This is a genomic window from Trinickia dabaoshanensis, assembly GCF_002879885.1.
GTDB classification, from domain to species: Bacteria; Pseudomonadota; Gammaproteobacteria; order Burkholderiales; family Burkholderiaceae; genus Trinickia; species Trinickia dabaoshanensis.
This window is the reverse complement of record NZ_PNYA01000024.1, coordinates 1-112,451: the sequence shown is the minus strand read 5'-3', so window position 1 is coordinate 112,451 and position 112,451 is coordinate 1. Positions and strand designations below refer to the sequence as shown.

At 64.5% G+C, this 112,451-nt stretch carries 101 protein-coding genes, 1 tRNA gene, 1 pseudogene and 1 riboswitch (1 of these 104 running past the window's edge); of the genes and pseudogenes, 53 read left to right on the top strand and 50 right to left on the bottom strand.

Annotated features, from left to right (window positions below; translation table 11 throughout):
• A protein-coding gene (locus C0Z18_RS23610) for a DUF6876 family protein (protein WP_102647865.1) crosses the window boundary here: on the top strand, positions 1-86 show its 3' end. 427 nt of this gene lie to the left of the window's left edge; 86 of the gene's 513 nt are visible here — the last part of the coding sequence; its start codon lies off the left edge, out of view; it ends in the stop codon at positions 84-86.
• A gap of 57 nt (positions 87-143) precedes the next feature.
• On the opposite strand, the gene C0Z18_RS23605 is transcribed toward C0Z18_RS23610, so the two are convergent.
• The 11 genes from C0Z18_RS23605 to ybgC all read right to left on the bottom strand — a co-directional run bounded on the left by C0Z18_RS23605 (position 144) and on the right by ybgC (position 7,396).
• A complete protein-coding gene (locus tag C0Z18_RS23605; protein ID WP_102647864.1) occupies positions 144-851 on the bottom strand; it encodes a hypothetical protein in 708 nt (235 codons plus the stop codon).
• Positions 852-862: 11 nt separating this feature from the next.
• Positions 863-1,105: a hypothetical protein gene (locus C0Z18_RS23600; RefSeq protein ID WP_102647863.1), complete on the bottom strand. Its 243-nt coding sequence runs from the start codon at positions 1,103-1,105 to the stop codon at positions 863-865.
• A gap of 5 nt (positions 1,106-1,110) precedes the next feature.
• Positions 1,111-1,665 (bottom strand): hypothetical protein, encoded by a 555-nt coding sequence (locus tag C0Z18_RS23595; protein WP_102647862.1) that lies wholly within the window; start codon positions 1,663-1,665, stop codon positions 1,111-1,113.
• Between the two features lie 115 nt (positions 1,666-1,780).
• Positions 1,781-1,856, bottom strand: a tRNA-Lys gene (locus tag C0Z18_RS23590).
• Positions 1,857-1,928: 72 nt separating this feature from the next.
• The gene (gene ybgF, locus C0Z18_RS23585) at positions 1,929-2,678 is read right to left on the bottom strand and encodes a tol-pal system protein YbgF (RefSeq protein ID WP_102647861.1); all 750 of its coding nucleotides are present in this window, start codon (positions 2,676-2,678) and stop codon (positions 1,929-1,931) included.
• 22 nt (positions 2,679-2,700) lie between these two features.
• Entirely contained in the window at positions 2,701-3,204 is a 504-nt protein-coding gene (gene pal, locus C0Z18_RS23580) for a peptidoglycan-associated lipoprotein Pal (RefSeq protein ID WP_102647860.1), read from the bottom strand.
• A 19-nt stretch (positions 3,205-3,223) separates the two neighbouring features.
• A complete protein-coding gene (gene tolB, locus C0Z18_RS23575; protein WP_102647859.1) occupies positions 3,224-4,516 on the bottom strand; it encodes a Tol-Pal system beta propeller repeat protein TolB in 1,293 nt (430 codons plus the stop codon).
• Between the two features lie 111 nt (positions 4,517-4,627).
• Positions 4,628-5,635 (bottom strand): cell envelope integrity protein TolA, encoded by a 1,008-nt coding sequence (tolA, locus tag C0Z18_RS23570; RefSeq protein WP_102647858.1) that lies wholly within the window; start codon positions 5,633-5,635, stop codon positions 4,628-4,630.
• Complete coding sequence (gene tolR, locus C0Z18_RS23565; RefSeq protein ID WP_102647857.1) at positions 5,632-6,084, bottom strand: protein TolR; 453 nt, start codon at positions 6,082-6,084, stop codon at positions 5,632-5,634. Before tolR ends, tolA begins: the two co-directional genes overlap by 4 nt.
• 10 nt (positions 6,085-6,094) lie before the next feature.
• Positions 6,095-6,772, bottom strand: a complete 678-nt coding sequence (tolQ, locus tag C0Z18_RS23560; RefSeq protein WP_102647856.1) for a protein TolQ — start codon at positions 6,770-6,772, stop codon at positions 6,095-6,097.
• Positions 6,773-6,925: 153 nt separating this feature from the next.
• Positions 6,926-7,396 (bottom strand): tol-pal system-associated acyl-CoA thioesterase, encoded by a 471-nt coding sequence (gene ybgC, locus C0Z18_RS23555; protein ID WP_102647855.1) that lies wholly within the window; start codon positions 7,394-7,396, stop codon positions 6,926-6,928.
• Positions 7,397-7,587: 191 nt separating this feature from the next.
• Positions 7,588-7,687: riboswitch (ZMP/ZTP riboswitch) on the top strand.
• A 159-nt stretch (positions 7,688-7,846) separates the two neighbouring features.
• Between ybgC and glyA the strand changes: the two genes are divergently transcribed.
• From glyA to C0Z18_RS23515, 7 genes are all read left to right on the top strand, one after another.
• Positions 7,847-9,094 (top strand): serine hydroxymethyltransferase, encoded by a 1,248-nt coding sequence (gene glyA, locus C0Z18_RS23545; protein ID WP_102647854.1) that lies wholly within the window; start codon positions 7,847-7,849, stop codon positions 9,092-9,094.
• Positions 9,095-9,100: 6 nt separating this feature from the next.
• Complete coding sequence (gene nrdR / locus C0Z18_RS23540) at positions 9,101-9,580, top strand: transcriptional regulator NrdR (RefSeq protein ID WP_102647853.1); 480 nt, start codon at positions 9,101-9,103, stop codon at positions 9,578-9,580.
• A gap of 161 nt (positions 9,581-9,741) precedes the next feature.
• Positions 9,742-10,356: a GspH/FimT family protein gene (locus C0Z18_RS23535; protein WP_102647852.1), complete on the top strand. Its 615-nt coding sequence runs from the start codon at positions 9,742-9,744 to the stop codon at positions 10,354-10,356.
• Positions 10,353-10,778 (top strand): type IV pilus modification PilV family protein, encoded by a 426-nt coding sequence (locus C0Z18_RS23530; RefSeq protein ID WP_146014085.1) that lies wholly within the window; start codon positions 10,353-10,355, stop codon positions 10,776-10,778. Before C0Z18_RS23535 ends, C0Z18_RS23530 begins: the two co-directional genes overlap by 4 nt.
• Positions 10,779-10,822: 44 nt before the next feature.
• Positions 10,823-11,647: a PilW family protein gene (locus tag C0Z18_RS23525; RefSeq protein WP_158244282.1), complete on the top strand. Its 825-nt coding sequence runs from the start codon at positions 10,823-10,825 to the stop codon at positions 11,645-11,647.
• Positions 11,644-12,261, top strand: a complete 618-nt coding sequence (locus tag C0Z18_RS23520; protein WP_102647849.1) for a pilus assembly protein — start codon at positions 11,644-11,646, stop codon at positions 12,259-12,261. Before C0Z18_RS23525 ends, C0Z18_RS23520 begins: the two co-directional genes overlap by 4 nt.
• 149 nt (positions 12,262-12,410) lie before the next feature.
• Complete coding sequence (locus tag C0Z18_RS23515) at positions 12,411-12,902, top strand: type IV pilin protein (protein WP_408647105.1); 492 nt, start codon at positions 12,411-12,413, stop codon at positions 12,900-12,902.
• Between the two features lie 52 nt (positions 12,903-12,954).
• On the opposite strand, the gene C0Z18_RS23510 is transcribed toward C0Z18_RS23515, so the two are convergent.
• The 4 genes from C0Z18_RS23510 to C0Z18_RS23490 all read right to left on the bottom strand — a co-directional run bounded on the left by C0Z18_RS23510 (position 12,955) and on the right by C0Z18_RS23490 (position 15,830).
• Positions 12,955-13,410, bottom strand: coding sequence for a DUF3318 domain-containing protein (locus tag C0Z18_RS23510; RefSeq protein WP_146014084.1), 456 nt, complete (start codon positions 13,408-13,410; stop codon positions 12,955-12,957).
• Between the two features lie 94 nt (positions 13,411-13,504).
• Positions 13,505-13,891, bottom strand: a complete 387-nt coding sequence (locus C0Z18_RS23500) for a phage holin family protein (protein ID WP_102647845.1) — start codon at positions 13,889-13,891, stop codon at positions 13,505-13,507.
• A 137-nt stretch (positions 13,892-14,028) separates the two neighbouring features.
• Positions 14,029-14,331: a DUF883 family protein gene (locus C0Z18_RS23495; RefSeq protein ID WP_102647844.1), complete on the bottom strand. Its 303-nt coding sequence runs from the start codon at positions 14,329-14,331 to the stop codon at positions 14,029-14,031.
• A gap of 308 nt (positions 14,332-14,639) precedes the next feature.
• Positions 14,640-15,830, bottom strand: coding sequence for an acyl-CoA dehydrogenase (locus tag C0Z18_RS23490; protein WP_102647889.1), 1,191 nt, complete (start codon positions 15,828-15,830; stop codon positions 14,640-14,642).
• 83 nt (positions 15,831-15,913) lie between these two features.
• On the opposite strand from C0Z18_RS23490, the gene C0Z18_RS23485 reads away from it, so the two are divergent.
• Positions 15,914-16,732: an IclR family transcriptional regulator gene (locus C0Z18_RS23485; RefSeq protein ID WP_102647843.1), complete on the top strand. Its 819-nt coding sequence runs from the start codon at positions 15,914-15,916 to the stop codon at positions 16,730-16,732.
• Here the strand turns inward: C0Z18_RS23485 and C0Z18_RS23480 are convergent.
• Entirely contained in the window at positions 16,729-17,544 is an 816-nt protein-coding gene (locus C0Z18_RS23480) for an EAL domain-containing protein (RefSeq protein WP_102647842.1), read from the bottom strand. The two genes, C0Z18_RS23485 and C0Z18_RS23480, sit on opposite strands and share 4 nt — an antisense overlap.
• A 210-nt stretch (positions 17,545-17,754) precedes the next feature.
• On the opposite strand from C0Z18_RS23480, the gene C0Z18_RS23475 reads away from it, so the two are divergent.
• From C0Z18_RS23475 to fahA, 3 genes are read left to right on the top strand one after another with little or no spacing between them, the layout of a single operon-like run.
• Positions 17,755-19,110, top strand: coding sequence for an MFS transporter (locus C0Z18_RS23475; protein ID WP_102647841.1), 1,356 nt, complete (start codon positions 17,755-17,757; stop codon positions 19,108-19,110).
• A gap of 56 nt (positions 19,111-19,166) precedes the next feature.
• Positions 19,167-20,507 carry a homogentisate 1,2-dioxygenase gene (gene hmgA, locus C0Z18_RS23470; RefSeq protein ID WP_102647840.1) on the top strand — a complete coding sequence of 447 codons (1,341 nt, stop codon included), beginning with the start codon at positions 19,167-19,169 and terminating at the stop codon, positions 20,505-20,507.
• Positions 20,508-20,509: 2 nt separating this feature from the next.
• Positions 20,510-21,817, top strand: a complete 1,308-nt coding sequence (gene fahA / locus C0Z18_RS23465) for a fumarylacetoacetase (protein ID WP_102647839.1) — start codon at positions 20,510-20,512, stop codon at positions 21,815-21,817.
• 14 nt (positions 21,818-21,831) lie between these two features.
• Here the strand turns inward: fahA and C0Z18_RS23460 are convergent, their stop codons facing one another.
• Positions 21,832-22,644, bottom strand: a complete 813-nt coding sequence (locus tag C0Z18_RS23460; RefSeq protein ID WP_102647838.1) for a crotonase/enoyl-CoA hydratase family protein — start codon at positions 22,642-22,644, stop codon at positions 21,832-21,834.
• Positions 22,645-22,813: 169 nt separating this feature from the next.
• Between C0Z18_RS23460 and C0Z18_RS23455 the strand changes: the two genes are divergently transcribed.
• Positions 22,814-23,371 (top strand): plasmid fertility inhibition factor family protein, encoded by a 558-nt coding sequence (locus C0Z18_RS23455; RefSeq protein WP_233217453.1) that lies wholly within the window; start codon positions 22,814-22,816, stop codon positions 23,369-23,371.
• Between the two features lie 185 nt (positions 23,372-23,556).
• Entirely contained in the window at positions 23,557-24,774 is a 1,218-nt protein-coding gene (locus C0Z18_RS23450) for a pyridoxal-phosphate-dependent aminotransferase family protein (protein ID WP_102647837.1), read from the top strand.
• Positions 24,775-24,823: 49 nt separating this feature from the next.
• On the opposite strand, the gene C0Z18_RS23445 is transcribed toward C0Z18_RS23450, so the two are convergent.
• The 3 genes from C0Z18_RS23445 to C0Z18_RS23435 form a co-directional block, all read right to left on the bottom strand.
• Complete coding sequence (locus C0Z18_RS23445; RefSeq protein WP_102647836.1) at positions 24,824-25,465, bottom strand: hypothetical protein; 642 nt, start codon at positions 25,463-25,465, stop codon at positions 24,824-24,826.
• 64 nt (positions 25,466-25,529) lie between these two features.
• Complete coding sequence (locus C0Z18_RS23440; RefSeq protein ID WP_102647835.1) at positions 25,530-26,924, bottom strand: selenium-binding family protein; 1,395 nt, start codon at positions 26,922-26,924, stop codon at positions 25,530-25,532.
• Positions 26,925-27,248: 324 nt separating this feature from the next.
• Entirely contained in the window at positions 27,249-28,457 is a 1,209-nt protein-coding gene (locus tag C0Z18_RS23435; protein ID WP_102647834.1) for an MFS transporter, read from the bottom strand.
• A 279-nt stretch (positions 28,458-28,736) separates the two neighbouring features.
• Between C0Z18_RS23435 and xdhA the strand changes: the two genes are divergently transcribed.
• The 7 genes from xdhA to C0Z18_RS23400 all read left to right on the top strand — a co-directional run bounded on the left by xdhA (position 28,737) and on the right by C0Z18_RS23400 (position 37,874).
• The gene (gene xdhA / locus C0Z18_RS23430) at positions 28,737-30,284 is read left to right on the top strand and encodes a xanthine dehydrogenase small subunit (protein WP_102647833.1); all 1,548 of its coding nucleotides are present in this window, start codon (positions 28,737-28,739) and stop codon (positions 30,282-30,284) included.
• 47 nt (positions 30,285-30,331) lie between these two features.
• The gene (gene xdhB / locus C0Z18_RS23425) at positions 30,332-32,707 is read left to right on the top strand and encodes a xanthine dehydrogenase molybdopterin binding subunit (RefSeq protein WP_102647832.1); all 2,376 of its coding nucleotides are present in this window, start codon (positions 30,332-30,334) and stop codon (positions 32,705-32,707) included.
• A complete protein-coding gene (xdhC, locus tag C0Z18_RS23420; protein WP_102647831.1) occupies positions 32,704-33,276 on the top strand; it encodes a xanthine dehydrogenase accessory protein XdhC in 573 nt (190 codons plus the stop codon). The genes xdhB and xdhC overlap by 4 nt, the downstream gene beginning before the upstream one ends.
• A 200-nt stretch (positions 33,277-33,476) precedes the next feature.
• Positions 33,477-34,592, top strand: a complete 1,116-nt coding sequence (locus C0Z18_RS23415; protein ID WP_102647830.1) for an NADH:flavin oxidoreductase/NADH oxidase — start codon at positions 33,477-33,479, stop codon at positions 34,590-34,592.
• Positions 34,593-34,594: 2 nt separating this feature from the next.
• Positions 34,595-36,181, top strand: a complete 1,587-nt coding sequence (locus C0Z18_RS23410) for a TAXI family TRAP transporter solute-binding subunit (RefSeq protein ID WP_102647829.1) — start codon at positions 34,595-34,597, stop codon at positions 36,179-36,181.
• A 62-nt stretch (positions 36,182-36,243) separates the two neighbouring features.
• Positions 36,244-36,885 (top strand): DsbA family protein, encoded by a 642-nt coding sequence (locus C0Z18_RS23405; RefSeq protein ID WP_102647888.1) that lies wholly within the window; start codon positions 36,244-36,246, stop codon positions 36,883-36,885.
• The gene (locus tag C0Z18_RS23400; RefSeq protein ID WP_233217452.1) at positions 36,882-37,874 is read left to right on the top strand and encodes a LysR family transcriptional regulator; all 993 of its coding nucleotides are present in this window, start codon (positions 36,882-36,884) and stop codon (positions 37,872-37,874) included. The genes C0Z18_RS23405 and C0Z18_RS23400 overlap by 4 nt, the downstream gene beginning before the upstream one ends.
• Positions 37,875-37,908: 34 nt before the next feature.
• Here the strand turns inward: C0Z18_RS23400 and C0Z18_RS23395 are convergent, their stop codons facing one another.
• The 3 genes from C0Z18_RS23395 to C0Z18_RS23385 form a co-directional block, all read right to left on the bottom strand.
• Positions 37,909-39,012: a helix-turn-helix domain-containing protein gene (locus C0Z18_RS23395; protein ID WP_233217451.1), complete on the bottom strand. Its 1,104-nt coding sequence runs from the start codon at positions 39,010-39,012 to the stop codon at positions 37,909-37,911.
• A 162-nt stretch (positions 39,013-39,174) separates the two neighbouring features.
• Positions 39,175-41,250 (bottom strand): hypothetical protein, encoded by a 2,076-nt coding sequence (locus C0Z18_RS23390; RefSeq protein ID WP_233217450.1) that lies wholly within the window; start codon positions 41,248-41,250, stop codon positions 39,175-39,177.
• A 154-nt stretch (positions 41,251-41,404) separates the two neighbouring features.
• On the bottom strand, positions 41,405-43,444 hold the full coding sequence (locus tag C0Z18_RS23385) for a hypothetical protein (protein ID WP_233217449.1): 2,040 nt from the start codon (positions 43,442-43,444) through the stop codon (positions 41,405-41,407).
• A gap of 1,266 nt (positions 43,445-44,710) precedes the next feature.
• Here C0Z18_RS23385 and C0Z18_RS23375 point away from each other — a divergent pair.
• The 9 genes from C0Z18_RS23375 to C0Z18_RS23335 all read left to right on the top strand — a co-directional run bounded on the left by C0Z18_RS23375 (position 44,711) and on the right by C0Z18_RS23335 (position 56,896).
• The gene (locus C0Z18_RS23375; RefSeq protein ID WP_102647884.1) at positions 44,711-45,700 is read left to right on the top strand and encodes a GlxA family transcriptional regulator; all 990 of its coding nucleotides are present in this window, start codon (positions 44,711-44,713) and stop codon (positions 45,698-45,700) included.
• Positions 45,701-45,715: 15 nt separating this feature from the next.
• Positions 45,716-47,284: a mannose-1-phosphate guanylyltransferase/mannose-6-phosphate isomerase gene (locus C0Z18_RS23370; RefSeq protein WP_102647826.1), complete on the top strand. Its 1,569-nt coding sequence runs from the start codon at positions 45,716-45,718 to the stop codon at positions 47,282-47,284.
• 43 nt (positions 47,285-47,327) lie between these two features.
• The gene (locus C0Z18_RS23365; RefSeq protein ID WP_102647825.1) at positions 47,328-48,731 is read left to right on the top strand and encodes an undecaprenyl-phosphate glucose phosphotransferase; all 1,404 of its coding nucleotides are present in this window, start codon (positions 47,328-47,330) and stop codon (positions 48,729-48,731) included.
• Between the two features lie 100 nt (positions 48,732-48,831).
• Complete coding sequence (locus tag C0Z18_RS23360; RefSeq protein ID WP_199189529.1) at positions 48,832-49,980, top strand: polysaccharide biosynthesis/export family protein; 1,149 nt, start codon at positions 48,832-48,834, stop codon at positions 49,978-49,980.
• A 34-nt stretch (positions 49,981-50,014) separates the two neighbouring features.
• The gene (locus tag C0Z18_RS23355; protein WP_102647824.1) at positions 50,015-52,258 is read left to right on the top strand and encodes a polysaccharide biosynthesis tyrosine autokinase; all 2,244 of its coding nucleotides are present in this window, start codon (positions 50,015-50,017) and stop codon (positions 52,256-52,258) included.
• Between the two features lie 48 nt (positions 52,259-52,306).
• Positions 52,307-53,434, top strand: coding sequence for a GDP-mannose 4,6-dehydratase (gene gmd, locus C0Z18_RS23350; RefSeq protein WP_102647823.1), 1,128 nt, complete (start codon positions 52,307-52,309; stop codon positions 53,432-53,434).
• 10 nt (positions 53,435-53,444) lie between these two features.
• Positions 53,445-54,398: a GDP-L-fucose synthase family protein gene (locus tag C0Z18_RS23345; RefSeq protein ID WP_102647822.1), complete on the top strand. Its 954-nt coding sequence runs from the start codon at positions 53,445-53,447 to the stop codon at positions 54,396-54,398.
• Positions 54,399-54,404: 6 nt separating this feature from the next.
• Positions 54,405-55,592, top strand: a complete 1,188-nt coding sequence (locus C0Z18_RS23340; RefSeq protein WP_102647821.1) for a glycosyltransferase family 4 protein — start codon at positions 54,405-54,407, stop codon at positions 55,590-55,592.
• A complete protein-coding gene (locus C0Z18_RS23335; protein ID WP_102647820.1) occupies positions 55,589-56,896 on the top strand; it encodes a WcaI family glycosyltransferase in 1,308 nt (435 codons plus the stop codon). The genes C0Z18_RS23340 and C0Z18_RS23335 overlap by 4 nt, the downstream gene beginning before the upstream one ends.
• 47 nt (positions 56,897-56,943) lie before the next feature.
• Here C0Z18_RS23335 and C0Z18_RS23330 read toward each other — a convergent pair whose 3' ends face one another.
• A complete protein-coding gene (locus tag C0Z18_RS23330) occupies positions 56,944-57,450 on the bottom strand; it encodes a hypothetical protein (protein WP_146014083.1) in 507 nt (168 codons plus the stop codon).
• A gap of 174 nt (positions 57,451-57,624) precedes the next feature.
• On the opposite strand from C0Z18_RS23330, the gene C0Z18_RS23325 reads away from it, so the two are divergent.
• A complete protein-coding gene (locus C0Z18_RS23325; protein ID WP_233217448.1) occupies positions 57,625-58,200 on the top strand; it encodes an LbetaH domain-containing protein in 576 nt (191 codons plus the stop codon).
• 138 nt (positions 58,201-58,338) lie between these two features.
• Entirely contained in the window at positions 58,339-60,063 is a 1,725-nt protein-coding gene (locus tag C0Z18_RS23320; RefSeq protein ID WP_102647818.1) for an FAD-dependent oxidoreductase, read from the top strand.
• A gap of 22 nt (positions 60,064-60,085) precedes the next feature.
• On the opposite strand, the gene C0Z18_RS23315 is transcribed toward C0Z18_RS23320, so the two are convergent.
• Positions 60,086-61,294 carry a glycosyltransferase gene (locus C0Z18_RS23315; RefSeq protein ID WP_102647817.1) on the bottom strand — a complete coding sequence of 403 codons (1,209 nt, stop codon included), beginning with the start codon at positions 61,292-61,294 and terminating at the stop codon, positions 60,086-60,088.
• The gene (locus C0Z18_RS23310; RefSeq protein WP_146014082.1) at positions 61,291-62,688 is read right to left on the bottom strand and encodes a hypothetical protein; all 1,398 of its coding nucleotides are present in this window, start codon (positions 62,686-62,688) and stop codon (positions 61,291-61,293) included. Before C0Z18_RS23310 ends, C0Z18_RS23315 begins: the two co-directional genes overlap by 4 nt.
• Positions 62,689-62,968: 280 nt before the next feature.
• Here C0Z18_RS23310 and C0Z18_RS23305 point away from each other — a divergent pair, with 280 nt between their 5' ends.
• Positions 62,969-64,192, top strand: a complete 1,224-nt coding sequence (locus tag C0Z18_RS23305) for an acyltransferase family protein (RefSeq protein WP_102647882.1) — start codon at positions 62,969-62,971, stop codon at positions 64,190-64,192.
• Positions 64,193-64,256: 64 nt separating this feature from the next.
• Here C0Z18_RS23305 and C0Z18_RS23300 read toward each other — a convergent pair whose 3' ends face one another.
• Positions 64,257-65,603 carry a glycosyltransferase gene (locus tag C0Z18_RS23300; RefSeq protein ID WP_146014081.1) on the bottom strand — a complete coding sequence of 449 codons (1,347 nt, stop codon included), beginning with the start codon at positions 65,601-65,603 and terminating at the stop codon, positions 64,257-64,259.
• 306 nt (positions 65,604-65,909) lie between these two features.
• Here C0Z18_RS23300 and C0Z18_RS23290 point away from each other — a divergent pair, with 306 nt between their 5' ends.
• Positions 65,910-67,124, top strand: a complete 1,215-nt coding sequence (locus C0Z18_RS23290; protein ID WP_102647814.1) for an oligosaccharide flippase family protein — start codon at positions 65,910-65,912, stop codon at positions 67,122-67,124.
• A 536-nt stretch (positions 67,125-67,660) separates the two neighbouring features.
• On the top strand, positions 67,661-69,439 hold the full coding sequence (locus C0Z18_RS23285; RefSeq protein WP_102647813.1) for a S10 family peptidase: 1,779 nt from the start codon (positions 67,661-67,663) through the stop codon (positions 69,437-69,439).
• A gap of 78 nt (positions 69,440-69,517) precedes the next feature.
• On the opposite strand, the gene C0Z18_RS23280 is transcribed toward C0Z18_RS23285, so the two are convergent.
• Positions 69,518-70,300: a sulfite exporter TauE/SafE family protein gene (locus tag C0Z18_RS23280; RefSeq protein ID WP_102647812.1), complete on the bottom strand. Its 783-nt coding sequence runs from the start codon at positions 70,298-70,300 to the stop codon at positions 69,518-69,520.
• Positions 70,301-70,564: 264 nt separating this feature from the next.
• On the opposite strand from C0Z18_RS23280, the gene C0Z18_RS23275 reads away from it, so the two are divergent.
• Complete coding sequence (locus C0Z18_RS23275) at positions 70,565-71,659, top strand: glycosyltransferase family 4 protein (RefSeq protein ID WP_102647811.1); 1,095 nt, start codon at positions 70,565-70,567, stop codon at positions 71,657-71,659.
• A gap of 16 nt (positions 71,660-71,675) precedes the next feature.
• Here the strand turns inward: C0Z18_RS23275 and C0Z18_RS23270 are convergent, their stop codons facing one another.
• Both C0Z18_RS23270 and C0Z18_RS23265 read right to left on the bottom strand, forming a co-directional pair.
• Positions 71,676-73,151, bottom strand: a complete 1,476-nt coding sequence (locus tag C0Z18_RS23270) for a sodium:solute symporter family protein (protein ID WP_102647810.1) — start codon at positions 73,149-73,151, stop codon at positions 71,676-71,678.
• Positions 73,148-73,363 carry a DUF3311 domain-containing protein gene (locus tag C0Z18_RS23265; protein ID WP_102647809.1) on the bottom strand — a complete coding sequence of 72 codons (216 nt, stop codon included), beginning with the start codon at positions 73,361-73,363 and terminating at the stop codon, positions 73,148-73,150. The genes C0Z18_RS23270 and C0Z18_RS23265 overlap by 4 nt, the downstream gene beginning before the upstream one ends.
• A 426-nt stretch (positions 73,364-73,789) precedes the next feature.
• Between C0Z18_RS23265 and C0Z18_RS23255 the strand changes: the two genes are divergently transcribed.
• From C0Z18_RS23255 to C0Z18_RS23245, 3 genes are read left to right on the top strand one after another with little or no spacing between them, the layout of a single operon-like run.
• Positions 73,790-74,419, top strand: coding sequence for an RNA polymerase sigma factor (locus tag C0Z18_RS23255; protein ID WP_102647807.1), 630 nt, complete (start codon positions 73,790-73,792; stop codon positions 74,417-74,419).
• Between the two features lie 29 nt (positions 74,420-74,448).
• Positions 74,449-74,889 carry a hypothetical protein gene (locus C0Z18_RS23250; RefSeq protein ID WP_102647880.1) on the top strand — a complete coding sequence of 147 codons (441 nt, stop codon included), beginning with the start codon at positions 74,449-74,451 and terminating at the stop codon, positions 74,887-74,889.
• Positions 74,886-75,407 (top strand): periplasmic heavy metal sensor, encoded by a 522-nt coding sequence (locus C0Z18_RS23245; protein WP_102647806.1) that lies wholly within the window; start codon positions 74,886-74,888, stop codon positions 75,405-75,407. Before C0Z18_RS23250 ends, C0Z18_RS23245 begins: the two co-directional genes overlap by 4 nt.
• Before the next feature lie 10 nt (positions 75,408-75,417).
• Here the strand turns inward: C0Z18_RS23245 and C0Z18_RS23240 are convergent, their stop codons facing one another.
• Positions 75,418-75,903, bottom strand: a complete 486-nt coding sequence (locus C0Z18_RS23240; protein WP_102647805.1) for an aminoacyl-tRNA deacylase — start codon at positions 75,901-75,903, stop codon at positions 75,418-75,420.
• Positions 75,904-76,079: 176 nt separating this feature from the next.
• On the opposite strand from C0Z18_RS23240, the gene C0Z18_RS23235 reads away from it, so the two are divergent.
• The 4 genes from C0Z18_RS23235 (at position 76,080) to C0Z18_RS23220 (ending at position 79,478) form a co-directional block, all read left to right on the top strand.
• A complete protein-coding gene (locus C0Z18_RS23235; RefSeq protein WP_102647804.1) occupies positions 76,080-76,457 on the top strand; it encodes a YbjQ family protein in 378 nt (125 codons plus the stop codon).
• Positions 76,458-76,624: 167 nt separating this feature from the next.
• Complete coding sequence (locus C0Z18_RS23230) at positions 76,625-78,007, top strand: DUF1800 domain-containing protein (protein ID WP_102647803.1); 1,383 nt, start codon at positions 76,625-76,627, stop codon at positions 78,005-78,007.
• Positions 78,008-78,011: 4 nt separating this feature from the next.
• A complete protein-coding gene (locus C0Z18_RS23225; RefSeq protein ID WP_102647802.1) occupies positions 78,012-79,160 on the top strand; it encodes a DUF1501 domain-containing protein in 1,149 nt (382 codons plus the stop codon).
• Between the two features lie 84 nt (positions 79,161-79,244).
• Positions 79,245-79,478 carry a YXWGXW repeat-containing protein gene (locus C0Z18_RS23220; protein WP_102647801.1) on the top strand — a complete coding sequence of 78 codons (234 nt, stop codon included), beginning with the start codon at positions 79,245-79,247 and terminating at the stop codon, positions 79,476-79,478.
• A gap of 21 nt (positions 79,479-79,499) precedes the next feature.
• Here C0Z18_RS23220 and C0Z18_RS23215 read toward each other — a convergent pair whose 3' ends face one another.
• The 4 genes and pseudogenes from C0Z18_RS23215 to C0Z18_RS23200 all read right to left on the bottom strand — a co-directional run bounded on the left by C0Z18_RS23215 (position 79,500) and on the right by C0Z18_RS23200 (position 82,517).
• On the bottom strand, positions 79,500-80,207 hold the full coding sequence (locus tag C0Z18_RS23215; RefSeq protein ID WP_102647800.1) for a Crp/Fnr family transcriptional regulator: 708 nt from the start codon (positions 80,205-80,207) through the stop codon (positions 79,500-79,502).
• 80 nt (positions 80,208-80,287) lie between these two features.
• Positions 80,288-80,932: pseudogene (locus C0Z18_RS23210) on the bottom strand (2-hydroxychromene-2-carboxylate isomerase); the annotation flags it as partial.
• A gap of 46 nt (positions 80,933-80,978) precedes the next feature.
• Positions 80,979-81,659, bottom strand: a complete 681-nt coding sequence (locus tag C0Z18_RS23205) for a CoA-transferase (RefSeq protein ID WP_102647798.1) — start codon at positions 81,657-81,659, stop codon at positions 80,979-80,981.
• Positions 81,660-81,740: 81 nt separating this feature from the next.
• On the bottom strand, positions 81,741-82,517 hold the full coding sequence (locus C0Z18_RS23200) for a CoA transferase subunit A (RefSeq protein ID WP_102647797.1): 777 nt from the start codon (positions 82,515-82,517) through the stop codon (positions 81,741-81,743).
• A 293-nt stretch (positions 82,518-82,810) separates the two neighbouring features.
• On the opposite strand from C0Z18_RS23200, the gene C0Z18_RS23195 reads away from it, so the two are divergent.
• The 4 genes from C0Z18_RS23195 (at position 82,811) to C0Z18_RS23180 (ending at position 88,765) form a co-directional block, all read left to right on the top strand.
• Entirely contained in the window at positions 82,811-84,016 is a 1,206-nt protein-coding gene (locus C0Z18_RS23195) for a paraquat-inducible protein A (protein WP_102647796.1), read from the top strand.
• A complete protein-coding gene (locus C0Z18_RS23190) occupies positions 84,013-85,323 on the top strand; it encodes an MlaD family protein (RefSeq protein WP_233217447.1) in 1,311 nt (436 codons plus the stop codon). The genes C0Z18_RS23195 and C0Z18_RS23190 overlap by 4 nt, the downstream gene beginning before the upstream one ends.
• A complete protein-coding gene (locus C0Z18_RS23185; RefSeq protein ID WP_102647795.1) occupies positions 85,320-85,898 on the top strand; it encodes a PqiC family protein in 579 nt (192 codons plus the stop codon). Before C0Z18_RS23190 ends, C0Z18_RS23185 begins: the two co-directional genes overlap by 4 nt.
• 188 nt (positions 85,899-86,086) lie before the next feature.
• Positions 86,087-88,765 carry a hybrid sensor histidine kinase/response regulator gene (locus C0Z18_RS23180; RefSeq protein WP_102647794.1) on the top strand — a complete coding sequence of 893 codons (2,679 nt, stop codon included), beginning with the start codon at positions 86,087-86,089 and terminating at the stop codon, positions 88,763-88,765.
• 18 nt (positions 88,766-88,783) lie between these two features.
• On the opposite strand, the gene C0Z18_RS23175 is transcribed toward C0Z18_RS23180, so the two are convergent.
• The 4 genes from C0Z18_RS23175 to C0Z18_RS23160 all read right to left on the bottom strand — a co-directional run bounded on the left by C0Z18_RS23175 (position 88,784) and on the right by C0Z18_RS23160 (position 91,916).
• Positions 88,784-89,767: an anti-sigma factor family protein gene (locus C0Z18_RS23175; RefSeq protein WP_102647793.1), complete on the bottom strand. Its 984-nt coding sequence runs from the start codon at positions 89,765-89,767 to the stop codon at positions 88,784-88,786.
• Positions 89,754-90,404 carry an RNA polymerase sigma factor gene (locus C0Z18_RS33615; protein ID WP_408647102.1) on the bottom strand — a complete coding sequence of 217 codons (651 nt, stop codon included), beginning with the start codon at positions 90,402-90,404 and terminating at the stop codon, positions 89,754-89,756. The genes C0Z18_RS23175 and C0Z18_RS33615 overlap by 14 nt, the downstream gene beginning before the upstream one ends.
• A gap of 151 nt (positions 90,405-90,555) precedes the next feature.
• Entirely contained in the window at positions 90,556-90,951 is a 396-nt protein-coding gene (locus C0Z18_RS23165) for a cupredoxin domain-containing protein (protein ID WP_102647792.1), read from the bottom strand.
• The gene (locus C0Z18_RS23160; RefSeq protein ID WP_102647791.1) at positions 90,948-91,916 is read right to left on the bottom strand and encodes a metallophosphoesterase family protein; all 969 of its coding nucleotides are present in this window, start codon (positions 91,914-91,916) and stop codon (positions 90,948-90,950) included. The genes C0Z18_RS23165 and C0Z18_RS23160 overlap by 4 nt, the downstream gene beginning before the upstream one ends.
• 240 nt (positions 91,917-92,156) lie before the next feature.
• On the opposite strand from C0Z18_RS23160, the gene C0Z18_RS23155 reads away from it, so the two are divergent.
• Positions 92,157-92,822, top strand: a complete 666-nt coding sequence (locus tag C0Z18_RS23155) for a DUF2239 family protein (protein ID WP_102647877.1) — start codon at positions 92,157-92,159, stop codon at positions 92,820-92,822.
• A gap of 394 nt (positions 92,823-93,216) precedes the next feature.
• On the opposite strand, the gene C0Z18_RS23145 is transcribed toward C0Z18_RS23155, so the two are convergent.
• On the bottom strand, positions 93,217-94,218 hold the full coding sequence (locus C0Z18_RS23145) for an LLM class flavin-dependent oxidoreductase (protein WP_102647876.1): 1,002 nt from the start codon (positions 94,216-94,218) through the stop codon (positions 93,217-93,219).
• Positions 94,219-94,604: 386 nt separating this feature from the next.
• Between C0Z18_RS23145 and C0Z18_RS23140 the strand changes: the two genes are divergently transcribed.
• Positions 94,605-95,534, top strand: a complete 930-nt coding sequence (locus C0Z18_RS23140) for a hypothetical protein (RefSeq protein WP_146014080.1) — start codon at positions 94,605-94,607, stop codon at positions 95,532-95,534.
• A gap of 10 nt (positions 95,535-95,544) precedes the next feature.
• Here C0Z18_RS23140 and C0Z18_RS23135 read toward each other — a convergent pair whose 3' ends face one another.
• Together C0Z18_RS23135 and C0Z18_RS32780 are read right to left on the bottom strand one after the other, a co-directional pair.
• Positions 95,545-95,910 carry a hypothetical protein gene (locus C0Z18_RS23135; protein WP_146014079.1) on the bottom strand — a complete coding sequence of 122 codons (366 nt, stop codon included), beginning with the start codon at positions 95,908-95,910 and terminating at the stop codon, positions 95,545-95,547.
• A gap of 606 nt (positions 95,911-96,516) precedes the next feature.
• Positions 96,517-97,293 carry a hypothetical protein gene (locus C0Z18_RS32780; RefSeq protein WP_146014078.1) on the bottom strand — a complete coding sequence of 259 codons (777 nt, stop codon included), beginning with the start codon at positions 97,291-97,293 and terminating at the stop codon, positions 96,517-96,519.
• A gap of 135 nt (positions 97,294-97,428) precedes the next feature.
• Here C0Z18_RS32780 and istA point away from each other — a divergent pair, with 135 nt between their 5' ends.
• A complete protein-coding gene (gene istA, locus C0Z18_RS23130) occupies positions 97,429-98,952 on the top strand; it encodes an IS21 family transposase (RefSeq protein ID WP_102647788.1) in 1,524 nt (507 codons plus the stop codon).
• Between the two features lie 14 nt (positions 98,953-98,966).
• Positions 98,967-99,752, top strand: coding sequence for an IS21-like element helper ATPase IstB (gene istB / locus C0Z18_RS23125; protein WP_102647875.1), 786 nt, complete (start codon positions 98,967-98,969; stop codon positions 99,750-99,752).
• A gap of 665 nt (positions 99,753-100,417) precedes the next feature.
• Here the strand turns inward: istB and C0Z18_RS23120 are convergent.
• The 8 genes from C0Z18_RS23120 to C0Z18_RS23080 all read right to left on the bottom strand — a co-directional run bounded on the left by C0Z18_RS23120 (position 100,418) and on the right by C0Z18_RS23080 (position 108,260).
• Positions 100,418-101,488 (bottom strand): hypothetical protein, encoded by a 1,071-nt coding sequence (locus C0Z18_RS23120; protein WP_102647787.1) that lies wholly within the window; start codon positions 101,486-101,488, stop codon positions 100,418-100,420.
• Positions 101,489-101,845: 357 nt separating this feature from the next.
• Positions 101,846-102,094 carry an antitoxin Xre/MbcA/ParS toxin-binding domain-containing protein gene (locus C0Z18_RS33925; RefSeq protein ID WP_408647104.1) on the bottom strand — a complete coding sequence of 83 codons (249 nt, stop codon included), beginning with the start codon at positions 102,092-102,094 and terminating at the stop codon, positions 101,846-101,848.
• A 348-nt stretch (positions 102,095-102,442) separates the two neighbouring features.
• Entirely contained in the window at positions 102,443-103,270 is an 828-nt protein-coding gene (locus tag C0Z18_RS33920; RefSeq protein WP_102647785.1) for a TniQ family protein, read from the bottom strand.
• Complete coding sequence (locus tag C0Z18_RS23100; RefSeq protein ID WP_102647784.1) at positions 103,263-104,234, bottom strand: TniQ family protein; 972 nt, start codon at positions 104,232-104,234, stop codon at positions 103,263-103,265. Before C0Z18_RS23100 ends, C0Z18_RS33920 begins: the two co-directional genes overlap by 8 nt.
• The gene (locus C0Z18_RS23095) at positions 104,234-105,094 is read right to left on the bottom strand and encodes a TniB family NTP-binding protein (protein ID WP_102647783.1); all 861 of its coding nucleotides are present in this window, start codon (positions 105,092-105,094) and stop codon (positions 104,234-104,236) included. The genes C0Z18_RS23100 and C0Z18_RS23095 overlap by 1 nt, the downstream gene beginning before the upstream one ends.
• Positions 105,091-107,058, bottom strand: a complete 1,968-nt coding sequence (locus C0Z18_RS23090) for a DDE-type integrase/transposase/recombinase (RefSeq protein WP_102647782.1) — start codon at positions 107,056-107,058, stop codon at positions 105,091-105,093. Before C0Z18_RS23090 ends, C0Z18_RS23095 begins: the two co-directional genes overlap by 4 nt.
• Complete coding sequence (locus C0Z18_RS23085) at positions 107,039-107,674, bottom strand: TnsA endonuclease N-terminal domain-containing protein (protein WP_102647873.1); 636 nt, start codon at positions 107,672-107,674, stop codon at positions 107,039-107,041. The genes C0Z18_RS23090 and C0Z18_RS23085 overlap by 20 nt, the downstream gene beginning before the upstream one ends.
• A 163-nt stretch (positions 107,675-107,837) precedes the next feature.
• Positions 107,838-108,260 carry a helix-turn-helix domain-containing protein gene (locus C0Z18_RS23080; RefSeq protein WP_102647781.1) on the bottom strand — a complete coding sequence of 141 codons (423 nt, stop codon included), beginning with the start codon at positions 108,258-108,260 and terminating at the stop codon, positions 107,838-107,840.
• Positions 108,261-108,611: 351 nt separating this feature from the next.
• Between C0Z18_RS23080 and C0Z18_RS23075 the strand changes: the two genes are divergently transcribed.
• Complete coding sequence (locus C0Z18_RS23075) at positions 108,612-110,414, top strand: ATP-dependent nuclease (RefSeq protein WP_102647872.1); 1,803 nt, start codon at positions 108,612-108,614, stop codon at positions 110,412-110,414.
• Between the two features lie 2 nt (positions 110,415-110,416).
• Positions 110,417-112,198, top strand: a complete 1,782-nt coding sequence (locus C0Z18_RS23070; protein ID WP_102647780.1) for a UvrD-helicase domain-containing protein — start codon at positions 110,417-110,419, stop codon at positions 112,196-112,198.
• Positions 112,199-112,451 lie beyond the last annotated feature (253 nt).

Sequence of the window (112,451 nt, the reverse complement as noted above, 5' to 3'; positions counted from 1 at the left end):
TGAACGAAGGCATCAAGCTTTACGCCGTCTGGGGCGAGACGTCACGCGGCCCGTGCTGGTACCTCATGCTCACGAGCGAGTATTGATCGAGCAACGGCCACGGTCGACGAGGGCAGGGCGGCGCGAGGCCGCCCATTCTGCGGTTAGAGCCGTCCGCGCGGCTTGCCACCCATCACCGGCCGCTCATACGCGGGAAGCGGGTCGGTGGTCGCTTCGTCGGCCACAGCGCGCAGCTCTGCCGCTTCGCGTTGCTGGCGTTCCTGCAACGCCGCGTCCCGGCGCATGACGAGGTAGTCGTCGAGAGTCAGCCAACCGCACTCCACACCGTCCTCTGGAAGCGTTTCCGCACCCAGGCTGAGCGACGTGAAGAAGTCGATCGGCTTGCCATCGACAACCGTAAACGGCCATTCGTCGTCGGGTAGGGCCCGAGTGAGGAAATCGCCGATCGACGTGAAGCCCATGCCTTTCTTTCCGACAGCATCGAGCCGAGCCTGCTCCTGATACCGCTTGTTCCGCAGCTCCATCAACGGGCGAATCTCGTCGAGTCCGTTGATCTTGTGCTTTTTGAAATAGACGGCACGCTCTTCCTCGGTGATGAACGTTTGCAACACGCGCAGGTAATCGCGAACGTCGCCCAGCCGATAATAGTAAGCCCCTTTCTCGCTCGTCTTGACGTGCGGCGGCGGGCGGCCTTGATCACGCTCTTCTTTGAGCGTCTCTTTGCTCCGGCCCAAGATCATGGCGACCTGGTCGGGAACGAGCAGCACAAGCTCATCCAGCGTCGAGAGCTGAGTGAGCAGAATCTCGTTGGAAATGAGGCGTTCGGTGGCCTCGCGAGGCAATCGCGGCATGACGGCCCTCGTTACGCCTTCGGATTGCGCGCCGAGTTTAGATGGTCGCGGACATCGCCCAACCGGTAGTAGAAGGTTCCACGGTCGCTGGTCTTAACGAAAGGGATGCCGGTGCCAGCTTTCCGTTCCGCGTCCAGCGCGGCCAAGGACGTGCCCAGGATCATCGCGGTCTGTTCGCACGACAGCAACAGGCTGCCGTCCAGGTCGGCGAACTTGGATAAAAGCGCTTCGGTCGTAAGGGAGGAACCCGTCATGATTTTCAGTTCTTACGTTGGAGTGCGGATGCTTCCGCGTGAGCAGCCTGTCGCCGGTGCATCAGATATTCGTCAAGCGATAGCCAGCCGCATGCAACGCCGTCGGTGGGCAGTTCGCTGCCCACCGCCAGCGACGCAAAAAAGTCGATCGGTTTGCCAGCGACAATTGTAAACGGCCACTGATCGTCGAGGCCACCCTGGGTGAGGAAGTCGCCGAACGACGAAAAACGGAAAATCGGGGACCTGTCGCGAAGCAGCTCAACGTCGAGGCCGGCCTCACGATTCGCCGAGGCCCGTTGCGCGTCGCGGGTGCTGTTGAACGTTTCAGACTTGATTCGCGACCAGACGTGGTCCCGGACGACGCCCAGCACGTAGTGAACACGCTTGCCATCGGACACGAAGGGGGGCGGCTTTCCGGCCCGGCGTTCTTCACGCAGGCGTTCAGGCGTCGTGCCGGTCACCATCGCGACCTGTTCCGGGACGAGTAGAAGCGAAGGCGATAGTTTGTCGAACTCCCGAAGCAGGACTTCGGAGGGGATCATCGGCACGATCTTCGGCATCGCACACCCATGAAGTGACTCTGGCAGCAGTTAAGGCCCAGTATACCGGGGAGCCATAACGGAGCCATGAATGACAAAGGGTTACCGGCTTGCGCTGGTAACCCTTTGATTTTCTTGGTAGGCCGTACTGGATTCGAACCAGTGACCAACGGATTAAAAGTCCGCTGCTCTACCAACTGAGCTAACGACCCGAAGAGGCGAGATTATAGCGACCCTCGCAAAGCTCGTCAACGCCGGCCTGCAAGGTTCGCTTCAGCCGATTGCTACTTGGTCTGCGCCAGCTTTTGCTGTGCGGTTTGCGCCACGTCCGACCCGCTGTACTGCGAAACGATCTCTTGCAACGTCTTACGAGCGGCCGCCTTCTGGCCTTGCTCGAGCTGGTTGTTCGCGATCGCCAGCAGCGCTTCGGGTGCGCGCGGGTGCTGCGGATAGTTCTTTACGATGCCTTGCCAAATGGCCGTCGAGCCCTTGTAGTCGTGCAGCGCATACAGCGCGTTGCCGAGCCAATACTGCGCCGTCGGCTGATAGGGGCTCTGCGGATACTTCGCGACGAAGCTGCGGAATGCCGCCGCCGCGCCCTTGAAGTCGCCGCTTCGAAACTGCTGCGACGCCGCGTTGAACGCATCCGTTTCACCGGGCTGCACCGTGCCTTGGACTCCATCGATCGTCTCCGACTGCGGCTCGAGCTTCTTGAGCCGCCCATCGAGATCGGTGTAGTAGTCCTTTTGCTGCTTCTGCAAGGTGGTGACCTGGTTGGTCAGATCCTCGTTTTGCCCGCGCAGCGTCGCGATCTGCTGATTGAGCTGATCGAGGCGCCCCTGCTGATCGATCAAGGAGCGCTGCGCGGCCGACAATTGACTCGTGAGGTTGTCCGTCTTCGCTCGCAAGTCGAGGATGGCTTGACGGGCCTGATCGTCGTCGAACAGGCCCGCGTGCGCCGGCGCCGCAACGAGCGCCGATGCCGCCAAGCATACGGCTGCGGAACCGCGCAGCCAGGAGAAACGGTGCGTCATACGCTTTGTCACCCGTTACGATTTACTGATAGATGATGTCCGCGCGGCGGTTTTGCGCCCACGAAGCTTCATCGTGACCCTGCGCCATCGGCTTTTCCTTACCGAGGCTCACGGCTTCCATTTGCGACGCCGGCACGCCGTCGGCTTCCAGCGCTTGCATGACCGCTTGCGCACGCTTTTGGCCCAGCGCCAGGTTGTACTCGGCCGTGCCGCGCTCATCCGTGTTGCCTTGGATCAGGATGTGACGCTGCGGGTGGCTTTGCAGGTACTGCGCGTGCGCCTTGAGCAGCGAGTCGTAGTCCGACTTGACCGAGTATTGGTCGAAGTCGAAGTACACGCTGCGCTTGGCCAGCGGGCTGTTCGCGTCGTTCAGTTCGTCAACCGTGACCGGGGCGACCGTGTTCGCGCTCGGCTGCGTGCTGACGGCGCCTTGCGTCGGGTTTTCATTCAGCTTCGTGCCCGAATGGCACGCTGCCAACGCACCGACCAGCGCCACGGCACATGCGATACGAAGTTTGGACATCATTTCTTACTCTCCTTGTGTGTCATTGCATAAATGGACCCCAAGACGGCTCGGTCACAATGCCGCCCCGAACGGACAGGATTTGCCGCGTCCGACCGTCGGTCGAAACAGCGGCCAGCACGCCACGGCCGTTCACCTGAGTGGCGTAAAGAACGTACTGACCATTCGCCGCGAAGCTGGGCGATTCGTCATGTGTCGTGTCGGTCAGCGCCGTTGCGACGCCGGTCTCCAGGTCCTGGACGTAGAGCTTGAACGCTCCGCCCACGCGCGAAATATAGGCGAGTTCCTTGCCGTCGGGGCTCACGCGCGGGCTCGTGTTGTAATTGCCCGTGAACGTCACGCGTTGGGCCGCGCCGGCGCTCTCGCCCTGCGCGGGCATCTTGTAGATCTGCGGCTGGCCGCCCCGGTCGCTCGTGAAGTAGATCCACTGGCCATCGGGGGAGTAGAACGGCTCGGTATCGATGGCCGTGCTATGCGACAGGCGCCGCAAGCCGCCGCCGTTCGCATTGACTGCATAAATCTGCGTATTGCCCGTCAAGGTCAGCGCAACGGCGACCGTGCGGCCGTCCGGCGACCACGTCGGCGCGCTGTTGCTGCCTTTCTGATCGGAGATCACCACGCGGCGCCCGGTGGGCAGATCGTGGATGTAGACGATCGGCTTGCGCTTTTCGAACGAGACGTAAGCCACCTTCGTACCGTCGGGCGACCAGGCGGGGGAGATGATCGGCTCGGGGCTGGACAGCGCAACATGCGCGTCTTGGCCGTCCGAATCGGAGATCTGCAACTGATAGCGGTTGCCGACCTTCACGACGTACGACAGCCGCGTGGCGAATACGCCGCGCGTGCCGAGCAGCTTCCAATAGATGTAATCGGCGATCTTGTGCGCGGTCAGGCGCAGGCTGTCTTGCGGCGTCGTAAACGACAGCCCGCCGAGGCTTTGGCCCTTGACCGTGTCGTACAGCCGGAAACGCACGTCGTACTGGCCGTTCGCCGTACGCTGAACGCTACCGGCGACGAACGCGTTGGCGCCCTTGACCTTCCATGCGCCCAAATCGACGGAATCGGTTTCGGAGACGGGCGTGGAACCGGCATCGACCAGCGAAAATTTGCCGCTGTGCTGCAGGTCCTGGCGCACGATTTCACTGACGGATTGCGGTGCGCCCGTTTCGCCGGCGAAATTCGCCGTCGCGATCGGGAACTGCGTGGAGCCGACACCCGTCACGAGCACGTTGAGCTGCGCATGCGCCGAGGCGGCCGACGCGATGAGGCACGACGCCAACAACGTCCGCAGGCCTAGTTTCGTCATCAAACTCATGCTGAAAATCCCATAAAACGAAAAAATGGCACGACAGCCAAGAGACTCTCGAACGCACGAATCGTTCCTGATAAGGTCCGGATCATCGAAACGTGCCTTCCGTGCCTTGGGTCAGCCCGCCGGCCGCAGCGTGATCAGGAACGACGCCGGTGCGCGTCCGTTCGTGTCGAGCGGCATCGGATTGGACGCATTCACGGCATTCAACGCGGCCTGATCCCATTGGGCGTTGCCGCTGCCCTTTTGAATCGAGGCCGACAGCACCTGGCCATCGGGCGCGCAGTGCACCGAGACGACCGTCTCGAGCCCCGCCGTTTCGCCGCCCCAAATAATGTTCGGCCGTACACGCCGGCGCACCTTGTCGGAGTAGCCCGGCGACGCCGCTGTGCCGCCCGAACCGCTGCCCGTACCGCTCTTCGCGAGCCCGTTGCCGCCTTCGCTTTGGCCGGCCATCCCCTGCAACTGCGCGAGCCGCGCGCGCCGCTCTTGCTCGAGCTGCGCCTTTTGCTTGGCCTGCTGCTGAGCGAGCGCCTTGGCCTTCGCGGCTTTTTCCGCATCGGCCTTTTGCTGGGCTTCGAGTTGCTGTTGCTTGAGCTGCGCTTGCTTTTCCTGTTCCTGCTTTTTCAGTTGCGCCTGCTTTTGCTGTTCCTGCGCCTGTTGCTCGCGCAGCTTCTCGGCTTGCTCTTGTTTGAGCTTTTGCTGGGCGGCCTTTTGCTCGGCTTGCTGGCGCGCGAGCTCCGCTTGACGGCGTTCTTGCTCCTGCTGCTCTTGCAGCGCCTTTTGACGCTGCTCCTGCTCGAGCTGCGCGGCGCGTGCCGCCGCTTCCTGCTGCTTACGCTTCTTTTCTTGCAGCGCGATATCGGCCTGTTCCTGATCGATGGGCGGCGTCGGCGCGACGCGCACGGGCGGTGCCGGAGGAGGGGGCGCGTTCGGCGTGGGCGTGGGCGAAATATCGGTCCAAATCTCGGCCTCGGCGCCGGCCGGCGTGCTGTTTTGCCAATGGATGCCGTGGTAGAGGAACAACCCGAGCAGCACGTGGATCAGGAGCGCGAGGGCGAACGCCCGCCACGTCCCGCGCTCGCGAGGCGGTTGAAGCGGATAGACGGACTGCTTGCGATTCATTGCGATTTGACGAGCAAGCCTACACGCTTGACGCCGCGCGCCTTCAAGTCGGACATCACTTTCATGACCGCGTCGTACTGGACGGTCTTGTCGGCGGCGATCACGACCGGTTGATCGGGATGCGACGCTTCACGCTCCGTCACGAAGTTGTTCAGATCGGCGCGCGTCATCTGCTGCTCTTGTTCGGCGCCGCCCGCATCGTCCTTGTAGCGCACGCTCATCTTGCCGTCGGCGCGAATGTTCACGACGACGGGAGGCGTTTGCTGCTGAGGCGCCGCGCCGCCGACCGTGGGCAGATTCACGATCGAGGGGGCGACGAGCGGTGCCGTCACCATGAAGATGACGAGCAGCACCAGCATGACGTCGATGTACGGCACGACGTTGATGTCTGCCATCGCGCGGCGCGATCGGCCGCCGCGCATGCTGGATCGGTTGGTGGAGCCGGCCATCGCGTACTCCTTAATGCGCCTGGCGCTGCAAGATGTTCGAAAACTCTTCGATGAACGTCTCGAAGCGGATCGCGAGCCGGTCGATATCGTGCGCGTAGCGGTTGTAGGCAACCACGGCCGGGATCGCGGCGAACAGGCCGATCGCGGTGGCCGTCAGCGCTTCGGCGATACCGGGCGCGACGTTCGCGAGCGTGGCTTGCTGGACGTTGGCCAGGCCGCGGAACGCGTTCATGATCCCCCAGACCGTGCCGAACAGACCGATGTAAGGGCTGACCGAACCGACCGAAGCGAGGAAGGCGAGGTTGGCCTCGAGCACGTCCATCTCGCGTTGGAAGGCCGCGCGCATCGCGCGGCGCGCGCCGTCGAGAATCGCGCCCGGGTCGTTGATACGCCGTTCCTTGCCTTTCAAGAACTCACGCATGCCCGATTCGAAGATCCGTTCGAGCCCGCCGATCGTGTGCCGGTTGTTCGCCGCGCTTTGATACAGCGCCTGCAGATCGCCGCCGGACCAGAAATCGCGCTCGAATTGTTCAGTTTGCGCCCGCGCCCGCCGGATGGCAAACCACTTGCGGAAGATGAACGTCCACGACATCAGGGAGAGCAGCAGCAGCAGCCCCATCACCGCTTGCGCGAGCACGCTCGCGTTCAGGACGAGGGAAATGATCGACAAATCTTGTGCGTTATTCATAAAAAGTGTGCTTATGCGTCAGAACGGCGAGGTCCCTGCAAGGTACGCAAAGGGTAATAGTCGGCCACTTGAAAGCGTTGCCGCATCAAAGCGGAACCCCGTTTGGTATCGACCGGCACGATACTAGTTCATCGACGTAGTCCTCAACGGAAATTAGGTGCCGGCCGTTGACATATCCGCGACAAACGCACGCGGATCGCGCCGTAACGCATCGGCTACCGAGGCGGGCAACGCAACCGGCTTGAGCGTGGCGAGCTCGACGCAGCCGACGCGAATCGTGCCGATCGCGAGCGTCGCGTCGCCGCGCCGCGCCTCCTGGACGAATTCGACACTTGCCCGGCCAAGCCGCTCGATGCGGTTGGCGATCGTCAGCGCATCGTCCAGACGCGCCGGCGCGCGGTATTGCACAGCGGTTTCGCTGACGATGAAGACGATACCGAGCTCCTCGGCGAGCCTGCGTTGATCGATGCCGCATGCGCGCAGCCATTCGGTGCGTGCCCGCTCGAAAAACTTCAGATAGTTCGCGAAAAAGACGATGCCGCCCGCATCGGTGTCTTCGTAGTAGACGCGGATCGGCCAATCGAAGCTGAATTGCACGCCGCGATGGCTGGTTGGCTGGTTCATGGCCCGGCATTTTACCGGATGTACAAACCGGTCTCGAAATTGCTTGCGCAGGCGCGCCCGTATTGCGTTTGCGCTCGAGCGCCCCGCTTTGGCGGGCCCGCGCGAGCGCCGCGCGGCGCATCCCGGGGGGCGGAGCCGATTGCCCCATTGCCCAATTGCCTATTGGGTGCGCTTCAAATAAACTATCGCGCTCATCCCTGCGTGACTGGCGATAAAACCCTTCGGGGTCAAGGTGGAGCGACCCACCGTGAAGCGCAGGGTGCCGTTTTGCCGTTCGCCTGGGCAGCCGAGTCATGGTGCGCCGTCGTTTGCGTCGCCAGCGGTTGTCTCGCCCATGCAACGGAATCTTCCGCCACGTCTGGGCTGGCCTTCCGCCAGCAGCGCAAGCGTACGACCGGTACGTGTCCCGCGCACGATTCGGCCAACCTGACCACCCTTAACGGAACGCGTATGTTTGACAGAGCCCAAAGCACCATCGCCAACGTCGATCCTGAAATCTGGAACGCCATCCAGCAGGAAAACCGCCGCCAGGAAGAGCACATCGAGCTCATCGCCTCGGAAAACTACACGAGCCCGGCCGTGATGGCCGCGCAAGGCTCGCAACTGACGAACAAGTACGCCGAGGGCTATCCCGGTAAGCGCTACTACGGCGGCTGCGAGTACGTCGACGTCGTCGAGCAGCTCGCGATCGACCGCGTGAAGGCGCTGTTCGGCGCCGAGGCCGCGAACGTGCAGCCGAACTCGGGCTCGCAAGCGAACCAGGGCGTGTTTTTCGCGATGCTCAAGCCCGGCGACACGATCATGGGCATGAGCCTCGCCGAAGGCGGCCACCTGACGCACGGCTCGCCCGTGAACATGTCGGGCAAATGGTTCAACGTGGTCAGCTACGGCCTGAACGCGGCCGAAGACATCGATTACGATGCGGCCGAAAAGCTTGCGCAAGAGCACAAACCCAAGCTGATCGTCGCGGGCGCTTCGGCGTTCGCGCTCAAGATCGACTTCGAGCGGCTGGCGAAAATCGCCAAGTCGGTCGGTGCGTATTTGATGGTCGATATGGCCCACTACGCGGGCTTGATCGCGGCCGGCGTGTATCCGAACCCGGTGCCGCACGCGGATTTCGTCACCACCACGACCCACAAGAGCCTGCGCGGCCCGCGCGGCGGCGTGATCCTGATGAAAGCTGAGTTCGAAAAGCAGATCAATTCGGCGATCTTCCCCGGCATTCAAGGCGGCCCGCTCATGCACGTGATCGCCGGCAAGGCCGTCGCGTTCAAGGAAGCGGCCACGCCCGAGTTCAAGGCGTATCAGCAGCAAGTGGTGGAGAACGCGCGCGTGCTGGCCGAAACGCTGGTCAAGCGTGGCCTGCGCATCGTCTCGGGCCGCACGGAAAGCCACGTGATGCTGGTCGACCTGCGTGCGAAGAAGATCACGGGTAAGGTTGCCGAGGCAGTGCTCGGCGCGGCGCATATCACGGTCAACAAGAACGCGATCCCGAACGACCCGGAAAAGCCGTTCGTGACGAGCGGTATCCGTCTGGGTTCGCCGGCGATGACGACGCGTGGTTTCGGTCCGAAGGAAGCCGAGCAAGTGGGCAACCTGATTGCCGACGTGCTCGACAACCCGGAAGACGCAGCCACGATCGAGCGTGTGCGGGCGCAAGTGAGCGAGCTCACGAAGCGCTTCCCTGTCTACCGCTGATCGGCCATGCGCTGTCCTTTTTGCCGGCACGAAGATACGCAAGTCGTCGACTCGCGCGTATCGGAGGACGGCGCCGCGATTCGGCGGCGCCGCCGCTGCCCAGCCTGCGATAAACGTTTCACGACGTACGAGCGGGTTGAGCTGACGCTGCCGGCCGTGGTGAAAAAGGATGGCAGCCGCAGCGAGTTCGACCGTCGCAAGATTGCGGCGAGCATGCGGCTCGCATTGCGCAAGCGTCCCGTTTCCGCCGAGGCGATCGATGCGGCGGTGGCCCGCATCGAGTATCTGTTGCTTGGCAGCGGCGAGCGCGAAGTGCGCAGCGAGCGGCTGGGCGAACTCGTGATGAACGAGTTGCTCGCGCTCGATAAGATCGCTTATGTGCGGTTTGCTTCCGTGTACCGGCGCTTCGAAGACGTATCCGATTTCGAGGATGTGATCGAGGAGTTTCGCCGGCCGAAGCCAGATAAGCCCACGCGCAAGCGTTGATTTCGTTTCAGCTCTAATCACCGTCGTTTCTCCACCGCCGTTGTTCAATGCGCCATTGTCGAGCGCAGGCATTCTCGCGCGCCATTGGCCGAACGGGCGATGGTGCGCTCCGGCGGCACCCGTTAGATTGGCGAGGATGCCGATGACGGGAGCAATGAGCGATGCGAGACCTATGCGGGCGCGGTTCCAACGGCCGCCCATACCCCACGAACCCATCGCGGACGTTGCGCTGCGGTGGTTTTTCGCTCGTCGAACTCCTCGTCGTTACCGTACTCGCGGCGTCGGCTGCCGTGGTCGCCGCTCCGGCATTGTCGGGATGGCATGCGCGTGATCGTGTGGATGGCGCGGCCAGGGCGCTGCTCGCAAGCCTGACCTTCGCCCGGGGCGAGGCAATCGCACGCGGCGCCCGCGTCGTCGTATGCCCGGTCGATGGCACGGCTCGCTGTGCCGCTCGCGCGCATCCTTGCTCGCGAGGCCCGCTCGGCTGGACGTGCGGCTGGGCGGTCGTCGTCGACGCGGGGCGCGCGGGCCGAGCGCTACGCGTGTATCGGCGCGTGCCGGGGCTTTCCATTGCCGCCGGTTCGGCCCCAGTCGAATTCACGCCGCCCGCGGGGCAGGTCATCGGGGGGTTTCGCAAATTCGAACTGGCGGCGGCCGGCGCGATGACGTTGCGCGATGGAGATCCCGAACGCGATCGCCTGCGCCGGTGCATCCGCATCGCGGCCGGCGGGCGGGCGAGGCTCGAGCGCGGGGGATGCGATGGGCGGCGCGCATGAGCCCGATTCACACGCATGGGCGCGGCTGCGCGGGCGCTTCCCTGCTCGAAGTGCTGGTGGCCGTTTCGCTCCTTGCCGTCTCGCTTCTGGGCATCGCGGCCGCGCAGTTGGCTTCCCTGGGCGATGTCGAGACGCAGACGCGTCGTGCCCACGCCTCGTGGCTGGCGGCATCGACCGCCGAGACGGTGCGATTGCGCGCGGGCTCTTCGAGCCTGCTCGAGCATTCGCGAGCGCGCGCACAGGCGGTGATACCTGGCGGGCAAGTGGACGTCGTCGATGAGGCGCACGAGGTTGGGGCGGTTCTCGTGCATTGGCCTGGCCGAGTGGAACTCGGCCGCTCCGGCCTTCGCAGCCCTTGCGCGGTTGGCGCCGATCCGGCGCTGACGCATTGCATCGCGCTGCCTTTCGCGGGACGCAAATGATGGGGGCGTCACGAGCGCATTCGATACGAAGGCACGCACGAAGATTGAAGCGGTACCGCCCGGGCGTGCAAGCCGGCCATATGCTGCTCGAATGGCTGATCGCGGCGGCGCTTGGATTGACCGTGTTGGCCGGCGCCTCGAGCCTATACCGGGCCCAGCGCGCATCGTTCGAGCGCGCGGCCGACGCGGCGCGGATGATCGAGGCGGGAGCCACCGCGCTGATGCTGTTGGGGCAGCAAATCCAAATGGCGGGGTATGCGCCCGCTGCGCTGCCCGCGCTGCGCGCTCCCGTCACCCCCGGAGTATTCGGCTGCCGCTCCTCGCGGCTCATGGTGGGCAGCGCGGCCGACGAGTTGGGTTGCATCGGCGATGACACGGTTCGCGCCAATTCGGACAGCATCGTCGTGCGCTATATCGACGATGCGGTGGCCACGTGGCGGGGCGCATCGGGGGAGCCGACCGATTGCCTGGGGCAAGGCGTGGCCCGTCGAGGGGAGCATGCGGTCATCGTCAATCACTTCTACGTGGCGCAGCCGCCGAGGCGTGGCGAACCGGAACTGTACTGCGCGGGCAATGGGGGCGGGCGTTCGCCGCAACCGATCGTCGAAGGTATCGACCGGATCGAACTCGGCTATTGGCTGCAAGGTGCCGAGGAGCCGGTGCGCGCCGCAACCGTTTCCCTTACGCCAATGCAATGGGCCGAGGTGGTGGCGGTCGAGCTATGCGTCGTCTCTCGCGGCCGGCGCGCGGTGGGCACGAGCGGATTCATCGGCTGCGACGGGCAATACGTGCCGATTCGCGATGGGCGGCCGAGGCTGTCGCTGTCAAGCCGGGTGCTCGTGCGCAATCATGCGCAGGCGTGGCTATGAGGATCGAGAAATCCGCTGCGCAACGGCGATGCGGCGAACGCGCAGGCAACGAGGCCCACCAGGTGCCCGCCGCGAGACGCGCCCAGCCCTTTACCGGTGCGCGCGCCGCCGTCCGCGCTCGTTGCCGGTTGCAGGCGCGCCATCGCGGCATCGCGCTGCCGAGTGCGCTGATGCTTGCCTCGATGATGCTGACGACGTCGGCCGTGTGGCTCGAGGCGTCGTTGGCGCTGAGCCGCTTCGACGGCAACGTGCACGAGCATCTGCGGGCGGCGCACGCGGCGGACGGCGCACTCGCCCTGTGCGTGCGCGATTGGCGCTCTGGCGTCGCGCCCGTTGCATCGGTGCGGCGCGGCGTACCCGATGCCCGGTCCTTCGACGGCGGTGCCGTCTATGAGCCCGTGCCGTATTGGCCCGGCTCGGCGCGTGCGCCGCAGTGCGTAATCGAAGCCGCCGTTGCGGACGGCAGTGTCGACGTACAGGCGTATTGGATCACCGCGCGCGGGTTCGGCGCGCTCGAGTCCACGCAAGCGTGGCTCGAACTCACGATCGTGCGCGAACGAGGTATGGAGCGGCAGTCGTGGCGGCGCATCGTCTCCGCGCCGGCGGCGAACTAGTACGAATACGAACCGAACGCTCCGGATGTATCGACGACGGAAAGCCATCCACCCTCCACCGGCCAAAGCCCACGCTCCGGACCGGCCAATCAGGAAGGAAATTGAATAGAACGACCACCTCACGCGGTCCACGCCCGCGCGGCGGGCCCCTGCGCAGAGACGGAGCCCGCGGCTTTTCCTCATGCGCGCCGCGCGCATGGCGGCAGCGTGCCGAGACGAACGGTTTTTCGATGCTCGAACTCGTCGTTGCGCTCGCCATGGCGGCGGTGTTGGCGTCGTATGCCATTCCGTCGTATCGCGCTTACTCCGCGCGAGGCCACCGGATCGATGCGGTGATCGCGTTACATCGCGCCGCGCAACACATCGCCGCCAATCCGGCGTCGATATCGGCACCGCCTCGCTTGCCGCCCGGTCTCGAGAGCGTGTCGGCGCGCGGCACGATCGTCTATCGACTGGAATTGTCGTTGAGCGGGGACGCGGGCGGGGAATATGAGCTGAAAGCGATTCCCGACGCACAAGGCCCGATGGGCGGCGACCCATGCGGGACGTTCGTGCTCGACACGCTCGGCGTGCGCTCGAATCGAAATCCGGCACTGGGCGGCGCCGGCATCGAGCGATGTTGGTCGGGACGGGCGGCGTAGCGTAGTACGGCGGCTGTCTGGAGGGGCTGGAGGCGCCAGGCGGCGCCCGCGTTCAGCCGCTCGTCTCGTCGGCTCCGTCGTCTTCGTTGCGTTTATTCGAGAAATGGCTCCACGCGCGCAGTCCCGCGTAGGCGGCGGCGCCCAAGGCCCCCCACTTGAGTAGCGGTTTGGCGCCCGTGACCGTCGCGCGCAGCGGCTTGCGCAACATCAGCGACGCAAGCGAGGTGACGAGCGGATGATGCAGGACCCAATCGCTGATCGTCGCGTTGACGCCGCGTCCCGCCGCTTTGCCGCGCACGGCACCCAATCCCGGCACGAGCAGCTTGATCCAACCGAGGTTGGCGAATTTCCGATGCAGCTCGGCGCGTGCTTGCATGAATTCCGCGCGCTCGACCTCGGCGCGCAGCAACAGCAACTCCTTACGGACCGCGCGCATCTGCGGGGTGCTCGGGTCCCGCACGGGAGAGCGCTTGCGGTGTGCCGAGCTTGACGAGGGGGTTGAGTTCATAGGGGCGCAGGTTCGGACATCCAAAAGGGCCGGGGATCGCAATGAGGCGCACGGCGCCCGGCGAGGTGAGTTCGACGCGCGGGCGCGGCATCCATCACGGTTCGCGGAACATGTCGCGGTCCTTCTCGAATTCGTGCAAGGTCGCCTCGAATACGATCGGCGCGGCGTGCAATCCGCTGCGCGCGCGCAGCGCGCAGATCACCGCCCCGATCGCGTAGACGCCGGTAATGCCGGCCAGCACTTGCCAGCGGTATGTATCCCAGAAGGCGACGGCGACGAGGGCGGTCAAGCTGATGAGCGCCATCATCGCGAACATGACGGCGACGAGCCCGAGGAAGATCACGGCGATGATGCGCTCGCGCTCCTCGGCCAACTCGATGCCGATCAGCTCGAGGCGCGCGTGAAACAGGGCGACGATCGATCCGATCATGCGGCGCAACGGCCCATGATCGGCATGCTGCGAATGGGTATCGTTTGGCATGGATTGTCGAAAAAGCATGCAATGCGACGGCCGGCATGGCCGGCGCCGAGCGCAACATCTTGGCTCGGCGCCGGCCATGCTCGGCAAAAGCCCGCGAAAAAAGAAGGACGCGGGCCGCCCTTCGCGCGCGGCGCGTTTTACTTGCGGTTGATGAGCAGCCCGACGAGCACACCCACGCCGGCCGCGATACCGATGGCCGTCCACGGACGTTCGTGCACATAGTCGTCGGTGGCGCGCGCGGCCTTCTTGCCTTTCTCGACCACGACCACTTGGACGTCCGCCGCTTTTTCCTTCGCTTGCTTCAGGCGGCCGAGCGCGGTCTCGCGCAATTCGGAAGCGCGTTCGCCGGTGGCGCTTGCGGCTTGCTTCAAAAGGTCCTCGGCGTCGGCGAGGACGGTTCTGATATCGGACATCAATCTCTCCTTGTTGACTTCTGACATTAGAGCCCCCTTGTATCGTGCACGCGTGCATCGTACCAAAGATAGGTCGATCGGCGGTGCGCTGCGGTGTAGTTCGCGGTTCGCACGAATCGTTCCCGGCGGCGCACTCGTAGTATGCAAGCCTCGATGTACCGCGACACGACGTAGGTCAAGGGATCGACACTGTCGTCGCGGGCGAGGCGAAATTACAAAGCGAACGGCAGTCGAGCGCATTGGCGACCATGGGGCCCAAAACGACACCGGCCGCGCACTCGGGAAGTGCGCGGCCGGGTTTCGACGCGGCTAAGGCGAGATTTGTCTGACCTGCCTCAGAAGAACGCCTGAATCCCCGTTTGCGCCCGGCCAAGGATCAGGGCGTGGATGTCATGCGTGCCTTCATAGGTGTTCACGACTTCGAGATTGACGAGATGGCGCGCCACGCCGAACTCGTCCGAAATGCCGTTGCCGCCGAGCATGTCGCGCGCGAGCCGCGCAATGTCGAGCGCCTTGCCGCACGAGTTGCGTTTCATGATCGAGGTGATTTCGGTTGCCGCGGTCCCTTCGTCCTTCATGCGGCCGAGGCGCAGCACGCCTTGCAAGCCGAGCGTGATCTCGGTCTGCATATCGGCCAGCTTCTTCTGGATCAATTGGTTGGCGGCGAGCGGGCGGCCGAACTGCTTGCGGTCGAGCACGTATTGACGGGCCGTGTGCCAGCACGACTCCGCCGCGCCGAGCGCGCCCCAGGCGATGCCGTAGCGTGCCGAGTTCAGGCAGGTGAACGGGCCGCGCAGGCCGCTCACGTTCGGCAACATGTTCTCCTGCGGCACGAAAACCTCGTCGAGCACGATCTCGCCCGTGATCGAGGCACGCAAGCCGACCTTGCCGTGAATAGCCGGCGCCGTGAGCCCCTTCCAGCCTTTTTCGAGGATGAAGCCTCGGATCGTATCGGCGCCGTTCTCATCGAGCTTCGCCCAGACCACGAACACGTCGGCGATCGGCGAATTCGTGATCCACATCTTCGCGCCGGACAGCGCGTAGCCCCCGTCGACCTTGCGTGCCCGCGTCACCATGCTGCCCGGATCGGAGCCGTGATTCGGCTCGGTCAAGCCGAAGCAGCCGATCCATTCGCCGGTGGCGAGCTTCGGCAGGTACTTCGCTTTTTGTACCTCGGAGCCGAACTCGAAGATCGGCACCATGACGAGCGAGGACTGGACCGACATCATCGAGCGGTAGCCCGAATCCACACGCTCGACCTCGCGCGCGATCAGGCCGTAGCTGACGTAGTTCAACCCCGGGCCGCCGTACGCATCGGGGATCGTCGGGCCGAGCAGACCCAATTCGCCCATCTCCCGAAAAATCTCGATGTCGGTCCGCTCGTGACGGAACGCCTCGGTGACGCGCGGCAGCAGTTTGTCCTGCGCGTACGCGCGCGCGGCATCGCGCACCATCCGTTCGTCTTCGTTCAACTGCTGATCGAGCAGCAGCGGGTCGTCCCATTGAAACCGGGCGGCGTCGGCCATCGTCATCTCCTTTCAATGCTTGACTAAAGTTCCGCTATGCAGAACACTGTTTTGCAAACCATGGCCGAGTTTATCACCCACCGATGCGCGCATCCACCTTTGAACCATCGCCCGATTCCGCCGTCGAGGCCCAGCCGCTCACGGCGGAAGTGGACGAACGCAAGTTCGTCGTCGCGTTGGCTCGCGGGCTCGAACTGCTGCGCGCGTTCAGGCCGGGCGATACGCTGCTCGGCAATCGCGATTTCGTCGCCCGCACGGGGCTGCCCAAGGCGACCGTCAACCGGCTCGCCTATACGCTGACGGTGTTGGGCTATTTGCGTTTGGACGAGACACTCGGCAAGTACGCGCTCGATGCGGGCGTGCTGTCGCTCGGGTTCGGGCTGCTCTCGGGCACCGATACGCTCGAATTGGCGCGTCCGCATATGCGTGCGCTGGCGCGTGAGGTGGGGGCGGCGGTCTCGCTCGGCTGCCGCGACGGTCTGGACATGATCTATCTGGAGACGATTCGCAGCGAAACGGCACTGACGCTAGGGCTCGCGCCGGGCTCGCGGCTCTCGATGCTGACGAGTTCGATGGGCCGGGCCTATCTGGCCGTCATCGGCGAGGGCGAGCGCGAGGCGCTGCTGGCGGAGTTGCAAGCAGGCGTGGGCGAGCACGCCGCGCAAGCGCGCGCGGCCCGGGCCGAGATCGCGGCGTTCGCCCGCGAGGGATGCTGCTTTTCGTTTCGCGACTGGCACGACGACGTGAACGCCGTGGCCGTCCCGTTTCGCGACCCGCGCGACGGCCGCTGGCTCGTGCTGAGCTGCAGCGGCCCGGCCTCGTCGATGGGGGAAGCGGTATTTCGCGAACGGATCGGCCCGCGTTTGCGCGCCTTGGCGCGGCGCCTGGACCAGGCGCGCTAGCGAAGGGCGTACGCCTTCCTAGGCTCGAACAGCGGCCCCTGCACGAAACGGGCGCCGAACTGCGCCAGCGCATCGAACTGCGCTTCCGTGGCGACACGATCGAAGATCAGCGGAATGCCGAGCCGGTTGGCGTACGCGATGAGCGGCTTGGCCATGGCGTCGCGCAATACGGCGCCGCCGTCGATTTTGATGAAGTCGAGCCGGGCCATATCCGATACCGACAAGATGTGCCCCGCATTGGGCAGATTGCCCGCCACCTTGAAACCGTAGCGCTGGTAGCTGTTGGCCAAGTACCCGAGGAACGTGCGGTGGGCCACGGCCGCGCTCGGCAACTCGATGATCACGCGCGCCGGATTGAGCCCGAAGCCGACCAGTACCGACGAAAAATGCTGCCCGTGGTCGTACTTGACGCTCTTGAGCAGGCGCTCATGGACGCGCAAAAACAACAGCCCGTGCCGCTGCGCGCCGAAAAAATTCACGGCGTGCAGCGTGCGCGCGAGACGGTCGAGCGCGACGAGTTCGCGGTCGTCGGTGACAGTGTCGAACGGATCGAACCCTTCACCGTCCACGCGTTCGGTCAACGCCTGGAAGCCCAGTTCGTCGCCGAAGCGATCCGCTTGTTCGGGCGAACTCCATAGCGTCTGCATGCCGCTCATGCTGACGTCGAAGATCGGCTGATAGGCGCTTTGCAGCCGCACGTCACCGAAACTGGCAAACGCCACCTGCTCGCGCTCATCGAGCGACAAGTGCTCGCGCAAGGAGGGGTGGTCGGCGGCTCGCGCAACGAGCGAGGAAATGGTTGGCGGGATCATCGGGGGAAAGAAGGCACGCGGACGATAGTACCAGGCCGCGCGTCATTGGCATCAGCTCATTCCTTATATCGACAGTAGCGCACATCGTTCCATCGGGGTTTACGTTGATTTAACGATGCGTAATCCGTTTTACTATTCGTAAATTCCATCGCGCGACCGATCGACGCGCGGCGAGGTGACCGCATATCTCAAAATAAGGAGACCTGAACGATGAGCAGCGAGCCGGCGCAAGCCGACACCATCGAAGTCGAGCGCGTGCTCGACGGCAAGCACCATCCCGCCTTTCATTTCATGCTGCTGGCGCTGACCGCGCTCGCGCTGGTGATCGACGGCTTCGACGCGCAAGCGATGGGCTACGTGGCACCGAGCGTGATCGCGGAATGGCACGTGTCCAAGGCGGCGCTCGGCCCCGTCTTCAGCGCGAGCCTCGTCGGCATGCTGCTCGGCGCGCTCGGTTTGTCGGTGCTGGCCGACCGTATCGGCCGCCGGCCGGTGCTGATCGGCTCGACGCTGGCGTTTGCCGTGCTCATGCTGGCCACGCCGTACGTCAGCACGATTCCCCAGTTGATGGCGCTGCGCTTCGCCACCGGTCTGGGGCTCGGCTGCATCATGCCGAACGCGATGGCGCTCGTCGGCGAGTTCTCGCCGCAGGCGCATCGCGTGAAGCGGATGATGCTGATTTCGTGCGGTTTCACCGTCGGCGCCGCCCTCGGCGGGTTCGTCAGTGCCGCGCTGATTCCCGGCTACGGCTGGCGGTCGGTGTTTTACGTGGGCGGCGCCGTGCCGCTCGCGCTCGGCGTCGCGATGCTGTTCGCGCTGCCCGAATCGCTGCAGTTTCTCGTGCTCAAGGGGCGCATGGAGCGCGCCAAGGCATGGCTTGCGACATTCGATCCCACGCTCCGAATCGGCTCGGCGACGCGCCTCGTCGTGCGTGAGCGCAACGATGGCGGTGCGCCCGTGGCCGAACTGTTCCGAGCCGGCCGCACCCCGGTCACGCTGCTCCTGTGGGCGATCAGCTTCATGAATCTGATCGATCTGTATTTCCTCTCGAATTGGCTGCCGACGGTCATGCGCGCCGCGGGCTACGCCCCCGGCACGGCCGTGCTCGTCGGCACGACCCTGCAAACGGGCGGCGTGATCGGCACGCTGATGCTGGGCTGGTTCATCGAGCGTTACGGTTTCGTGCGCGTGCTGTTCGTCTCGTTTGCCGGCGCCGCGCTATCGGTCGGCATGATCGGCAGCGTGGCGCACGTGCTGCCGTGGCTGCTCGTCGCCGTGTTCGCCGGCGGTTTTTGCGTCGTCGGCGGCCAGCCCGCCGTCAACGCGCTCGCGGGCCAGTACTACCCCACGGCGCTGCGTTCGACCGGCATCGGCTGGAGCCTGGGCATCGGCCGGGTGGGCTCGGTGCTGGGACCGCTCGTGGGCGGCCAGTTGATCGCGCTGCAATGGTCGGACGCCGCGCTGTTCCGTGCGGCCGCCGTGCCGGTGCTGTGCTCGGCGCTGTTCGTCATCGTGCTCGCCGGGGCGAGGCGCGCTCGGCGCGCAGACGCGCCGGCCGCCATCTGATGCCTGATGCCCGAGCGGAGCACGCATCGATTCATCGTTTAACGGAGAACCCTGTCATGCAAGATGTCTCTCGCCGCGACGTGGAGCCCGGCTATCAGTCGGGTTTCGCGAACGAATTCGCCACCGAGGCGTTGCCCGGTGCATTGCCGGTCGGCCGTAACTCGCCGCAGCGCGCGCCTTATGGGCTTTACGCTGAACAACTCTCCGGCACGGCCTTCACGGCGCCGCGCGCGCATAACCGCCGCACTTGGCTCTATCGCATCCGGCCGGCCGCGGTGCATCGGCCGTTCGAGCCGTTCGTCTCGCGCAGTGGGGCCGGCCACTCGCGGCTCGTCGCCAACTTCGCCGAGACGCCGGCCACGCCGCCCAATCAACTGCGCTGGGACCCGCTGCCGATGCCGTCCGAGCCGACCGACTTCGTCGAAGGTCTCGTTACGATGGCCGGCACCGGTGCGGCCGAGGCGATGTCGGGCTGCGCGATTCATTTGTATGTCGCGAACCGCTCGATGGCCGATCGCTTCTTCTACAACTCCGACGGCGAGCTCCTGATCGTGCCGCAGGAAGGGCGGTTGCGAATCGCCACCGAAATGGGCGTGCTCGACGTCGAACCTTACGAAATCGCTGTCGTGCCGCGCGGTGTGCGCTTTTCGGTGACGCTCGTCGATGGCGAGGCGCGCGGCTATGTCTGCGAAAACTACGGCGCGCTTTTGCGTCTGCCCGATCTCGGCCCGATCGGCTCGAATGGGCTCGCCAATCCGCGCGACTTTCTCACGCCGCATGCCGCGTACGAGGATCGAGAAGGTGCGTTCGAACTCGTCACGAAGCTGAACGGAAATCTTTGGCGCGCCGATATCGGCCATTCGCCGCTCGATGTGGTCGCGTGGCACGGCAACTATGCGCCGTACAAGTACGATCTGCGCCGCTTCAACACGATCGGCTCGATCAGTTTCGACCATCCCGATCCGTCGATCTTTCTCGTGCTGCAATCGCAAAGCGATACGCCGGGCGTCGATGCGATCGACTTCGTGATCTTCCCGCCGCGCTGGCTCGCCGGCGAAGACACGTTCCGCCCGCCCTGGTTCCACCGCAACGTCGCGAGCGAGTTCATGGGGCTCGTGCACGGGGTGTACGACGCCAAGGCCGAGGGCTTCGTGCCGGGCGGCGCGAGTCTGCACAACTGCATGTCCGGACACGGCCCCGACGCCGGCACGTTCGAGAAAGCCTCGGCGATCGATACGAGCAAGCCGCAAAAGGTGGGCGATACGCTCGCATTCATGTTCGAGACGCGCGCGCTGCTCAAGCCCACGCGCTTCGCGCTCGCCGGCGCGCAGTTGCAAGCGAACTACTTCGAGTGCTGGCAGGGCTTGACCAAGCATTTCAATCCGGAGCAGGCATAAGCATGACCGAAGATCTCTCGACGGCGCTCGTGCAAACGCGCGATCCCGCCAAGCGTAGCTGGCTCGCCTCGGCGAACGACGCGGCCTGCGATTTCTCGATTCAAAACTTGCCGTTCGGCATCTTTAGCGATGTGCGCAATCCGGCGCCGCGCGCGGGCGTGGCGATCGGCGATTGGATCGTCGATCTGGCCGCGTTGCGCGCGGCGGGCCGGCTCGAGCTCGATGCCGAGGACGACGTATTCTCCCGTGGTTCGCTCAATGCGTTCATCGCGCTCGGGCGCGACGCGTGGCGCAGCGTGCGGATCCAGTTGAGCGCGCTGCTCGAGGCGGCATGCCCGGCGCTGCGCGACGACGCGGCGTTGCGCGAGCGCGTCTTCGTGCCGATGCAAAGCGCGACGATGCATCTACCGGTCGATATCCCCGGCTATACCGACTTTTATTCGTCGAAGGAGCATGCGACGAACGTCGGTTCGATGTTCCGCGACCCGAAGAACGCGTTGTTGCCGAATTGGTCGGAAATGCCGATCGGCTATAACGGACGGGCGTCCTCGGTGGTGGTGAGCGGTACGAGCGTGCGCCGGCCGATGGGGCAATTGAAGCTCCCCGACGCGGACCGCCCCATCTTCGGCGCTTGCCGCAAGCTCGACATCGAACTGGAGACCGGCTTCATCGTGGGCCAGGGCAACGCACTCGGCGAACCGATTGCCTGCGGCGAGGCCGAGGACCATATCTTCGGCATGGTGCTGCTCAACGACTGGAGCGCGCGCGATATCCAGCAATGGGAATACGTGCCGCTCGGCCCGTTCAACGCGAAGACGTTCGCCACGACGATCTCGCCGTGGATCGTGACGCTCGACGCACTCGAGCCGTTTCGCGTCGCGCAGCCGGAGCAGACGCCCGAGCCGTTGCCTTACCTGCGGCAGGCGGGCGAGCATGCATTCGACGTCGCGCTCGAAGTGCGGCTGCGTCCCGAAGGCGCGAGCGAGGCGACGACGATCGCGCGCACGAACTTCAAGTACATGTACTGGTCGATGGCGCAGCAGCTCGCGCATCACACGGTATCGGGCTGCAACACGCGCGTGGGCGATTTGATGGGCTCGGGCACGATCAGCGGGCCGGCGCCCGATTCGTTCGGCTCGCTGCTCGAACTCACCTGGAACGGTACGCGGCCGCTTGCGCTCGAAGGCGGCGAGACCCGGACCTTCATCGTCGACGGCGACGAACTCACGCTTGCGGGTTGGTGCCAGGGCGACGGCTATCGCGTGGGCTTCGGCACGTGTGCCGGCAAGATCTTGCCCGCTCGCGGCTGAGCGCAGGTCACACGCTACGCCGGGTCGTCTCCGCCATCCGGCTCGCCATGGCGTCCGGCACCCGCGGCGAAACGCGCCGCGCCGGCGAGCCCTTCGTCGATGAGGGCGCGATAGCCGCCCACGCCTTCGCGGCGCAGCGCGTCGGCCAGATCGTCCAGCGCGCTGTTGTCGATCGCGGAGCGACGGTCGGCGAGTAGGGCAGCTTGCGGCAACGCCGCAAGCTGCGCGGCCAACGCTTCGGCGGCCGCCCGCGCTTCGCCAGTTCGCACCACGCGATTGGCGAGCCCGATCGCCAGGGCTTCCTCGGCATGCACCGGCCGCCCCGTCAAAATCAAATCCAGCGCGCGCGATAGCCCGATCAAGCGCGGCAAGCGAATCGTGCCGCCATCGATCAGCGGCACGCCGAAGCGCCGGCAAAACACGCCGAGCACGGCGTCCTGCTCGATCACGCGCAGATCGCACATCGCCGCCAGTTCCAGCCCGCCCGCGACGGCATGACCGGCGATCGCGGCCACGACGGGCTTGGCCAGCATCATGCGGGTCGGCCCCATCGGGCCCGGCCCGGCGCCGTCGGGCCGCACGGCGTTGCGCCGGCTTTCGTCGCTCATGGCCGTCAAATCCGCGCCCGCGCAGAAGGTGCCGCCGGCGCCGAACAATACGCCCGCGCGCCAGTCGGGCTCGGCCTCGAAACGCGCGAATGCGTGGCTTAGCGCCAAGGCGGTCGGACCGTCGACGGCGTTTTTGCGCTCCGGCCGATCGAGCACGATTGTTGCAACGCCTTGAGAAGACGCCTCGATCCGAACGTGCGCACCAAAGGTTTCTCGCATGACTCGTCTCTCCTAGTGAGACCCCGCGACGGGCTATGTTCAGATCGTAGTGTCATATTTGTCACGGCACTGTCATCATCCGGGGATATGCTCGCGCGTTTCCTCGGCGAAACGAACGCCGACGGACCGGCGCCACCGCGCCGGCAATGCCAACAATCATACGTTCGTCATGTCCACGTCCGCATTGATCCATGCGGTTGCTCTCGCACCTTCGGCCGGCTCCGATCCCGTCTGGCTCGTACCGCTTGCCAACCATCCCTACTACGAACACGTCCGCTTGAAACGCGTCTTCGAAGACGACCAGAGCCGCCACCGTGTCGTGATCGTCGACGCCCTGAAGCTGCTCGAATGCGCGGGGCGCGACGATACCGACTACGTGCTGCCGCCCGTCGGCGATTGGCACAGCGGCAAGGTCAAAGGCATTCGCGACTTTCTCGATCCCGACAACGAGCGCATTCCGGCGATGCCTTACGTGACGATCGAGGCGCGCCGCGCGCGCGGCATCCTCGGCTGGCTGCGGCTCAAACGCGAAGGCGTCGTCGGGTTCCGCAACGGCCAGCACCGGGCCCGGTATCTGGCCCATGCCGGTGCGGTGGCGTTTCCCGTCGAGGTGCATGAGCGCGAGGCGGCCCTGCTGCAAAGTCTATGCGGCTATGTCGCTCCTCCCGCGCCCGTGGTGGACGGTCTGTCGGCGCGCCCGCCCGAATCGCCGCCGTCCATTGCTTGACGCGCGAACGGGCCCCGATGCCCGCTTCGGTAGAAAATACTTGCGAACGGTCGCAAATGGGGCAATGATCGAGACTCCCCTCGCCGCATTGCACCAATTCGGTCACGCGCCGCGCGCCAAAGCGCGGCGGGGGCGGCTTTACCCGAGATGATCCTTCCCCCGCCAACCGCCTAGACGCCCAAGCTATGTCCAGCAACGAGTCATCCATCCCTTGCCCCGACGTCGTATCGCTCGACGCGATCCTCCCCGAAGAACCGCTATTGATGATGGGCGCCGGCCCGGTGCCGATCCCGGCGGCCGTCGCCAAAGCCAACGCCATCGTCATCAATCACCTCGGGGCGACGATGTCGAAGGTGATCGGGCAAGTGAAGGAGATGGCGCGCTACGTGTTTCAGACTCGCTCGAAATGGGTCTTGGGCGTCGCCGGTCCCGGCTCGGCCGCGATGGAGATGGCGATCTCCAATCTCGCGTGGCCGGGCACGCGCGTGCTCTCGATCAAGAACGGCTTTTTCAGTGCGCGGATGGGCGAGATGGCCAAGCGCTGCGGTGCGCACGTCGCCACGCTCGAGGTGGCCGACGGTGCCGTGGCCAGTCTCGCCGATGTGGCCGAGGCGCTCGCGCGCGAGCAGCCCGAGATCGTGACGATCGTGCAAGGCGAGACGTCGAACACGGTCTGGAATTACGAGTTGAAGCAAATCGCGGCGCTGGCGAAGGCGGCGGGCGCCCTCGTCGTCGTGGATGCCGTTTGCACGCTGAGCACGATGCCGCTCGAAATGGACGCTTGGGGGATCGATGCGGTGATCACGGGCGGGCAGAAAGGGCTGTCGTCGATCCCGGGCGTCTCGCTGATCGCATTCTCGGACGCGGCGTGGTACCGCATGAAGACGCGCCCGCAGCCGGGCGCGCATTGGTGCCTCGACGCGTCGCTCGCCGAGAATTTCTGGCACAACGCGGGATATCACTACACGGCGCCCGTCTCGGGCGTGCTGGCGTTGCACGAGGCACTGCGGCTCGTCTGCGCCGAGACGTTGGAAAAGCGCTTCGCGCGCCATCTGAAATGCTCGTTGGCGTTGCAAGCGGGCGTCTCGGCGATGGGGCTGGCTCTGTTCGCGCCCGAACCGTGCCGTCTGAACTCGGTCGTCGGTATTTCGACGCCCGCGCAGCTCAGTCCGGCCGACGTCTGCGGCCATATTTCCCGCCATCATCAAGTGGAGATATCGGGCTCGTTCGGGTTGCCGATCGTGCGGATCGGGCAAATGGGCGAGCAGTGCCGCGAACATAACTTGTTCCGTACGCTGCATGCGCTGGGTCGCACGATGCTCGAGTTGGGCGCGCGCGTGGATTTGCCTGCCGGCGTCGCGGCGCTCGAACATTCGCTTTCCGAAAGCGCGCGCGGCCGCTGAGCCGCGCAGGCGGGGCCGTCGAGCCGGACGGGCGCGGCCCCGCAGCGCTTCACGCGAGCGCGATCAGCGCCGTGCCCGTCAGCGCGAGGGCGCCAGACCAAATCCAGTCGAAATTGATCCAGCCTCGCCGCAACATGCCGAGGCCGAGATATTCATAAGCCGCGAACGCGATCGCCGCGCTGGTGACCGATGCGACGAGCGTGTGCACGAGCGTGACGAGCGCGGCCGGGCCGAGCGTGCCGGCGAGGCTCGCCCCCGCGGCCGCGCCGCACAAGGGCATCAACGCGGGCACGAGCATGAGGCCCGCGCCGTGAACGGTGGCGGTGGCCGCCGACCAAAATGCGAGCCCCGCGGCGCCCGCCGTCATGCCGACGCGCACGCGATGCCGGTGGCCATACAGCAGGTGATAGACGGCCCAGCCCAGCAGTACGAGGCCGGCGACGATTTTCAACGAACCGGCGTGCACGGCGAGCCCGAGGGCGAGGGCCGACGAGGTCACGACGAAGATCGACGCCGCATGGCCCAGCGCGAGCGGCGGCAAGGCCGCCACGAGCGCGGCGCGGCTTTGCCGCTGCAAACCGAGCGCCGTGGCGAAGAGCCAGCCCATTGCCGGATTGACGCCGTGAAAAACGCCGCTGCCGACGACGGCGAGCCACGGCGCGACCGTGCTCGCATGCAAGCTCCAACTCATGGTTGCGGCGGCTCGGTCAACGCCGCGCCGCCGGGCCGTGCGTACATGTGCGGGATCGTTTCGGTCACGGATAGCAATACGAGTCGGAGGACGCGTCGCCGCCTTCGAGGCGGATCTGATGCGGCCGATGGCTCTTGGGCCACTCCAGATAAAACTCGCGATCGAACGCAAGACCGCTGCCGTCCGGGGCGTCGAGCTTGACCATCCAGCCGTCGATGCCGTCGGGATAGAACTGCTCGTCGATGGCGCCGTACAGCGAATTGGTGAAATAGACGCGGCGGCCGTCACGGCTCACCTCGACCATCTGCGGGCCGCCGTTCAACGGCTCGTTGCCGCTGCGCGGATGCGGCGTGCGCCCGGCGATGCCGCCGATCCTGACCGAGCCGACGAGTTCGGGATGATGCGGATCGGAGACGTCGTAGCGTCGCATCTCCCCCGTGCCCCAACAGGCGACGTACAAGAAGCGGTCGTCGAGCGAGAGCGCGATGTCCGTCACGAGCGGCGGCACTGCGCTGAAGCGCTTGAGCATCGGCGGCAGCAAGGCGGGATCGGCCGGTTCGGCCGGAATTTCGATGACCTTGCGCGCCGCCCAGCGATCGCCCTCGCGGTACCAGGTCCAGATCGATGCCGACAGGTCTTTCAAGCTGATCACGGAATTGACGAACCCGTGCGCCTTGGTCGGATCGTGCGCGGGCCGCAACTCGAACACGAGTTGGTTTTCCTCGCCGAAGTCGATCGTTTGCTTGTGCTTGCGCGTGTTCAAGTCCCAGAAATGCAGCCGGTGTCCGTATTTGCCGCCGAGCAGCAACTCGGGCACGAGGCCGTTTTCGAACGTGGCCGGCAGACCCCACTCGCTCGACACGAGCGTGTCGTAGCCCAGATGCCACCAGGCGTCGTAGGCGATTTGCTGCGGTCCGCGGTCGATCTCCCATTGGCCGCGGATGTCGAACGTATCGTGGTCCATCAAGAAAATGCCGCCGGGCGCATCGCCTTCGGCGTTCGCCAGCGACACGACGAAGATGCCCTGCGGACCGCAGTGAACGGTATGCGGCCGCGTATAGCCCGATTTCCCGGCAACCTCGTCGGGCTCGAGCACGCGCACGATCTTCGGGCGGCGCGGGTCGGGCTTGGTGTCGAGCACGTGAATGCGCGAACTGCGCAGGCCCGGCACGATTAGATAGCGGCGTTCGGAATGCGCATGCGGCGCATTGGGGCAAAGATGAGAGCTGCATGCATTCCAGCCGAAATGATGCAATTCATCGCCGATATTGGGCATGGCGACGCGCTCCACGATTTTGCCGTAATCGGGAGAGCCGGGATCGAGATCGACGACCGCCAGCTCATCCGGCACGCGGCGCGTGGGATCGAAGCTCGCGACGTAGGCGAGCGTTTCTCTCGGGGCTTGCGCGGCAAGCCGTGCAGAAGGGTAGAACGTCGGATCGGGTTTCCAGGACGACATAGCCCTTGTCCTCACTTTGTGGGATGAGGCGCATATCGTAGGAGTCGATCGAAGGAAAAAGCAAGAAAGGAAAAGGAATAAGAATAAAAGAAAGGCCGGAAAATAATTCCGGGTCGATTTGCCTATCAATTATGGTGGTTGTTATTTAATGAAAGGCATGAATCGGTAGCAAATGACTAGGTGAGGCTTTCTGTATTCGGAAAGCGGCAAAGAGGAACGCCGATCTCGGCGGCGAGACGCGCCGATATCCGATTGCCCGGCGGTCGCGACCGCCCCGGTGCGGCGGCGAGCCGCCCGGATCGTCGCTGCGCCGCTACGCTGCGCTCAGGCCGCTGCGGCGAGGCGGCGCCCGCGCGCGTGACGCAGATAGAGGCTCAGCGAGAGCGCGGCCGCGGCGGCCGCGGCGATCGCCGCGACGAGGAACACGGAAGGGTAGCCGAACGCGCCGGCCACATAGCCGGCGAGCGGGCCCATGATCCCCAGCGATAGATCGAAGAAGACCGAGTAGGCGGCGAGCGCGGCGCCGCGGCTAGCCGGCGGAACCAGTTCGACGGCTTCGACGCCGAGCGACGGAAACACGAGCGCGAAGCCGAACCCCGTCACGGCCGCGCCCAGGAGCGCCGCGTGCGGCGCCGGGGCGAGCCAGAGGGTGAGGAGGCCCGCGCATTCGAAGGCGAACGAGACGAGGGCGACGCGAAAGCCGCCATAGGTGCGGATAGCGTTGGCGAACAGCAACCGCGCGCCGACGAAGAACGAACCGAACAGCGTCAGCGCGAGCGCGGCGTGCGACCAGCCGCGCGCCGCGTAATACAGCGCGATGAAGGTCGCGATGGAGCCGAAGCCGGCGGTGCCGAGCGCGAGCCCGACGCCGTGCGGCAACACGCGTACGAAGACGCTCGCGTAACCCATGCGCTCGCCGTGCACGAGCGGTACGCCCTGCAGCTTGCGCGCAAGCACGTAGCCGATGGCGGCGAGCGCGATCGTTGCCGCGCCGAGGGCCCAGGGGCCGATCGCATGATCGAGCGCGGCGCCCACCGGCGCGCCGATCGCGAGCGCACCGTAAGTGGCGATGCCGTTCCACGAAATCACGCGCGCGTTGTGCACGGCCCCGACGCGGCCGATTCCCCAGAGGATAGCTCCCGTTCCCACGCAGCTTTCACCGAACCCGAGCGCGAAGCGGCTCGCCACGAGCACGGCGAGGCTCACGCCGGGCCAGCGCTGACAGGCGATCGCGAGCGCAAGCAAGACGCCGCTGCCGCAGCAGGCCGCCAGGCCGATCGCCACCGTGCGCTTGGGGCCGAGGGTGTCCGAGAAACGTCCCGCCTGTGCCCGCGAAAACAGGGTCGCGGCATATTGGACGCTAACCGCCGCGCCCGCGAGGATCGAGCCCAGGCCGAGCTGGGTCTGGACGAAGCCGGGCAGCACGGGCAGAGGCAACCCGATGATCAGGTAGCAGATGAACGTGAAAAAGACGATGGGAACGATCTGAGCGGTGGCGGCGCGATCGGACAAGACGGGAGAGGCGGCGGACATGGGCGGACAGATAGACGGTGCGGTGGCGATGGTAAGGGAAAACCAGAGTTGAAGCCAGGCCGCTAGTGTGAATCGATGCGTTATTGTGACATGGAACCGGTTCCTTTGCCGAGTGCGAGCTTCCGGGCCGCCGGGGGGCGGCGGCTGACGGTGGCTGTCATATCGGTGCAAGAGTATGAGCGGCATGCGAGGCCACCTATGGGTTGCGCATATTGGCGGTGTTAGTTTTCGATCAAACGACAAACACACGTGTCTTCCGGTTTTTCGCATCCCACGACCATGAGCCAATCGATCCGTTTTTATCACCGCAACGCCATCCGCGAAGTCAGCGACGCGCCCGTCACGCGCACCGTTTTGCAATATCTGCGCGAAGACGTGCAATGCACCGGTACGAAAGAGGGCTGCGCCGAGGGTGACTGCGGCGCGTGCACCGTCGTCGTCGCCGAACCCGACGGGGCGGGCAGCCTGCGGTTCTCGGCCGTCAACGCCTGCATCCAATTCCTCCCGACGCTCGACGGCAAGGCTTTGTTTACGGTCGAGGATCTGCGTCAGCCCGACGGCTCACTGCACCCGGTGCAGCAAGCGATGGTCGATTGCCACGGCTCGCAATGCGGTTTTTGCACGCCGGGCTTCGTCATGTCGATGTGGGCGCTGTACCGCAAGCATGGCGGCGAGGGCCAGCCGCCCTCGTGCGCCGCGGGCGGGGAGGCGGGCTGCGCCGGTGCCTGCGCGCCGTCGCGCGCGGAAATCGCCGACGCGCTGACCGGTAATCTGTGCCGCTGCACGGGCTATCGGCCGATCATCGAGGCCGGTGAGCGGATGTTCGAGCTGCCGAGCCCGAAGGCGCCGATCGACGTCCCCGCGCTGGCCCGAACCCTGGCTGCGTTGCAGCGCGAGGAAACCTTTCATTACGAGTACGGCGGCGATGCGTTCGACGCGCCTCGGACGCTCGATGCCCTCGCGGCGCTCAAACTCGAACGTCCGGCCGCGCGCCTGCTCGCGGGCAGTACGGACGTCGGCCTGTGGGTCACGAAACAGATGCGCGCCCTTGGCGATATCGTCTATGTCGGCCGTGTGGCCGAACTTCAACGGATCGAGACCTCGGCCGATTGGATCGAGATCGGCGCAGGCGTCACGGTGGAGCGGGCCTACGCCGAGCTCGCCGGCCATTACCCCGAACTGACCGAGATGTGGAAGCGCTTTGCTTCGCTGCCGATCCGCAATGCGGGCACGCTCGGCGGCAACGTCGCGAACGGCTCGCCGATCGGCGACTCGATGCCGGGGTTGATCGCGCTCGGCGCGCGTGTCGTGCTGCGCGGCGGCGAGATCGAGCGTGAATTGGCGCTCGAAGACCTGTACCTCGCTTATCAAAAGAAGGACATGGCGGAGCACGAGTTCGTCGCGGCGTTGAAGGTCCCGACGCGCACGGGCGAACGTGAGGCGCTGCGTTTTCGGACCTACAAACTGTCCAAGCGATTCGACTCCGATATCTCGGCCGTGTGCGCCGCATTCTCGTTCATCGCGGACGGCGACACGATCCGCTCGCCGCGCATCGCGTTCGGCGGCATGGCCGCCACGCCGAAGCGCGCGACGGGGGCGGAAGGCGTGCTAGCCGATGCGAGCTGGCACGAAGCGACGGCACAGGCGGCGATGCAGGCGCTCGCTCGCGACTACGCACCGCTCAGCGATATGCGGGCGACGAGCGAGTACCGCCTGCAAACCGCGCAAAACCTGCTCTATCGCTTCTGGCTGGAGACCCGCCCGAACGATCCGCTGCCGCCGCAAGCACTGAACGTACGGCTGGCCGATCTCGAGACGCCCGCCTGAGCGCCCCAAAAGAAGCCTGCAAGAAAGACGACAGAACAGAGACAGCCATGAACCAGCAAGCCGAACCGTTTTTGACCGAGCTCGCCCGTGACGAGCACGAACGCACGGCATTTCGCCAAGTGCACGTGTCGCGTCCGCACGAATCCGCGCACCTGCACGTGAGCGGCCGCGCCACCTACACCGACGACATTCCGCTAGTCGCCGGCACGCTGCATGCCGCGCTCGGCATGTCGCCGAAGGCGCACGCGAAGATCGTTTCGATGAACTTCGATGCCGTCCGTGCGACGCCCGGCGTCGTCGCGATCTTCACGGCCGACGACATTCCCGGCGAAAACGAGTGCGGGCCGATCGTTCACGACGATCCGGTGTTGGCCGACGGCATCGTTCAATACGCCGGGCAGCCGATGTTCATCGTCGTGGCTACTTCGCACGACACCGCGCGCCTCGCCGCGCGGCGTGCGCAAATCGAGTTCGAGGAGTTACCCGCGGTGCTGACCGCGCAAGCCGCGCGCGCCGCCAATCAATCGGTCATGCCGCCGATGAAGCTCGCGCGCGGCGAAGCGGCGGCGAAGATGTCGCGCGCGGCGCATCGCGCCAGCGGCGAACTCTTGCTCGGCGGCCAGGAGCAGTTCTATTTGGAAGGGCAGATCGCCTACGCCGTGCCCAAGGACGACGACGGCATGCACGTATGGTGCTCCACGCAGCACCCCACCGAGATGCAGCACCACGTGGCGCACGTGCTCGGCGTCGCCTCGCACAACGTGCTGATCGAGTGCCGCCGGATGGGCGGCGGCTTCGGCGGCAAGGAATCTCAATCCGCGCTGTTCGCGTGCTGTGCGGCGCTCGCGGCTTGGAAGCTCCTGTGTCCCGTGAAGCTGCGCCCGGACCGCGACGACGACATGATGATCACGGGCAAGCGCCACGACTTCCATTACCGCTACGACGTGGGCTACGACGACGATGGCTTGATCGACGGTGTCAGCGTCGATATGACCTCGCGCTGCGGTTTCTCGGCCGATTTGTCCGGCCCCGTCATGACGCGTGCCGTTTGCCACTTCGATAACGCCTATTGGCTTCCCGACGTCGACATCGCGGGTTTTTGCGGCAAGACGAACACGCAGTCGAACACCGCGTTCCGCGGCTTCGGCGGTCCGCAAGGGGCCTTCGCGATCGAATACATCATGGATAGCGTCGCCCGTTCGCTCAAGCTCGATCCGCTCGAAGTGCGCCGGCGCAATTTCTACGGCAAGACCGAACGCAACGTGACGCCCTACGGGCAAACGATCGAGGACAACGTCATCCACGAGCTCGTCGACGAACTCGTCGCGACGAGCGACTACCATCGCCGCCGCGAGCAAGCGCGCGCGTTCAATGCGGCGAGCCCCGTGCTCAAGAAGGGCATCGCGATCACGCCCGTGAAATTCGGGATCGCGTTCAACGTCGCGCACTTCAATCAGGCCGGCGCGCTCGTGCATATCTATACCGACGGCTCGGTGCTCGTGAATCACGGCGGCACCGAGATGGGCCAGGGCCTGAACACGAAGGTCGCGCAAGTGGTGGCGCACGAACTCGGCGTGGGCTTCGCGCGCGTGCGCGTGACGGCCACCGATACGAGCAAGGTGGCCAATACGTCCGCCACCGCCGCTTCGACGGGCTCGGACCTGAACGGCAAGGCCGCGCAAGACGCCGCGCGCCAACTGCGCGAGCGGCTGGCGGCGTTCGCGGCCGATCGCTTCGGCGAGGGGAGCGTGGGGCCGAGCGACGTCGTCTTCGCGAACGATACGATTTACGTCGGCGAGCTCGCCTTGCGGTTCGAGGAGGTCATCGCCAAAGCCTACCTGGCGCGCGTGCAGTTGTGGTCGGACGGCTTTTACGCCACGCCCAAGATTCATTGGGACCAGCAAAAGCTGCAAGGGCGGCCGTTTTACTACTACTCGTACGGCGCGGCCGTGTCCGAAGTCGTCATCGATACGCTCACGGGCGAGATGCGCGTCGTGCGCGCCGACGCGCTGCACGACGTCGGCGCTTCGCTCAATCCGGCGCTCGACATCGGGCAGGTCGAAGGGGGCTTCATCCAGGGCATGGGCTGGCTCACGACCGAGGAGCTCTGGTGGAACGCGGGCGGCAAGCTGATGACGCACGCTCCCTCGACCTACAAGATTCCGACCGTGAACGACTGCCCGCCCGATTTGCGCGTGCGTTTGTTCGACAACCGCAACGCGGAGGACAGCATTCACCGCTCGAAAGCGGTCGGCGAGCCGCCGCTTCTGTTGCCGTTTTCCGTGTTCTTCGCGATTCGCGACGCCGTCGCGAGCGTGGGCGATTACGAAGTGAATCCGCCGTTGAACGCCCCGGCCACGGCCGAGGAGATCCTGAAGGCGGTGGCCGCCGTGCGAGCGGCACGCGCGGGGAGTGCCGTATGAAACCGTGCTCGTTCGCGCCGGCGCCGAGCGCGAGTGCGCCGCCGCTGCACGTCGTGCTGTTCGGCGCCGGACACGTCGGCCACGCGCTCGTGACGCTGCTCGGCACGCTGCCTTGCGTCGTGCAATGGGTCGATGCGCGCGACGAATGTTTCCCCGACGAGGTGCCGGCGAACGTGCAGATCGAGGCCACCGATACGCCCGAAGCCGTCATCGATGCGGCGCCTGCCGGCGCCTGCCTGCTCGTGATGACGCACAATCATGCGCTCGACTTCGCCTTGGCCGAGCGCATCATGCGTCGCCGCGACTTCGGTTACTTCGGCATGATCGGCTCGAAGACCAAGCGCGTGAAGTTCGAGCGGCGTTTGATCGACCGCGGGGTCGAGCCCGAGCGCCTGCACGAGATGGTGTGCCCGATCGGCGTGCCGGGCATCGTCGACAAAGCCCCGTCCTCGATCGCGGTGGCCGTCTGCGCCCAGTTGATGCAAGTGCGCGCGCGACGCCAGCGGGCGCTTGCGGCGACCGGTCAGGACGCAAGGTCCGCGCCGCCACGCGTATCGGCGCACCCATAGCCGCTCGCGGTCCCGCTTTCGCGCTTTTTTGCAGGCGCGGGCGAGCTTGCTCGCAGCATTTTCCTTCGGCATCCCTTATGCTGCTCGGCGATGCGCTGTGCAGCGGAATTGCGTTGGCCCCCTCCCGACCGAGGTGCCGCGCGCTTCCGCGCCCGGCCAGAGCGCGCCTGTCGCGCGCCCAATCGATCGAGGAACCCGCCATGAGCCGTTTGTTCGAGCCGATGACCATCGGCAAGCTTGCGCTGTCCAACCGCATCGTGATCGCCCCGATGTGCCAATACTCCGCCGAAGGGGGGAGCGCCACCGACTGGCACATGATCCATCTCGGCCATCTTGCGCTGTCGGGCGCCGGCATGCTGATCCTCGAGGCGACGGCCGTCTCGCCCGAGGGCCGCATCTCCGCGAGCGATCTCGGCCTTTATTCGGACGATAACGAAACGGCGCTCGCGCGTGTGCTCAAGGCCGTGCGGACGTACTCGCCGATCGCGGTGGCCGTGCAACTCGGGCACGCGGGCCGTAAGGGATCGAGCCGCTCGCCCTGGGAGGGCGGCGCGCAAATCCGCTCCGGCGAACCGCTCGGCTGGAAGACGGTGGCCCCATCGCCCGTGCCGCATGCCAGCGACGAAGAGGCGCCGGTCATGCTCGATCGCGCGGGCATGGACAAGGTGCGCGACGACTTCGTGGCCGCGGCCGAACGCGCGGCGCGACTGGGCATCGACGGCATCGAAATCCATGCGGCGCACGGCTATTTGCTGCATCAGTTTCTTTCGCCGCTCGCCAACCATCGAGACGACGAGTACGGCGGCAGCCTAGAAAACCGGATGCGCTTTCCGATCGAGGTATTCGAGGCCGTGCGCGCCGCGTTCCCCGCCGAACGCCCGGTTTGGGCCCGCATCTCGGCGACTGACTGGGTACCGGGCGGTTGGGACGTGGAAGGCACGGTGGCTTTGTCGAACGAATTGAAGGCCCGCGGCTGCGCAGCGATTCACGTGACGACCGGCGGCGTCTCGCCCGAGCAGGCGATCAAGCTCGGGCCCGGCTACCAAGTGCCGTACGCCCAGCGCGTGAAGGCCGAAGTGGGCCTGCCGACGATCGCGGTCGGTCTCATCACCGAAGCGCGGCAGGCCGAGGCGATCATCGCCAATGGCGAAGCCGATGCCGTGTCGCTCGCGCGGGCGATGCTCTACGATCCGCGCTGGCCCTGGCATGCGGCCGCCGAGCTCGGAGCCCGCGTGCATGCGCCGAAGCAATACTGGCGCTCGCAGCCGCGTGAGTACAAGGACCTGTTCGTCGACGCGGCCTTCGGTAAGCGATAACGATGCCGCAGGGTCAAGACCCGCCGCGCAAGCCGCGGCTGCCTCGTCTGCCGAAGGCGCTGCGCGCGCCGCGGCCGCCGCGCTTCGTCGCGCGCGTCATTGCGATTTCTTGGCGCGATCTGGCCGTCTCGACCGGGCCGATCCTGCTGATCTCGGCCGCTGCGATCTGGCTTGCCATTCGGCTGATCCAACCCGCCCCGCCGAGCACGCTGACGATCACGGCCGGGCCGGTCGGCAGTTCGTTTTGGAATGCGGCGCAGCAATACAAAACGATCCTCGCGCGCAACGGGATCGCGCTGCAGGTATTGCCGTCCGCGGGATCGCTGCAGAACCTCGAACGGCTGTCCGATCCGAACTTGGCCGTCGACGTCGGTTTCGTCCAAAGCGGGGTCTCGCTCGCGTCCCAAGGCGCGCAGGCGGCGAGCGCATCGCAAGCGGCGGCGGCGTCATTGCCCGCTGCGCCAGTACCGGCCAGCGCCTCAGCGCAGGCGAGTGCCGCAAGTGCCGCAAGTGCCGCGGGTACATCGACTACGACCGGCGGCGAGCCGCCCGCGCAGCAGCGCAACGGCGCCCGCCTCGTCTCGCTGGGCAGCGTCTCTTATGTCCCGCTCGTCATCTTCTACGAGGGGCGCGAGCGCTCGCGTTTGTCGGCGTTCTCGGGTCAGCGGCTCGCGATCGGCCCCGAGGGCAGCGGCACGCGCGCGTTGGCGCTGGCGCTGCTGCGCGCCAACGGCATCGTGCCGGATGAGGGCACGACGCTGCTGCCGCTCACGGGCGAAGCGGCGGCGCATGCGCTGACGGAGCATCGGATCGACGCCGCGTTCCTCGCCGGCGATTCGGCGCAGCCGCCCGTCATGGCCAGGCTGTTGCGCACCCCGGGCGTGCGGCTTTTCTCGTTCTCCCAGGCTCGCGCGTATGCGCGCCGCTTTCCGTATCTGACCGATATCGAGTTGCCGATGGGGGCCTTCGATCTCGGCAAGAACTTGCCGCCGGCGCCCGTGCACACGATTGCGCCGACCGCCGAGCTCGTCGCGCGCGACTCGCTGCATCCGGCGCTCTCCGATCTGCTGATCGAAGCGGCCAAGCAAGTGCACTCACGCGCGAACCTCCTGCAAAACGCCGGCGAATTTCCGTCGCCGGTCATGCACGATTTTCCGATCAGCGACGATGCCGCGCGTTACTACAAATCGGGCAAGAGCTTCCTGTATCGTCTGCTGCCGTTTTGGCTGGCCAGCCTCGTCGACCGGCTGATCGTGTTGATCGTGCCGATCATCGTCGTCTTGATCCCCGGTGTCAGATTGATCCCCTCCTTGTACGCCTGGCGTGTGAAGTCGCGCATTTACCGATGGTACGGCGCGCTGATCGCGATCGAGCGCTCGGCCCTCGACGAAACGGCCAGCGAAGAGGAACGCACCGCATCGCTCGCCAAGCTCGTCGAGATCGAAGCCGCCGTGAACCGGCTGAAGATGCCGCTCGCGTACGCCGATCAGTTCTACGTGCTGCGCGAACATATCGGATTCGTGCGCGCGCGGCTCGCGCAAGCGTGGGGCGAGCGCGCGCATACGGACACGGAGGCGGGCGGCGCGTAATATGCGTCACATGCGGCAGACGGCTGGCCCTGCGTCCCGACGAGCAGCAACCGGAGATTTTCATGACCCAACCGATCGACGCGGCATCGCCGCTGTGGTTCTACGATTTCGTGTCGCCGTTCTCGTACCTGTTGCTCGAGCAGCACGACAAGTGGCCGAGCATGCCGTTCTCGCTCGTGCCCGTTTCCGTCTATGCGCTGTATCGGCATTGGGGCCAGCGCCCCACGAACGAAGTGCCGCAAAAACGCACGTTCGTCTATCGGCATGCGCTGTTTCGCGCGGAGCAGCTCGGCATTCCGTTCAAGATGCCGCCGGCTCACCCGTTCGATTCGACGAAAGCGCTGCTGCTCGCCAGCGCGATCGAAGCCGATGTCCCGGCCGTCTGTTCGATCTTCCGATTCATCTGGCGTGACGGCCGCGATCCGTCCACGCCCGACGGCTTCGCCGATTTGTGTCAATTGCTGAACGTGTCGCATGGCGAGCGGCTGATCGAACACCCCGATACGAAGGCTCGCTTGCAGCGAAATTTCGACGATGCGCTTGCGCTCGGCGTATTCGGCGTGCCGACGTTCCGGCTGCACCGGCAGTTGTTCTGGGGCGAGGATGCGTTGCCGATGGTGCTGTATTGCGCGCGTTCGCCGGGCTGGCTCGAATCGCCCGAAGTCAAACGTATCAGCACGTTGCCGAGCGGGATGACGACGTGATTGCGCCCACGCGCCGCGAAAGCGGCCAGCAAGCGCCAGCGAACGAGGCACGCAGCGCCGACTCGCTCGATATCTGGCTGCTGCGCGTGCTGCGCACGTTGCTGACCGAGCGCAGCGTCACGCAAACGGCGCTGCGATTGAATCAAACGCAGCCCGCGATCAGTACCGCGCTGCGCAAGCTGCGCGAAACGCTGAACGATCCGATCCTCGTGCGCGGCAAGACGGGCATGGTGCCGACCGAGTTCGGCGCGTCGCTGCTCGGGCCCACTCAGCGCGCGTTGCGCGACGTCGATTTCGTCGCCACGCCGCACGGCAATTTCGACCCGGCCGCGACGCGGCGCATGTTTCGTATCGCCGCGCCCGATTACCTGAACGACTTCTTCATGCCGACGCTGATCGCGCGTTTTCGCGAGGCGGCACCGCAAGCGCGGCTCGAAATCGATTCCCTCAATCCCGGGCTCGATCACGGCGCGGCGCTCGAGGCGGGGGAGCTCGACCTCGTCGTCGGCAATTGGCCGAAACCGGACGCGCGCTTCGCGCGCAGCGATTTGTTCAGCGATACCGTCGTGTGCATGATGCGCGGCGATCATCCGCTCGCGCGGGAGCCGCTCACGCTCGAGGGCTATCTCGGCGCCGCGCATCTTGCGCCCACGCCGTATAGCGGCGCGCGGCGCAATGCGATCGAGATCGGGCTCGCGCGGGCGGGCGCGGCTCGGCGCGTCGTCACGACGCTGCCGTACTTCGGCCTCGTGCCGCAGGTGCTGCTGCACTCCGACCTGATCTTCACGACGACGCGGCGCTTCGCGATGCACTACGCGCGGATGCTGCCGCTGGCCGTGTGCGAGGCGCCGATCCCGTTTCCGCGCATCAAGTGCTACCAGATGTGGCATCCGCAGCCGGACCGGCCGCACGATCTCGCCTGGCTGCGCGCGCTCGTGGACGAGGTGTCCGCGCAACTCACGGTGCGCTCGCGCAAGAACGAAGCGTAAGCGCGCCCGAGCCCGAGCCCGAGCCCGCACGCCTTCAACGCTCGCTCGCGCGCCGCCGCTCGGCGATCCGGTACTCGGTCGGCGAAATCGACAGCCGCTTGCGGAACATCTTGGCTAAGCCGTCGCCGCTGCCCACGCCGCAGCGGCGCGCGATCTTGTCGACGGGCAAATCCGTGCCGACGAGCAGCACGCAACTCGCATCGAGCCGCGCACGGACCAAATACTCCGACGGCGTGATGCCCATCTGCGACTTGAAGCGCCGCAAGAAGCTGCGCTCGCTCATCGCGGCAACTTCCGCGGCCTTGGCCACTGAGATCGGCTGGCCGTAGTTTTCGCGGATCCAGCGCGCCGCCGTGTCGATTTTCTCGCGGGCGCCGCCATCCTCGAGTTCGCCGAGCACGGCCCCCAACCGGCGCCAAGCGCCCGGCACGGCGCGCTCCGCGATGGCTCGGGCGGCCTGAGCGCCACGGTCGCGCTTGACGATCGACAGCGCGCACGCAACCGGCCCCAGCGGATCGTCGAGCGCGATGGGCGGCTCGGCGTGCTTGGCCGGGTGCGCGGCAAGATGGGTGGCCTGAGCCGGGCCCAGCGTGAACGGTCTGCCTTCGGCGTCGCCGGCGGGAACGCTCGCCGCGGCGGCGAGGATCGCCGCGCCTTCGCCGACCGCCCGCACGGTTTCCGTGCGTTCCAATAAGGCGCGCAAGCGGTGCGCGAACGATTCGTCGGATGCAAGGCGCGCGGCGCCTCGGCCCCCGGGAATGAACAGCGCATGCAAGCCGGTCGCCGCGTGCGCGTCGAGGTTGTCGGACCATACGCGCATCGTGGCGCTGCTGGCGATACTGCCGCCCGTGTTCGACATGACGATCAGCACATACGGCTCGGCGGCTGCGGCCGGGGAAAGCGAAGGCGGCGCGGCGGCCGAAGAGGCCGAAGAGGCCGAGGAGGCCGAAGAGGCCGATGAGGGATCGAACCTCGACGCCGGGCTCACGGGTTCGTCGTCCGAGGCGATCGGGCGCGCTCGAGCGGGCGCGGGGCGTTCGCCTTCGAGGTCGTCCGCGAGCCGGAACACTTCCGCGATGGAACTCGCTTCGACGAGCGAAAACCCGTCGTACACGAGGATAGCGATGCGCTTGGCCATGTGGGGGCAGGCGTGACATGCCGCGTGCACGTGACGCAGGCGGCGCGAGTCCAATGGGTCGCATGGTATGCGCGAGCGGCGCCCGCACCGCCACCTAGTCGGAAAAACGCGAGATGTTGTCAGATGCCTTCGATACCGGGACGTCTCCATACGCGCCGCCGTTCATTGACCGGCGTACCCGGCGGGCGCCGTCACGTGCGCCTTGATCGCCGATAGGTTCGTCGAGACGACGTAGATCGGCGATTCGGTCAGCGTGAGCGCGACGCGGCCTTGGCGGTAAGGCAAGCGAGCGGCGTTGCCCATCGCGTCGAAGACGGTGACTTGCCCCGAGGTGCCCGCGGCATCGACTTGCAGCGTGTACGGCACGCTATAAGTCGCGCTGAATCCCGAGGTGGCGTTCCAGTGCGCGTTCTCGTGCGTCCACAGCGCCGTGACGACTTTCCCGCCGTTCAATCGTTGGAACGCGTAGCCGTAGACGCCGGCCGGGACGTCGTTCAAATGGCCGAGGGTGGTGGTGCCGTCGATGAGGCGGGTCATCGCGCACACCGCCATGGCGGCTGGCTTGGGGCTGATGTCGCGCGCACCGTAAGCGCCTCTCGCATGTTCGAGATCGAAGAACAATCCGTAACCGGGCGGCGACTCCGGTATGTCCGACGAATAAAACACATAGGTCATGTCGACCCCTTCGCCGAGCAAGATCAAATGCGTGCGTGCCACCACGGCGCCTTGAGCGAAGAGGACGTTTTGCGTCGGAAAATCGTTGCCGTACTGCGCGCCGATGTCGTAGCTGATGCCGGTCTCGGTGGCGAACAATTTCGCCCCCGGCGACAGCGTTCGCGTCATCCATGCACGCAAATCGCGCAGCGAGGCCGGCAAGGCGTTCGCGGCCACGGCCGGATCCGGCTCGGTCGCAAGCCGCTCGGGCGGATGCGAGGGGGACGTGCCCGCGTCGTAGTAGCCGTGGATCGTGAGGCCATCGAGATAGCGGCCGATGTGGAGCGGTGCGAGGCGCGCGAGCCAGCGTACGTTTTCGCGCACGGACGCATTGGTCGGACCCATGACGACGGCATGCGGATCGGCGGCGTGAATCGCCTCGTAGCTCACGCGGTATAGGTCGACGAAATGCGCGTCGGTGTCGAGCCACGGCAGGCCCCCGTCGTAATCGGGCTCCCAGGTGACTTGGTAGTAGTTGTGCTGTTGAGTGGGGAAGTAGGCGGCGCGGATGCGGGCCGAATCGGCGCCGACGCGGCTCAAATAGCTCGCATAGGCGGCCTCCGAGAGCGGCGCGTAGCTATGCGTCGCCGCGCCGGTCGGGCTTGCCCATCCGGGAATGCCGTCCAATTGGATCAAGCGCATGATGTCGCCTTGCCTGAAATACGGGGCGAGCGTCGCGGGGCCGGGCTTGAAGGTATCGGGGTGCGCCGGCTCTTCGATGTACCAGTTGCGCGTGTCGTTGGCCCACGACAATCCGAGCGCCGGATAGAGCGGACGATAACCGTCGCCGTCGCAACATCGCTGCCCCGCGCGCAGGTAGTTGGCGCCCTGGCCGCCGAACCGGTGTTGATCTTCGTGCGCATACGAAACGGGCGGCAGCGCCGAGGAAACGTCGGGCAAGACACCGAACGTGGCGATGCCGGCCGGGCGCGTGCCGCGCCGCGCGAGCCTCTGGCCGCCGTGGACGAGCGACGCCATGACCGCGAAGTAGCCGGCCCGCGACGACGTGCAGTCGAGCGAGGCGCTCGCGTTCCCGGCATCGATGGGCAAACGGCCGGCGGAGCGCACGACGTTCCATGCGTCGCGGATTTGCCATTCGATCGTGTCGGCTTTGGATGTCCGCGCCGCGAGCGTCACCTTGAACGGCTCGCCGAGCGCGACGAGCCGTGTGCCGTCGCGGCTCACGATGTCCGCGTCGATGCCGTCGGCGAGCGCGTGGTCTTGCTCGCGCGAATCGGGCGGCACCGCCGCGTGCGCCGTGCAACTTAGCTGGCCTGGTGTGAGCAGCGCGCCCGAGGCGGCGGACGCCTCGCCGGGACCGGCCGGCGCGGCGGTATCCCGGTTCGCTTCGGAATCGGCGCGGCCGCATGCGGCGAGCGAGACGGACAACAAGAGCAGGGCCGCGATGGCGGGGCGAAGAGGGGCGGGGGCGGCGCGGCGCCTGCCGGCGACGCCCGCGGTAGCGCGCGCCGAGCCGCGGCGGGCGGCATTCGACCGGTGAACGGTAGGGGCAGCGAGATGCATGAGTCGCCTCGGGCCGGTGCGACGTTGCGTGTTTCGGATCGACCCTAGAGTGCAACACGCAACGCGCCGCGCCTCCGTGCCCGATCGAACGAAACCGAGCGGAAGAACGTGGCGCGCCGCGCCGGCGCGGCGCTGATCCCGCTTCTGCCTTCCGTTATGAGCCGGTATAACCCGCCGGCACGGTTGCGTTCGCCTTCATGACCGCTGCGTTGACGGAGACGACGTAAATCGGCGATTCGGTCAGCGTCAACGCGACTTGGCCGTTCGTGTAGGGCACGGTGGCGGCGTTGCCCATCGCATCGAGGACAGTGACTTGCCCCGAAGTGCCCGCGCTATCGACCTGCAGCGTGTACGGCACGCTATACGTCGCACTAAACCCCGAGGTGCTGTTCCAGTGCGCGTTGTCGTGCGTCCATAGCGCCGTCACGACCTTGCCGCCGCCGAGCTTTTGAAACGCGTAGCCGTATACGCCGGGCGGGACGCCGTTCAGGTATCCGAGCGTGGTCGTGCCGTCGAGGATGCGCGTCATGGCGGCCACTTCCATGGCGGCCGGTTTCGGGCTGATGTTGCTTGCGCCGTACGTGCCGTTCGCATCGTTCAGGTCGAAGAACATGCCGTAGCCGGGCGGCGAATCGGGCGTATCCGACGAATAGAACACGTACGACATGTCGGCGCCTTCGCCGAGCAAGATCAAGTGCGTGCGCGCGACGACCGCGCCGTGCGCGAACAGCACGTTCGGCGTCGGATAGTTGGGACCGTACGCGCTCCCCTGGTCGTAGCTGATGCCCGTTTCGGTCACGAATAGCTTCGCGCCCGGTTTGAGCAGGCTCGTCATCGTCCCGCGCAGCTCGCGCATCGACGCCGGCAACGCGTTGGCCGCCGTGGCCGGATCGGGGTCGGTGGCAAGGCGCTCGGGCGGATGCGACGGCGAGGTGCCCGCATCGTAGTAGCCGTGTATCGTCAGACCGTCGAGATACTGGGCGATGCCGAGCGGAGCGAGCCGTTTGAGCCACGCGGTGTTCGATCGCACCATCGCCGCGGTGACGCCCATGACGACGGCGTTCGGATCGGTCGAATGCACGCCGTTGTAGGCGGCTTGGTACATCGCGACGAGATTCGCATCCGTATCGACCCACTGCGTCGGTCCGCCGCCATCGGGCTCCCATGTGATCTGGTAATAGTCTTTCGCTTGATTCGGAAAGTAGGCGGCGCGGATCTGAGCCGAATCGGTTCCGACACGGCTCGCGTAGTTTTGGAAGGCCGATTCCGACGCGGGGGCATACCCTTCGGTTTGCGCGCCCGTGGGGCTCGCCCAGCCCGGAATGCCATCGAGCTGAATGAGCCGCATGATATCGCCGGCCTTCAAGTACGGTGCCAGCGTGTTCGTGCCGGGGACGAACGTGTTCGCTCCATTCGGCTCTTCGACGTACCAACTGCGCGTGTCGTTGGCCCATGACAGGCCGAGATCGGTGTCGAGCGGACGATAGCCGTCGCCGCTGCAACAGGTTTGGCCTGGTTGCAGGTAATCGGTGCCCTGGCCGCCGAAACGGTGCTGGTCCTCATGCGCATAGGTGGGCGACGGAAGCAATGCCGAGACGTCGGGGCGCACGCCGAACGTCGCGATGCCGCTCGGGCGCGTGCCGAGCGAGGGCAGCGCGTTCGCGGACGTCACGAGCGAGGCCGCGACCGAAAAGTATCCGGCGAGCGTCGACGAACAGCGCAGCGTGACGGTTTGCGCGCCGGCGTTCACGGGAAAATGCCCGCTCGCTCGCACGACATTCCAATCGTCGAGCACTTGCCAAGAGACCGAGTCGCTCGCCGAGGCGCGCGTCGTGATGGATAGGTTGAACGCGGTGCCGAGCGCAAACGTGCGCGTGCCGTCGCTGCCGGGCGTGTCCGCTTCGATCGCGGGGCCGCTGCCGGCCGCGCTCGCGGCCGCGGACGGTTGGCCGCAACTGAGCGCTTGGCCGCCGGCCGCGACGACCGGGGTGAGCGTGCTCGATTGGCCCGCAGGCGTCGCGCCGGCCGGGCTCGTGCCGCCGGCCGAGGCCGAGCTCACGTTGCCGGCGGCGTTGGATGGGGCGCCTGCGCTCCCGCCCGAGCCGCCACAGGCGGTCAATAGCGAAAGCGCGGCGACGGCGGCGCAGCGATGCAAATAGGCGCGGCGCGCGCGAGTGGGCAAGTGATGCGTCATCGATCGTCGAGTCGTGGTCGGTGCGCCGAGGCTTCGCGAGCAGGCAAAGCGCGGCGCCGCGCATCGATGGACGCGATGCGCGTGGTTTCGCCAAAGGCGAGGTCAATGGGGAAGTGGCGCGGCGCTCGTTCGGCACGGGCGGCCGGAGCGAACGTTCGAAGTATCGTGCGAAGAATAGGATTGTCACGCCGGCGCCTGAGGTCCGACGAAAGCCTGATTTCACACGAATCGCAGCCGAGAGACTACAAGTTTTGCCGCGCTTTTAGGAGCGTCCGATCTAGTCGATTTGCGCATCGTGCCGTGGCGGATTAGGACGCCTGCGTAGCGGGTGGCGGCTCGTGCGTGGTCGCCATCCTTCTTATCGAACGACGAATGGCGTGTGCCCTTCGAGGTCAACCTTACCGCTACACGACGGCTATCGATGCGTGCGCGCGACGGCCACGATAAGACGGCTACACAGGCCTCGCGGGTACGAACGCACGTTGCCGGCCCAGCGATGCTGCGCCGCGCAAGCAAGGCGTCTTCCGCTCTCGAATGACTATTGGACGAAAAATCGAAATACGAATGGGTTAAAAGACGCTGATGCATTGATTGCGATTTTCAATCGCGCTAAATGAATCACCGATGAAACATGCCGTGCAATGATTTCAATTATTTTTCGACGATAGGAAAGTGGAAACGAAGAAGGCGCCGCCGCTGCGACACGCGGAGAATATGCGGTTGCATCACGGCCAATGTGGCCTCAACAACACAGCGATCCAACCGCAGCCGTTATCGTCACCCCATGCGTTTGCGCGCATGCGGCCGTAGCGAAGACCGCGCGCGCCACGCATCCGGACAGTCCCGGTGAGCGCTTGCCGCGCGCCGGGCTCGATCGGCTCAATCGAAGCCGGCGTCATCAAGCAGCACTTCGGCCGCGCATAACGAAGCAACACACAACAACACACAGCAACGCACGATCGGGGACCTCGAGCGTCGAAAAACGCGCGGTGTCCGGCATGGCTTTTGCCGGGGCGGCGTGTCGTTTTTCGGCTAATTGCTGGGCAATAGCGACGGCTTTCTCGACGATTTGTCCGATTCGCCCAGGCATGCAAGACGGGCTGTAAACATCGGTTAAAACATTAGGCGGTATCCGCCGGAATCTATCCGACAAGATGTCGCCGAATTACGTCATGCGATCCGCACAGCGGACGGGTACTGCCTACGATGCACTGCACTACGAGGGGGATCCGGACCATGCCGGCGATGATTCGTGAGGGAAATATCATGCCTTACGCGAGTACCGAACCCACACTAACGGGATGGTGGCGCGCCAGCGCGCAAAACGCTCCGAGCGCCACGCGGCGTATCGCGATCGTGCTATTCGACGGCTTCTCCTTGCTCGGAACGGGCCTCGTCGCCGAAGTTTTCCATGTGGCCAACGAGTTGGCTTGCACGAGCGCTCGTCACTTGCAGGCCTATGACATCGCGTTCCTGTCGGCCGAAGGCGGCAACGTGCGCTGCGCCTCGTCGGTGCGGGTCTGGACCGACGGCCTCGATGCGCGGCATTACACGGGCTTCGACGCGCTCTTCATAGCGGGCGGTAAAGGGGCACGGGCCGCGGCGGCCGACGAGCGCCTGATCGGTTGGCTGCGCCACGTGCAGACGAAAACGGCCAATATCCGCGCGATCGGCGAGGGCAGCTTGCTGCTCGAGGCGGCCGGAATCGACGGCATCGACAAGGTCTATCACTTCGGCTCCTATCTGCGGCAGACGGCGCGCGAAGACGATGCGGACGAGCGGCTCGAGCCCATGAAGGGCGCGTTGACGATGGTCAAGCGCGATCTCGGCCTCGAACTCGCGCGCGCGGTGGCCGAGCGCTTGATGCCCGGATCGAGCGCGCGTTTCGTGCCGTTGCTCGGCGACGGCTGCGCGGCCAGCGCGGGCGACAAGATTCGCGCGGCCGCGCGCTGGCTGCAGGAAAACTGCGAGCGTCCCATTTCGATCGCCGATGCCGCCCAAGTGGCCGCGATGAGCGAGCGCAATTTCCTGCGCCGCTTCAAGCTCGAATTGGGTACGACGCCCTCGGACTATTTGTTGCAAGCGCGTCTGGCCATCACGTGCAGCTTGCTGATCGACTCCGAGTTGCCCGTCGATAAGATCGCGCGCCGCAGCGGCATGGGCAACGGCGATCGCCTGGCGAAAATCTTTCGCAAACGGATGATGATTTCGCCCACCGAATTCCGCTCGCAAAGCCGCCGCGGCGCCGGCGGTTGAACGGGGAGCATCGGTATGAGGTTCGATCTGCGTCGATACGAGCGCGCCGGTGCGGGGCCGCATCTCGCGCCGCCGGCCACCGCCGAGAAGGTCGGCGACGAACGCGGCGCGCGCGTCGCGTGCCGCCGGTTGGTGCCCGTCGTGCTGGCGGGCGGGGCGGGCACACGCCTGTGGCCGATGTCGCGCGAGCACTATCCGAAGCAGTTGATCGACGTGATCGGCGCCGACTCGTTGCTGCAAGCGACGGCGCATCGCATGGACGGCTTCGCGCCGGAGTGGGACGTGGCCGATGCGCCGCTCGTCGTATGCGGCGACGAGCACGCTTTCATCATCGCCGAACAACTGCGTGCGAGCGGCGTGACGCCGCGTTTGATCGTCGAGCCGGAGCGCCGGGATACGGCGCCCGCCTTGACGTTGGCCGCCGCGCTCACGTGCCGGCGCGATGGCGATGCGATCCTCGTCGTGATGCCGGCCGATCACGCCATCGCCGATGTCCGCGCCTTGCAGGGGGCTATCGAATTGGCGGCGCGTCATGCGCAGCGCGGCGACATCGCGGCGCTGGGCGTGCCGCCGACACGGCCGGACACCGGCTTCGGTTACGTGCGCATCGGCGATGCGCTCGGCGACGGCGCGCATCGGATCGACCGCTTCGTGGAAAAGCCGCCCGCGCAGCTCGCTTCGCAATATGTCGCGAACGGCGGCTACTGGTGGAACAGCGGCATCTTCGTGTTGCGTGCCTCCGTGTGGCTCGACGCGCTGCGGCGCGTCCGGCCCGAGATGCACGCGGCTTGTCTCGCGGCCGTCGCGCATGGGGTGAGCCGCGAGGCGCGCTTCGAGCCGCAACGCGATGCGTTCGCGCGCGCTCCGGCCGATTCCATCGATTACGCGGTGATGGAGAAAATCGGCGGGCCCGATGCGCCGTGCGCGGGCGTGGTCGTGCCTTTGAGCGCGGGCTGGTCCGACCTCGGCTCGTGGGATGCGGTGTGGGACGCGATGCATAAAGACACGGACGGCAACGTCGCGCGCGGGCGCGTCGTGCTGGAGGGCGCCGTCTGCACGTTCGCGCATGCCGAGAGCCGCTTGGTCGCATGCGTCGGCACGACGGATGTCGTGGTCGTCGAGACGCCCGATGCCGTGCTCGTGGCCCACCGCTCGCACGTGCAGCGTATCAAAGGGCTCGTGGCGCGTATCAAAGCCGAGCACGCGCCCGAGGCCGAGACGCATCGCAAGGTGCGCCGCCCATGGGGCTTTTACGACTCGATCGATCACGGCGATCGCTTCCAGGTCAAGCGCATCGTCGTCGCGCCGGGCGCGCGGCTGTCGCTGCAAATGCATCACCACCGGGCCGAGCATTGGGTCGTCGTGCGCGGCACCGCGCTCGTGACGCGCGGCGAAGAAGAGTTTTTGCTGAGCGAGAACGAATCGACGTTCATCCCGCTCGGCGTGCGGCATCGGCTCGGCAATCCGGGCAAGGTGCCGCTCGAAATCATCGAGGTGCAGTCGGGCGCCTATTTGGGCGAGGACGACATCGTGCGCTTCGAAGACAACTACGGCCGTTGCACGAGTGATAGGGCGGGCCCCTGAGCGCGAGGGCGATAGACCGAGCGCTTCGTTGCGGAGAACGCAGATGCGTGAAATACAAGGTGTCATGACACGGCTGTCCGATGTCGCCATCGTGCTCGCGGGTGCGGCGCTGGCCTCGCACATCCGGTTCGCGGACGGGGGCGCGCACGACTTCGTCGCGCCGTTCGTCGCGCTGACCGCCGCATTCGTGCTCGTGCTGTTTCCCGCGTTCGGCGTCTACGACTCATGGCGCGGGCGCGCCAAGCGAATGCTCGCGGGGCAGGTCGCGCTCGCATGGTTCGTCGCGCAAGCATGTGCGTTGACGGCGATGTTCTCGCTGCGCGAGATTGATTACGTGTCGCGGTTGTGGTTCGTCTATTGGAGCGCGCTCGGCGGCGCGCTCTTGATCGGCTATCGATTGGCGGCGCATGCCGTGCTCGCGCGCTTGCGGCACGCCGGTATCAACTTGCACCAAGTCGCGATCGTCGGCGCGGGCGCGCACTGCGAGGGGATCTTGCGGCGGATCGAGGCCGCCCCCGCCACGGGCTTTCGAGCGGCGGCCGTGTTCATCGCGCGCGAGCATGCGGCCAGCGCGCCCGAGTCCGATAAAGCGGCGGGCGACGGCGTGCGCCGCTTCGACGACCTCGATGCGTTCGCGCGCTACGTGCGCGGCAGCGACTTGCACGAAGTCTGGCTCGCGCTGCCGCTGTCGGAGGAACGCACGATTTTGCGCGTCGTCGGCGAGTTCCGCGACGACTTGGTCAACATCCGCTTCATGCCCGACGTGCGCTCGCTTGCCCTGTTCGAAAGCGGCGGCGTGATCGATCTGCTCGGCGTGCCGGCGATCAACCTCGTCGCCTCGCCGCTCTCGCCCAGCGCGCTGCTTGCGAAAGCGCTCTTCGACCGAGTTTTCGCGGCCTGCGCGTTGATCGGTCTCGCGCCGCTCTTGGCCGTCATCGCCGCGGCCGTCAAACTGTCCTCGCCGGGCCCCGTGCTGTTCAAGCAAAAGCGCAAGGGCGCGGACGGGCGCGTGTTCACGATGTACAAGTTCCGCACGATGCGCGTTCATGAGCAAACGCCGGGCGTCTTGCAGCAGGCGGTGCGGCACGACCCGCGCGTGACGAAGCTCGGTGGGTTCTTGCGGCATACGAGTCTCGACGAGTTGCCCCAGTTCTTCAACGTGCTGCGCGGCGACATGTCCGTGGTCGGTCCGCGCCCGCATGCGCTCGAACACGACGATCTCTACCGGAAGGTGGTCGCCGGTTACATCCATCGATACCGGATCAAGCCCGGCATCACGGGCTGGGCGCAAATCAACGGCTATCGCGGCGAAACCGATCGAATCGAAAAAATGGAGCGGCGCGTCGCGCACGATTTGTACTACCTCGGCAATTGGTCCTTCGGTCTCGACATGCGGATCATCGCGGCGACGATCGTCAAGGGATTCGTTCACAGCAACGCGTACTAGCCGCGCCTGGCGCCGCGGCTACCGGCGTGCGCTCGCGTATCGGCTCGCTCGATCGAGCCCTTCGCCCGCCACGTCACGAACAACCGGCACGGAGGACGTCATGTCTGGCTCTAACCCGCGCAGTCGTACGATCGTATCGTTAGGACTCCTGATGGCTGGTGCGTTGCTATCGGCTTGCTCGATGGTGCCGGGGCAGCGCATGGTGACGCCGCCCACGGTCGCCGAAACCGGCGGGGAATACAGCACGGAACCGAGCCAAAGCGTGCAGGTGCCGATTACCGACATCAACTTGAAGCTGATTCGGTCGATGAACGAGCAGACGCAGCAACATCCGATCTCGGATCAGACCCAGGCCCTGTTCGGCAAGCCCGCCCCGTATCGCGTCGGCCCGGGAGACGTACTGCAAATCACCGTCTGGGATCACCCCGAACTCGCCGCGGCGCTCGGGCAGCCTACGCCGACCGCGCGCACGGACGACGCTGCACCCGGCTTCGTCGTCGACGAGGCGGGCAACGTCCAGTTTCCCTATGCGGGCTCGGTGCACGTCGCGGGCGACAGCGTCGATCAGATTCAGCGCAAGATCGTCGCGCGCATCAGCAAGGTCTATAGGAAGCCCGAGGTGACGGTACGCGTCGCGTCGTTCCGGGCGAAGGAAATCTATATCGACGGCGACGTCGGCAAGCCGGGCTCCGTGCAAATCAACGACATTCCGATGACGCTGACGGAGGCGATCGGCCGCGCGGGCGGCTTCACGGGCGCGGCCGATCAAAGCCGCGTGACGCTCGTGCGCGAGGGCAAGCGCTATCCGATCAGTTTCGTCGAGCTGGTGCGATCCGGCCACAGCCCGTCGGACATCGTGCTGCGGCCCGGCGACATGGTGCACGTGGGCTCGCGCGACGAAAACGGCGTGTACGTGATGGGCGAAGTCAACAAGCCCGCCACCGTCATGCCGATGCGAGACGGGCGCCTCACGCTCGCCGAGGCGCTCTCGCAGGCCGGCAGCCTCAATCCCGGCACGGCGCAGGCGAAGCAGTTGTTCGTCATCCGCGATTCGACGGGCAGCAACCCGCAGATCTATCACCTCGACGCCACGTCGCCGGTCTCGATGGTGCTCGCGAATCAGTTCGAGCTCGAGCCGAAGGACGTCGTCTACGTCGATAACGGCGCGCTCGTGAAGTTCAACCGCGTCTTGAACCTGTTCCTGCCGGCGATCAACGCGGCGATCACGGGCGTCGTCGTGACGAAGTGATTCACGTACCGAGCGCTTACGAGGCGAGCACATCATGGCTATCGATTTCGAACGTCGTTACACCGACTTCGTACCCGGCGAGGAATTGCGTCTCTCGGATTATCTGCATGCGATCGCGACCAACTGGCGGCTCGTGGCGACGATCGCGCTCGTCGTGACGATGCTGGGCTCTGCCTATGCCTTTTTCGCGCGGCCCGTGTACAAGACCGACGCCATCATCCAAGTCGAGGAGAGCCCGAACGCCGGCAACGGGGCCGCGGGTGAATTGCGCCAGCAGATCGAACCGTTATCGCGCATGTTCGAAACGAAGGCGACGACCGCCGCCCAGATCGAATTGCTCAAGTCTCGGCTCGTCACGGAAGGGACGGTGCGCGACCTGCATCTGGATATCGGCGCCGCGCCGCGCACGCTGCCCATCGTCGGCTCCTTCACCACCGCGCTGACCACCGGCAAGTTCGGCTTCACGATGCCGCCGTTCATCGATCTCGGCGGTTTCGCCTGGGGCAACGAGCAGATCGAGGTCTCGCGCATGGATACGCCGAGCGCGCTCTTCGGCAAGACCTTCACGTTGACGGCCGGCCTGGGCGGTACGTTCACGTTGCGCGATCCGGACGGCATTGCGATAGCGAGCGGACGCGTCGGCGAGGACGTGACGGGCGCGACGGCGGCCGGTCCCGTGCGGGTGCGCGTCGATCGCTTGACGGGGCGCCCGGGTACACGGTTCGACCTTGCGCGTTCCTCGACGCTCGATACGGTCGAACGCTTGCAAAAAGCGCTCAGCGTGAAAGAGACGGCACTGCAATCGGGCGTCATCGCATTGACCCTGCAAGGCGCCGATCCCACCTTGACGGCCGATGTCGTGAACGGCATCGCGCGGCATTTCATTCAGCAAGACGTCGACCGGCGTTCGGCCGAGGCGGAGCATACGCTGGCATTTCTCGATCAACAACTGCCGCAGCTTCGCCGGGAACTGGACGCGGCCGAGCAGCGCTACAACACGTTCCGCAACAACCACGGCACCGTCGATCTGAGCGAGGAGAGCCGGCTGTTGCTGCAACAAGTGGTGGACAACAAGACCAAGCTCGCCGACCTGGAGCGCCAGCGCGCCGATCTGTCGCAGCGCTTCATGCCGAGTCATCCGGCCGTGGCCGCGCTCGATGCGCAAATCGCCCAACTGAAAGGCGCGCAAACGGAAATGACCAAGAGCGTCGCCGTGTTGCCCGACACCGAGCAGACGGCGCTGCGCTTGCTGCGCGACGTGCGCGTCGACACCGAGCTCTATACGAACATGCTGAACAGCGCGCAGCAATTGCGCGTGGCCAAGGCGGGGCAGATCGGCAACGTGCGCGTCGTCGACTTCGCGGAAGTGCCCGATAAGCCCGTATGGCCCAAGCGCGGGCTCGTCATTTTGATCGCCTTCGGCGGCGGCCTGTTCCTCGGTATCGTCGCGGCCTTCGTGCGCAAGTCGCTCTACGGCGGCGTGGAGCGCGCCGACGAAATCGAAAGCGCGCTCGGCGTGCCGGTCTTCGCGGTGGTGCCGCGCAGCGGCCTGCAATTGCGGCTTCAGCAAAACGTGGTGATGCGCCGCGAAGGGCTGCACGTGCTGGCCGCGCATTCGCCTCAGGACATCGCCGTGGAAGGCGTGCGCAGTCTGCGCACGTCGCTGCAACTCTCGCTCGACGAGGCGCCGAACAACATCGTCATGCTGACCGGTTCGCGTCCCGATGCCGGGAAGTCGTTTCTCTCCGTCAACCTCGCGGCGCTCGTGGCTTCGGCGGGTAAGCGCGTGCTCGTCATCGACGGCGATATGCGGCGCGGCGAAGTGCATTCGCATTTCGGCGTGCGGCATCAACCCGGATTGTCGGACGTGCTGCGCGGCGGCGATCTGGCGAGCGCGATTCAGCGCGAGCTACTGCCGGGGCTCGACGTGCTGACCAAGGGCTCGCTGCCGACGCATCCGTCGGAACTCCTGATGAGCGACCGCTTCCACGACGTGTTGGAAACGCTCGCGCGCGGGTATGACCTCGTCATCATCGACACGCCGCCCGTGCTGGCCGTCACCGATTCGACGCTGATCGGCAAGTATGCCGGGACGACGTTGCTCGTCGTGCGCTACGGCCGGCATCCGATCGGCGAAATCGGCGAAACCGCGAAGCGGCTCGAGACGGGCGGCGTCAATTTGAAGGGTGTGCTGCTGACCGACGTGCCGCCGGCCATGCCGCTGCTCGGAGGCTCGTACAAGGGCGGCTACTACGGCTACGAAAGCATCGCGGAGTGAGCGGGCAAAAAGGCAAGGGCGCAAACGACGACAAGCGAGGATCCGAGCATGAACCGCAAGGTGGCATTGATCACGGGTGTGACGGGGCAAGACGGCGCGTATCTGGCCGAGCTGCTGCTCGACAAGGGTTACGAGGTGCATGGTTTGAAGCGGCGCACGTCGCTGTTCAATACCGATCGCATCGATCACCTCTATCACGATCCGCACGAGGTGACCGATAGCGATCGGCAGTTGCATCTGCACTACGGCGATCTCACCGATTCGACCAGCCTCGTGCGCGTCATCCAGCAAGTGGAACCCGACGAGATCTACAACTTGGCCGCGCAAAGCCATGTCGCCGTATCGTTCGACGAGCCCGAGTACACGGCGAACGCCGACGGGCTCGGTGCGCTGCGCATCCTGGAGGCGATCCGCATGCTCGGTTGGCATCGACGCACGCGGTTCTATCAAGCCTCCACTTCCGAGTTGTATGGACTCGTGCAAGAGACGCCGCAGCGAGAGAGCACGCCGTTCTATCCGCGCAGCCCCTATGCGGTGGCCAAGCTCTTCGCCTATTGGACAACGGTCAACTACCGCGAGGCGCATGGCATTTATGCCTGCAACGGCATTTTGTTCAACCATGAGTCGCCGGTACGCGGCGAGACGTTCGTGACGCGCAAGATCACCCGTGCATTGGCGCGGATCGCGGTGGGTTTGCAGCGCGAACTCTATCTGGGCAATTTGTCGGCGCGGCGCGACTGGGGCCATGCGCGCGACTACGTCGAGATGCAATGGCTGATGTTGCAGCAAGACGAGCCGGAAGATTACGTCATCGCCACGGGCGAGCAATACAGCGTGCGCGAGTTCGTGCAGCGCGCGGCGGCCGAACTGGGGATCGAGATGCGGTTCGAGGGGGAAGGGCTCGACGAAGTGGGTATCGCCGAACGTATCCACAGTCGCGAGACGCGCATTGCACCTGGAGACGTCATCGTTCGCGTCGATCCGCGCTACTTCCGGCCGACCGAAGTCGAGACGCTGCTCGGCGATTGTTCGAAGGCGCGCGAGCGGCTCGGGTGGCAGCCCCGCACGCCGTTCGCGGCTCTCGTGCGCGAGATGGCGCTCGCCGACTATCAGATCGCACGGCGCGATGCGCTCGTGACGATGGCCGGCTTCAAGGCGCTCGAGCATCACGAGTGAGGACGCGACGATGATTGCGCAGCCACGCATTTTTGTCGCAGGGCATCGCGGCATGGTGGGCTCGGCGCTCATGCGCGAGTTCGAAGCCCATGGCTATCGGCATCTCGTCACACGCGGGCACGAGGCGCTCGACTTGACCGATCAACACGCCGTGCGCGCGTTCTTCGCCGCCGAGCGGATCGACGTCGTGCTGCTGGCCGCGGCGCGCGTCGGCGGCATTCTTGCCAATGCGACGCAACCCGCGCGCTTCATCTACGAGAACCTCGCGATCGAGACCAACGTGATCGATGCGGCCTATCGCGCCGGCGTCGCGCGGCTCGTGTTTTTCGGCTCGTCTTGTATCTATCCGAAGCAATGTCCCCAGCCGATTCGCGAGTCGTATCTACTGAGCGGCGCGTTGGAGCCGACGAACGAGCCTTATGCGATCGCGAAGATCGCGGGCCTGAAACTGTGCGAAGCCTACAACCGGCAATACGGCACGCGCTATGTCGCCTTGATGCCGACGAACCTGTACGGACCGAACGACAACTACGACCTATCCGGCTCCCACGTGCTGCCCGCGCTGATCCGCAAGGCCCACGAGGCCGTCGAATCGAATGCCGCCACGCTGACCGTGTGGGGTACCGGCGAGCCGCGCCGCGAGTTCCTGCATGTGGACGACCTGGCGAGTGCGACGCGCTTCGTGCTCGAGCGCGATCTGGCCGACGGCTTGTACAACGTCGGCGCCGGCACCGATTTGACGATCGGCGAGCTGGCGCGGCGCGTGGCGGACGTCGCGGGGTTCCGGGGCGAGATCGTGTTCGATCGGTCCAAGCCCGACGGCACGCCGCGCAAGCTGCTCGACGTGTCGCGGCTGGCGGGGCTGGGCTGGCGCGCGCGGATCGGCCTCGCCGAAGGCATTCGCGCCACCTATGCGCAATACGCCGCGCGGCAACGCGTGCCCGATGCGGCTTCTAACGGATGAACGAGCATGCCTGCCACAGTGACGATCTTTCACAACGTCGTCTGGTCGCGCCACAAAGGCGCGGTGTTCTCCGCGCTCTATAACCTCTCGGCCTCGGGCACGATTCGCTATGCGATGGTGCAGATCGCCGACACGGAGACCGATCGAATCGGCTTTTCCGAGGTCGATTATTCGTTTCACCGTTACCCGATGCGCAAGCTGTTCGACGGCTGCTACGAGGACGTGCCCGCGTGGAAGATGATCGTGCGGCTCACTTCCGAGGTCGTCAAGAGCAAGTCTGAACTCGTGGTGCTGCCCGGCTACCACCGGCCCGAGTATTGGGCGATGCTGGCCGCGTGCATCGTGACGCGCAAGCGGCGCGCGGTATTTTGCGATTCGACGGCGCTCGATCGGCCGCGCCGTTTGGCGACCTCGATTCCGAAGCGGATCTTTTTCTCGCTATGCGACGGCTATTTCGGTTTCGGCGAGCGCAGCCGCGAGTATTTGATGTCGCTCGGCGCCAAGCGCGAGCGCATTTTCGTGCCGTGCCAGGCGGCCGCGTTGCCGCGCTCGTTCTCCGCAGAGCGGGCGCTGGGCGAGCGTTTGATCGCGCGACGAGAGGGCAAGCCGGTGTTGCTCTACGTGGGCCGCCTTTCGGAAGAGAAGGCGATCGATACGTTGCTCGATGCGTTGGTGCGCGTGCGTACGGTGTTGCCCGAAACGACGCTGCGTATCGTCGGCACGGGCGGGCTGCACGATGCCTTGACGAACCGAGTGTCGTCGCTGGGCCTATGCGATGCCGTGCATTTCGTCGGCAGTTTGCAGGACGAGCCGCTGTCGCACGAGTATTTCGGCGCGACGTGCCTTGTGCTGCCGAGCCATAGCGAGCCGTGGGGGCTCGTGGTCAACGAGGCGTTGAGCCATGGTTGTCCGGCCGTGGTCAGCGATCGCTGCGGTTGCGTTCCGGAGTTGATCGTCGAAGGACAGACGGGACTATCGTTTCCGGCGGGCGACGTGGATGCGCTCACTGCCGCGCTCGTCGCGGCAACACATCGTTTCGCCGATGCCGAACAAACGGCGCGCGCTTGCATGGCACGTATCGCTCGGTTCGATCCGCGCTCGGCGGCGGCTAACATCGAGCGCGGCTGCCGGACGATGCTGCGTGCGCCGAGCGATGGCCATAGCGCATCGCGGGCGAGCGGTGTCGGGCGATGAAGCTGCTCATCTACGGCCTCAATTACGCCCCGGAGTTGACGGGCGCGGGCAAATACACGGCGGAGATGGCGGAGGCGCTGGCCGCGCGCGGCCATGAGGTGCGTGCGGTCTGCGCGCCCCCGTATTACCCCGCATGGCGTGTCGCCGACGGATGGTCGGCGTGGCGCTATGCAACGGAGACGCGCGGCGGCGTGAGCGTGCGGCGCGCGCCGTTATGGGTGCCCGCGCATCCGCACGGCGCAACGCGCATCGTGCATTTGGCTTCGTTTGCGTTGACGTCGATCGTGCCGGTGTTGGCGCAGTGGCGCTGGCGGCCGGACGTCGTGCTGGCGATCGCGCCGACGCTCGTGTGCGCCCCCGCCGCGTTGGCGCTTGCGCGCGCGACGGGGGCGCGGGCGTGGCTGCATCTGCAGGATTTCGAAGTCGATGCGGCCTTCGGGCTCGGGTTGCTACGGCACGCCTACGCGGCTCGCCTCGCCCATGCATACGAGCGCGCGGTGCTGTGCCGGTTCGATGTGGTGTCGTCGATTTCGGAAAGGATGGTCGAGCGGTTGGTCTCGCTCGGTGTGGCGCCGGCCCGTACCTTGTGTCTGCCCAATTGGGTCGACGTGGAGCGCATTCGTCCGCTCGGGCGAGCGAGCCTATACCGGAAGGAATGGGCGATCGGTTCACGTGAGAAGGTGGTGCTCTACGCGGGCAACATGGGGGCGAAGCAGGGACTGGGTTTCTTGCTCGCCGCGGCCTCGCGGCTGCTCGGGCGCGCGGACATCCGTTTCGTTTTGTGCGGCGACGGGTTGCTGCGCGACGAGTTGGCTAGGCAATGCGGCGGCCTGCCCAACTGCATGATGATCGGGCTACAGCCGGCGCAGCGGTTCAACGAGTTGCTAGGTGTGGCCGATGTGCATGTGCTGCCCCAGCTTGCCGATGCGGCCGATTTGGTCATGCCGTCGAAGCTGACGGGCATGATGGCGAGCGGGCGGGCCATCGTCGCGACGGCGCGCGAGGGGACTCAGCTTGCAGCCGTGTTGTCGGGGCGGGGCGTCGTCGTCGCGCCGGAGGATGCGGCGGCGCTGGCCGGTGCGATCGAAACGTTGGCCGACGATCCCCGGCTGCGGGCAAGGCTCGGCGCGGCCGCGAGACGATATGCGGTGCGTGAGCTTTCGGCCGGTGCGGTGATGGAGCGGCTCGAGCAGCGGGTGCTCGCGCAAGGCTCACGTGGGCGGTTGGGGCCGGCAAGCGAGGTGGCGGAGACTGCCGGTAGGGCTCACGAGGTCTCGGAGCCGCGATCGGGTGAACTCACCTAACGGTTGGCCGTGGGGGCGCGATAAGGAAAGGGAAAGGTCGCCACCCATCACCAAGGCATCCTATACACCTGTCCCACTGCCTTCCCGACGTCGCCCGGACCGTGATAGATCGATAGCGCCGATTGCGCAGGCGATTGCGTCCCGGGATCGGCGCGGTTCACTTTAGCTTCGCGCCCGGCGGGCTCGTCGTCCGCACCCGGCCGTGCGAGGCGCGGTACATGCCGCGGCTGTGCCGCTCGAGCCGGTTGCTCGGCCGCTTGGCCATAGCGAGCAGCGCGTTGCTCGCGGGTCAAGGCGCGCTCGCCGGTTCCCGCGTCCGCTTCCGTGCCGTACAGGTCGCCGGCTGGCGCGGGACCTCCCAGGAGGTTTTCCGGTTCGCCGCCCGGCGCCTCCACTCGATTCGCCTTCCCTTGCATCGGCGCATACCGCAGAGCCCGATCGCCAGCCGCCCCGTACCCGCGTTCGCTCTCTTGCGCGAGCGCAAGCGCCGCGCCGTTCAAGCAGTACAAGGCGACGAAACACGCAACCCATCGTCGGCGGACACCGGTATCCACGATCGCCTCCACGGCCCCGTTGGGACGAAGACATCGTCACCCCCGTACCCGCGCGCGCCCCGCCAAAACACAGTCGGGCGCCGCCATGCTTGGCCGCCGCCATGCGGCGGACCGGGGGCACGGCACGATAATCGTCGATGTGCCAGACACAATGCTTCGCGGTACGAAACCCATATGGACCGTCCCACGCACGACATCCCCGTCATCGACCTGAACCGGGCAGGTCGCGGCAACTACGTCGCCCGGCGCGGGCGACTCGTCGAAGCGCTTTGGTTCGTTCTCGAAGCGTGCATCGTCAACAACAAGCTGAACCCCAGCTCCGCATTGCGCGTTGCGTTATTGCGGATGTTCGGAGCAAAGATCGGCAAGGGTTGCCGCTTCGTCCATCCACTACGTGTGAAGGCCCCTTGGAATCTCGAAGTGGGCGATTGCTGTTGGTTCGGCGTGGACGTATGGCTTTATAACCAAGCGCCGATCCGCATCGGCTCCCACGTTTGCCTATCGCAAGGCACGTTTCTGACCACCGGCTCGCACGACGCCGCCGAGACGATGGATCTGCGCGTCGCGCCGATCGTCATCGACGACGGTGCCTGGATCACGTCGAAATGCGTGATCCAAAAGGGCGTGCATATTGGCCGCTCCGCGCTCGTGACACCGCTTTCGGTCGTCCACCGATCGCTCCCGCCGGGCGGTGTCTACGGCGGCAATCCGTGCCGCTTCCTGCGTCATCGCTTTCCCGCCGGGCGGTAATTGCCGCGACCTTTCGAGCCGCACGCGGCGCACGAACGCAGGTTCGATACACGTGTCTCGCGTCGTGGCGGTAGGCGCAGACATCTTGTCGGGAAGCGCGGGCGCTCCGGCCTGAAGATAAGAAAAAAGGGGGAAGCCATGTTCATCGACACGCGTGGCATCGACGAAGGCCGAGAGATCGAAACGACGGTGTGTATCGTCGGCGCGGGTGTCGCCGGCATCACGCTCGCACTTGAACTCGACCGGTGCGGGATCGATACGTGTCTGCTCGAAAGCGGCGGGTATCGGCCCGACGACGATACGCGCGACCTCTATCGAGGCGAGAACGCCGGCTTGCCGTATGCGTTCGCGGACGGTAGCCGCAGCCGTTACTTGGGCGGCAGCAGCAATTGCTGGGGCGGCTGGTGCAGACCGCTCGACCCGTGGGACTTCGACAAGCGCGACTGGGTGCCGGGCAGCGGCTGGCCGTTCGGACTCGACGAGCTTGCGCCGTATTACGCGCGCACGCACGCGTTACTGAAGCTCGGTCCGAACACGTTCGACCCACCGTTCTGGGAGCAGGCGATCGGGCGCGCCGACGTGAAGCGCATCCCGCTCGTCACGGGCAACGTGCGCGACACGATCGCGCAATTCAGCCCGCCGGCACGTTTCGGTAAGCTCTATCGCGGCGATCTCGAACGCTCGCCGCATATCCGCGTGTTCCTGCATGCGAACGTGGTGCATATCGATACGGACACCGACGCCCGCCATGTCGAACGCGTGCAAGTGGCGACGCTCACGGGACGGCGCATGACCGTCACCGCGAAGCGCTTCGTGTTGGCCGCGGGCGGTATCGAGAACGCAAGGCTGCTGCTCGCCTCCAACCGCGTGCAAGCGGCGGGCCTCGGTAATGCGTACGACAACGTCGGCCGGTACTTCATGGATCATCCGCGCATCATGTCGGCGAGCGTGCGCTTTGCTCCGGCATGGTCGCGCAACAAGCTCTACGACATCAAGTACCACTATCAAAACGCGGCCGTCGCCGCGTACGGTACGCCCATTTCGTCGCAATTCGCATTGGCGCCGGCCGTGTTGCGAAGGGAAAAGCTCCTCAACGCGCGGGTCTGGTTTTTTTCGGTGTTCTACGGAGAGGGCAGCGAAGGCGCGCAAGCGTTGATACGCTGCAAGCAAGCGTTGCTGCGGAAGGAGCAACCAGGTTGGCGCCTTGGCGACGATCTCGCGACGATGCTTAGGCATCCTATCGATACGGCGGGATTCGGATTGACGCGGCTCTTGCAGCCGCGCGCATTGATCCGCGACGTGAAACTGCAAGCGATCGTCGAAGCGCAACCTAACCGCGAGAGCCGCGTCACGCTCGGCAACCAATGCGACCGGCTCGGCATGCCGCGCGTGAAAGTGGCCTGGCGGCTCACCGAACTTGCGCAGCGCACGTTCGATCGTACGTTCGAGTTGCTGGCCGAGGAGTTGCGCGCGAGCGCGGTGGCGCAAGTGCGGCTCGATGCGCCGCTCGAGGGGCGCGCCTGGCCGGAGTCGCTCGAAGGCACCTGGCATCATATGGGCACGACGCGTATGCACGACTCGGCGCGAGAGGGCGTCGTCGATCGGCATTGCAAGGTGTTCGGCATCGACAATCTCTTCGTCGCCGGAAGTTCTGTGTTTCCGACGGTCGGCGCGAATTTTCCGACGATCACGATCGCCGCGCTCGCGCTGCGCCTCGCCGGTCATCTCGTGAAATCGCTCCATACGGCCGATGCCGTGGCCGCACCGTCGCCGTGCGGTGTCGAGCCGGGTGAGGAGAGCGTCGCGGCGGCGCGCGTCGCGGTGCCGTTCGCTTCGGCGTTGATGCGCATCGTCAGGCATTGACCCGCCGCGCTGCCCGGTGGGCTTAGTCGCAAGGCGAGGCGAGATGTGGCGAGCTTGCGCCGCCTGCATAGGCATCGGCCCGGCGGTCTGGTTCGAGTACGCCGAGCAACGCGCGTACGTGCGCCTCGATCGCGAAGCGAGTCGAGAACGCGAGCCGCGCTCGAGCGCGCATGCGCTCGGCGTCGCATCGATCGAGCGAAAGCCAGCGGCGCAGGTTCGCGAGCGTGCCGTCGATTGTGTCCGGTGCTACAAACCCCGCGCCATCGGCCTCGACCTCGCGCCAAATGTTGATCTTGTCGGAAATCAGCACGGGCGTGCCGCTCGCCAGCGCCTCGGTCACGGCAATGCCGAAGTTCTCTTGATGCGAAGGCAGGATGAATGCATCGCTCGCCGCGAAGGCGCCCCACTTCAAATCGTGCTGCAGTAGACCGGTCCAGGTGACGCGCGCCGCGATGCCCAGCTCGCGCGCAAGCGCTTGAAGGTGAGCGACGATCCTGGCGTCACCCGTCCCGGCCATGAGGAGGTGAAGCCGAGGCTCCATCGGCGCGACGCGCGCGAAGGCTTCGAGCAGGAGGTCGCAGCCCTTTTTCGGATGGATTCGCCCGAGAAAAAGGATCGAGCGTTGCGTAGCGAGCGCGGGGTACCGATGCAAGAAGAGCGCGCGCAGGCGCGCGGTATCGGCAGGCGGTGCCGGCGTTGCGCAAGGCACGATTCGCTCGCGTGCGCGATAGAGCCAAAACGATTGCCGGGCGAGCAGGCGTTCCTCCTCGGTCGTGAAGAGCACGGCGCGCGCGTCGCGTAGCACGCGATATTCTCCCCATGGCCAATAGAGCCACTTCTTTAGGTGCTTGAGCGGGAACGCATGCTTGAACCACGGATCGAGCATGCCGTGCGCGAATACGTAGTAGGGAACGTCGAGGCTGCGCAATGCTTGTCTTGCCGCCAAGCCGTGGTACTGCCACAGGCCATGGACGATGACGGCATCGAACCGTGGCGCGTGCCGGCGCAGCCAGACGGGCGCGTGCGGCGCAAAACCGTAGATTCCTCGTCCCGGGCCGAGCGGTTGGACGCGCACGGGCGCGTCGGATAGCCACGTCGCGTCCGGCGCGTCCAGCGTCGCAATTTCGACCGCATGCCCGAGGGCGGAAAAGGCGAGGGCGCTTTGCCGCGCGGCTTGAACCGTCCCGCCCGCGGCTGGGTCGAGCGTGGGCAATAGATGAAGCAGTCTCATGGCGCGAGGGCGCGGATGTGGCGCGCGTTCGATCGATGCGATTCGATCTCCGCCGTCGATCGTGTTTCATGGCGCGCGCGCCGCGTGAGTTGCGCGTGCATCGCGACCATGAGCCCGAGCCCGACGCCGAATACGAGCCCCGCGAATCGAGGGCCGAGCGGATTGCCGCCGATCGAAGCAGCCGGGAGCGCCGCGGTCAGCAAGATCGCTCGGCCGAGCACCGGCAGTTGCGGCGCATCGGGCACATGGGCACGCCAGCGCCGATACGTGATCGCGCAGCGGGCTAGCGCATAGAGCAGCGCAAGCGGAAAGGCGAGTCCGAGCAATATCCCGCCCGCGAAGAATTGATAGACCCAGAAGTTGTGTCCGGCGGCCCAGTCACGCTCCGCGTAGAAATCCTTCTTACTCATTTGTCCGGCAAGGTCGGGCAAATACGCCGGCGAGTATCCATAGTCATGGCCATAGCCCTCACCGAACAGCAGGGAAACGGGCGAGGACACGACTTGATCGTATTGATCGCGCATCTCGGCCAGGCGCGTGATCGTCGTCGGATCCTCGCCCGTTTTCGTGCCGGCTTTGGCGAAATCGATCCGTTGGACCCAGTGCTGGGCCGCGTCCGGAAACGTGGCGGCCGCGATGAGTCCCATGCCGGCGAGCACGCCGGCGGCGACGAGCGCGCGCAGGCCCGCATGCGCGCGACGGGGCGTCCCCGCCGCGCTCATCCAACTCGCGAGCGCGAGCAGCAATGCCGTGCCGATGAGCAACGAGCGGGTGACGCTCAAGAGTTCGATGACGACGGTCGCCATGAACAGGCTCAGCGTCAGCGCCGTGTAGCGTTTGGCGACGACGAACTCGTGCAGCAACACGGCTTGCAAGGCGAGGAAGGTAACCGACACGATCCGATAGCGCACTTCGGCGAGCGAGCCCGCCACGACGAGTCCGTACAGGCAGGTGAATGCGAGACTGACGACGTTGGCCCAGAACAGCGCCTTCTCGAACTGTTCCAAGCGCGCCTCTTGCCAGGGCCTGCACGCCGCCGTGAACCCGAGCTGAAACAGCACGAACGGCAGGAGCACGCGCACGTATTGGCCGAGGCTGTTCTCTTGCAGCCATTGCGTCAGCACGCTGGCCGGCACGGCCAAGACGAGCGAAACGCTCACGCAGGTACGTAGGGCCGACCGGTCCCGAACGCGCGGACCGATGAGCAGGAGTGCCGCGCCCGCGAGCAAGACCGGCACGATGAGCGCGATCTGGGCCGCGTGGCTGTCGTTCGTCGTGGCCGCCTTGTAGTCCATGGCGAGCGGAAGCACGAACAACCAGATCCAAGGACGCGCGAACGGGTTCGTCGCCATGCGGCGCATGCCCGGTGCGAATCGGTATCGCGCCTCTCTCATCTCGGAGCTGTTCCTATTCGTTGGATGGCCTGAGCCCGAACCACGCGCCGACTATACCGCCGGTGTCCCGGCCGAGAACGAGCGTTGGCGGCGCCCGCCTAGCGTTAGGCGGAAGCGCATGGACGGTTGCGCACGCAGGCCGTCGGCAAACGCATGCTTCGAGCGACGATCCGGAACTTGTCGGCAGATGCCGTGAGATTGGCGGATGTCCGCGCAACGCGCAGCCGAACATCGAGAGGCCGAATCGAACCCGGCCGTGGTGCCGGTGAAGGACGTCACGATGATCACGAATCTGTTCGGGGGCACGAAGGCGATCGTGCGCGATCGGGCGATCGAGCTCGACTTCTTGCGCGGCATCGCCATCATCGCCGTGATGGGGTATCACTTCCGATCGGTCGATCCCGGCCTGGCAGCCGTTTCGATCGCGCAGTATCCGCTGACGCACTTCGGCCGAGAGGGCGTGAATTTGTTTTTCACGTTGAGCGGATTTCTCGTCGGCGGACTGCTGCTGCGGCAATACGCCGAGCGCGGCGCGATCGACGCTCGCCGTTTCATCGTGCGGCGGATCTTCAAGATTTGGCCCGCCTATTACACGCTGATCGCGTTTCACGCCGCGGCCCGGCGGCACCCGCTCGACAGCTTTCTCGTGCAGAACCTCACACACTTGCAGAACTACCTCGGCACCTCGATTTCACAGACATGGAGTCTGGCCGTGGAAGAGCATTTCTATCTGTTGCTGCCCGCGGCGTTGCTCGTGTTCGCACGGTGGCGGCTCGGCGCGCGCGCCATGCTCGCCATACTCGGTGCCGTTTGTTTGTTCGTGCTCGTCATCCGTTCGGTCGCGGTCAGCGACGGCCGGCTCGAGGCGGCGTTCGCCTTTACGCAATACCGCATCGACAGTTTGCTCGCGGGCGTGATGCTGGCCGTGGTGTATTGGATGACGCCCGACCTATACCGGCGCTTCGCGCGGCGCACGTCGTTGCTGGTCGCGATCGTGCTCGTGTTGGTCGCATGGCTCGGGTTCGGCACGGCGAACACAGCGCTCGACGAAAGCGTGGGCTATACGATCCAAGCCGCCGGCTACGTTGCGTTGATCGTGCTCATGCTCGAACACGCGGCGGCGATTCGCCGAACGCGGTGGTTCAGGGCGGTGGCATGGATCGGCGTTTATTCGTACGGAATCTACCTGTGGCATTCGGTCGCGCTCGCGCCGGGTGAACTGTTTATCGCCAAGGCGACGGCCGCAGGGGCGCCGCGTTTGCTCGTCTGGTTCGGCGCGCTCGCGTTTCAGGCTGCGATTGCGATCGGCGTGGGATACGTCACGACGAGAGCGATCGAGTTCCCGTTTCTCAAGCTACGCAATGCGCTGTTCCCGGCGACACAAACGGGGCGGCGTGGCGGGCGCGGCGACGGCGCATTGATGCCGCGTGCGTCGCGAGCCGTGGCGATCGGAGCGAGCGCCGCGCCCGCGCTCGACGACGTCCCGCCTCCAGTCGGCCGATAGCCGCGTAAAGCCTAAAGGAGGGCACTTGGGGATGCAGTTTGCGGTGCTTGCGGTAAAAGGCAGCTTACTGGAGGCAGTTGACGCAGCCTCTCGCCGCATGACGCAACGTGCGCTTGAACGCGGCGAGCGTGTTGCGCTCCAAGAGTGCGGCATGCGCGTCGGCGGCCAGCGGGCGGTCCGCGCAATGGGGCCCCGCCAACGCCCGGTCTACCGCGTGAGCGATGGATTGCGCGGAAAGGTCCTCGAGCACGGGGCCGAGCGTCTCGCCGGCGCAGAACCATCCGATCAATCCTTCGGACGTCGCGATCACGCACTTGCCGAACCGATACGCTTGCACGAGTACGCCGCTCATCCCGTAGTGCCCGGTGTAGCCGAGCCAGACTACGTCGCATGCGCGAAACAGATCGAGTTCCATATCGTTGTCGATGAAGCGATCGATGATGCGCGGCTGGGGTGTCAAACGCGTGCCGTGTAAGTGCAAGAACGCTCGAGTCGCTTCATCCTGCTGCCCGGCGACCACGAGCGTCGGCGGCCGCGTCATCCGCGCGAGTGCGGCGACGAGTTCGCGGATTCCCTTGCGCTCGGTGATCGATCCGTAGACGAGTAGATGCGGGCCGGGCCCGAGCCCTAAGCGCGAGCGCGCCGCTAGCGAATCGCCGGCGGCCGCATCGGGAAACGGATCGGCCAAATAGAGGATCGACGCGGACGATTCCTTCAGTGCCCCTGGTCGGACGCTCCATTCGGGCAACGTGGGGTCGATCGAGAGCAGCGTCCGCAACCCGGGCGCGCGAAGGGCGCGTCGAAACAGATTCGCCTTGATTGCATTCACGAGCGGACGATCGGGCGTCTTCACGCCGACGTGCCGATGATGGAACGTCGTACGCATGGTGATGCCGATCCACGGGGTGTCGCGAAAGGGCGAGCCGAGCAACGGCAACGCGTGGATAAAGTAGTCGACGTAGGGGACGACCGCGAAGCCGATGGGTGTGCAAGCCGAGACGCTCGCATAGGCATGCGCGAAGTAACGGTGGTAGCGCACATACGGGATGCGTTCGGCTTGCAATGCGAATGCGCTTGCCGGCTCGGGATCGTCGATCAATGCGAGGCTTACGCCCGGCATCTGCGCGTTTGCGATCTCGCGCGCGAGCGGATGACCGGCATTGGCCCTGTGCGTGGCGATCACGCAGGGGTGGCCGGCTTCGGCGAACGCTTGCGCGGCCCACTGAGCGTAACGCCACCGATGGCCGGTGAAATCCGGCTCGACGATGAGCACGACCGGACGCTGTGATCGAACGGCGGCGCCGGGCAGCGATCGGGCCCCACGCGTGCTCGTGCTCGTGCGCTCGGCAAATGCTTCCTGTGCAAGCGCGCCCGCATGCCGCTGCGAATCGGAATCGGCTGACGTATTCATAGCGAGTGTTCTCTTGCCGTATCGCCGCGCGTCGTGCGATGTCGTGCGATGGCTCGTTAGCACGGTAGCACCGCGTTGCTTGCGCGAGCCGCCAAATTCTCGTCGATCGGCACATGCGCGCCGCGCTTGGGCGCCGATGGCGGATAGCGGCTACGAGATGGCGGTTTTCGGCGGCGGTAGCGCGTTACGTTGTCGTTCGTGCCGCGCGATCCGAAGCGGCGAGCGACGCGGAGCGTATCGATCGTGGACACCTTGCGCGGCACCCGAACGAGATCGGCGGAGTCGATACGCCTCGTCGCGCGATCGATGCGCGCCGGCTTGTCGCCGAGCGCGGCCACCTGGGTGCTCGCGCAACAGTTCGCGGTGCGCGGCCTCGTCGCGATCAAGTTTCTCGCGATCGGGCGCATTCTCGGGCCTGCCGCTATCGGCAGCGTCGGCGTTGCACTGCTTGCCGTCGCGATAGCCGAATCGATGTCCGACACCGGATTGCCGCAAGCGGTCGTGCAGGGCGAAGACGCGCCCACTCGCGACGAGCTCGGCGCCGTGCTGACGACGCTCGTCGCGCGCGGCCTATGCGTCGCGCTCTTGCTCTTGATCGCGGCGCCTTTCATGACGGCTCAGTTTCATTTGGGGCGTTCGCTTTTAGTCCAGATGGCGGCGGCGTTGCCGCTCGTGCGCGGCATGGCCTCGCCGAGCTACTACGTCGCGCAGCGCGAGCGGCGGTTCGCGAACGTCGCCGCGATCGAGATCGGCACCGCGCTGCTCGACTGTTGCGCGAGCCTCGTCTTTGCGTTGTCCGGGGCGGGCGCCTATTCGGTACTGGCCGGCCTGCTGCTCGGCGAAAGCCTGAAGAGTGCGCTGACTTGGCTCGCATTCGCGCCGCGTCCGCCGCTCGCGCCGCGCTGGTCCGGCATCGGGCATTACGTCGGATTTTCGAGATGGATCTGGGCGAGCAGCGTCGTGAACCTGGTCCTCAATCAGTTCGACAAGATCGTCGTCGGAAAGATGCTCGGGCCCGCGCAACTCGGGGCGTACCAGATGTCCTCGCGCCTTGCGCAATTGCTGCTGGCCGATGCCGCGATCGCCCTCGCGCAGTATCTGTTTCCGACCTTCGCCGCGCGCCATCGCGCCGATGCGAACGAGGCCGCGCGCCTCGTCAAGCGATGGCTCGTGCTCGGTGCTTGCGCGGTCGTACTCTTGGCGATCGTCTTGCGCGCACTGGCGAGCCCTTTGTTCACCTGGGTGCTCGGCCCGCAATGGCAGCCGGCCGTGCCGCTGTTTCGGATTTTCGTCGTCAACATGGGGCTCGGTGCGCTCATTGCCGTGCTGGTGGCGTACTTGCGCGCGCGTGGCGATGCGCGCGCGAGCGCACAAGCCTCGGCGATGCAGGTGGTCGTGCTGATCGCCGTGGTGCCGTGGGCCGTGCATCGGTGGGGCGCGATAGGCATCGCTTGGGGGATGACCGCAGGGCTCGCGACGGCGGGTCTTTGGATGCTCTATCGAACGCTCTTTTCCCGCTAGTTGGAAATTTCAACCGTACCGGCGCATTCGCGCCGCGCCCGCGTCGATCTCGCACTACGACCATTCGTATTTTTTATCGACAGATAAGCGATTCGCATGCGGAGAGAATGACGGATCGGTATATGTCGATATTTGGATATCGACCTTTCAGATAGTCATCGTCGAATTATTTTCCCTTTTTTTGTTGATTTTGTGTCGGCGAAATAGCGCGACTGATGGCCCCTTGCCAAATTTATGCGGACGTGGATGGAGATTCGTTAGAAGCGTTTAATAAAGACGAAAAATTAAATGCCGGTATTGTGTTCAATGCGGAGCGTCGAAGCTCCATGGGTGGCTATTGCCTGAATATACGGATTAAAAAGAAAAAGCGTAGTGACCCGTCGATTAAGGCGGATTCGAGAGCGCGTCGAGTCGTGCCGGCGATATTGCGGTCGAGTTGAAAAGACCCGGCATGAAATCGATGCGGTTAATGATTCGGAACACGCGTATCAGGCGGTGGTGTGTCCGAGGTGGTTTTCACGGAGGCGATCATAACCATGAAGAAACTTGGGTTGTCGAGTAGCGGTCCGGCGTCGAACGGCGCCATCCCCGGAGCATGGGCCCCAATCGCGGCCGCGGCGTTCGCGGCCCTCATGCTGGCCGGCTGCGGCGGTGGCGATTCCTCGCCCACGGGCGGGGCCACCGCGGCCAATTCGTCGGCTTCGCCCGCGGCCGGCGCGGCGTCGAGCCCCAGCGCGGCCACGCCGCCGGCCGATCAAGCACTGACGGACACGGACGTCTACGGCACGGGTCCGAACGACTCCGTGGCCGATTCGAAGGAAGGCGTGGCCATCTCCCATCACACGGTCACGATCGGCGGCAAGACGATCAGCTATACGGCGCGCGCGGGCCATTTGACGACCATCGATGCCTCGACGTCTCAGCCCAATGCGAAGATGTTCTACGTCGCATACACCGCCGACAACCCGGACCCCACGAAGCCTCGGCCCGTGACGTTCTTCTACAACGGCGGCCCGGGCTCGTCCTCGGTTTATCTGTTGCTCGGTTCGTTCGGACCGAAGCGGATTCAGTCGTCGTTTCCGAACTTCACGCCCCCGGCGCCGTACAAGCTGCTCGACAACCCGGACAGCTTGCTCGATCGCTCCGATCTCGTCTTTATCAATCCGGTCGGCACGGGCTATTCGGCGGCGATCGCGCCGTTCAAGAACAAGGATTTCTGGGGCGTCGATCAAGATGCGCATTCGATCGATCGCTTCGTTCAGCGCTACTTGACGCTCTATAACCGCTGGAACTCGCCGAAGTTCTTGTTCGGCGAGTCGTACGGGACGGCCCGCAGCGCCGTGGTGTCGTGGGTGCTGCACGAGGACGGCATCGAGCTGAACGGGATCACGCTGCAATCGTCGATTCTCGACTACTCGAACGCGGTGAGCGCGGTCGGGCTGTTCCCGACGTTGGCCGCCGACGCCTACTACTACAAGAAGGACAGCATTACGCCGCCGCCGGCCGATCTGACCACGTACATGGACCAGGTCATGAAGTACGCGACGAATACGTTGATGCCGCTCGAGCAAGCACCGAATCCGGCCGACAGCGGGTTCGTCAACACGCGGCTGAACATGACGATGCCGGTGGCCCAGCAGATGCAGCAATACCTGGGCGTCGATCCGATCACGCTGATTCAGGAGTACGGCAATCCGGCCGGCTTCGGCAACTTCTTCGGCACGCTCGTGCCGGGTATCGCCATCGGTCAATACGACGGTCGAGCTACCTCGATCAACACCGGCATCGGCCCGTTCATTCTGCCCAATGCGGGCGGCAACGATCCGTCGATCACGAACGTCGCGGGCGTCTATACGGTCGAGTGGAACGACTACCTGCGTAACGGCCTGAAGTACACGTCCACCTCGTCGTTCGTCGATTTGAACGATCAGGTATTCAGCGGTTGGGACTTCAGCCACGTGGACCCGACGGGCGCGGCCAAGGGCGGCGGCAATACGCTTTACACGGCGGGCGATCTAGCCGCGACGATGACGCTGAACCCCGATCTGAAGGTGTTCTCCGCCAACGGCTATTTCGATGCGGTCACGCCGTTCTTCCAGACGGCACTCACGCTCGCGAGCATGCCCATCGACCCGTCGCTGCAGTCGAACATCTTGACGCGCCGCTATCCGTCGGGTCACATGATCTATCTCGACAACGGATCGCGCACGGCGATGAAGGGCGATCTGGCCAAGTTCTACGACTCGGTCATGGCCAACCGTCCGGCGATCATGCGCGTGCTGAACCGTCAACACCCGCCGGCTAACGCGAAGTAAGCGGGCCGCGCGCGGGGCAGGCCGGCCGTCTCGGTCGCGCCCCGCGCAGTCGCGGATTTGCGGATTTGCTCATTTGTATTACACCCAAACGAGCCGTGCGCCGACCAGCACGAGCACGGCGGCCAGTAGGTTGCGCAGCAGCGCCTCGGGCGCGCGCGAGGAGAAGTGGCTGCCGAGCGCAATGCCCGGGAGCGATCCGATCAATAGGGACAGCAGCATGGCCACGTCGACCGAGCCGAGCAGCCAGTGACCCATTCCGGCGACGAGCGTCAGCGGGACGGCATGGGCGATATCGGAACCCACGATCCGCGTGACCGCTAGGGCCGGGTAAAGCAGTAGCAAGACGGTGACGCCGATCGCACCGGCACCCACCGAAGTGAGCGACACGAGCGCGCCGAGCACCGCGCCGGTGACCACGGTCAGCAGCACCGTCCGCGCAGGGCTCGCTTCGCGCGGCCTGCGCGTTGCCAGCGCGGCGAGCTTAGGCCGGAACACGAGCGAGATCGACGTGATCAACAGCGCGGCGCCCAAGATGTGTTGGATCATCGACATCGTCGCCTGCGAATGCAGGCCGAAGTGTTCCAGCAGCCACAGCGTGGCGGCGGCGGCCGGGACGCTGCCGCACGCGAGCCGGCCCGTCACGCGCCAATCGATCGAGCCTTTCAATCCGTGCACGAGCGTGCCCGTCGCTTTGGTCACGGCGGCGTAGAGCAGGTCGGTTCCGACCGCGGTGGCCGGATGCACGCCGAAAATCAACACCAGCAACGGGGTCATCAACGAGCCGCCCCCGACACCCGTCAGTCCGACCAGAAACCCGACACCCAGGCCGGACGCGGAGTACATGAGGTTGATGTGGGGCATGAGCGTGGAGCGATCGGAAGCGGGCCGCGGCCGCGGAGGACAAGTGCCTGATTGTATGCGGGGGGCGTAGCGTTCGTTAGAATCATCGGCGATATCGTTAGAACAATTGGAGATAACCGCGCGCTCGGCGCTCGGACGTAGACAGATCGGGCTGCCGCCGGCGTCCGACGGCGACTAGAAGATGGCCGACGCGAGGCCGCATCGGCGCGCTACCGTTCGCTTGTTACCTTCATCTGTGCCGCTCCCGTCGCGCGGACCGCCCTCATGCGCATTGTTCAATTGGTGCTCGCGCCGCGGCTCTCGGGCGCGGAAGTGCTCGTCAAGGGGCTTGCGATCGCGCATCGGCGCGGCGGCCATACGGTCGGTATCGCGTCGTTGCTGCCGCCTGAGAGCGATTTCGCCGACGCCGCGCGCGAGCTCGCGGCCCACCGCGTGATATGCCGGTTTCCGGCGCGGCGCTACGAGCACCTTGCCCGGCTCGCGTTTTTGTACCGAACGGTCCGGCAACTCGCCCCCGATATCGTCTTCGCTCATACGACGATTCCCGCGCTCTACGCGCGCGCATTGCCGCTACCCGTACCGATCGTCTTCGTCATGCATTCGGGCATGAACGATTTCACCGAGAACCGCTGGCTGCGCTGCGCGGAGCGCATGCTCTCGCGCCGGGCGCGCGCTGTGATCGGGGTGTCGCAGCGCAACGTCGATCAATACGCGGCGACGATCGGTTTGCATGGCGAGTCGTTCGTCGTGCCGAACGGTGTCGATGTCGAACGGTTCCGGCACACGGCGGGGGAGCGAGGCGAGGGCAGCGAGGGCCATATGGGCTGCACGGCCGGCACGCGGCACATCGTGCAAATCGGGCGTTACATGCCCGAGAAGGGGCAACTCGAGACGGTGCGTGCGTTCGGCGAAGCGCTCGCGCGGCAGCCGGGCGCGCGGTTGCGGCTGCATTTATGCGGCGTGCGCGAGGATCGCGGCTATCACGCGCGCGTCGTCGCCCTGGTCGATGAGCTTCATATCGGCGCGAACGTCGATATCGACGGTCCGCGCACGGACGTTCCCGATCTGCTTGCGCGCGCCGCCGTCTTCGCGATGCCGTCGCATTTCGAGGCGCACAGCATCGGCTTTCTCGAAGGCCTCGCGTCGGGCGTGCCGATCGTCGCGAACGCGATCGAGGCGTTCGCGTTCGCGCGTGATTACCGGGGGGTACGTCTGGTCGATACGTCCGACCCAGCGCAATTCGGCCGCGCCTTGATCGATGCGCTCGACGAGCCGCGTTCGGTGCGTCCGCTCGATGGGCTCACGCTGGAGGATACGGCTGCGCGATACCTCGATATCGCGCAGCGTGTATTGGCTTGAGCGCTAGGGCTGCACCTTACAGCGTGCGTGCCTGCGAATGCCCGGCGGCGCGAGGTTGCGTGACGGCACTGACCACGACGAGCACCACGACGTTCAGCGCCAGCGCGACGAGCCCGATGTTCACGTCCTTGAGCTTATCGGGCAGGAACGGGAACCATTGCCCGATGCTCGCATGGGTGAGGGTCGTATAGGCGACGACGGCGACACCGGCCACGATGCCGGCGAACGCGCCTTGCTTGGTCACCCAATTGCGCGCGGCCAAACTCGTGACGACGGCGGGGAACAACTGCGTGACGAAGCTGTAGCCCATCAACAGCAGCGCCACGATCGTCTCGCCTCCGCGCAGCGTGAAGAATATGGCGACGAGCGCGATCACGGGCACGAGCAGGCGCGCGAATTTCGTCACGGTCGCATCCGACGCTTGCCGGTCCACCGCGCCGCGATAGACGTCGTTCGCGAGCAGCGTGGCGGCCGCGTTCAGAATCATCGAGCCCGGTACGAGGGCGGTCAACACGCCCGCCGCGCCGATCACGCCGATGAACCAAGGATCGAACGCTTGCAGCGAGAGATGAAAGAGCGACAAGTCGATGTTGCTTCCCTTGAGCCCGGGCACCTTCAACGTGGCCGCAAAGCCGACGAAGAACACGAACAGCAAGATCAACTGATACAGCGGCAACACGGCGGCGTTGCGCCGGAAGATGCGTTCGTCGCGCGCCGTATAGATCGAACCGAACGTATGCGGCCACATGAAAAAGCCGAGCGCGGTGAGCAGGACGGTCGACTGGAACCACACGACGCTCGATCCCTTTTCGGGGAAGATCAAGAAGCCGGGCTTGGCCGTATCGATGGCATGGAACATCGACGAGAACCCGCCGTAGAAATGGATCGGCAAGTAGATGCCGAGAAAGACGACGATCGCGAGAATCATCATATCCTTCATCACCGAATTCCACGCCGAGCCGCGCACGCCCGATACCGTCACGTACAGCGTCACGACGATGGCGCCGATCCAAATCGCGGCCGTGGGCGAGATCGCGCCGTACGACGCCGTCGTCACGATGATGCCGAGTCCCTTGAATTGCAGTACGAGGTAAGGCACGAGCGCGACCACGTCGACGATGGCGACCAGCACCCCGAGCGAGGGGCTCGCGTATTTGCTCGCGAGAAAGTGCGGTTGCGAGACGAGGCGATGCGCTTTCGCGTAGCGCCAGATCGGCGGCAGCAGCCAATACGAGAGGATGTAGGCGAGCGTCGCATACGAGAGGATGTAGTAGGCCGCCGCGCCCTTGCCGTAGGCGAACCCGCTGCCGCCAAGGAACGTGAACGTCGTGTAGATCTCCCCGGCCATCAGCAGGAAGACGAACGCGGTGCCGAAGCTGCGTCCGCCGACCGACCATTGTTCGAGGTTCATGTCGTGACCGCGGCGGGCGCGTACGCCGAGCCCGAGCGCGACGAGCGTGACGGCGGCGATGATGAGAAGGGCGCTGCTCATGACCGGGCCTCCTCGCCGCCTTGCGCGCCGGCGCGATTGGTGGGATCCAACTTGTAGACCACGGCCATGATGACGGCGCTCATGACGACCCAAAACACGATCCAAGCCAGTACGAGCGGCATGCCCATGACGAGCGGCTCCACGCGATTGACGAACGGGACGCCGAGCAAAATGCCGATGAACGGCAGCACGGCGAGAAACCGAAGAACCATGAAAGACACTCCTTCCGAGGAAACGCCGGGCCGCCCGTGCGAGCCGCGCCCTGTGGCTCGTGGCCGGTCAGGGACGTTCGGCGTGCGGGGCGGTACAGGGACGACGGTCTAGCCATCCGACTCTATGCCGTTTCCGAGCGCGCCGTAAACAATTTCAAAAAAATGTGCAATGAATGGAAGGAATGTCGCGGTAGCCTACGAAGCCTCGCACGAGCCACGCACGAGCGAATTCGGCGCGGGCGGCGACGGGTTTTTGCGGCGGTGCCCGTTTAAGGAAGGAAGCGGCATCGAACTGCCGGGAAACGAAGCATGGACGAGAGCGATGAAGACGAGCGTGCGGACGGTCGAGAGCGAGGAAGCGGCGATTTTGCGGCGGCGCGGCATCGCGCCGGCGAGACCGTGCGGCGCGATTGAGGTAGGGCGGCGTTGAGCGAGCGCAAGACCGATCCCGATGCCGAGTTGATCGCCCGCGTGGGGCGCGACGACCCTTTTGCGGTGCGTCAATTGGTGGCGCGCAAGTTGCCGCGCGTGCTCGCGCTGGCCGCGCGCATGCTGGGCGATCGCATGGAAGCGCAGGACGTGGCGCAAGAGACGTTCGTCCGCGTGTGGAAGCAGGCGCCGCATTGGCGCGAGGGCGAGGCGCGTTTCGACACCTGGCTGCACCGCGTGGCGATGAATCTTTGCTACGACCGGTTGCGGTCGCGGCGCGAGAGCGTGGACGACCCAGCCGAGCCGACGCTCACCGACGAGACGCTGTACTCGCCCAGCGAGCCGGAGGCGGCGCTCGAGGCGCGTCAGCACGGGGCCCGGGTGCGTGCGGCGCTGGCGGGGTTGCCGCCGCGTCAGCGCGAAGCACTCGTGCTGACCTACTACCAGGAACTCTCGAACGCCGAGGCGGCCGGCCTCATGGGCCTGAGCGTGGATGCGCTCGAAAGCCTGCTCGTGCGCGCCCGGCGCGGCGTGCGCGCGCAGTTGGCGCAAGGGGACGCGGCGGCCAAGGGGCGGTCCGTGAGCGAGCCGGAGCCCGCGACCGCTTCCGCTCGGCGCAAACGATGAACACTTGCAAGGATCGATCGATGACGACGATGACTTTCCAACGATTCGCGCAGATCGTCGAGGCTTACGGCGCCGATCCGCGCCGCTGGCCCGGCGATGAACGGGCCGCGGCCCGCGCCTTCGCTCAAGCGCATCCGGCGCAGGCGCAGCCGTGCCTGGCGGCTGCGGCAGCGCTCGACGCGGTCTTGGCCGCCGATGCGCTCGAGCCGGTCAGTCGCTCGCTGCAGCGCCGCATCGTTGCCTCCGCGAATGCGCCGGGCGCTCGTCTCTCATTTACGTGGCGCCCCGGCTGGCGTTGGTTGCCCGGGGCCGCGCTCGCGGGAGCCGGCGTCGCGGGGCTCGTGGCCGGCGCGGCGGCGATGTCGTTTCTTATGCTCCCGAGCGAGCGGCCGACCGCCGTGCACGAGCCTTCGTATCTATCGACCGCATTCGGGTTCGACGCGTCGGGCGCAGAGGGGAGCATCGAATGACGACACGCGCGATCAAGGCGCTTTGCGTCGGCTCGCTGGTGCTGAATGTGTTTCTCGTCGGTGCGATTGCCGGCGGCACCTACCGTTGGTTCATGGGCCCGCACGGCGAGAGCGCGGCTGCCAACACGCGCACCGTTGCGCCTCAAGCGTTGCGCTATGCGGCGCAGGAACTCTCGCCCGAGCGGCAGCAGCAATTTCTCGATGCCTTGAAGCAAGCGCGGCGCGATGCCAAGCCGCTTGCGCGGCAAGCCAAGGACGGCAGGCGCGAGGTGCTGCGACTCGTGGCGGCGCCGCAACTCGATCGTGCGGCGCTCGACGCTGCGCTCGCGAGTACGCGCAGCGCCGACAGCGCGCTGCGTGAGCGCATCGAGACGGCCGTCGCCGATTTCGTCGGCACGTTGACGCCGGCCGAGCGCGTCACGTTCGCGCAGGGTTTGACGCTGCGTGGGCAATGGCGGCTACCGAAACCCGCCGAGAAAAGGCCGCGCGCGCCCGACGATGCGTCGAACACGCGTTAGCCGTACCGCTCTAAATCGAAATGCCTTGCATCCGATGGGCGAAGCGGGCTCGCTCGGCCCGGTCCATCAAGGCGAGAAATTGGTCGGTCTGCATATGAACCAATTCTTCGTGATCGCCGGCTTCGAAATAGACCTCGGGCTGTTGCGCGAGCGTTTCGTCGAGATAGGTGATCATCCCGTACTCGGTGCAAACGGGCGGCACGGCGCCGGGTTCGCAATCCTTGAACAGCTCGCGCATATCCGTTTCGCTGGCGAGCGTCAGATGGCGTCCGGTCATCTCCCAGATCTCGGATAGGCGCACGGCATGCGTCGAGGGCAGCACCGCCGCGACATAGCCTTGTTCGTCTTCCAGCAAAACCGTTTTGGCCAACCGGTCTCCCGGCACGTGGGCGGCCGACGCTGTTTCGATACTGGAATGGCTGTAGGGGTGATGCAGGACTTCGTAGCGGCAGCCCTTGTTCTGCAGGCATGCCTCGAGGGTGGCAGACATCGACATGGCGGACCTCCGTCGGAGGGAAGAGCGATCGAACCGCGCTGCGCGGGTGGCGAGGGCGGCGTTCTCATAGAATAGGTCGTTTGCGTGCCGCTGCCCAATCCTGTCGGCTGCCGGATTGTCGCGGTGCGCGCCGAGGTTCCAGGTCACGCGGTGACCGGCAAAAGGAGAACAAAAACATGAACGACGCCCTGTCGTCCTTGCACCGCTCGCAGCGCATCGCGCGCGAGAACGTCACGACGGCGCTCGAATTGCCCGGTTGCAGAATCGAGCGCTCGCTCGGCGTGGTCCGCGGCATCGTCGTGCGTTCGCGCTCCGTGGTAGGCGCCGTCGGTGCCTCGCTGCAAACGCTGTTCGGGGGCAATATCACGCTCTACACGTCGCTGTGCGAACGCGCGCGCGCCGACGCATACGGGCAAATGGTCGAACACGCGGCCGAACTGGGCGCGAACGCGGTGATCGCCGTGCATTACGACGCCACGGAAATCGCGGCGGGCGTCACCGAGGTGCTCTGCTATGGGACCGCCGTGCAGGTCAGGCCGTCGGCATCGATCTGAGCCGCTCGCGGCGGGCCGGCCGCCGCGGCACGAAAATTTTTTTCCCTCGATGCGACGGATGACACGTCCGCGCCGCGTTTAATCAGCGTACGGATGCCGGATGGCCCCAAAGCGACGCCATAGCGACATCCACGGCGATACCCACGGCGATACCCAACGAGGGGAACATGACCGATTCACCGCATCTGAGCGAAGCGGCCATCGCGCTGAACCGCTTCGGCCTCGGCGCGCGCGCCGACGAGCCGCCGCCGCCCGACGCCCGGGCGTGGCTGCTCGCGCAATTCGATCGCTTCGATCCGAAGCCGGCCGCTTGGGCCGCGTTGCCCGATACGCCGGCCGTCGAGCAGGCGTTCGGCGCGGCGCGGCAGCAGGTGGCGAGCGGGGCCGATCAGGACGCCAAGCTCGCGGCGCGCAAGATGTTGCGCGAGGAGGTGCGCGACGACTATCGCGATGCCGTCGATGCGCGCGTGCGCAGCGCGCTCTCGACCGACACTCCTTTCGTCGAGCGGCTCGTGCACTTCTGGAGTAATCACTTCGCGATTTCGACGGAGAAGCCGCAAGTGGCCGCGCTCGCGGGCGCGTTCGAAGCCGAGGCGATTCGGCCCCACGTACTGGGGCGCTTCGAGGACATGCTGTTCGCCGTCGAGCGACATCCGGCCATGCAGGTGTATCTCGATCAGGTCAGCTCGGTTGGGCCGGACAGTCGCGCCGGCATGCGTGCCGACGCGAAAGGGGCGAAGCGCGGGCTGAACGAAAATCTCGCGCGCGAAATCATGGAGTTGCATACGCTCGGCGTGCGCACGGGCTATACACAGAGCGACGTTACCGAATTCGCTCGAGCGTTGACGGGTTGGAGCATCGTCGGTCCGAAGGGCATGGGCGGCACGCCGGGCAGTTTCATTTTTCGCGAGCCCCAGCACGAGCCCGGCGAACGCACGATCATGGGCCGCGTCTACGCGCAGACCGGCGAGGCCCAAGCGGGTGCGGTGCTGCACGATTTGGCCGCGGCGCCGGCCACGGCGAACCACGTTGCCGCCAAGCTCGCGCGGCATTTCGCGGGCGACAACCCGAGCCGCGCGCTCGTGGCGCGATTGGCGCAGGCATTCAACTCGAGCGGCGGCGATCTGCCCACCGTCTACCGGGCGCTGATCGCGTCGCCGGAGCCGTGGGCCGATACGCCCCTCAAGTTCAAAACGCCTTGGGACTGGACGCTCTCGACGTTGCGTGGGCTCGGCACGAACGAACTCGGCGGAGCGAAGGCGGCGCCGCTCTTGGCGCAACTGGGCCAGCCGGTTTGGCGCCCGGGCTCGCCGGCCGGCTACGACGACATCGCCGCGAGCTGGGCCGCCCCCGACGCGTTGATGCGGCGCGTTGAGCTCGCGCAACGGATCGCCGCCCGGGTCGGCGACCGCGTCGATGCGCGCGCGCTCGCCCCCAAGCTGACCGCCGATTCGCTTGCCCCCGCCACCGCGCTTGCGATCGCACGCGCCGAAAGTGCCCAGACGGCGCTTGCGCTGTTGCTCGTGTCCCCCGATTTTCAACGGAGATGAAGCGATGATGTCTCGTCGTAAGTTCCTCAGCGCGACGGCCGCGGGCGCCGGTGCGCTGCTCGTCGCGCCGCGGATGGTGCTCGCGAACGTGCAGTCGGATCGCCGCTTCGTCTTCATCATTCAGCGCGGTGCGGCCGACGGATTGCATATCGTCGTGCCGTACGCCGAACCGGCGTACGCGGCATTGCGCGGCCCGATCGCCGTCGACGCATCCAGTGCGACGCGGCTCGACGGCACCTTCGCGCTGCATCCCTCGCTAGAGCGGACTGCCCGGCTTTACGCCCAACAGCAGGCGATGTTCGTGCACGCGGTGGCGACGCCCTACCGCGATCGCTCGCATTTCGATGGGCAAAACGTACTGGAGACGGGCGGCAACGCGCCTTATAGCCTGCGCGACGGCTGGCTGAACCGGCTCGTGGCGCTGGCCGGTCCGAGCCGCGCCGAGGCGATCGCCTTCGCGCCCACGGTGCCGCTCGCGCTGCGCGGCAAACTCGAGGTGGCCTCGTACGCGCCGTCGGCATTGCCGAGCGCTTCGGACGACTTGCTCATGCGCGTGGGCGCGCTCTACGACGAGGATGCGCAACTCGGCCCGTTATGGCAATCGGCGATGGCGGCCCGCGAGATGGCGGGCGGCGAGCGCGCGCGCGGCGACGCCGCCGGCATCGGCAAGGTCGCAGCCAGCTTCCTCGCGCGGCCCGACGGCCCCCGTATTGCGATGATCGAGACGCTCGGCTGGGACACGCATACCGCACAAGATCCGCGCTTGAAAGCTCAACTCAAGGGGCTCGACGCGATGCTCGGCGCTTTGTGCGACGGCCTCGGCCCGATATGGGACAAGACGACGATCGTCGTGGCGACCGAGTTCGGCCGCACCGCGGCGGTGAACGGCACGGGCGGCACCGATCACGGCACCGGGACGGCGGCGATGCTGTTGGGCGGTGCCATTCGCGGCGGGCGCGTATTGGCCGATTGGCCCGGATTGCGGCCTGCCGATCTCTATCAAGGGCGTGACCTGCGTCCGACGCTTTCGCTCGACGACGTCATCGCCGGTGCGGCCAGCGAAACGTTCGGCCTCGATCCGCATCGGACGGCGGCGGCGCTCTTTCCGCAGACGAAGCCGGCGAAGCCGGTGACCGGGCTCGTCGCCGTTTGACCGCCGGCGATGGCATTCGATTTTTCAACCCGCTTTTTCAACCCGCTGTACCCGCGCGGCTTCGCGCGTTTGGAGATGCTTTAGATGACGATCCGTTTCAAGTTTTCGCGCCGGCGTGCATGGCTGGCGTTGGCCCTCCCGGCCGCCGCCGTATCGCTCGCGGCATGCGTCGTCGAACCCGCGCGTCCGCCGCAGCCCGCGCCGCTCGTCGAGGTCGTGCCGGTGGCGCCCGCGCCGGGCTATCACTGGGTCAGAGGCCACTACGCCTGGCGCCACGATCGTTGGGAGTGGGTCCGCGGCCATTGGGTCCTCGATTGAGGGCGGTGGCGAGTGCGGCGCTTAGGCGCCGTAGTTGCGCAGGCGTTCCAAATCGACGACGGTGATGCCGCCGTACTCGAGCCGCACGACGCCGTCGCGCTGTAGCGTCTTGAGCGCTTGATTCGCGACTTGGCGCGTGATGCCGGAAAGCAGGCCCAACTCTTCCTGATTGATTTCCAAATGGTCGCCGCCGCCCGGGTAGAGCACGGGATTGAACAGCGACGCGATGCAGCGTGCGAGGCGCGGGGTCGCATCGAGCATGCGGTCGTATTCGAGCAGCGCCATGAAATGACCGAGGCGCTCGTTCAATTGACGCACGAGAAAGCGATTGAAGACGACGCTGTGCTCGACGAGCCACATGAACGTTGCGCGGTCCATGAAGGCCATGCGCGTGTTGCGTAGCGCGACGATGTCGTAGCGTCGCGGTTCGTTCTTCAGCACCGTGCCTTCGCCGAACCAGCCGCCGGCCGGTACGCCGGTGAAGGTGACGTTGCGGCCCTCGCGCGAGACGGTGCCGACCTTGACGAGACCGGCGACGACGCCGGTCCAGCTTTCGAGCACCGTGTTCTTGGGGCAGATGCAGGTCCCACGCGCGAACGTCTTCTCGACGATGCCGGCACATGCCCGCTCGGCTTCGTCGTCGGGCAAATCGATCGACCAGGCCGCGATGTGCGCGAGCCGGGCGCGGCCGATGCCTGGGCGGCCGTCGTCGGCGCCGTATGTCGTCATCGGCTCGCGCCCGGCACCGCGGCGGACGTGCCGGGGCGATTCGCCGCAACGCCGGCCTGCGCGACGGGCGCGGGCGCCACGCCCCGCTGCACACCGACGGGTAACGCGCTCACGCGCCGCACCTCGGGCGAATCGAGCCACGCATTCGATCGGACGCACTCGACGAACAGCGCGGTCGCATCCTCTCCCCAGAACAGCTCGCCGTCGAGCGCGAAGGTGGGCACCCCGAATACCTCCAGCGAGATGGCCCGTTCGGTATTGCGCCTGAGCGCTTCCTTCACGGCGGGGTCTTCGACGGCATGCACGCCTTGCGGAAACCGCATCGCCTCGCACAACGCGGCGAATCCCTCGGGCGAGGCCACGTCGTGCCCGTCGCGCCAGATGTGGCGGAAGATGCGGCGGATGACGTCGAGCGTGCCGCCCATCGCGATCGCGAGCCGCAGTGCTTTGATCGGATTGAACGGGTGGGCGTCCGGCATGCGGTATGCGATGCCGAGCCGTTGCGCACGATACAGCGCGTGCCGATAAGTGAACACGCGCTTGGCCGCGATTTCGGCCGGGCCTTTTTGCCCCCAGTGAGCCAGCAGCGCGCCGAGCACGATCGGCGTCGGCTCGATCACAAGTGTTGCGGGCAGCGTGTCGAATTGCTCGAGTTGCAGATATGCGAACGGCGACACGAAATCGAAGAACCATTCGGCGTTGCGCCCGACGGCTGGAGTAGACATCGATGAATTCCTCTCGAAGCGGTAGGTGCCGGTCGATCGATGACGATCAAGCCGCCAGGGTGCGCAACTCGCGCGACACGGCGAACGGCGCGGCCGTCATCGCGCGCACGTCGTCGAGTGTCGCATGCGAAATGATTTCGCGCAGGGTGAGTCCGCTTTCGGCGACGTCGAACACCGCGTGCTCCGTCACGATGATCTTGACGCAGCCGCGCCCGGTAAGCGGCAACGTACAGCGCGGCAAGATCTTCGAGCGGCCGTGTTTGTCGGTATGCGAGAGGGCCGCGATGACCTTGGGGGTGCCGTGGCACAGGTCCATCGCGCCGCCGATGCCGGGCCACCATTTGCCGTCGCGTTCGCAGGCCCAATTGGCGAGATTGCCGAGCGCGTCGACTTGCAGCGCGCCGAGGATCGTCACGTCGAGATAGCCGTTGCGCATCGCGCCGAGCGAGGTGGCCAAATCCATCAGCGCGGCGCCCGGCGGTAGCACGATCGGCTCGGTGCCGGCGTTCGTCGCGTCGCTATCGATGTCGGCGAGCCTGAGCGCCCCCGCGAAGCCGAAGGCGCCGTTTTCGGTGTGGAGGATGACGCCCGCGTCGGCATCGAGGTAATGCGCGGTCAGCGTCGGGATGCCGAGGCCGAGATTGACGACTTCGCCGGCATGCAGTTCCTGCGCGCAGCGGGCGGCGATGCGATGTTTCGGGGCGGCGAGGGAAGCGGGGCTCAGCATGTGGGTCTCCTCGAAAGCGTTGGATGCGCTCGCGCTCGTCGGCGCGCTGCGCTGCTCAAAGACGGCGGCGGGGACGAGCGCTCAGGCGGGCTGCGCGGCGCGCTCGTCTCGCGGTAGACGGCCCAGCTTGGCCCATTGCGCTTTGTACAGGGCGTGCTGAGCGTCGAGGGTAAGACCTTGCACGACGGCATCGACGAATACGCCCGGGCAGCCGACGCGCTCCGGTGCGATGGCGCCGACCTCGACGATCTCGTTGACTTCGACGATCGTGTAGCGGCCGGCCATCGCGATGTCGCGCTGATTTTGCAGGGACGTGCCGCGAAACTCCACGTTACCGAACGTATCGGCGCGCCAGCCTTTGATGATCGAGACGTCGGCCGTCAGGGGGCGCTCGACGAAGAACTCGCGGCCGTCGAGCCCGAGTTTCTCCTTGGGCGCGCCCCGTGCCGGAAAAACCCCGGGCTGGTCGAGGATGCCGATGCCGACCGGGATCAGCACGCCGCCGAGGCCCATCGCCCCCGCGCGGACTTTCTCGGCCCACGTTCCCATCGGAAAGAATTCGGCGACGCGCACGGCATCGGTCAAGTAAGCCGAAGTCGATTCGTCGGTCGTGCCGACGTGCGTGCCGATGAACTCCGCCAACTGCCCGGAGGTGAACAGCCGGGCTTTCAAAAAGCCGCCGCGCAGCCCCGGCGTATTGGCGATGAGCGTCAGTTCGCCGATTCCGCTCGCGAGCAGGGCCTCGATGCAGCAGGCGGCTTCGCCGGCGCCGACGAACTCGCCGAGCATGAGACGCATGCCCGAGCGCAGCGGCTGCAGCGCCTCGTCGATCGTTTTGACTTTGTTCGGGTATCGCATCGTTGTCTCCGTCTTTTCCTGCTTGTGCGCGCAACGCTCCGCACGCGGCGCCGATCGCCGTCTGCCGGGTTCTGCCTGGCGAACGGCTGCGGGGCAGTGTAGGACGACCCGCGCGCGCAGGTTGTCTTCTGGATGACAGTTGCCGGGCCGAGCCGGGAACGCAACGTGCTCACCGCCTTTTGTCCGTTTGTCCCTGTTTATTGGGTAGCACGCACTGACGAGGCAGGCTGCATGACGATTCACTGGTTCCTTGGGTTCACCCTGGCGCGGCGCCGCTCGGCGCGCGAGGCGGCATGACGATCGGTTGTCCCGAATGCGGCGCGCTCGCGGATACCTCCGTGCTGGCGGGGCGCACGCTCGCGCGTTGCCGCGTCTGCCACTATCCGCTCGAGCGCGCGAGCGGCCGTTCGGTCGCGGCCGCGCTCGCTTGCTCGCTGACGACTTTCGTGTTGCTGCTGCCCGGCAATCTCTCGCCGCTGATGACGGTTCACATGCTCGGCGCCGAGCGATCGGCCGAACTCGGTTCGGGCATCGTCGTCATGTGGCGCGAGCATTTCGAGCTCTTGGCCGTGATCCTCGGCTTGACCGGCATCGTCTTGCCGCTCGCACGCTTTTCGGGGCTTTCGCTCGTGCTCGCGGCCGTGTTGTGCGGCTGGCGTCCGCGGTGGCTCGGCCGGTGCTATCGATGGGCGCTTTGGCTCGATGCTTGGGCCATGCCCGACGTCTATCTGATCGGTTGCTTCGTGGGCTACACGCGCGTGACGCAGGAATTGACGGGCTCGATCGATGCGGGCGGCTATTGCTTCATCGCGGCCGCCTTCATGTCGATGCTTACACGGGCGACGCTCGACCGTCGTACGGTCTGGCGAGCGATCTCGCCCGAGCGCAGATTGAGATCGGGCGAGCGCGTCCTCTCGTGCACGGCCTGCGACTTGGTGGCGAACGTCGCGCAGGCGGGACGGCCCTGTCCCCGATGCGGCCTGAAACTGCGCAAGCGCAAGCCCGATGCCGTTGCGCGGGCGGCGGCGCTCAGCGTGGCCGCGTTCGTGCTCGCCTTTCCGGCCAATTTGTATCCGATGACGGTGTCTCACCAACTCGGCCATGACGTCTCTCATCGGATCATCGACGGCGTCTCGGAACTGTTCTCGGCGGGGTTATGGCCGCTCGGCATCCTGATTTTCTGTACGAGCATCGCGATTCCGTTCATGAAGCTGGCGGGCATGGCATGGTTCATCGCATCGGTCCTACGCCGCTCCGGCCGCCATTTGCGGACGAAAACCTTCTTATACCGGCTCATCGACGAATTGGGCCGCTGGTCGAACGTGGACGTCTTCACGATAGCCGCATTCGTTCCGTTGATTCGTTTCGACGGTCTGGCCGATGCGCGCCCGGCCGACGGCGCCACCGCGTTCGCGCTGGTGGTCGTGCTGACCATGGCGGCTTCCCGCGCCTTCGATCCCCGCCTGATGTGGGACGCGGCGCAAGCGAGGCGCACGTGACGGAGCCCGTGGAACAACGCACCGAAGCGGCCGATTTGCGGCGCACGCGATGGCCCGGCTGGATCTGGGCGATTCCGATCGCGGCGATCGGCGTGGCGTCTTGGCTCGGGATTCGCGCACTCGTGCGAGGCGGAGAAAGCATCACGATCGTGTTCGACAACGCGTACGGCATGAAGGCCGACGATACGGAAATTTCGCTGCACGGCGTGAAGGTCGGCGAAGTGCGGGGCGTTGCGCTCGATCCCGACGGCCGCCATGTCGACGTGACTGCGGAGATACGCCGCAGCGCCCAACCCTATCTGCGCTCGGGCACGCGTTTTTGGGTGGAAGGCGCGCACTTCGATTTCAGCGATCCGTCTTCGGCGAAGGCGTTGATCGGCGGACCGGAAATCGTTATGCAGCCGGGGCCGGGTGCCAGCATCCGGCATTTCGACGGTAGCGACCGCCGCTACGCGCTCAGCGCGGCCGCCGTGAAATACGTGATCCGCTTTTCGGGCGCGGTGGGGCAGCTCGATGCGGGCGCGCCGGTGCGGCTGCGCGGGTTTCGCGTCGGTGAGGTCACCGATGTCTCGCTGCATTACGACGCGCGCACCGGCACGCTCGACACGCCCGTTCAAATCGAACTCGATGCAACGAAGCTCGGGCTGGCCGACAACGTGAAGCCGCCGGCAGGCAATTGGCGCGGGGCCGTGGACGACATGCTGCGCCATCTGATCGCAACCGGGATGCGAGCCCGCTTGAGCCAAGATCCGCCGCTCGTCGGCTCACGCGTCGTCACGCTCGATTTCGTGTCCGGCGCCCCGAGTGCGACGCTGGCCGTTCGCGACGGCCAAACGCAGATTCCGAGCATGCCGTCGGGCGATATCGACGCAATCATCGCGCAAGCCGGCGACATCATGTCGAAGGCCGATCGCGTCATGACCAAGATCGACGCATTGCCGATCGCGCAGACGGGCGACGACATCCGCCGGATCGCCGGGCGAATCCGGGCGTTGTCGTCCTCGCCGCGGATCGCCGATAGCCTCGACCACCTGGACCGGTCCGTGGCACAGGTCGATCGCACGTTGAGCGAGGTATCGCCGCAGATCGGCCCGCTCGTCACGCAGTTGCGCCAGACGGCGCGTGAGGCGGATAGCGCCGTTGCGGCCGCGAATCGCACGATCGGCGGCGATCCGATGCGCCAAAACGACCTGCCCGAGGCATTGCGCGAACTGACGGGTATGGCGCGCTCGGTGCGCGCGCTCGCCGACTATCTCGACCGTCATCCCGAGGCGCTCGTGCGGGGCAAGGGAGGATCAGGGCAATGAAGCCGAGAACGAAGTGGGGACTCGTGTGCGCGCTTGCATTGATGGGGTGCGGCCATAGTCCGCCGACACATTACTACTCGCTCGACGCCGTGCCGCCCACGGCGCCGCTCGTCACCGGCCGCATGGCGCCGGTGCAATTGGGCGCGGTGCGCCTGCCCGATTCGCTCGACCGGCCCGAAATCGTCGAGCACGATGCCCGCTACCGCATGGCCGTGCGGGAGACCGACCATTGGGGCGCGCCGCTCGCGCCGATGATCCGGCGCACGCTCGCGCAGGATTTGCTCGCGCGGCTGCCGCCCGGCGCGTTCGTGCTGCCCGGCGCTCCCGCGCCGGCGGGTTCGCGCGGGATCGTCGTGACCGTGCTCGATCTGCGAGCGAACACGGATGGCCGGATGACCTTCGAGGGCAGTTGGTCGTTGACCGACGGCGATGCGTCGGCGGCGGTGATGACGCAAGACGTCTCGCTCAGCGAGCCGATGCGCTCCGCGAGTTCGCCCGATATCGCCGACGCCATGAGCCGCGTCCTGGGACGATTAGCCGATCGGATCGCCGCGACGCTGGCTGAGCGGCAGTAAGGTGAAACGCGCCGTGGGCGGATTTTTCCGGCAATTGGGGCAATTGGGCTTCCGTGGGTCCGATGCTTGCTGCTCGCGAACGTGGGGGCCGCTCCTCCGACCTATCATCGGACGACCTGTCTTCCCTCTTACCCGGGCGGGAATCCGTTCCCCGAACGCGCGGCCGCGGTGCCGCTAGGAATTGCGATATGGCGGTAGCCGGACATCCCTTTACGCACGGCCACGCGAACGGTCACTTTGTCCGCTTTTACGAAGCGGAGTCGTTGCTGGTCGACGAAGTCGCCGATTTTGCCGAGCGTGCGCTGCGCTCGGGCGGGCATGCGGTCGTGATCGCCACCCCGGCGCACCTCGCGGCGCTCGCCTCGAAACGACGCGGTTTCGGCTGCGCGGCCGGCATGGACACCGGAACTACGAGCCGGCTCGTCACGCTCGACGCCGAGCAGACGCTGGCGCGTTTCATGGTCGATGGATGGCCCGACGAGGCGCAATTTCTGTCCTCGGTCGGTGCATTGATGGCGAGGGTGGCGATACCGGGTGGCGCTCCCGTGCACGCATTCGGCGAGATGGTGGGGCTGCTTTGCGAGCGCGGCGAATACGAGGCGGCATTGCACGTGGAGGCGTTATGGAACGACCTTGCGCGCCGGTATGCGTTTTCGCTGTTTTGCGCCTATTCGCAGGCGCTCTTCTCGAGCGCCGAGCACAGTGCGATGTTCGAGCACGTATGCGCGGCGCATACGCATGTGCTGCCGAGCGAGGTATTGACCCGTTCTGACGACACCGAAGCGCACAAGCTCGTGGCGCTGTGGCAGCAAAAGGCGATGGCACTCGAGCGTGAGGTGGAGCGCCGCGCCCGGGCGGAGGCGGCGCTCGTGCAGCGCGAGCGCGAACTGGCCGATTTCGTCGAAAACGCGGCCGAGGGACTGCATCGGATCGCGGGCGACGGCACGATCGTCTGGGCGAACTCGGCGGAACTCGATCTGCTCGGCTACGACTACGACGAGTACGTCGGGCACCCTGTCTCGGAGTTCTACGTCGAGCGGCCGGTGGCCGATGCCATCTTCCAAAAGCTCGCCGCGGGCGAGACGATACGCGACGAGCTCGTGCGCCTGCGCTGCCGCGACGGCAGCGTCAAGCACGTGCTGCTGCATGCCAACTCCATGTTCGACCAGGGCAAGCTGCTTTACACGCGCGGATTCACGCGCGACGCGAGCGATCGCATCCAACGGCAGACGGCCGAGCGCCAGCGCGATGCGCTATTCATGAATGCGCCCGTGGCGGCGGCGCTGCTCAGCGGGCCGGCGCATGTGTTCGAACTCGCGAACAGGCGCTTTCGCGAACTGGCGGGCTATGCCGAATTGACGGGGCGCCGCTACGCCGAGGTCTTCCCCGATAGCCAGCATGGCGAGGAGATCGGTGCGCTGCTCGATTCCGTGTTCCTGCGCGGCGAGCCGGTCGTGCGCGAAGACTTCCGCATCGACATGACCCGGCCGGACGGTGCGTTCGAGCCGCGCTACTTCACGTTCCACTTCGAACCGCTGCGCCTGGATGGGACGTCCGTGCAAGGCGTCATCGCCGTCGCCGTGGAAGTGACCGAGCAGGTGCGCACGCGAGCCCGCTTCGAAAAATCGCATGCGGAACGCGAACGGCTCGTCGCCGAGTTGCGCGAGGCGAGTCGTGCCAAAGACGAATTTCTCGCGATGCTCGGCCACGAACTTCGCAATCCCTTGTCGCCGATCGTCACCGCGTTGCGATTGATGCGCATGCGCCCCGAAGGCGGCACGTTGCGCGAGCAAAACATCATCGCTCGGCAAGTCGATCACCTCGTGCGGCTCGTCGACGACTTGCTCGACATCTCGCGTATCACGCGCGGCAAGATCGAGCTCAAGAAGCAGACCGTGCGCGTAGCCGACGTATTGACGAACGCCGTCGAGATGGCGAGCTTTCTCATCGAGCGGCGCGGGCATCGGCTCACGCTCGACGTCGAACACGATCTCGTGTGGAACGCCGACGCGACGCGGCTGGCTCAAGTCGTGTCCAATTTGCTGACGAACGCGGCGCGTTATACGGCGCCGGGCGGCCATATCGAAGTCGTGGCCGCGCACGAGCGCGGCGGCATGATACGTGTCAGCGTGCGCGACGATGGCGTGGGGCTGGCCCCCGACGTATTGCCGCGTGTGTTCGATTTGTTCTTCCAAGGCAAGCGCAACCTCGATCGGGCCGAAGGCGGGCTCGGTATCGGCTTGGCGCTCGTGAAGAATCTCGTGGAAATGCACGGCGGCACCGTGAGCGCAACGAGCGCAGGGCCGGGGCGCGGCAGCACGTTCGCGATTCGCGTCCCGGGAGGGCGTCGCGCCAGCGCCGAGGCCACCGTTCGGGGGCCGCAGGACGCACTCGCAGCGCTCGCGTTCGGCGGCAGCCAGGCTCATCTCGAGGGCCGGAGTGCCGAGCCGGGACCGCACCGAACCGCGCGCGCGAGCATACGCGCACGGCGCGCATTGCTCGTGGACGACAACGTGGACGGCGTGCAGGCGCTCGCGGAGTTGCTCAAGGAGTGCGGGCATGACGTCGAGGCCGTCTACGATCCGGCGTCGGCCTTGGAGCTCATGGCCTCGTTCGACCCCGACATCGCGGTCATCGATATCGGCTTGCCCGGCATGGACGGCTACGAACTCGTGCGCCGGCTGCGCGCGCAGCATGCGAGCCGAGACTGCTTGTTCGTCGCTTTGACGGGGTACGGGCAAGACGCCGACCGCCAACGCAGCCGCGCGGCGGGCTTCCATCATCACTTCGTCAAGCCGCTCGATCCGGCACGGCTGCTGAGCCTCATGGATACGCTCACGCGCCGCTCGCAAAGCACCGCCGCATAGCGAAGGCCGATCGCGCGCTCATCCTTGATTCGGCTGCGCGGAGGGCGCCCGGCTCAGGCGTGCCGTCAGCGCTCGGCGAAATTGCAATAGGACGCCCGGCTCGGCGTCGCTCACGGCCCACCACAGCATGCCTTGGTTTTGCCACTGCGCGAGAGCGTAGCCGTCGCTCGTCATCGAGGCCGGCACTCGTTGCGAACCGGCCGCGGTGTCCGGCATCACATAGACATCGACGATGTGCTTGCGATAGCGATACACGAGCACCGCGACGCGATGATGGCCGATGTAGTCCAGACGGCCGCCGGCGAGCGCGAATCCTTCGCCGGCGAGATCCTCGACCGGCGGGGCGTAGTCGATCCGCCCGTTGAACCAGGGCTTGACCGTATGCTGATCCGACGAGATCACGTCGATGTCATGCCCCGAAAGCTGCGCGCGAACATGGCTCGCGACGAGTTCGTCGACGAACGCCGTGCCTGCGCTATCGGGCCGGTGCATGACGAGCGCGACGCTCGCCGCGAACGCCAGCGCGACGGCGGCGACGGCGACGCCCGTGGGCCACGTCAGTGCCGCGGCGCGGCCGCTCGCGCGCGGTCTCCACGGTCTCGTGGTCGCGCCGCGCGGCGTGCTCCACGTGGGCCAAGCCCACCCGAACATCGCTTTGCCGCGCGGCCGATCGGGCGTGTCGCGTATTTCGTTCGCACCGTTCGTCTCGCTCGTTTCAGGCGATTGCGTCGGTGGTGGAGTGTCCGGGCCCGCGTCGTCTACCGTCGATGCGCTGACGGATTCGCCGTCCGGAAGCGCCGCGAGAATACGCTCGCGCAGCGCGCTGGGCGCGCGAAAGTATTCGGTGGCGCGCGTTGCTTCGCTGAGAGCCCGCAGCATTTGCGTCTCACGCCGACATGCCGCGCAGCGGGCCAAGTGCGTCTCGATGTTCAGCGCTTCGGCGGCCGACAGTTCGCCGTCGATCGCGGCGCCGAGGAGCGGGCGGGCTTCATTGCAGTCCATCAGGGCTCTCCTTGGCGGTCGTTTCGGGCGGACGAGGTGCTGGCCCGCGCAGCGGGGCGAGCAAGGCGGCGAGCTTGCGCCGGCCGCGTGCGAGCCGCGACATGACGGTGCCGATGGGCAAATCGGCGACGATCGCAATGTCGCGATAGCTCATATCCTCCAACTCGCGCAGAATCAGCACCTCCCGAAATTCGACGGGCAGCTTTTCCAATGCCTCGCGCACCAGCCGCGTGTGCTCGCCTTGCAACATCAGTATTTGCGGATCGGCAAAGGCAGACGACGTCTCGTCGAAAACGCTCGTTTCGTCGAGGTCGTCGTCGAACGTCGCTAGCTCGAGGCTGTTCGCGCGGCGCCGCCATTCCGTGTACCAGGTGCGGCGCACGATCGCGAGCAGCCAGGGCCGGGCGTTCTCGCCGCGGAACGAACCGAAGAACCGGAACGCGCGCACGAACGCCTCCTGGACGATGTCGTCCGCATCGCCCGGGTTGCCGCTGAGCCAACGCGCGAGGTTGTATGCCGCATCGAGATGCGGCAGCGCCAGTTGCTGGAAACGGCGGGCATGCTCGGCCTCGCCGCCTGGCCCGGCGGCCGTGCGCGGCGCCGGCGTGCTGCTCGCTCGTTTTTCTATCTCGGCCACCGGGGTCGCCTCCTTGGTTGACCGCTGCGATACCGAAGATGCATCGAGTTTATTCCCGCGCGATCGCGTTGTGCGGCTCGTGCTGTCGGCGGGGGAGTGGGCGAACTCGTCGGTCGCCCACTGCGCGCGCGGTGCATGGAGCATCATCGGATCACCGCACGACGATCTTGCCGACCATCATCGGATGGATGCCGCAAAAATAGGCGTAGGTGCCCGGTTTGTCGAGTACGGTCGAGTACGAGTCGTCCGTATCGAGTGCCTGCGACGGCTTGAATGCGCCGGCCGCGCTGACCACCGTATGCGGTTCGTCGTCGCGATTGGTCCAGACGATGCGGGCGCCCGCCGGTACCGTCAATTCTTTGGGCGTGAACGCGAAGTCGTGGATTTCGATGCGATAGGCCGTGCCGTTTTTGCCGGGGGCATCGGCGTCGCCCCCGGCTGCGACCGCGGCGGGGGAGTGAACGAGGACGGTTGCCACGAGCCCGGCGAGCGGCGTGCAGGCGAGTACGCGCAAGAGCGTGCGGCGGCGAGATGCGAATGCGTTCATGACAGCACCTCGTCCGTCAGCGCGAGCGTGCGCCCCGCCTGGACGTGGCGCACTTCGCGCACGCCTAGGTAAGAGGCGAGTTGGCCGGGCGGCACCTCCTTGAGCGGCCCGGGGCCGGGGCCCACACCGGGTGCGGGCTGCGGATAGGCGGTCGAGCGCGCCGTATAGAACGTGACATTGCCTTCCACCTTCTGCTGGATTTGATGGATGTGTCCGTTCAAGACGGTGACCGAGCCGAAGCGGCGCAGCATCGTGAGCGCATCGCCGGCATCGTCGGTGCCCCAACCCCATGTGGGGTACAGCGACCAAAGCGGCATGTGCGCGAACACGACGATCGGCGTTTCCGCGGAACGCGATGCCAAATCCTGCTTGAGCCAAGCGAGTTGGTCGGGCCCGAGCCAGCCGAGGCCGCCGGCCTTCAGGTTCAACACGTTCACGAGCGCCACGAAGTGCACGCCGCGATGATCGAAACTGTACCAGCCGCCTTCCGTTTGCTTTTCGCCGAAGCGATCGAAGAACGCGCGGCCGTTGTCGCCGATGACATCGTGTTCGCCCGGGACGTAGAACGCCCGCTGCGCCTTCGAGCCGCGCATGATCTGATCGACCGTGTCGAATTCGTCCGCGCGCGACAGGTGGGTGAGATCGCCGGTATGGATCAGGAAATCGGGCTGGACGCGTTGCGCATCGATGCGCGCGAGCGCGGCTTTGAACGTGCCGGTTACGTCCGGATTCGGGGCTTTCGTGAAGCCGATATGCGAATCGCTGACTTGTACGAAGCTGAAGGTTGCGTCCTCGAGCGCCTGCGCGGTGCTGTCGCCTTCGGCTTCGCTGCCGAGCGTGCGCGCTTGCAGAACGCCGGCGTGCATCGTCCAAAGTGTGCCGGCGCCGGCCCAGGCCATGCATTTCAGAAAACGGCGGCGGTTCGCCGCCGCGGGGTCGTCGCGGTCGTTATCGTGGTCCATCATGGCTCTCCTGAGAAATCGGCGTACGTTTTTGCACGCGTCGATACGTGTGGGCGGGGCCGTATGCATGCCCTCGGAGAGCGTTACTCGATGACGTCGATGGATATTCCCGCTGCGCCGGGCAAAAAATCGGAAGACGGTAACGCATGGGTCGATGCAGTCTTTGTTTTTGCCCGGGTATTATTGATTTTCTGTTTTCACCCGGATATTATTCGGCTCATCTGCAAATTTCCGGAGTCGTTTATGTCGCCTCACCTCGAGCCTTCGTTGTTTTCGATCTTCGTTGGGCATCGTCATTTGGCGTCCGGCACGCTTCCGACGGTCGCGCTCGCCGGCAAGCATGCGCACGCGGACGGGACGGCGGGCCCGATCTTGATCTTCGAGAACAGGACGGGGCGTTCGATCGATGTGGATACGCGCGGCTCCGACGAGCAACTGCGTGAGCGGTTGAGCCGGCAACCTGGCGCTTGCGCGCCGATTGAGGAGACCGCGCCGGCCGATGCGCAGGCGGCGGACGCGGGCGAGGGCGGCGCACCGCGGGGCCGTGGCCGGCCCAAGCTCGGTGTGGTCGCGCGCGAAGTGACGCTGCTGCCGCGCCATTGGGAATGGCTGGGGACGCAGCCGGGCGGGGCATCGGTGGCACTGCGCAAGCTGGTGGAGGAGGCGCGCCGCAAGCACGCTCAGCGCGACGAAAGGCGTACGGCGCACGAGCGGGCTTACCACTTCATGTCCGCGATGGCGGGCGACCTGCCGGGTTTCGAGGAAGCCTCGCGCGCGTTATTCGCCGACGACGCCGCTCGTATGGAAACGCTCATCGCCGGCTGGCCTGCCGACCTTCGCCGCCATATCGGATGGCTTGCTTTCGGCGATCTGACGCAACCGGCGCCGGCGGCCGCAGCGGGCGCGTGAACTCGGCGATTGGGCTGTCCGCGCTATTTCGGTACGGTGCCGCTTGCGGGGGGGGCGACGGGCGATTGGATCGTGCGTGGGTTTGTCGGGCCGCTTGATCGGCATATTGTCCGGATTGCGGGCGTCCGCACCGCTCACCGGCGCCTGCGGGGGCTGCACCATGGATGCGCCGACATCCTTGGCCGCTCGCTGCCCCCACGCCGCGCCGCTGAGGCAAGCACAAGCCAAGGCGCACGCGAGCGCGGCCCACCGTGCGGCGAGTGTGGTGTTTCGTTCGATGGAATCCAACGTCGGCTCCTTGGCAGCCGGTGTGCTCGCGTGATGCCGCGCCGCCGCCTAACGAGTTTGTGAGCAGCAATTCCTAGGCCCATGCCGCGCGGCGAGGGACCTTCCGTCAGCGTTCCGTTCCGGCTCCGATCGCATCGCGCACTTGCGCACCGATCTCGTAAGAGCGTAGGCGAGCGGCGTGATCGTAGATCTGCCCGGTGAGGATCAATTCGTCGGCTTGCGTCTGCGCGATGATCGATTCGAGCGCCGCGCGCACTGTGTCAGGACTACCGACGGCGGCGCAAGCGAGCGCGTGCCGTACCCCGGCCAGCTCCATCTCCGAGGCGTCCAGTCGATCCACGGGCGGGGGCAACTGCCCGGGGGTGCCGCGTCGCAGCGCGACGAATTGCTGTTGCAGCGATGTGAAGAGCCGCTGGCCCTCGGCATCGGTATCGGCCGCGAAGAGATTGACGCCGACCATCGCATAAGGCGTGGCGAGCGCGGCCGACGGGCGGAATTGCGAACGGTATACATGCAGCGCCGTGAGCAGATGGTCGGGCGCGAAATGCGATGCGAATGCGAACGGCAGACCGAGCGCCGCAGCCAGTTGTGCCGAAAACAGCGACGAACCGAGCAGCCAGATCGGCACGTTCAGGCCGGCGCCGGGTACGGCGCGTACGCGTTGGCCGCTGACCGGTTCGGCGAAATAGCGTTGCAACTCGACGACGTCGTCCGGGAATCGATCGGCGCTTTCATGCAGGTCGCGCCGTAGTGCGCGGGCCGTCGTTTGATCGGTGCCGGGCGCACGCCCCAAACCGAGATCGATCCGATCGGGGTAAAGCGAGGCGAGCGTACCGAACTGCTCGGCAATGACGAGCGGCGCGTGATTGGGCAGCATGACGCCGCCCGAACCGACGCGAATCGTTTTCGTCCCGCCGGCAATGTGGCCGATGACGACCGCCGTCGCCGCGCTGGCGATGCCGGGCATGTTGTGATGTTCGGCGAGCCAAAAACGCTGGTAGCCCCAGCGCTCGGCGTGCTGCGCGAGATCGAGCGAATGGCGGAAGGCGTCGGCGGGCGTTTGACCGAGCGGCACTGGGGATAGATCGAGAACCGAAAACGGAATCATCGTCGAGATGGCTGCGAGGGCGGCGGTTGCGCGCAACGCGGCGCGCCCTCGTCGATAGCAAAGAAATAGGAGAGGCGATTGTGCCAAACGGCGGATATCGGTGCTGGCGACGTGAAATAAGCCATGCGGACGAAAGGGCTACTCGCTGGATAGTTGCATAGCGTTCCGACCGCCGCGGCGCTCTATCTGGGCCGGCACAGCGTTGGACTAATCGCCGTCAGCGCGGTCCTCGTGTTCGCGGGATTCGATTTGTTCCGGCCGGAGTAAGGATTCCAGGCTTCGCCTGGTCGCTACGTTCCGATCGAAACTCAGGCGATTCTGATAGCCGTGACGGCGCCCTCCTAGGATATTCGCTGCTCGATATCACTGGATCAAGGGAAGGGCGGATGAATCCGAATGCGAGGCCAAGGACGCTGGGAGGCGTTCGCTGGGGGCGGTTGATGTCGGCCATGGCCGTGGCCGGTGTGCTGGCACTCAGCGTGCACGTGGTGATGCTGCAAGTGCTGCACGTGCCTTATCCGAGCGCCGTCTTGCGCACGAAGTTTCCCGACTTGCTGAACGGTGCCCTGATGATTTGGGCGGCGATGTGGGTGTACGACGGGTTGCGCGCGCGCTGGCCCGGGCGCTCGGCGTTGCTTTGCGTCGCGATCTTGTTTGCGTTGCTCGCCGGCCTGAATGAGACGCTGCGGGCGGCGTTCATGAGCGGGTATTGCTCGACTCACGCACCTGTGCGTTGGCTGATCGGTTTCCTGGCGAGCGTGCGGCCTCTGAGCATGTACGCCGTGGCCGCCGGCTTAGCGGCCGGTCTTGCCCGATTGCGATCCACGCGGGCGCGCGTTTGCGGGACCGCCGTTGCGGCGCTCTTCTCCGCATACGTCATCGCGCCAGCCTTGGCCGCCGCCGATGCGGTGATCCGGACACACGCCGCGCAGTGGATGCCCGAGGGCGGCTGGTGCGCGCTGCCGTACGGCATCGACGTGCTGATCCCGGCCTACCTGACGTTCCTCGAGCCCGTTTTACTTTCCTTCGCTTGTGCGGCTTTGATTTGGAACCGACTGCCTGGCGGCTTGCCGAGGCGGACGGCGGCGTTCGTCCTGTTGATTCTTGCATTGAAGCGGCACGTGCTCGCTTCGCTGCTCTACGCCGTCTTTGCCCCAGGGCCCGCTATGACGGCGTTCGCGAGCGTGGGGCAGTTTTCGTTGGAGGCAGCCGTGCTCGGGTGCTTGACCGCGCTCGGCTGGCATTGGGCCCGGCCCGTTGCCGTTGACGAACCGGTGGCGGTCGCCGCCGATCGAGGCGCGAGCGCGGGCCGCTGAAGCGGCACGGCTAGGGGTGGGCGCATGAAAAATTACCGTTGCAGAAGTACTGCAACAGCCCCCACGACAGCGCGACCCACCCGGCCCCGATGCCTTGCGTCAAGAGCGCCAGGCCGAAGGCGCGGGAGCTGCCCTGTTTGATCGCCTGCATGCTCCATTGCAACGAGATGCAAAACGCGAGCACATAGACGAGCGGCGCCGCGGCTACGTTCCACAACCACCGGTTGTGCTCGGAGCCCGGGCTATCGAACATCATCGGAAAGATCAGCAGGGAGAGCCCCGCGGCGGCTACGCCGATCGCGCAAACAGCCGTTGTCGCGATGGCGCAAATGGTGACGGCCCATTGGGCCGGCGTTCGATTGGATTGCCCGTTCATGAGGATGTGGTCGCTCTTATTGTCTGACGTGCGGGCGATGTTGCCATGAAAGGTGCGATCCAGGTAAACCCGGGTGTCGAGATTCATTCAAGATTGAACGGGTTGTGCCTATGCTGCAAGGCCCGCCGGGCCGGCTGCCCAGCCAAGTGTGAACCTAAGATTCGCCTATCCTAGAACTTTCTTGAGTTCGACTCATTTAACTTAGTACTTCTGTCGCGTGGATGCGGTGCCGTCCATCCGCCAAGAGGCCGTTTGCCGTCGGCGAATTCTAGCCGCTCCCGCACCGACTGAAGCCATCATTCCAGCGGCGCTTCCTGCTAAGGAAATTCCGTGCGCCCGAACACCTCGCCCGCCGGAGTTCTCCGCCACACACTCGACGGCGCCCATAGAAGGGCGGCATTGGACGTATGCAACGCGACTGTCAAATATGCAAGCCACCCGTGCGGCGCTTTCGACTGGCGAACGCACCGTTAAACGAGTGTCGGCCATGTTCCGCGGCGCAGCCGCTCCCGGCCTCCGAGGAATCCATCCTCCTTGATGCCGTTGGCAATATGACGGTGAAACCTGACGTTGACCGACTACCCCCCCCCACCCACGAGTATCGCTCTAAATATATTCGATCGAAATAACCTCAACACAATTGAGTACGATATTTGAGTTCTTTAGAAGACGGTCGTCTGACAAGAAAAGATAGGCTCGATTTAGAATGGCAGACCTAAAGTTGTTCCAATTTTCCTCAGATTGTGTGATTCCGAACGGTCCCGTAAGGTGAGGGACCGCAGGTTCGAAGGGGTCGTGCAGTGTCATGTGCGTCTTGTTATTGCTTCTTTTTAGGCTTGCGTAGCATATTTTGCTCACTTTGTGATGTTGGTCGGTAATTGGGCTTTCAAACTCGTGAAGCGGCGCGGGGAATTTGAATAGAATCAAGCATGCACTATCCTTGCACCCATCGATACTAATCGTAGTGAGCGCCAATTTTGAATCGATAATGCGACTTCTTTTAATTGCCCGATGTTCTGGCAGCCCGGTGAGACGAATCGTTTTATCGCCGATGACGATTTCCCGATTGTCCGGGTGCATCTGCGAATTTTGTGCTGCTTGACGAATATTGTGAGAGACGTGATCTATCTTCGAAATGTTTGCGTCAAATTGGAATTCGGTTGAGGTCGCAGCTATTTCTCGTGCGCCAATGAAGTTTTCGATAAATTTAATTGCTCGTCGCTTACCTTCTTCGGAAGGGTTTATTAGATCAAGGACGATGAAGCAAAAAGATCCAACGACGAGCATATGACTGTCATCTTCCGCCATATAGGAGCCACCGGGCTTCCGGCATAAAGGAGCCGGGACGTTTTCGGCATAAAGGAGCCACTTCGTTTCCGGCATATAGGAGCCAGCCGATTTTCGGCATATAGGAGCCAGGGGCGGAATCGAGCATCTCGATCGTGATGCTCATTGCAGGCTTAACTTGTGGGGCGTGATCCACCAAGGGAGGCTGCGATGGGCCGACGGAGAATCGAGATGCATCAATATCGACAGGTTCTCGTGCGCATGCGCCACGGGGATTCCGAGCGCGAACTGGCACGCTGTCGCTACATGGGCCGGCGTAAGCTCGCCGCGCTGCGCGAGTTGGCCGAACAACGCGGCTGGCTCAAACCCGACGCGCCGCTACCGGATGACGCCGAGATCGCCGCCGCGCTAGGTCCGCCACACAAGGCAAGCTCGACTGTCTCAGGGCTCGAGGTCCACCGCGCATTAATCGCTTCATGGATCGAGCAGCAAGTGCCCGGCACGGCCATTCTGGCGGCGTTGCGGCGCGAGCACGGCTACACCGGCAGCTATTCGTCGGTTTATCGCATGATCGTTTCGATCAACGCCGATCGTCCGCCCGACGCCACCGTGCCGCTAAGCTTCGCGCCAGGGGAAGCCGCACAAGTCGATTTCGGTGCCGGCCCAATGCTGCCCGACGCTGACGGCGTGTTCAAGCGCACGTGGGCGTTCGTGATGACGCTTGCCTTCTCGCGACACCAGTACGTCGAGTTCGTCTGGGACCAGACGGTCGCGACTTGGCTCGGATGCCATCGCCGCGCGTTCGAATGGTTCGGCGGTGTCCCCACGCGCGTGATCATCGATAACCCCAAATGCGCAATCACGCGTGCCTGTGCATACGATCCCGTCGTGCAACGCGCCTATGCGGAATGTGCCGAAGGGTACGGCTTCCGCATCGATCCTTGCCCACCGGCCGATCCGCCCAAGAAGGGCATCGTGGAAGCCGGCGTCAAATACGTAAAGGGCAACTTCTTGCCGCTGCGCCAGTTCCGCGACTTCACGGACCTGAACGCGCAGGCGCGTCATTGGGTCATGCACGAAGCGGGGCGCCGCATCCACGGCACTACGCGCAAAGTACCGCTCGAGTTGTTCGAACTCGAACGGCCCCTCATGCGAGAACTGCCCGCCGTCGCGCCCGATCTGGGCACCTGGCACAAGGTCTCGGTCCACCGGGACTGCCATGTCGCGCATCAGCGCATGCTGTATTCCGTACCATTCTCGTTGGTCGGCAAGCAATTGTGGCTGCGTGCGACCGATGCTTCGATCTGCATCTACGACGATTACCGACTGGTGGCTTCGCATGTGCGTGGCCGTCGCCCCGGCGAGCGGCTCACCGTGCGCGACCACCTGCCGCCCGAGGCTCGCGCGTTTCTCGCTCACGATCGCCAGTGGTGTCTGGAACAAGCCCAACGTGTGGGGCCGGCCTGTGCGCAGCTCATCGAACTGCTGCTGGCCAATCACATCCTTGAGCGCCTACGTGCGGCGCAAGGCGTCATGCGTTTGCAGAAGCCGTACGGCGCCTCGCGCCTGGAAGCGGCCTGCGCTCGCGCGCTGGCACACGCCAGTCCCTTCTATCGGACCGTCAAGACGATCCTCGTCGGTGGCTTCGACAGGCATCCACTTGCCGATCCGAATGAGCACGTCCACGCCCCCGGCGCGCGTTTCGCCCGCGACGCCCAGTCTCTGTTTGCTCCCGACGCCGACGTGCGTCATTAACCCAGGAGATGGCGATGCAACCCATGCCAGCCTTGACCCCGCATCTGAAGCAATTGCGTCTGTCCGGTATCCTCGACTCGCTCGAAGCGCGCAATCGCCAAGCCATCGATGCGAAGCTCTCTTACGTCGACTTCCTCGCGCTGCTGATCGAAGACGAAGTCGCCCGGCGTGAACAGAAGAAATTTGCGCTGCGCATGCGCCGCGCCGCCTTCCGCACCAGCAAGACACTGGAGCAATTCGACTTCGATCGGCTGCCGCAATTGAACCGCGCGCTCGTGCATGATCTGGCCGGCGGCCGTTACCTCGGCGAACATGCGCCGGTGCTCATCGTCGGACCTTGCGGTACCGGCAAGAGCCACTTGGCGCAGGCTCTCGGCCATTGCGCCGTACGTCAAGGCGTCGACGTGCTGTTCACCACTTGCACCCAGCTCACCACGAGCTTGAATGCCGCTCGCGCCACCGGCGCCTACGAGCGCCGGCTCGCCAGCTTGATGCGCGTCGAATTGCTGATCATCGATGACTTCGGGCTCAAGCCACTACGTCCGCCCGCCGACGAAGATCTGCATGAACTGATCGCCGAACGTTACGAGGCTGCGTCCACCATCGTCACGAGCAACCTCGATCTGACCGAATGGGATCAGGCGTTCCCGGCCAATCGATTGCTCGCCTCGGCCACGCTCGACCGATTGCGTCACAACGCTTACTGCCTAGTGCTCGACGGTCACTCCTATCGAAGCCCGAGGCACCTTCCGGAGCATCACTTGAACCTTGCAAACGGCACCCAAACCGCCCATTCTTGAACCCACCAAGATGCTCGTTTCTACCCGCTTCTACTGGCGCCTATATGCCGGAAATACCCGGCTCCTTTATGCCGGAAGGTGACACATATGACAAAAATGTAGCTCTACCCTCAAATCGAGTTCTGGGACGCGTATGTCGCAGGCGCGCAGGTCGCGAGGCGTCTTCCATCGTCCGTCGACCCATGATCGTTTCATTACCCCGCCCAGGAAAACAAGGCTGCGGGGACGGGGTTCGACACCGAGCATGTAGCCGCGCAAATGAAGTAAATTTCTACTGATCCCACCGAATCCTCTTTGGGCATTGAAGGTTACCTTTAACACCCATCTGAGCAGTAAGTCGAAATCAAATTTCACCGTCCGGGTGTCGATTAGTGCCCGTGCGAAATATTTTCGGTAAAGTGTGCTTGCGTAATCATCGAGGCGACTTAACGGTCCGCTATTGCAAGAGTCACAAGTGTCCTTGACGATTGCGTCGGTGTCAAAATAGCCGCCCGCAGAGTTTGAATAAAATAGTCCACGAGCGTCGCCCGCTCTAAGTAGAAAAGCGGGGAACACGTGCTCTCGCGTTTTCTTCCCAGGCTTTTGACAGTAAATGCAGCCAGCCATGATTTTTGAGAGCGTTAGTTGAAATGACGGTGATTGGGGCGGTTCATTCCTGGTATATGTTAGATTGCACCATACGCAAGGCGCGCAGCCTTCTCGTGAGAGATAAAGTCGGGGTCGCTCCGCGCGACATGCGCTAGATTTGCAATGCGCTCCATTTCTTCAATTTCGAAATGGAAATTCTTATCGCCATCCCAGAGAATAAATTTCTTGTAATGTTGTATCGGAAGGCTGATGCGGCGGGGGCCCGCTTCATACTCGGGATGACGTGTTCCCGGCCTCGTAGACGCAGTGACCAAATCAAAAAAATCGTTGATGACGGGCAGTGATGGAAGTGACAGGAGCATCGGCAGAATCTCGCCAAATCCAAGAATAGCGCTTAAACGCTGATTCATGACTGTAAATGAAAGGCTGAGGCCGTCTATCTCTATCGGGTTAAGCTGTCTCATGTTCCCGAATGTTGGCGCGTCGTTGCTCGTGTCGGTAATGGGTTTACCCTCGGCTTGCCAGAAACGGCGGATCGCGAGCGTCAGCAACGTGAGCAGATAAGGCTTCAGAGTCTGATTCAATAGATTGTCAGGTAATGCAGGTTCTTCACCGCTGAAATATCCTTCGATCGGTCGCGTGAGCCATTCCGCGTACGTCGCGTCGGGCCACTCGGGGAGGCTGGCTTGTACTCTCTCGATGCCATCAAGCAGCGATTCGTCCTCACGCAGGTCGAGTTTGGAACGGTAGTAACGGTCAGATGGAAGTTCGCTCTTGCCAAGGTGGCGTGTTCTGGCGCTTAACAACGCCTTTGTTGCGCTCAGGACATCCACTAGCAGCGACCTCGTAACAAACGATCGGCCTGGGTGCATATAGGCATGGTGGGCCATTGTTGCGAGAAATTCCCACTCCTCACGCGTCAGAGGGTCGTCCCGATAGTAGCGATCACGAAGGACCAGCAATGCCGCCCTTGGCTCCTCTGGCAGCGAGCGGGTGGTTTCCATCGCCCGTCGATCAGCTTCGATGCCGAGTTCCAGCAGACGACGCGCGACCTCTGACGATGAAGACTCCTTCCGGCGGAGTTTGATCGATTCCACTGCGGCCGCCAGAGATTCGCTCAGGCGCATGGTGAAGAGTTGCTTTCTCATGTTTGTGTAAGCGAATTGTGTAAGCGTACGACACTATGCGAGTGCGATGTGCGCTTTGTCAAGCGTGGAATTAGCAGAGACCACGCGGTTAGGGGCGAGAGATGACCTTGGGGAAGGCCGAAGCGATCGGCCGCTTGCGAGCGCGGCTGTGCGTGCAGAAGCGGTCGTTCGGGTAGTCGACGAACGAAGATTGGGCAGGCTTCTAAAAGATCGAGATGACTATGGATTCAGGCGAGCACATACCCAGTGTTGCTGCCACAGGTTGGACCGATCTTGGTCAAAACCACCTTCAATGCGAAGGTCACCTGGGGGATTGATTCCGATAAATTCGTTGAATTGTTAGATGATTTGACCAATTCATACACCCAATCCAAAAGTAATTCGGTCCAGTAAGTCTCGTACGCGTTCATAACCAGCTTTGGAGTATAGAACATCGATCGGACGTAGATTGCTCAATTCGGGAAGAGAGCTTAGTAACCATTTTGCTGCCAGTTCGCCATTCCCAAATACGTCGATTCCTTGACTGAGTGCGCGAAGCAAACGTGTGATTCGATCTGCTTCGACACGGGACAATCGCTGTCGCCGCGAAATTATTTTACAACTCATTGATTTCCGAGTCCCGAACCCGCGCGGCAGCATCGGTGTCGAAGTGTGGAGTAGTCTATTTGACAGTTGACGTACGATGATTAAATCGATTTTATCCGAAATTTGATGGTGCTTCTTATGTGGAGCGATCGCTCGAAACGCTTCGAAGCCGCACTGTCGCTGACCGAATGCGATAGGCTCGACAGGTACCTTGGACGATCGAATCCTGGTTGGATGCACGTGCTTGCGCATACGACGTCGAGTAGAGTTCTTGGCTGACACGAATTTTCTCATAGACGGGAACCTCACTCCGTGTGTTATAAAGCTAGCAATTACTTGCTGATTTAAACGATCGCTTCTCTCTTGGGGCTACGTTGTTAATCGGAGGATGTGAGGTGATGGGCTACTTGCCGATCGATATGTTCTAAGTAGTCGTCGAACAATCGATGACGCGACAGCATCTTCAATGTTTATGGATTTAGAAGGCGCAAGTTCGCACGCATTCAGATGATACTTATCGTCGAGCCACAGCAGGAAGTCAAGCCCCATCCGTTCGGGGAAACCCTCCAAATAGAAGTATCCGCGAATTACCGCAGAGACGATTGACATTTGAGCCGAAATTTGGGAGGTTCTCGTAGAAATTGGATTGGGTGCTGGGCCAACGCCGACCAGCGGCTTCCTGCAATTGGCGCAGTCTGAAATGTCTGCCGTTTTTCCATCCGCTGTACGGCCGATACATACCTTGGCAGCGACTACAGGTGCGCCACACTCCGCGCATCGTTCAGAAAGCGGCACATGGTGGATTGGACAATACCCCCAGTCCTTGAAACGCCATTGTATTCGCAGGTAGGGAATGGCATCAGTCCTCAGGCATGCAAAGCAGACGCGGTAGCTTGGTTCGCCATCTGGTGCGAAGCTTAGAAGCCTCCCGAGTCGTGGTAGTTCGCGAATGGACCGAAAAACATTTCCAAGCAGCCGCAGTCGGGCTAGCGGAACAGCTGTGCCCCTGCCGATATGACAAATATGATCGACTGGTAGTTGAACGTCGGGATCTTGGCGCGGGGGGATGCCGAGATTACCAAGGAGAGTTCGATAGGGGAGGCTGTGCTTTTGGCACACCCGTTGGATCCAGGACGCGGGCGACTCGTCTAGGAACGGGGTCGGTGCAATCAAAAGGCTCGGCGGTCGGTCAATCATTGCATTCCTCGAACAACGAAAATTGCCGGTTCGGTTGTCGTATCGACGTTCCGCCTCGCCGAGAATTACACTTCAGTCTCGCCGCGAGCGACTCCACCAACTGAATGTCGGGTCTTGAGATGCAATCGAGGCGCAGCGCCTCCAGCGCGGTTTGATGAACGTCGATTTCGACGACGTTTTTTGTCGCGCCTATCACACGGGCAAGCCGGTCGAATGCCCGGCAGCAGACAGTGGACGCATCTGAGGTGGGCAAAATGCGGCTTATGCATCCTGCTCGCGGCGCACGCTCGCCTTCCGTAACGATCCCGAAAACCCAAATGAGACGGAGAAACGTGTCGATTGAAATTCCGTCGAACACCCCGAACATGGCGTCGTCGGGCCGTAGGCGAAAATGGTTGGAGCCAAGTAGATACATGGCTTGACTGCTGATCACTAGTTCGCGCGGGTCAGCCTGTTTGATGCGTTGGTTTCGATCTGTCAGGAGACGGCCACACTCGCAAAACTCGACAGATAGCCGCCTCCAACATACGGGGCGGCCGCAGGAGCAGCGGTCAAGAAGGCGGATGCCGTGAAAGGGGCAAGCCGTAATAAGGCAAATTGACCACGCAGCGAGCGCGCGAGTGCGTTCTCTGAGGCAAGCCGGGCAGATCTGCGGACGCGTTTGCCGTAGAAAGTACGGGCGTTGAAATTCATGCCCGAGAAACTGAGCGCCGTATGACTCACCCCGGAAATAGCGTTGCACGAAGGCGCGGTGCAGTCTGATTGGCGTACATCCGAACATGAGGGCGATGGCGCCGACGGATTGAGAAGGAAGATAGAGGTGGCCCGGCGAAGCGAGTTGTCGGGCGAGCTCGTTGAATGTAATGCCGTTCCGCGTAGCCATCCTCAGGGCGAAACCCACGCCATCCTCGTCGGCGTCGATTTCGTCCTGCCGCGGGTAGGGGGCGGTCGAGGAGGGGAACATTAGTCGAATGGGTTTGTTAGACTCGAGTCGGCACCAAAGAGCCGATGGAACGCGAGCCTCAAATGGCTCCTTGCGACTTCGCGTTCGCCACTGTCGATTGCGATCATCGAGACCTCGATGATCAGCGACTTCAATAAGCGCATCATGCCGCGAGTGGACTTGAACACTGGCGTCGCATATTGAGCGCGCAATGGCGACAGGTCGACTTCGGGAATGGCAGACGCGAATGCGCTGAGCATGCCCTGCCACTCCTCATCGTTCTCAAAGGCAGGCAGTGCTACCACCGCGGGAATGCGTGACGAAAGCTGAGGGTCGACCTTTTCGATGCTTCGAAGGGTCTCCGTTCCTGCGAGAAGGACAGGACACTTGGTTTTTGTCAGTAGCCGCTTGGTCCAGTCGATCATATCTGCGCGCGCATCAAGCTTTCGAGCAAGAAAGACATGTTGATATTCATCGATAGCGATCAAACGGATGCCATGCTGTTTTATCGCTTCTTCGAGCAAGTCAAACGAAGAGGCGTTGTTTTTTCGTCCCGACCGGGGCGGTATCGCGTAGTTAAGATTTGCCAGCAGTTCGTCTTGGACCTGGCCGACGCTGGGCGCCTCTTTAAGCGAGGCAGAGAGTACGCTGTTAGGTCGAAGAAACGGCCACTTACACACATTGTGCTGTATGGATTCAATGAGGAATGTTTTGCCCGCGCCGGCTGGCGCGATAACACTTATTCCCGCGGGTACCGAAAGGGCGTTGCCCATTTGGATGACGCGTGCGACCGCATCAAGGGCGGTCTTGAACTTCGTGTGATGAACCCGTGTCCCTGCCACGCGGGCGGCGACCAGTAACGCCTTTTCGCTATAGCTCATGGTGCATCCCCTATGAAGGTCTCGAACGATGGAATCGGCTTCTTCATAACGGGCGGGTCGTCGTCCGAGGCGAATTTCTCAAACGGCCGGATTTGTCCCGAGGATGCCGATGATGGTCCGATAGAGACCGCGCTGACTTGCTGAAAGAGCGCAAAATCGCGGGGGGAGCGCTTGAGTCGTTTTCCAGTTGCGATTGCCGATGCCCAACGTTCTTGCAGGGCAAGCCTTGATTTGCGTAGTACCTCTTCGGCGTTCGCGTGCGTCAGTCGCTCTCTGGTCGCCGCGCGGATCAATCGATGTTGTGTTTGGGAAAGACCAACTGCGTATTCTTGGTCCTTTGCGAAGACCTGTACCCAAGCCGCGGTGCGTGGATGTTGCACGAACGCGCTCCCAAGTTCATACGGGTTGTATGCCATGTTGGCGCGGAAGTTCGTACCGACTTCGCGTCGCATTTGCCCCAGTTCGTCGGATACGTAACTGAGCCACTCGTGGGTGACACCGTCGTGGCGGACCGTTACCGTCTTCTGAATGCCAGCAAGCACATCAAGGCTCAAGGTGGATTCTAGAAATGACGGCGCGGGACACTCGTCCAGGCCGTCTAGGAAAAGATCAATCGGCCGACTGTTTTTTCTGGCATTGATCTCGAAGGGATGCACGTCGACGACCCATTGCAACACTCCAAGACAAAGGTCCGAAAACGTAATGCACGCGGTGACACGCGGGTCAATCGGATCGGGTTGGCGTCCCGGCTTCTGGGGGCGCCCTTGAGCAGGAAGCTGGCGCGTCAGTTCGCCGAGACTTCGCTCGACGGTTGCTTTGAACCAGGGCATCCGAACGGGGCAATACTCCAGATCGCAACACAATTCGTTCACGATAAATTGGAGACGCTTCGAGTGAACCGATAGAGCGTTATCGACTATCAGTGTCTCCCAAAGGCCCATCGCGTGCCATTGATTAGATAGCTTGGCCGCCTCTGTGATGGCGTCTTTCGGTTGGATGGCGAGCTTGATGCTCTGCACAGTCCTCGCGAGCGTTTCTCCTTCGAACGAGACGTAGAAGCCGAGGATGTAGCCGCTATAGCTGCAAACGAGAAACGTGATCGTCGGTCGGCCCAGTGGAATACCCCATCGGTCATCGACTACCCAGATATCGAGCAATGTGTGATCCATCTCGACGCGCTCAAGTGGGCGGGTAGCGTACCTGCCGGGTTTTGAAAACCGCCATTTATGGTTCGCCTCGGCAGTGCCGATTCGCAGACGATCGCGATCGTAAGGTGCCACCTCGTAAGCAATGCGGCGAATTGTCGATGCGCTGACCTGGGCGCGTTCGGATGTGATTCGGCCAGCTTCGACATCCTTCGCAAGCGTCTCGACGACGCGATCGTGGACTGCACGTAGCGTTGACCCATGCTTTCGGAAATAGTGGCGCGCGAGAAGGTGATCTATTACTCGACGAACTTCGGATGGAATGCGCGGTTGGCGCTTGCGGCGTACGTTCCCTGAGATGAGGCAACTCGGATTGCCGCCGCTGCTTTCGAAACATCGCATCCAGCGCATGACGGTTGATGAGCTTGGCGGATGACTATCTCCGATCGCGGCGGAAAATGTTGAGATCGCCTCTGTGATGCGTGACCTTTGCCCCTTCGAGATCCCTTTTCGTAGCAGGTGTCGCACGTATTCGTATGCACGCGCATAGTCGTGTTGATATCGTTCTGGGACGGATGCTATGCATATCACCTTCGATGCGTCGTGGCGCTCGCGATCGCTGGCCGGCTCGGCATCCCGCAACACCTTCACCCTTCCGGCGGTGATGTCTGCGGCTAGTTTTGAAATTCGCTCGCGTCGAATCCTGCCGGTCCGGGCATGCTCCAACTGGACATGGGTGGCGTCCAGAACACGTTGGACCTGCCATTGGGCGTCCCCAACCTGTATTACCAACCCGCGTTCAAGCGCGTACACGGTCATGGGAACCTCCGATCGGATATACAAGTTGGGACCCGGTGAAGCACAGCGATTGACCAATGCGAAGTAGTCGGCGACCGACGAGGTGGAGAACCGCGGACTCTGGTACGCCGGCTTGAGTCGCAAGTTGTCTTATGGCGATCCCTTTCGAATATTTGGAGGCGATGTTGAGTGTTCGAGACGTCACGCTTGATTGCAGGTGACTCCTTGCGTGTCGAAGAAGTACGCCGGCGCGTTCGTGACGCTTGTTGCCGCGAATGAAGTCTTCTGTGGCGATGAGAAATCGGTAGTCTTTGTCGGCTAGCACTCGAGCAGCGGACTCCAGGCGGGGGCTGACCGTCGGGTCAGACGCACGGGCACGTGGCTTCACCTCGACTACGATCGGGCCGCCTGTGTGCATCAGAAGAAAATCCGGCGTGTAGCGCCCTAGACCTCCGAGGGCCAAGGTGAACGGCTGCTCAGATATTGATGAAACATGGGGATCGAGAATTGAGAGCCGGATAAAGTCACGCTCTAGTAGGCTCTCGTATTCGATGGGTGTTGTGCGGAACCACGGGCACGCAACAGTGCCGACTCGCCGATTGGGGGAGCGAGTGACGACCTTTCTGACGCCAGACATAGATTCTCTCCAAGCAATAGCAATCCAGCTTCCCTCAAGGAAGTGCTCGAAGAGGACTTGACACGTCCGAACGCGCATCCGATACTGAACTCGTCACAGTCGTGTATCGAAAGATGCGCGCGAACGCCGCCTAGTCCTCAAGGGTTAGGTGGCGTTTTTATTTCTACATGGGCGTCTCCTTCTGCGCGTGGCTTTCGATCGACATTCCGGCATCTAACGTCAAGCCGCGTTCGCTGCTGACCGAGACAAGGTGTGCCGACAGTGATTTGAAATCAGCCGATGAGAGCGTGGGAAGTGCCTCGGAAATCTGCGCGAAGAAACTGTAGGCGGCTGCGGGCGCCCCTGGAGGAGGGAGGTCGAATTGGCGAGAGACTTGGAAGGCCCGCCACAGTGCCGCTTCCTGTTCCGGTGAAAGGGATAGCACTCCGACGATACGGCGTACGATGCCGCCGTCCTTGGGCATCTTTTTGCCGCATTCAAGTGCTGAGACATATGGTTGACGGAGCCCGATGCGCGAGGCGAACTCGCCTTGCGCCATTTCTAGTTCGGCTCGCAATTGACGCAGTGCAATAGAAAAGGGGCTCATCGCCTGCTCGTGTACTGGCTTCGCTAAACACTAGGAAAAATTTTTCTTTCCTTCAAGAAAAGATTGGTCCATTGGTCAGTGATATGAGGCGTTTGAGTGAATTTTAATCAGTGACTTTTGGTGATTAAAATTAAGCTTTCACAATCGGCACTGTGGTCGTTGGCGATTGCTGCTTGTTTTTAGAGCCATCGAGCCTCGGTGGCGGTAGTTTTGGCTATCTGCCTCATCGCACGACGATTCGTTCGCACGTCGCTCGCTTAATATGGCAGAGATACCATGTTGGCAGCGCATAGCGCGTCGGGAAGCCAGTGGCGAAACGATAAATGGATGATCTTGGGCGGGGGGCGAAGAATGAAAATTGTGCGGTTGACCATCTCGAACTTTCGCGGCATCAGGTCCGCGAATTTGCTGTTCGAAGGGCACACGCTGATGGTTGGGCCAAACAACGTCGGCAAGAGCACCATTTGCGAAGCACTGGACCTCGTGCTCGGGCCAGACCGCCTTAACCGTTTCCCCGCAATTGATGAGTTCGATTTTTACAATGCTAATTATTTGGCGCCTCCTGGAGAGGGGGGCGCCGTACGAGTCCCTGTTCCTCTGCGGATCGAGGTTGTCCTGATTGACCTGAGCGTCGAGGTTGATGGGAAGTGCGGCGGGCACATCGAGTTCTGGCATGTGGGGGAGAAGCGCCTGTTGGGTTCTGGCGAAGCCGCGATAGCTAACCCTCCCTTCGCTGTGCCATGCCTTCGGCTGGAAACTACGGGCAAATATGACCCGGATGAAGACGAGTTCGAGGCGCGTACGTTCTTTTCGCATAGCCCGGACGCTGAAGCGGGAGAGCTAACGCCGGTTCCGAGGTCAATCAAAAGGCTCTTTGGCTTTTTATATCTTCGGGCCTTGCGCACAGGGTCGCGCGCGCTCAGCCTTGAGCGCGGATCGTTGCTCGATATCATTTTGAGGGCGAAAGGTGTGCGAACGCGGCTTTGGGAGAAGACCATTGAAAGCTTGCGTGGACTCGACATCGAGGCCGACGCTGAAGAGATTGCTCCGGTGCTGCGGTCGGTGGAGAAGAGGCTTTCGCGCTACATCGCGCTTGAGGCGCCAGGAAATGCGACCCGACTCCATGTTTCGGAACTTACGCGCGAGCACCTGCGTAAGACGATGTCCTTTTTCTTGGCGATATCGGCTGACCAGGGGCATGTCCCTTTCGCACATGCCGGCACAGGCACCGTCAATACGTTGGTACTCGCACTGTTATCGTTCATCGCAGAACTTAAACCAGAGACGGTGATTTTCGCGATGGAGGAGCCCGAGATCGCGGTGGCGCCTCACACTCAGCGACGTATTGCCGACTACTTGCTTACTAAGACGACGCAGACGTTCGTGACCTCGCACTCGCCGTTTGTGATTGAGCGATTTGAGCCTGCGCAGACCTTGCTGCTCGCGCGCATCGGGGGCGATGTCAGCTCGAAGAAGGTTTCCGAGGCTACCGGTCTCAAGGACAACGAGTTCAAGCGTTACGCAAGGTGGGGCCTCTCGGAGTGCATGCTCGGAAAGGCAGCAATCGTAGTTGAGGGATTGACCGAGCTGCATGCGCTGCCGGTCGCGGCCAGGCGCATGGAAGAGCAAAATCCCGAATTGCAGCCGCTGGACATTGCGGGTGCGGCATTCTTCAACTCGGACGGCGACGGCAATGGCCCCAAGTTTGGCAAGTTCTTTAAGGCGCTGGGGCTGAAAACCATCGCATTCTACGACCACAAGCCCGCGCGGCCAGAGGACCAGAAGGCGAGCTATGCGGAGGCTTTTGAGATCAACTGCGAGCATGTTCACAAAGGCTTCGAAGATTTGATTGCTATGGAGATGCCCGCTGACCGGTTGTGGAGTTTTCTTTCAGCGATTAAAGGTAGCGGGGAGTCGGGTAAGGTGGGCATCCCAGCTGAGCGTCCGGGCGATGACGATGTGCGCGCGACGGTAAAAAAGGCGCTCGCGAGTAATAAGGGCGCAGGCTGGGCCGCGCGGCTCTTCGAGGAGTGCGAATTCGGCGAGTTGCCTCCCACGGTCGTTAGCTTTTTGAATTCGGTATTCGCGCTGTTCCCGCCTCCGCCATCGATTGCCGACGAACCGGATCCGGCGGAGCCGGAGTTGTTCGCCTGAGCATGGACGAAATCTGCCAGCTTCGGGAAGCCGTATTAGCGTGCGAGGGGCATGCGCTAGTGCTTGGCGGTCCTGGTAGCGGCAAGACGACAATCGCACTGCGCAAGGCGGTCAAGCGCATCAAGGAGGGAATGGCGCCTGGGCAATCCGCGCTGTTCCTCAGCTTTTCGCGTGCTGCTGTCTCGCGCATCGCGGACGCAGCCAAGCTGGAGGCGAGTAAGGGGGAGCGTAGCCAACTTTCGATCCAGACTTTCCATTCGTTCTTCTGGGAAGTTCTCAAAACGCACGCTTACCTCTTGGGCGCGCCTCGCAAGCTATCGATTCTGCTGCCGCAGGACGAAAAGGCCATCAGTGGAGGGATCGACGAAGAGGACGAAGGCTGGGCGCAATGGGTATCCGAGCGCGAGCGACTGTTTAGACAAGAAGGGCGGATCGCGTTTGACCTTTTTGCCCCCAACGCTGCCGAGTTGCTGGCAACGAGTTCTTACCTGTTGAGGTCGATCGGGCAACGCTATCCAATCATCATTGTTGACGAGGCTCAAGACACCGGCCAACACGCTTGGCGATGTGTAGAGATGTTGGCGTCTCATACGCAGATCATTTGCCTGGCCGACCTCGATCAACAGATCTTTGACTACCTCCCAGGCGTTGGTCCTGAGCGAGTCGACGCTATTCGCGCGACTCTACAACCAATGGAAGTTGACTTTGGATTACAGAATCATCGCAGCCCGGATTCGGAGATTCTGACTTTCGGCAACGACATTCTGAACGGTGTCGTTCGAGGCGCGCCCTATAAGGGGGTTTCGGCACTTCGATACCGTCCTGAAAATCCTCCCCCCAACTGGAATCACCTGCTGCGATGGGCGCTCCGCGAAGTGATTCGAGCAGTTAAAGCTTCGACGGACAGGTCGATCGAAACCATAGCGATCCTGGTGCCGAACAATCGAAGCGCGTTAAAGATGTCTAATGCGCTCAACGCTCTAGGATCGAACGACGGCAAACCCGTGAAGCATAAGCTTCTTTTCGATGAGGCACAGGCCCTTCTGTCCGCCCGACTTGCTGCGTTCTTGCTTGAGCCGAAGGTCACAGAAAACACCGAGGCCGATCTTGCGACATGTCTCGAAATGATCGCCGCCGGGAAGCGCTCCACCGGGAAGGGCCGTACGGCAGTCGCCAAGCTTCTTGAGCAGGCGACAAAGATTCGGTCAGGCAAAGCGCTTACGGTGAAGATCGCAAAGGCCATCCGAATCCTGTTTGCAGAACTTCGATCAAAAGGCTTCTCTGGGGACCCATCGAAGGACTGGATCTTGGTTAAGCAGACGCTTCGCAACAGCGGGCACGCGGAATTGGAAAGTGTGGCGAATCAACTCGATTTCCTGGTGGCTTTCCAACGGGGCAACCGAATTTCGGCCAGCTTGGCTGCCGTATGGCTTCGAGACGGGGCCTATACGAACGCGCGTGCTGCCTTGGATGCGGCACTAGCACAGGAGCAAATCGTCGATGGCGTGGAGCCACCCACCGGCCTGCTGGTGATGAACTTCCACAAGGCTAAGGGTAAGCAGTTCGACGGCGTGATCATCGTTCGAGAGGCCCGCCGGACTAACGCGGGTGTCGACTCATCGTTCATATGGAGAGGCGATATCCCACCGTATTCCAAGAGCAGGAAAGTATTGCGTGTCGGGCTGACCCGCGCGCGCGTACATGCGATTATCCTTGATCCGCTGTGGCCGGTTTGCCCGCTTCTCGAGGGGCATAAGCTTACGGTGGCGGGCACGAGGGAGTAACCCACGCCGAACAGATGGAGAATGTCAACTTTAGACGACCATTCGCGACTCTGTATGGACGCCGACTCAAGTCGCCTGCAGTAATTACTGCAATTGAGCTGCACGCAGTCGGATAACTCAAATGTGTGAGCTTGCCCCCGAAAAACGAATCCCTTGCTGAGCGTTTAAACTCAAGCAAGGAGAGTCAAGAAGATGAGCAAGACAACGCGGGCGCGCTACACGCTCGAATTCAAGCTGGAAGCGGTTCGGCTGG

What these genes read in the sequence shown, in the direction of transcription:
- C0Z18_RS23605 (WP_102647864.1), bottom strand. Translation starts at nt 851, where the DNA reads ATGCCGCGATTGCCTCGCGAGGCCACCGAACGCCTCATTTCCAACGAG.
- C0Z18_RS23600 (WP_102647863.1), bottom strand. Translation starts at nt 1,105, where the DNA reads ATGACGGGTTCCTCCCTTACGACCGAAGCGCTTTTATCCAAGTTCGCC.
- C0Z18_RS23595 (WP_102647862.1), bottom strand. Translation starts at nt 1,665, where the DNA reads ATGCCGAAGATCGTGCCGATGATCCCCTCCGAAGTCCTGCTTCGGGAG.
- ybgF (WP_102647861.1), bottom strand. Translation starts at nt 2,678, where the DNA reads ATGACGCACCGTTTCTCCTGGCTGCGCGGTTCCGCAGCCGTATGCTTG.
- pal (WP_102647860.1), bottom strand. Translation starts at nt 3,204, where the DNA reads ATGATGTCCAAACTTCGTATCGCATGTGCCGTGGCGCTGGTCGGTGCG.
- tolB (WP_102647859.1), bottom strand. Translation starts at nt 4,516, where the DNA reads ATGAGTTTGATGACGAAACTAGGCCTGCGGACGTTGTTGGCGTCGTGC.
- tolA (WP_102647858.1), bottom strand. Translation starts at nt 5,635, where the DNA reads ATGAATCGCAAGCAGTCCGTCTATCCGCTTCAACCGCCTCGCGAGCGC.
- tolR (WP_102647857.1), bottom strand. Translation starts at nt 6,084, where the DNA reads ATGGCCGGCTCCACCAACCGATCCAGCATGCGCGGCGGCCGATCGCGC.
- tolQ (WP_102647856.1), bottom strand. Translation starts at nt 6,772, where the DNA reads ATGAATAACGCACAAGATTTGTCGATCATTTCCCTCGTCCTGAACGCG.
- ybgC (WP_102647855.1), bottom strand. Translation starts at nt 7,396, where the DNA reads ATGAACCAGCCAACCAGCCATCGCGGCGTGCAATTCAGCTTCGATTGG.
- glyA (WP_102647854.1), top strand. Translation starts at nt 7,847, where the DNA reads ATGTTTGACAGAGCCCAAAGCACCATCGCCAACGTCGATCCTGAAATC.
- nrdR (WP_102647853.1), top strand. Translation starts at nt 9,101, where the DNA reads ATGCGCTGTCCTTTTTGCCGGCACGAAGATACGCAAGTCGTCGACTCG.
- C0Z18_RS23535 (WP_102647852.1), top strand. Translation starts at nt 9,742, where the DNA reads ATGCGAGACCTATGCGGGCGCGGTTCCAACGGCCGCCCATACCCCACG.
- C0Z18_RS23530 (WP_146014085.1), top strand. Translation starts at nt 10,353, where the DNA reads ATGAGCCCGATTCACACGCATGGGCGCGGCTGCGCGGGCGCTTCCCTG.
- C0Z18_RS23520 (WP_102647849.1), top strand. Translation starts at nt 11,644, where the DNA reads ATGAGGATCGAGAAATCCGCTGCGCAACGGCGATGCGGCGAACGCGCA.
- C0Z18_RS23510 (WP_146014084.1), bottom strand. Translation starts at nt 13,410, where the DNA reads ATGAACTCAACCCCCTCGTCAAGCTCGGCACACCGCAAGCGCTCTCCC.
- C0Z18_RS23500 (WP_102647845.1), bottom strand. Translation starts at nt 13,891, where the DNA reads ATGCCAAACGATACCCATTCGCAGCATGCCGATCATGGGCCGTTGCGC.
- C0Z18_RS23495 (WP_102647844.1), bottom strand. Translation starts at nt 14,331, where the DNA reads ATGTCAGAAGTCAACAAGGAGAGATTGATGTCCGATATCAGAACCGTC.
- C0Z18_RS23490 (WP_102647889.1), bottom strand. Translation starts at nt 15,830, where the DNA reads ATGGCCGACGCCGCCCGGTTTCAATGGGACGACCCGCTGCTGCTCGAT.
- C0Z18_RS23485 (WP_102647843.1), top strand. Translation starts at nt 15,914, where the DNA reads ATGCGCGCATCCACCTTTGAACCATCGCCCGATTCCGCCGTCGAGGCC.
- C0Z18_RS23480 (WP_102647842.1), bottom strand. Translation starts at nt 17,544, where the DNA reads ATGATCCCGCCAACCATTTCCTCGCTCGTTGCGCGAGCCGCCGACCAC.
- C0Z18_RS23475 (WP_102647841.1), top strand. Translation starts at nt 17,755, where the DNA reads ATGAGCAGCGAGCCGGCGCAAGCCGACACCATCGAAGTCGAGCGCGTG.
- hmgA (WP_102647840.1), top strand. Translation starts at nt 19,167, where the DNA reads ATGCAAGATGTCTCTCGCCGCGACGTGGAGCCCGGCTATCAGTCGGGT.
- fahA (WP_102647839.1), top strand. Translation starts at nt 20,510, where the DNA reads ATGACCGAAGATCTCTCGACGGCGCTCGTGCAAACGCGCGATCCCGCC.
- C0Z18_RS23460 (WP_102647838.1), bottom strand. Translation starts at nt 22,644, where the DNA reads ATGCGAGAAACCTTTGGTGCGCACGTTCGGATCGAGGCGTCTTCTCAA.
- C0Z18_RS23455 (WP_233217453.1), top strand. Translation starts at nt 22,814, where the DNA reads ATGTCCACGTCCGCATTGATCCATGCGGTTGCTCTCGCACCTTCGGCC.
- C0Z18_RS23450 (WP_102647837.1), top strand. Translation starts at nt 23,557, where the DNA reads ATGTCCAGCAACGAGTCATCCATCCCTTGCCCCGACGTCGTATCGCTC.
- C0Z18_RS23445 (WP_102647836.1), bottom strand. Translation starts at nt 25,465, where the DNA reads ATGAGTTGGAGCTTGCATGCGAGCACGGTCGCGCCGTGGCTCGCCGTC.
- C0Z18_RS23440 (WP_102647835.1), bottom strand. Translation starts at nt 26,924, where the DNA reads ATGTCGTCCTGGAAACCCGATCCGACGTTCTACCCTTCTGCACGGCTT.
- C0Z18_RS23435 (WP_102647834.1), bottom strand. Translation starts at nt 28,457, where the DNA reads ATGTCCGCCGCCTCTCCCGTCTTGTCCGATCGCGCCGCCACCGCTCAG.
- xdhA (WP_102647833.1), top strand. Translation starts at nt 28,737, where the DNA reads ATGAGCCAATCGATCCGTTTTTATCACCGCAACGCCATCCGCGAAGTC.
- xdhB (WP_102647832.1), top strand. Translation starts at nt 30,332, where the DNA reads ATGAACCAGCAAGCCGAACCGTTTTTGACCGAGCTCGCCCGTGACGAG.
- xdhC (WP_102647831.1), top strand. Translation starts at nt 32,704, where the DNA reads ATGAAACCGTGCTCGTTCGCGCCGGCGCCGAGCGCGAGTGCGCCGCCG.
- C0Z18_RS23415 (WP_102647830.1), top strand. Translation starts at nt 33,477, where the DNA reads ATGAGCCGTTTGTTCGAGCCGATGACCATCGGCAAGCTTGCGCTGTCC.
- C0Z18_RS23410 (WP_102647829.1), top strand. Translation starts at nt 34,595, where the DNA reads ATGCCGCAGGGTCAAGACCCGCCGCGCAAGCCGCGGCTGCCTCGTCTG.
- C0Z18_RS23405 (WP_102647888.1), top strand. Translation starts at nt 36,244, where the DNA reads ATGACCCAACCGATCGACGCGGCATCGCCGCTGTGGTTCTACGATTTC.
- C0Z18_RS23395 (WP_233217451.1), bottom strand. Translation starts at nt 39,012, where the DNA reads ATGGCCAAGCGCATCGCTATCCTCGTGTACGACGGGTTTTCGCTCGTC.
- C0Z18_RS23390 (WP_233217450.1), bottom strand. Translation starts at nt 41,250, where the DNA reads ATGCATCTCGCTGCCCCTACCGTTCACCGGTCGAATGCCGCCCGCCGC.
- C0Z18_RS23385 (WP_233217449.1), bottom strand. Translation starts at nt 43,444, where the DNA reads ATGACGCATCACTTGCCCACTCGCGCGCGCCGCGCCTATTTGCATCGC.
- C0Z18_RS23375 (WP_102647884.1), top strand. Translation starts at nt 44,711, where the DNA reads ATGCCTTACGCGAGTACCGAACCCACACTAACGGGATGGTGGCGCGCC.
- C0Z18_RS23370 (WP_102647826.1), top strand. Translation starts at nt 45,716, where the DNA reads ATGAGGTTCGATCTGCGTCGATACGAGCGCGCCGGTGCGGGGCCGCAT.
- C0Z18_RS23365 (WP_102647825.1), top strand. Translation starts at nt 47,328, where the DNA reads ATGCGTGAAATACAAGGTGTCATGACACGGCTGTCCGATGTCGCCATC.
- C0Z18_RS23360 (WP_199189529.1), top strand. Translation starts at nt 48,832, where the DNA reads ATGTCTGGCTCTAACCCGCGCAGTCGTACGATCGTATCGTTAGGACTC.
- C0Z18_RS23355 (WP_102647824.1), top strand. Translation starts at nt 50,015, where the DNA reads ATGGCTATCGATTTCGAACGTCGTTACACCGACTTCGTACCCGGCGAG.
- gmd (WP_102647823.1), top strand. Translation starts at nt 52,307, where the DNA reads ATGAACCGCAAGGTGGCATTGATCACGGGTGTGACGGGGCAAGACGGC.
- C0Z18_RS23345 (WP_102647822.1), top strand. Translation starts at nt 53,445, where the DNA reads ATGATTGCGCAGCCACGCATTTTTGTCGCAGGGCATCGCGGCATGGTG.
- C0Z18_RS23340 (WP_102647821.1), top strand. Translation starts at nt 54,405, where the DNA reads ATGCCTGCCACAGTGACGATCTTTCACAACGTCGTCTGGTCGCGCCAC.
- C0Z18_RS23335 (WP_102647820.1), top strand. Translation starts at nt 55,589, where the DNA reads ATGAAGCTGCTCATCTACGGCCTCAATTACGCCCCGGAGTTGACGGGC.
- C0Z18_RS23325 (WP_233217448.1), top strand. Translation starts at nt 57,625, where the DNA reads ATGGACCGTCCCACGCACGACATCCCCGTCATCGACCTGAACCGGGCA.
- C0Z18_RS23320 (WP_102647818.1), top strand. Translation starts at nt 58,339, where the DNA reads ATGTTCATCGACACGCGTGGCATCGACGAAGGCCGAGAGATCGAAACG.
- C0Z18_RS23315 (WP_102647817.1), bottom strand. Translation starts at nt 61,294, where the DNA reads ATGAGACTGCTTCATCTATTGCCCACGCTCGACCCAGCCGCGGGCGGG.
- C0Z18_RS23310 (WP_146014082.1), bottom strand. Translation starts at nt 62,688, where the DNA reads ATGAGAGAGGCGCGATACCGATTCGCACCGGGCATGCGCCGCATGGCG.
- C0Z18_RS23305 (WP_102647882.1), top strand. Translation starts at nt 62,969, where the DNA reads ATGATCACGAATCTGTTCGGGGGCACGAAGGCGATCGTGCGCGATCGG.
- C0Z18_RS23300 (WP_146014081.1), bottom strand. Translation starts at nt 65,603, where the DNA reads ATGAATACGTCAGCCGATTCCGATTCGCAGCGGCATGCGGGCGCGCTT.
- C0Z18_RS23290 (WP_102647814.1), top strand. Translation starts at nt 65,910, where the DNA reads ATGCGCGCCGGCTTGTCGCCGAGCGCGGCCACCTGGGTGCTCGCGCAA.
- C0Z18_RS23285 (WP_102647813.1), top strand. Translation starts at nt 67,661, where the DNA reads ATGAAGAAACTTGGGTTGTCGAGTAGCGGTCCGGCGTCGAACGGCGCC.
- C0Z18_RS23280 (WP_102647812.1), bottom strand. Translation starts at nt 70,300, where the DNA reads ATGCCCCACATCAACCTCATGTACTCCGCGTCCGGCCTGGGTGTCGGG.
- C0Z18_RS23275 (WP_102647811.1), top strand. Translation starts at nt 70,565, where the DNA reads ATGCGCATTGTTCAATTGGTGCTCGCGCCGCGGCTCTCGGGCGCGGAA.
- C0Z18_RS23270 (WP_102647810.1), bottom strand. Translation starts at nt 73,151, where the DNA reads ATGAGCAGCGCCCTTCTCATCATCGCCGCCGTCACGCTCGTCGCGCTC.
- C0Z18_RS23265 (WP_102647809.1), bottom strand. Translation starts at nt 73,363, where the DNA reads ATGGTTCTTCGGTTTCTCGCCGTGCTGCCGTTCATCGGCATTTTGCTC.
- C0Z18_RS23250 (WP_102647880.1), top strand. Translation starts at nt 74,449, where the DNA reads ATGACTTTCCAACGATTCGCGCAGATCGTCGAGGCTTACGGCGCCGAT.
- C0Z18_RS23245 (WP_102647806.1), top strand. Translation starts at nt 74,886, where the DNA reads ATGACGACACGCGCGATCAAGGCGCTTTGCGTCGGCTCGCTGGTGCTG.
- C0Z18_RS23240 (WP_102647805.1), bottom strand. Translation starts at nt 75,903, where the DNA reads ATGTCGATGTCTGCCACCCTCGAGGCATGCCTGCAGAACAAGGGCTGC.
- C0Z18_RS23235 (WP_102647804.1), top strand. Translation starts at nt 76,080, where the DNA reads ATGAACGACGCCCTGTCGTCCTTGCACCGCTCGCAGCGCATCGCGCGC.
- C0Z18_RS23230 (WP_102647803.1), top strand. Translation starts at nt 76,625, where the DNA reads ATGACCGATTCACCGCATCTGAGCGAAGCGGCCATCGCGCTGAACCGC.
- C0Z18_RS23225 (WP_102647802.1), top strand. Translation starts at nt 78,012, where the DNA reads ATGATGTCTCGTCGTAAGTTCCTCAGCGCGACGGCCGCGGGCGCCGGT.
- C0Z18_RS23220 (WP_102647801.1), top strand. Translation starts at nt 79,245, where the DNA reads ATGACGATCCGTTTCAAGTTTTCGCGCCGGCGTGCATGGCTGGCGTTG.
- C0Z18_RS23215 (WP_102647800.1), bottom strand. Translation starts at nt 80,207, where the DNA reads ATGACGACATACGGCGCCGACGACGGCCGCCCAGGCATCGGCCGCGCC.
- C0Z18_RS23205 (WP_102647798.1), bottom strand. Translation starts at nt 81,659, where the DNA reads ATGCTGAGCCCCGCTTCCCTCGCCGCCCCGAAACATCGCATCGCCGCC.
- C0Z18_RS23200 (WP_102647797.1), bottom strand. Translation starts at nt 82,517, where the DNA reads ATGCGATACCCGAACAAAGTCAAAACGATCGACGAGGCGCTGCAGCCG.
- C0Z18_RS23195 (WP_102647796.1), top strand. Translation starts at nt 82,811, where the DNA reads ATGACGATCGGTTGTCCCGAATGCGGCGCGCTCGCGGATACCTCCGTG.
- C0Z18_RS23185 (WP_102647795.1), top strand. Translation starts at nt 85,320, where the DNA reads ATGAAGCCGAGAACGAAGTGGGGACTCGTGTGCGCGCTTGCATTGATG.
- C0Z18_RS23180 (WP_102647794.1), top strand. Translation starts at nt 86,087, where the DNA reads ATGGCGGTAGCCGGACATCCCTTTACGCACGGCCACGCGAACGGTCAC.
- C0Z18_RS23175 (WP_102647793.1), bottom strand. Translation starts at nt 89,767, where the DNA reads ATGGACTGCAATGAAGCCCGCCCGCTCCTCGGCGCCGCGATCGACGGC.
- C0Z18_RS23165 (WP_102647792.1), bottom strand. Translation starts at nt 90,951, where the DNA reads ATGAACGCATTCGCATCTCGCCGCCGCACGCTCTTGCGCGTACTCGCC.
- C0Z18_RS23160 (WP_102647791.1), bottom strand. Translation starts at nt 91,916, where the DNA reads ATGATGGACCACGATAACGACCGCGACGACCCCGCGGCGGCGAACCGC.
- C0Z18_RS23155 (WP_102647877.1), top strand. Translation starts at nt 92,157, where the DNA reads ATGTCGCCTCACCTCGAGCCTTCGTTGTTTTCGATCTTCGTTGGGCAT.
- C0Z18_RS23145 (WP_102647876.1), bottom strand. Translation starts at nt 94,218, where the DNA reads ATGATTCCGTTTTCGGTTCTCGATCTATCCCCAGTGCCGCTCGGTCAA.
- C0Z18_RS23140 (WP_146014080.1), top strand. Translation starts at nt 94,605, where the DNA reads ATGAATCCGAATGCGAGGCCAAGGACGCTGGGAGGCGTTCGCTGGGGG.
- C0Z18_RS23135 (WP_146014079.1), bottom strand. Translation starts at nt 95,910, where the DNA reads ATGAACGGGCAATCCAATCGAACGCCGGCCCAATGGGCCGTCACCATT.
- C0Z18_RS32780 (WP_146014078.1), bottom strand. Translation starts at nt 97,293, where the DNA reads ATGCCGGAAACGAAGTGGCTCCTTTATGCCGAAAACGTCCCGGCTCCT.
- istA (WP_102647788.1), top strand. Translation starts at nt 97,429, where the DNA reads ATGCATCAATATCGACAGGTTCTCGTGCGCATGCGCCACGGGGATTCC.
- istB (WP_102647875.1), top strand. Translation starts at nt 98,967, where the DNA reads ATGCAACCCATGCCAGCCTTGACCCCGCATCTGAAGCAATTGCGTCTG.
- C0Z18_RS23120 (WP_102647787.1), bottom strand. Translation starts at nt 101,488, where the DNA reads ATGAGAAAGCAACTCTTCACCATGCGCCTGAGCGAATCTCTGGCGGCC.
- C0Z18_RS33925 (WP_408647104.1), bottom strand. Translation starts at nt 102,094, where the DNA reads ATGAGTTGTAAAATAATTTCGCGGCGACAGCGATTGTCCCGTGTCGAA.
- C0Z18_RS33920 (WP_102647785.1), bottom strand. Translation starts at nt 103,270, where the DNA reads ATGATTGACCGACCGCCGAGCCTTTTGATTGCACCGACCCCGTTCCTA.
- C0Z18_RS23100 (WP_102647784.1), bottom strand. Translation starts at nt 104,234, where the DNA reads ATGTTCCCCTCCTCGACCGCCCCCTACCCGCGGCAGGACGAAATCGAC.
- C0Z18_RS23095 (WP_102647783.1), bottom strand. Translation starts at nt 105,094, where the DNA reads ATGAGCTATAGCGAAAAGGCGTTACTGGTCGCCGCCCGCGTGGCAGGG.
- C0Z18_RS23090 (WP_102647782.1), bottom strand. Translation starts at nt 107,058, where the DNA reads ATGACCGTGTACGCGCTTGAACGCGGGTTGGTAATACAGGTTGGGGAC.
- C0Z18_RS23085 (WP_102647873.1), bottom strand. Translation starts at nt 107,674, where the DNA reads ATGTCTGGCGTCAGAAAGGTCGTCACTCGCTCCCCCAATCGGCGAGTC.
- C0Z18_RS23080 (WP_102647781.1), bottom strand. Translation starts at nt 108,260, where the DNA reads ATGAGCCCCTTTTCTATTGCACTGCGTCAATTGCGAGCCGAACTAGAA.
- C0Z18_RS23075 (WP_102647872.1), top strand. Translation starts at nt 108,612, where the DNA reads ATGAAAATTGTGCGGTTGACCATCTCGAACTTTCGCGGCATCAGGTCC.
- C0Z18_RS23070 (WP_102647780.1), top strand. Translation starts at nt 110,417, where the DNA reads ATGGACGAAATCTGCCAGCTTCGGGAAGCCGTATTAGCGTGCGAGGGG.